The following is a 90,723-nucleotide window of genomic DNA, read 5'->3' as shown; positions in this document are numbered from 1 at the left end:
CGTGCCGCCGAAGAAGGCGACGGCGGGCCAGCCGGCCACCACCACGCGGAGCGGGGCGGGGACGTGCTCAAGGTCGAGGAGTCCTGCCGTGGCGACGTTGGCTCCGAGGGAAGCAGCCAGGGCGACGAGGAACCAGAGGCGCGGCCCTCCGGCAGGTTGTCCGGCGCGCTGCTGTTCGCGCATCCGGCGCCAGGCCGCGACAAGCAGCAGGTCGACGCTGACCGGGTAGGCCCACGCCTTCCATCCGCCCTGCCCTGCGGCTTCGGCAAGGTCGTGCAGGTGGGAGAAGGAGAGAGCTCCCGCGATGACGGCTTGCACGATCACGGGATCGAAGCGGGCGAGGTGGGCGCGCATCGGTGCGGTTCCCTTCCGGTGCGAGGCATGGGCGGGGTAGGGACACGGCGTGAGGCGGTCACGCCAACCGTGGGGAGCGGGTGAGTTAGTCGGTCACCGGTCGGGCGACGGGCCCCGTGGAGGGGACGGCTTCCACAGCGACGGTCGAGGCCGCCGGGCGGAACGCGTCGAGGCGCGGCAGTTCCGGTTTACGGGGCCATGATCACTCGCGCCAAAGCAGCTCCAGCCCAAAGCCGCTCCACCGATCGCGAGCGTCGGTGCGGGGCATCGACGCCATTCCTAGAGAACGAAGATTCCTAGGAGCAACCTTGGGGTATCACTGCCCGCAACCGGGATGTACCCGCTCAAACGACCGAGCGGTAATCTGCGTTGGGCACTCGCACGCTCCAGCGCCTTCGAACGAACGTGGAGCTCGGGCCTGCCACCACCGTGCGGTCCGTGGTTAGCCCGACGTAGCTAGGAGTTACCTGGATGAGCTTCACGTTCAAGCTAGTTGAGTGGCACAGTGCGGTCGGAGATGCACCAGGAGCCTATTTGCTCCCGGAACAATGGGATGATTCCGGATTTCAGACGCTATTCGAACTGAAGACACGCATCGCCCAAGGTGGTCGACTTGCCAAGATAGGGCGCCTCCGAATTGCGCACCCCGGAATGCAGAGCGATGACCTGCCAGGCATCTTCTCAACCCGCGAACAACTCGACGAAACATTCGATCGACTACCTCAAGGATATTTCAGTCTTGGCGTCGACGATTCCTACTACTCCCGCCTAAACGAGCTGCCGAATGAAGTCCGCCACAACCTCTTCCGCGGGTTGAATGACCTAGCATTTAACACTCATCTCTGGCGTCGGGTTCGAGATTCACCCGTTTTGAAGCAATCCGTCATGCGCGGAATTGAGAACCGCGAGGCAGAGATCGATCGCCTAGCCAAGATCGCCTATGGGCGAGCCAGGACAGTTCGATATGAGTGGAAATTTGAAGCCAAACCAATTGGCGCCTCGAATTCCGTTAATCTGCGCTTTAAGGTGGACCCCCACTCCGATCCGCCATCAAATGTTTACGCGCTGATCGGTCGCAACGGTGCCGGAAAAACTAGAATCCTGCATCAGCTAGCGAGCAAAGTTTCCAGAAGCGCGGCAATTATCTCGGAATTGAGCGATGACACTGCGGAGCCAATGAATGTCGTCGCCGTATCATTCAGCGCATTTGACACTCTCTTCGCCAGCGACACGCGCACTTCGACACTGCTCCCGTTTAAATACGTCGGGCTTCACGCAAGCGGGAATAGAGGAACTTTCCTAAAGCCAGAGGAAGATCAAAAGCGGGAGTTTCTAGAAAGTTTTGAAGTCTGCATGATTGGCACGAGACGGCAGCTATGGCTGCAAGCTATGCAGACCCTCAACTACGCAGGATCTGGATTCCTTGAGGGTCGGGAGGACCTGCTGTTGCAAGTCAGTGAGGGCGAGCCGATCAATGAGGTTGCCGCAGAAGCCGAGGAGTTGCTAGAAGAGCTAAGCTCAGGACACAGAATGGTCTATCAGACGATGACCCATCTGGTCGCAAGCGTCACGGAACGGACTCTCGTCCTTATCGACGAACCAGAAACGCACCTTCACCCACCCCTACTTTCAGCATTGGTCAAGAGCATCTCGGATCTTCTCCGGGACAGAAACGGCATGGCTCTGCTCGCGACACACTCTCCTGTGGTTCTCCAGGAGATCCCCCGGAAGTGTACTTTCGTACTCCGCCGGCATGGCCGAAGGCTGCGGGCTGATCCCCCAGAGATCGAGACGTGGGGCGAGAACGTGGGTGATCTAACTCGCTCCGTATTCCACCTTGAGGTAACCGCAACTGGATACTACCGGCGGCTAGCCGAAATGGTTGACTCCGGGGCAAGCCATGAGGAAATTATCGACCGGTTCAATTCAATTGGAACGGAAGCACGTGCTCTTTTGCGCGCCCTGATCGCTGAGCGCCGCTCTGAACTTGAGGGCTAATGCTGCAACTTGACATTCCTGAGGTTACTGTCGCAGAAGCCGCGGCAGCGGTGACGCTACGAATGCGACGTCAGCCACACTCCAATAGGATTGACGCAAGAACGTCTGACATGAATACGGCAGAGATGCTGTACCTCGCAGCTGGGCGTGACGGAACGCTGCACGATCTCAACAGACAACTTCCTGCAACAGGGAGCGACGGAGAGTACCTAGAATTCGCGTACGACGGCGGCTTGGTCACTAGCAAGGCCGGCCGTGATATATATGATCAAATCCTGGCGGGTGCACCGTACGAGCGTTGCCCTTTGTGCGGGCGAGGTATCGCAACAACTCTCGACCACCAGCTACCTAAGAGTGAATACCCAATTCTAGCGATCACTCCAGCGAACTTGGTCCCGGCATGCAACAAGTGCAACCAGAGGAAGTCCAGTAAGGATCCCGCAGATGAAACCGAGACGCTCCTTCATCCCTACTTCGACAGCCTTGGAACCAGTCAATGGCTGGAAGCAAGGATTCACGAAGATTCGCCAGCTCGTGCCGAGTATTTTGTTAGACCGAACGGCAATTGGAGCACTAATTTCACAGATCGGGTAGTACGGCACTTTACGTTTTTTGGGCTGCGCCGCCAGTACGCTCTTGCTGCAGCAGGAAAACTCGCGACTGACAGAATACAGCACTTCGGCCTACTCAAACGTGCCGGGCCAGATGAGCTGCGCCTGCACCTACAGGAGGCCGCGGCGGGATATTGGTCGACTGCGGGAAATACGTGGGAGGGCGCTCTCTGCAACGCCTTGGCTAATAGCCAATGGTATGTAAACGGTGGCATGAATGAAATTTAAGGTTCGCCACCTGTATGCGAAGCCTCACATTACTTTCTCCAGCTAATCGGGCTAGCCGAGGAGAACGGGGACTGCGGCTTAACCACTCCGTCCACTCAATTATTTGCACCCGATAGCTGTTACCTTTAGCATCCCTGCTACCTATATTTTGGCGGCTTGAACCGACTCAGTCCAATGCTGTCTTGTGGCATCCCAAGGCTTCTTTGAGCGAGCAGCGTCAGGACGCTGCGGCCCGTTCCCAAGGGGAGCGAAGAAGCCGAATGGGCGAGGGCGACAGGAATAACGGCGTTGGGATACAACTGGGTCTGCATGAGATCCAATGCCTCAAGGGTCATTCTGAGCGTTGGATACGACTCATATTTTTCGGATGGAACCTGGATGAAGTCGCCGGCGCTATCCCGTCGAGGTTTCTCGTATGGATGCCCCCCAGGAACTCGCGGAACCGTCACGACAAGTGACTCGCCGGTACTCGTCTTGTAGATGAATCGGCGACCGTAGAACTCATCTTTCCCATAGTGATGATCGGGTTTCTGATTCGTTACATATCGATTGATATAAGGAGTATCCAGCATCATGACGTGGCCGTTTGGGATGTGACGCTCAACTACACGTGCGTGATCGGCGAAGCGGCCGGACTTCTCAACTCCAACCAACAGAGGAGGCGCGATGTCGCGCCGATCCATGGCAACACAGAGTTGAGTCCAATATTCGAGGAACTTGGACTTCATGGGTGCAGCAGGACCATAGACAGCCAATGGGCCATCAGTAATAAAGATCCCTTGTGACAGCATCCGGGGTTCCACCCGATAGAAGCCGTCAATGTAAGAAATAAGCAGCAGACGTTCAGCTATGTTCATGGCTCGCGTAAGAGTGAGTGCATTCTCCCCATCGTCAGTGAACTCCTCGTATCCGCGAAGGACATCTGTTGGGTAAAGCTTCTCCATGCAGTCCGGATTCGCACATACGCCCCCTGAGGCCGTTACTCTCTGGTCTGACGCTCCGCAGGCTGGGCATTTGCTCAGGGTTAGAGACGAAGCCGGAGCACCGGGTTTGCCGTGGATAGTCATGAGGGCATCGGTAAGACTGAATGAATTACCGAAATCAGTGATCTCTGACTCAGCGAAACTCCTGTCGAACTCTGCGCGCCAGGAGTCTCGCCCAGTGACCCCTTTGAGGAAGACGTTGGACCCGGGGAGGACGCTGTTCACCGTCTGCGTTATCTGTGCACGTTCCAGCTGACGCGCATTAACAAGGCCTGAGCTATTGGCTCCTAGGAACTTCAAGATATCGACGTACACGCCGGCGATCTGAATGTATCCCACACGGACCGATGGGTACCCCGGGCGAGCCTCAACTTCCTGGTTGGAGCCGTCAAAGGCAATGGCAAATGTTGGTTCGGGGCGGTCATCTCTGTTCAGATTTTCGAGTGAAGTGAGCCTTTCTGTGATATGAGCAGGATCACCTACCTCAAGGGCCGGGGTTTTCCAGCGCTCCATCGCCTCGCTGATCGCGGGACTGAGCGCAGTTTGCACATGGCCAATCCGTGAGGCCCGCTCTTGCTCATAAGACATTTCATCACCCTCAGGGATTGATAGGAGGAAGACCAGCCGCCTCGCGCGCACGGTTGATCATGGCATGGTCAAATTTCGCGATCTGCACCGGAACGATATACTTCCCTGAGAATGTCTTCATTCTGGCGTATCCGCGATCCTCTACTTTCCGCAAGCCATCGGCAAAGACGGCAAAGTCGTAATAGTGACTCAGTTCGCGCGTCTCATTGTCAGAGTTCAGATGTGCCACGACCCAGTTCGAGGTGTTTGACAGAATTCGCTTGTCAATGCTCGTCACCTCTTGCGTCGCGTACACCAGGCCCATTTCGTACTTTGCAGCTTCTTTCGCGAGGCGCACCCAGGGGTCGTCCTTTACTGTGGACTTTCCCGCCTTAGTTCGATCAAAAAGGTTGTGAGCCTCTTCAACTACGATCTGAATTGGCGCATTTGGCAAGTTTGCCCTGAATCGCTGATTGGCGCGATCGATAAGCCGGAAAACCAGGCGCTCAGATAGCATCGTGATGACTCGATCACTCCCGACGGAGAGGTCAATAATCACCAGCCTTCCTGCCACCAGATCATCCCAAACTTTGTCAGTTAGATCACCGCGACTCGCGGGGTCATGAAAGTCAACCAGTGTCCTAATTCGGTTAAGTACCGCGCTTCCTACCCTAGCGTCCAATACGGCCAGCACTGCCATAAAAGGATCGCAGTTTTGCCACGTGGCGGCATTCACTTGCTGATACTGGGACGGAACATTGTCGTTAACGACTTCTGCTATGCGTTCCGATAGCCACGTGACAACCGTCTTAGCCTGCGCGGGGGAATGGACAGCACAGAGACCATTTTTGGAATTTACCAACTCGAGGATGCCCGGTCGGTCATTTTCAAACGCGGCCCGGGTGGCCTTATCCATCTTAAAACGGAGAGTAAAACCCGGCGCAGACCCGGGGTAACTCGCCTTGGCAAGCAGGGCATAGAAGGCAAGTTTGCCCCTTTGGACATCGCAAAGAGTGTCATAATATTCGCGCTCGCCAGCAGGTCCGACGGGATAATCGTCACGATCGGGTTCCAGCAGCCGAGCTGTCTTGAACGCGTTAGCATAGGACGCGCTCATGTCCGCAAGTGAATCCCCCAGCATCTCCCACACCATGGGAAACTCATTCGTGTCATGAAAGTTCACAGCCAGGGGGAATTCCTGGCTATCATCGGGATCGGGCTTCATCTTGTAGATCCGGACGCGATCCCCGCCGATACCCAGCAACCGAAGGCCAGTTTTGTCCTGCTCGTTTACGTTGGCGTATTCACCCTGTGGATCAAAAATAAGCTGACCGATATTCTTTCGAGTGCGCGCTGCATGCTCGAAGACGGCCGTGCAAAGGGTCTTATTGGTGTTGGACTTACCCACACGTGTCATACCGAGGACCGCGGTCTTTCGCGAGATGAAGTCGGTCACGCGAACCTTCACGGGGACATTGTCCATCTTTGCGGCTACCGAGCGGCGGCGCGTGGAAGAGAAACGAACAACGCCGATATCGATCAGGTCAGGCTCTTCCTTTTTCTCGATCTCTTCCGATGTTTTGTCAGGATAAGATGCGATGAAGGAGAGAACTTCCTCTGAGGGGAGGTACACAAAATAGCGGGCACCCGAGTACACGTTGTCGATATCGGCGCCCCACTGTACGTACGGCTGACGTGCGACCAAATCCGGGTAGAAAGTTCCAAGTACCTCGCAGTCAAAAGCGGACATCTCGATCTGGCTGGAGGTCAGGTTATCGATCACGGCTTCTGGTCGCTGATCGCGAACATCTGCGGTGCGCATAGCCGCGAGCCGCGTGGCGATCAATTCGCTCTCATTGGGCAGCGCAGCGGTTCCCCGGACGCGGAGCAAGATAACTTCATCTTCGTCTAGCGGAGCATTCGTCTCTTTAGTGGGCACCGTGGCTGCCGCCAGGAGGAATCCGTTGCGCGGGATACCGCCCGCTTCCCTCTTTACGAAGTCGTCGGTGATGACGATGGCCTTGTCATAGTCGAGGTGGTAGATCCCGCCCAGCCTCTTGGCGCCATCGAGTAGCGCCGTCAACGGGTTTCCGCCAGCTGTGGCTGCTCCAGCAATACCCGATAGCCTGGTCATGTGCTCTCCCCTAGAGCTAGGTCCGGCCTGCCTGCCAGACAGAAACGCGCCTGCGCGGGTGTGCCCTGACGCCGGCATAGCGCACCTGTGCCTGCGCCGACTTCACATCGAACGCAGAGGGCCCCGGTTGAGGTTAGTCCAACTCGCGCTAGTTGGGGGGCTCTTTTAGATCTAGGACCCTGTAGTCGTCTGAGGGCGGGATCGTTGGGAGGTTCGTCACGAGCAACTCGTCCTTGACAGTGCGCTTTTCGGAACCCGCCGCGGTGTACCTGTGAGAGACGTGCAAGGTCGTCTGCCCCTGCTGACCGCAGTAGAGGTCGCGTACCGCTCCATGGTCGTCGTAAGACAGTAGCCAGCGATAATGAGTGTCTGCCAGCAGAGCCGATGCGAGGGCCCCGTGCTCCCCGCTATCAAACGACCACTCGTACAGCCACAGGGCCTTGTCTACGTACGGTGGATCCAAGTAGACGACCACTTCGTGATCTTCAAGGAACCCGAAGCGTTCGGAGACCCTCTGTAGAGTAGTTCGCCAGTCAGCCTGCCAGACATCCAGCAGACGTCCTGTCGAGGCCAGTTCGGCCACCCCGTTGATCCTTCGTGTCAGGCCCTCCAGGCCGAACCGGCAGTCAATCGTGTACTTCGATGTTTGAGCCCGCCCGCCGATGGGTCCCGCCCTGCCGTGGAGGATCCCCGAGAAGGTCGTGCGATTCAAGAAGAGGCACTTGAGAGCACGATCTCGTCGGCTGCGAGGGCTGGCGGCACGCCAACGGTCCCACTCCTCGACCGTTATCGTCAGCTCATGCATGGAAGAGATCAGCCACGACGCATCGAAGGCGGCTGTTTTCCAGAAGGCGGCAACCAGCGGGTCGACGTCTGCCAAGATGCCGTGCTCAGCTACTCCTGCGCCGAGTAGCCTCAAGGTCGTCGTCGCCCCTCCGCAGAATGGCTCCACGAGCAGGCGCGGCGGGGGGATGTTGGCGGCGATGAGACCTTCGATGACAGGTACCAACTGGCGCTTGGCGCCCGGGTATCTGAGAGGGCTGATCACGGAGCGACTGAAAAGTGACTGATCAACAAGGGGCTCAGGCTTGTCCAGCACCGCTTCCGACGGCCACGAACTGCGACGACGTGTGACACCTCGCTTTATCCCCATCGGATCCTCTCTACCTCCATGCCCATGACGAACCAACCAGTCTCGTCGACACGATTACTGTAGCGGTCTTCCAGCGTTCCCCCAGGTCAGATGCTCAATTTCGCGGCCGCCTTGCATCTCCAGGCGGCTTCGTTGGGTGTCGCAGCCTCCGAGCTCCGCAGCCAGTACGCGGCGCGAAGCTCTTAGGCAGCCTCCTCAAACCACGCGGAAACCGCCCCGGCGACCCGCGCCGGAGCCGAACTTTCCCCTTCTGCAGATGAGAGAGCTCCCAAGGAAGGTGACCAGGTCCCGTGGACTACCTGTGGACTGAGTTCAGCCGATTGGCTGCCCGCCTAGCCCTGACCAGCAGCATCTTCTGAGATCCAGGCGGCTTCCGGATCCGTGTGCTACTCAGTCGGCAAGCAAGAAGACAGCACGAAGAAGAGACAGCGTGCTCGGAGCAGACCGCCCACCAGCTCTCGCCGGCAGCGTCCAACACACGAGCGCTCCACATTGCAGGCGCGGAGCACGGTGCAGCCCAAGAACACTCACCCCGCCTCGATGCTGTGTCCATGCTGTGGTGGTCTTCCGTCCACTGGCCCGACCACTGAAGTCTCATGCCCCACATAGAGGCCAACGTTCGAGCAGCATCGCTACGTACGTACCAGAAGTCTGCGACCGAAGTCATGAAGCATGAGTGTCTAACTGCGTGACAACGCCGACGAACACCAGCGGACGAGCGCGAACGTCTGCGGACCGTCAGCGCAGGTGAGAGGCCCACCAACCCAAGGCACCATCCCCACCCAAGTTGCTTCGGGACGAAGAGGTCGTGGGTTCAAATCCCGCCACCCCGACAGCTGAAACACAAGGTCAGGGGCCTGATCCGCGAGAGCGGGTCGGGCCCCTGAGTGGTTTCGGGGGCCCTCTTGGGAGCCGCCTTCCGAGTTCGGGTCCCTTGAGAGCGGAGCCGAATCCGGAGAGTGGCCAGCCATCGCCTGCGGCGCTCCGCCGAAGGCACCGCCGTCACACGTCATCGCTCAGCTTCTGCGCCCGGCCGCCGTCACCCCAGCACCGGCAGTTCCTCGGATCGCCAGGCGCACGCGGGACATCGACGTCTCCCCAACACACGACGACGTGATCTCGAAGGAAGCACTCGGCCGCACTCATGGCACTCCACCGACGGGCATGCGCCTGCTCCGCTTCGTGGCGTATTCCGTGGCCGCCGCGAGCAGTCCAGCCCCAAGCACATGGGTCTGGAAGACGGGCAGTCTCGGCAACCCAGCCGTGCCTTTCCACCGTGGTCTTCCCTGGTCGCCACGAGCCGTCGTCGATCGCGCCGGCAAGGGCGGAAGGCAGACGGGCGGGCAGGCAGCGGGACTTGCGGCGCTAAGTAGCGGCTGATCCAAAGTGGGCGCACTCGGATCACCGAGCCATCCACCTGCCTACGGTCAACATGTCTCGTGGGCAAGAGAATCGGAGAAGTCATGGCCAAGCGCCTCAACTCTGTCGTTGTTTCCGACGCTCAAGCACCCTGCCCGTCAGAGCCGTCCTCGCGCCCGCCCACTTTCGAGCTTCGTTGCGGCCCCTTGCACGTGACCCTTGATCGCGCACCGGTCAAGTCGCTGGCGCTCGTGAGCACGATGGCTTTCGTTGCCATGGCAGTAGAGCACTGGCTGCGCTGAAACCCGTTCAGGGTGTGCTCCTCGAAGGGGAGCACACCCTGAACGTCTTCCTGCCGCTCGGGGCCGCGAGCCCCGAGCGGCTGACCCTGGGCCCGCTGCTACGGTCCCCCGCATGACGCAATCGGCCCCCGCTGTTCGCTCTGTCGACCTCCGAGTCGAGCCGGTCGACAAGGTTCTCGAGCGCGTCACGCGATCCCTTCAGACCCGACTGGACCCGGGTACGGCAGTGCGCAAGCGCCGGTCCGTGGGGGCCCGCACGGGCCGGGGCACCTGGGTACGGGTGGAGCGGCGACCGGTCGACAAGATCACCGACCAGGGGTGGAACGGTACGGAGAGCGCTGCCCGGCTGGAAGGCGTTGCCCAGCCCGCGTGGCGGGGGTGTGTGGTCTGGCGGGACGCGGGCGAGCCGGTGATGTGGCGGGCCGACGAGACCGACCTTCTTTCTGGTACGCCGATCGGGACCGCCGTCCCGGCTGAGGAGCCGACGCTGTCGGAGGAGTGGTGGCGGGCCTTCGGGGATTCCCTGGACGCGCTCGCGCGGAACACGACGAGGCGCGTGGCCACTCCGGACACCGTCACGATCACGCAGGAGCTGGTCAGCGAGTCGATCCGGGGCACATTCCCCGAGGTGATCGACACGGCCGTCGCGCGATGGGCTCCGGCGCATGCCGACCTGAACTGGGCCAACATGAGCGCGCCGGCCTTCTCCCTCTTCGACTGGGAGGACTGGGGAAACGCCCCCCAGGGCCTCGACGCCGCGACGCTCTGGGCCGCCTCGCTCGCCGTCCCCGCTCTGGCCGACCGCGTACGGCGTGAGCGGCGGCACGACTTCGAGAGCCGGGACGGCAAGCTGATGACCCTCTTCGTATGCGCGAAGATCCTCGGACCGGACGCCCACCCGGAAGACCCCAGGATCGAACCCGCCCGGCACCGGGCACAGCAGGTCATCGCGGAGCTTCAGGCGGGCTGACCGATCAACCGCTCCCAGAGAATTCACCCAGATCAGCCAGATCGTCCGTGCCCACGGCCAGGGTCCCGACACGGGGGGAGGCAGTACCTGGCGACGGCCCCGGTCTGGATCACCGGGCGGATGCGTTTCCGGTAGACCTCCCCGGTGACGGCGGTGCTGGAGTGGCCGACGAGCCGGGAGATCTCGTCCAGCGGGATACCTCGATCGGACAGGATCGAGACGAAGGATGTCCGGTCTCCCCGGTCGCCCACTCGTGCGGGGCGATCTCGGTTCCGGGCACCCGAGCAGCCCGCGCGAGGAGCTTCCGGAGTTCGCGGCGTCCGGCTCCGTGCCCACGGAGGAAGCGGAGACAAGCCCGCTCCCCCTTTCACTGATCACCGGCGCCGTCGCGGTCGTGGCGATCCGCTTGTGGGGTGGGCCGTGATCCGCGGGGCGGGGTCTGGGGGTGGAATCGTCCGAGGGGAGGCCGGCTCGGGACACGGTGGAGTGAATGGTCATCAGGACCGTGGACCATGACGTGGCGTGAATGGTTAAGTGCGGAGCGCTATGGGCCAATTGGCCCGTTTCCTGCTCTCAGGGGGCTACGTGTTCCACCTCAAGACATCCTTCGCGCGCAGGGTGGCGCTGGGCGCGCTCGCCGCGCTGGCACTCGCGGCCGCTGTTCCGGGCAGTGCGGCTTCGGCGGCACCGGAGCCGGTGGAGTGGGCGGCGCTCGGCGATTCGTACACGGCCGGCGTGTTCGTCGGCTCCCCCCGTCCGGAGCTGGGCAGTACGGAGCGGGACGGATGCGACCGTACGACGGGCGCGTACCCGAACCTCGTCAGGGCCAAGCTCGCGGAGGGGCCGCCGGCGGGTCGTACGGTGAAGCTGACCGATTTCAGCTGCGGCGCGGCCACCATCGCCGAGATCGACGCCGCCCGGCAGACCCCCGTCAGTCCGGTGCAGCCCCCCGAGGGCGGCTGGCCCTCCGTGGACGCGCAGATCGAACGTGCCGGACTGAGCGCGAGCACCGACGTGGTCACGATCGGCGTCGGCGGCAACAGCCTGCCGTTCGGCAAGATCCTCACGTCCTGTCTGATCCTCGGCACCGGGCAGGAAGACGACGCCACCCCCTGCAGGGACGCCTACGAGAGGGGCGATTTCATCCTCGACCCCGAATCGATCCGCGACAAGTTCCAGCGGGTGTTCCGGGAGTACGTCGCCATGCTGGAGGCCGTGCACGACAAGGCGCCCAACGCCAAGGTCATCACGGTCGGCTACCCCACGGTCGTCCCGTCGGACGCCGCTGCCTGCGACCGCCAGGACACCACCGAGCTGGCGGCCGACATCAAGGACGCCGAGACCCGGCTCTCGGCCACCCGCGGAGACATCGCCTGGCTGAGCCAGGTGAACACCGAGCTGAACGCGATCGTCGAAGACGCCACGGACCTTGTCGATTACGGATACGCCTACGTCGACGTCGCCGCCTCCAGCGTCGGCCATGACGCCTGTCAGCCCCGCGCCACGAAGTGGGTCGAGGGAGTCTGCGGCCAGGCCGGTCCGTACTGGCCCAGCGACCTCGCCGTCGGCCTGGTCACCCTGAAGTGCTCCGCGGGCAACCGGGCCACGCTCGTGCACCCCAACGCCGCCGGCCACGCCAACACCGCCACCCTGGTCGAAGCCGCCGTCCGCAAGGCCCTGACCTGACCTGACCTGATCGCACCGCCGGTCCGCCCCTGGCCCCAGCGACCCGGGGGCGGACCGGCCGGCCATTCGGACCGGACGCGTACGGCGGACTCGGTCCGCCGGGGGCTGGGGTGACTACCTTGGGGATGGGGTGGTCCTCAAGGGCGGGCAGGGGAGGGTCCGTTGTGGCCTTTGTGGCGATCGCCTATCTCGTGGTGTGGATCGCGTTCAACCTGCTCGGGTTCGTGAAGTTCGGTGACCCGACACGGCAGTTGGCGTATTCGGGGGCGGTGATCGCCGTGGCGATCGGGGTCACCGCGGGGGTGCTGCGGAGTGTGGAGACCGGGGGCTGGTTCTTCGGGATCGGGGTGCTCGCGGCGCTGGTGCGGATGAGGTGGGCGTGGCACCGGTCGCGGGCGGCTGATCGGCCGGGGCCGGGGCGGTCGTCGTGCGGCGGCTCGCCTCGGCGGTCGTGCCGGCGGGCGGGGCGGCGGTCGTGTCCGCGGGCGGGGCGGCTCGTTCTCGCTCAGCCGTCCCGTTCGGTCATCCGGGTCGCGGGGCCGGTGTCGCGGGTGCGGGCGCGCGGGCGGTGGGGCATCAGTTCGCGGACCGAGGCGTCGCCGGCGCCCACGATGGGGAGCGGGTGGCCGGGCCGGCGGCCGCCGCCGTCGGGGAAGCGCAGCAGCAGGCCGGGGCCGTCGCCCGGGTGTTCGCCGGGCCGGTCCTCGGGATGCGTGCCGGGATCCGGCAGCTCCGGTTCCATGGCGCGGGCGTGTTCCTCCCAGCCCGACCTGAACCAGAGCAGCTGATCGCGCTGCACCTCGTCCTCGGTCAGAATGCGGACTCCCTCGATGCCCGCCTCCCTGACCTTCTCGCTCAGCTCGGCCAGCAGGTGCGACAGACGATCCGATTCGGCGTGACCGCGGCCGGACCCCGATCGGGTTCCTTCCCTCTGGCGGCTTTCCTCGTCCGACTCTCTGACCATGTGCGCACTCCTCACACCCCCGTCGGCCCGCCCCCTGGGAGCCGCTATGCCCCCTCCGGCAGGAACTGCTTCGCGACTTTCACGAATGTCTCCCGCAGCTCGGTGGGTACCCCCATTCTCCGTGCCGCTTCCTCGGGCGTGAGGCGCTGCGATCCGCCCTCCTCCTCGCGGCGGCGGAAAACGGTCACCGGGAGGTCGTCCTCGGACAGCCTGCCCGACCGGATCAGCATGTCCCGCAACGGGACGGACAGTACGGCGGACAGTCTGCGCATCGTCTCCAGATCGGGCATGCTCTGCCGCTGGAGCAGCCTGCTGACGGCCGCGCGGTGGACCCCCGCGTCATCGGCGAGTTTCGATTTGCCGCCGCCTCGCGGATTGTCGATGTCATAGCCCCGCTCGCGCATCAGATCCTCGATCCATGCCGCGAACTCCTCAAGCCCCGCAGTGCGACCACGCGGCTGCTCCCCGCGAAATCCCTGGTCATTGTGGGCACTGGCCCACGAGCTGGAACCCATGTTCTCGCTCTCCCCTCGTCGCGGGGACAGCGTACCGAGCGCGTGCGCACCCAAAGGAGTGCGCACGCGCGCGTAGTGCGGGTCGGCCTCAGGGGCCGGATGTGAACGGTCCCCGAGGAGAAGCGTATTGACGACATTGCGTGTTCACTGCCTCCGGAGCGTAGTCACTTGCGCACGCGCTCGCAACATGTAACCCTGATCTCGCGTTCGCAACTGTCGAACAAATGTTCGCACACCCAGGGAGGGGTTGCACGTGCGTACCCGATCGACATCCTTTGAAACTCCTCTGACCAGGCAGTTTGAAGCCAATACCGAGGGGCTCGACTGGCGCAGGGCAGCTGCCTGCGCCGAACTTCCCCAGCGTTCCGTCTTCACCCGCAATCCGGCTGAAGCAGCCCCAGCATTGCGCGCCTGCAATTACTGCCCCATCAGGCAGGAGTGCCAAACCATCGTGGACCCCGAGCGCACCTGGTTCGACGGCGTGAGCGGCGGGCGTCTGTGGCGCAACGGCCGAGCCGTCGCGACCGCCACCGACCTCGATCCGGACCCGGACGGAGACCTCGACCTGGACCTGGACCTGGACCTCGCCCCGGACCCGGACCTGGACCTGGACCTGGACGGGGACCTGTACGGGGGCCTGGACCTGGGCGCGGATCCCGCCCCGGACCCCGCCCCCGCCGCACCCCCGGCCGCCGTCACCCTCACCCTCACCTCAGCCATCACCCTCGCGATCGCCCCCGAGGAGGCCGCCGTATGAACACCGCGCTCTGGCTCGACGCCCTCGCCCGCCGCTTCCCCGAGCTGCTCGACGAACTCGCCCCCAGCCCCGGCCGCGCCCCGGCCGGCCCGCGCGGACCCCGGCCCACCGGCGGCGGCTCCACCCCCGTCAGGCTCTTCGTCTCCGACACCCTGCGCGACATCACCGACGGAGTGGCGGAGCTGGAGGAGGCCGTACGCGAGCGCCTCGCCCTGCGCCCCGTACGCCCCGCGTCCGTTCCCGTACGGCTGCGGCGGATCGCCGGACTGCTGGACCGGATCGCCGCCGACGCCGATCTCGCCGCCCATGTCGAGGACGAGGCCCGGCGGATGGCCAGGCGCTGCGCCCGCGCCCTCGGCGACCCCGAGCAGATGGTCCGGCTGCCCGGCCGCTGCCCGGCCTGCTCCTCGGTCTCGCTGCGGGCCTTCCCCGAACGGGACGAGGTGCGCTGTGTGAACCCGGCGTGCGAGCGCCCGACCGCCGTCCAGGACACCCGCCCGGCCGGTCGGGAGGTCGCGTAATGGCCGCCGCCGCGCTCGGCGCCCCGCTGATCACCGGGGATCTCGCCGCCTCCGAGGCCGGAGTGTCCCCCGCGACCATCCGCAAATGGGTGCAGCGCGGCCATCTGGCCACCGCGGGCCGGCAGGGCAGGCGCAGCCTGTACCGGCTGGAGGACGTCTTCGCGGCCGAACGCAGCGCCCATGACATCGCCCCGGGGCTCGCCCCCGGCTGATCGGCCGTACGCAGATGAAGGGCCCCGCCGGACGCTCCGGCGGGGCCCTTCCGCTGTGCTGACGCACAGTCAGTTGCGGGATCCGGCACCCCGGGTCACACTTGATGCAGCGGCAGAGCTGCGCCCGACGGCCACCAGGCGAGGGCGGCGGACCTGCCGTTTCGCGTTACCCCTCGCGCCGTCCGAACTGGCGGTTCCGGCCCGGCGGGCCGGTCCCGTCAGTCGCCCCCCGCTGCCTTCCGAGCAGCCCGAGAAGGGAGCGTCCATGTGGCAGCCCTGACCTTCCCCGACGCCGAACGACTCGTCGTCGACTTCCTGAAGACCCGCCCCGAGCTGACCGGCGCGGCGGTCGACAACCGCCCGCCGGCCGTGTTCGACGGCACCCAGCGGGCCGTCCTCGTCTCCCGCGTCGGTGGCGCCTGGGTCGACGACCTGAACGTCGACCGGCCGCTGCTGGACCTCGAGGTCTACGGGCCGGACAAGACCGCGGCCCACACCCTGGCGCTGGCCGCCCGGGCCTGCGTGCTGGAGCTGACCGGCACCTCGTACGGCACCGCGTTCGTCAGCGATGTCGCCGAGGAGGACGGGCCGCGCTGGCTGCCCGACTACAACCGGCCCGCCGGAAACCGCTACCTCGCGACGATCCGGCTCTCCGTACGACCCGGTTAGCCGCACCGAGCCGGTCGGTCACGCCGTACCCGGTCGTACCCGGTCGGTCACGCCGTACCCGGGTGCCGCGCCGACCCGGTCGGCCGCGCGCCGACCCCCCAGACGGGCCTCGCCTCTCCGGCGGGGCCTTTGCCATATCCGCACCACCCCGCGTCACCCCAACCACACGCCGACCAGGCCTGTCTGGTCGATACGAACTGAGGAGTTCACATGGCTGGAAGCAACAACGGCAAGGAAATCCGCGTCGCCGGATCGGGCAAGGTCCTCTTCGCCGCCGCCGGTACCCCCGCCCCCGCCGATGCCACCATCGCCTGGGACGCGGCGAAGTGGACCGAGCTGGGCTACACCACCACCGACGGCATCAAGTTCAACAAGAAGGACAAGATCGACCCGGTCGACACCTGGCAGTCGGTGAGCCCGGCGCGGTTCATCTACTCCGACCGCGACCTGACCGTGAAGTTCCAGCTGCTCCAGCTGAACAAGCACACGCTGCCCTTCTTCCTGGGCGGTGGCGCGGTCGCGGCCGGCGCGGTCGCCGGCGAGTTCAAGTACGACCTCGCCAACACCCCCGGCCCGGACGAGCGGGCGATCGGCGTCGAGTTCGTGGACGGCTCCTCCAGGTACCGGTTCGTGGTCCCGCGCGGCCAGGTCACCGAGACCGAGGAGATCTCCCTGACCCGTACGGGCGCCGTCCGGCTCGGCATCACCTTCACGGCCCTGGCCGTGGACGACACCGCGCCGCTGGCGAGCTTCCGGATCAAGGACGACGCCACGGCGTACGCGTAGCCGGGCCGCCCGGCCGGTCGCCGGCCGGGCACTGATCGGCGCGTGAGCGGCGGGCGCGCGGTGCGTACCGGCGGGTGAGCGGTGCGCGTACCGGTCGGCGTACCGGTGGTGAGCGGCGTGTACCGGTCGTGAGCGAACACATAGAGGCCGCGACCGCTTTCGTACGGGATACGACCGGACGCGACCGACTCGTACCGGACACGGCGACGGGGCACGCCGACCGGGCACCGCGGCCGGGCACGGCGGCCGGACTCGTACCGGACACAACGGCCGGGCGGGCGTCGGCCGCCGAGCCCCGCCCGCCCGGTCGGTCACCGATCACCGATCACCGATCACATCGGACCGCTCACCGATCCACCCCCTCGGGGCGGCCCCGGACACCTTCCCTCTCCCCCCGTCCGGGGCCGCCCCGGCCCCTCCCCTCCCCCACACTCCTCCACCACTCGAACGGAGACACTCATGGCCGGATTCAATGTCAACGCCGCCCGTGCCCAGCGCCTCGAAGCGCTCGGCCGCACCTGGAGCTTCGTACTCGACGAGGACAGCTTCGAGCTGCCGACCGAGCTGAACCGCGCCACCGCGCGCAAGCTCCGCGACCTGGACGACAACGACGTCGACGGACTGCTGCGACTCCTCCTCGGCGACCGGCAGTTCACCCGGTTCGAGCACCACGACGTCACCATGCAGGACATCGCCGCCATCCTGGAGGCATACGGCAAGGAGACCGGGCTCGGCCTGGGGGAAGGCTGAGCCTCGGCGCGTTCGTGGACGAACACGCCGAGGCCCTTGAGGCTGATCTGCTCCGCCACTACGGCCTCGACCTGCTCGACTGGCACCGCGGCCGGCTCTCCTCCCGCCGGCTCGCGGTGCTGCTCCGGCACCTTCCGCGCGACAGCGCGGTCGCGCGCGAGCTGCACGGCGAGGCCGCCGAGTGGTCGCCGACCGACTATCTGCTCGCCCAGGTGATCGACCAGCTCGCCGAGTCCAACTGGATGTTCGCGACGGTCAACCGCGACGAGGACAGCGACCCGCTGGACTTCCCGAAGCCGGTGTCCAGGCCGGGCCAGAGCGGCGCGGCGCCGCGGCGGTCGCCGGATCCGGACGCCACCCCCGTGGACACCGGCACCACCGGCACCACCGGCACCACCGGTGCCGACGGTGCCCCCGGACCCGTCGGCCACGACGAAATCGCCGCCGCGCCGGGCGACGGAGCCGCCGTACCGAGCCCGGCCCAGCTCGCCGCCTTCTTCTCGTAGCCCGCCCGGGCCGTCCGGCTCACCTGGACCACCCGGGCCACGCCAGGCAGCGGCCAGAAAAGGACATACGCACATGACCATGTGGATCGGACGCCCGGGGCACCTCCGGGCGTTCAAGGAAGCCGCCACCACCTTCGACCGGTCCCCCGAGTCCGGCACCACCGAGTTCCGCTCCCTCGCCGGGGGCGTCACCACCTGGACCCCCCAGATCAGACCCCGCCGGCTGAAGCTCGCCTGGCAGAACATGCTCCCCGACGACCTCGCCCACCTCGACCGGCTGGCCCGCCGGGTGGACGGTCCCGGCCCGGTCGCGGTGATCGACCCGGCCTCGGCGAACTGGCTGCTGCCGAGCCAGGCGCTCGGCGTCATCGGCACCCACGGGGCGAGCGCCTGGTCCGGGAGCATGGTCTCCACCGGCGGCACGCAGAACCCGAACGCCCCGGTGAACCCGTACGGACCGATGTCCGTGGTCCTCAACGCTCCCGCGGCCGCCTCGGACCTGGTCTACAACGCGCCCGGCGCCACCGGATACCCCGTCGCGCCCGGCATGACCGTCAGCTGGTGGGCCCCCTCCCTGGCGGCGATCGCCGCCGAGCTGCGGCTTCTCTGGTACCGCGCCGACGGGACCGCCCTGACGAGCGCCTCCTCAACCGTCCAGGTCGACCGGCCGATCCAGCGGGCCGTTCCGGCGGAGGCGGCCTATGTCCGGCCGGTGGTGAGGCTCAGGGCGGGCCTCACCACGAGGACGCCGATCGGCCCGGCCGTGCTCAGACTCGCCGCCCCCGGCGACTCCGAGCTGCGGATCGCCTCCCGGCAGGCGCTCGGCGTCACGGCCCAGCAGGGCAGGACGCCGTTGAACCAGTACTCGCCCGGCACGGGGACCACCCTCACCGATGTCGGCGGCGTCGCCCACATCACGGTCCCGGGCGCCGACGGCTCGGTCGAATGGGTCGGGGGCGGCACCACCCCGGGATTCCCGGTGCTCCCCGGGCGGCTGATCACCTTCACCAACTCACACGCCGCGGTCAAATGGTGTGGATTCACCTTCTTCGACGCGGCGGGCTCCTTCGCCGGCATGGCCCTGGAGACCAACACCGCGACCGTGCCGGCCGGGGCCGCCTCCGTCGTCCCCCATCTGCAGTACGGCACGATCGCCGCGCCGACGCCGATCGGCACGTCCTCCCTCATGGTCTGGGACCCGGCCCCGGCCCTCCCGGCCGGTGAGGGCGGCGCGTTCTACAGCGTCACCGACTACGGCCAGAGCGTCCGGCCCGGACAGCTCCACTCCCGGGACGCGTCGCTGGAGCTGGTGGAGGTGACCCATGCAGTCGGCTGATCCCTATCTCGTCAAAGCCCTGCAGAACGGCGAACGCGCCGCCGACCAGCGGATCCGGCTGGGCGGCCGGGACCTGGGCGCGCAGATCTCCTCCTGGTCCCTGGACCGGAGCTACGCCACCGATCTCCCCGACGCGATGCGCGCCTTCGCCGGCTCCTCCAGCGCCCAGCTGGAACTCACCCTCGGCGGCGCGAACGGGGAGGCCGCGCCCGCGCTCTACGGACCCTGGGCGCCGCGCGCCACCGGCGACGTCGTCCGGCCCCGCCAGTCCGTCACCATGAACTGGGGGCTGGCCGGCTCCACCCTTCCGCAGTTCCGCGGTACGGTACGGTCCCGCTCGGCCCAGTCCGGCGGCGACACGGTCTCCCTCACCGCGCTCGACGGCGCGGAACGGCTGCGGATGCCCGCCCGGCTGCCCCGGCCCTCGGGCGGCATCGACGCGGACGCGCCGTACGGGCCGAGCCTGGCGAACAACTGGACGGCCAGCCCGACCTGGTGCGTGGACCATCTGCTGCGCAACGCGGGCATCCACACCTGCCCGCCGCCCCGCCCCACCAGCGTTCTCTACGCCTCCCTGCACGGCGGGGCCGCCGCCGACATCGGCTATCTGACCGCGCTGTCCGGCGACTGGACCAAGTGGACCAAGAACAACGCGCCCTGGGAGTCGGCCGTCCAGGGGCCCGCGACGGGCCTCGCCTCCGCCGAGTACACGCCCGCCGTGCGGACCGTGAACCGGCTCGGCGACGGGCTGTGGGCCGAGGCCTGGTTCGACAACACCGGCTCCACCACCGGCACCCGTCAGCTCGATCTGACCCTGTCCTGGATGCTGTCGGACCACACGATGCACTACACCACCGTCCGCGTCGACTTCGCGAAGGGCCAGCTCCAGGCGTTCAGCGGCAAGGACAAGGCGCCCACCGGCAACGGCAGCATCATCTGGAACATCCCCGCGCTGACCAGCCAGTCCGGGCGCTGGCACATCGGCTTCTGGCTGAAGTTCTCCAGCGGCGGGGTGCCCACGTTCGAGGCGCGCGTGCGCTACCCGGACGGCACCGGGATGCACTGCAGCCCGGGCACGGTGGCCGGGGCGGTGCTGGCCGGGCATCTGGCCGATGTCATCCTGCGGCTCGGGAATCTGCGGGTGGAGGGCCTCCAGGTCTCGCCGTTGACCTCGGTGCCGACGACCCCGGCCGACATCCTCCAGGAGGGACGCTGGACGAAGACGGCCGTCCTCGACCCGCCCGACACCGGGCTGCGGGTCATCCCGGCCGTCTCCGGCAGCGCGTGGGAGGTGATCACCGGCATCGCGCGGGCCACCCTGTCCACCGCCGAGTTCGACGGCAACGGCATCTTCCGCTGGCGCAACCGCAGCCGCTGGGCGACCGCGCCCACGACCTCGCAGCTCACCGTGACCTCCGCCCGCGAACTGGCCTCGCTCACCATCACGGAGGAGATCGACGCCTGCCGCAACCACTGCTCGGTGAAATGGGACAACTGGACCAAGGTCAAGGTCAACAAACTGACCTACAAGTCCAGCAGGTCCAAGGTGAGCATCGCGCCCGGCGCCACCGGCACCCTCGTCTTCGGCATGGGCGACGACGAGTACGACTGCCCTCCGCCCCACACCTACACCGACGGCATGCCCGGCTGCATCCGCTTCACCAACGCCGACACCGACACGGCGGCCACCGTCCACGGCGTGGTCGAGGTCGGCACGGTCCGCTCCGACGGCATCGTGACGGTCACCATGCGCAACCGCGGCACGACACCGGTCTGGCTGCGCTCCGCCGGCGGCAGCACGCTCTCGATCGACATGCTCGTCCCCACCGTGGAGAACTCCGAGCCCACCAACCACTGGTACGCCGCCTGGAACACGTCCAGCCAGGGCTACTACGGAGTCCAGCTCTACGAACACGATCCGGAGGGCTGGGTCCAGGACAACACGGCCGCGAGCGGCATCGCCGGCGCGCTGCGCACCGCCGGGGCCTACCCGGTGCCGCTGCTCCAGGACGTGGAGATCCTCGCCGACCCCAGGATCCAGCTCGGCGACGTCGTCCGGGTCCGGGACCACACCGGCGCGGTCCTCGACACCCTCGCCTGGGTCGTCGGCGTCAAGACCCAGGCCGAGGGCCAGGCGATCAAACAGACCCTGACCCTGCGCGGCACCGCCTACAACGGCGTCCCGACCGACACGGGCATCAACCCGGACCCGCCGGTGTCCGGATCCCTGACCTGAACCGAGGAGAACTCCGATGACCGAAGCGGAGATCCAGTCCCTGGCCCTCGAACTGGCCGCACGCCTGATCCGCCGCGATCCCCCTCATGTCTCCGTGGGCTCCCCCGAAACCGGCTACGGAGACAGCGAGACGCCCAAGCCGACCGAGGAGTAGCACGTCATGACCGAAGCCGAAATCGAAGCGCTGGCCAGACGGCTGGCGGAGCTGCTGCCGGGGTATCTGCTGCACCGGGAGCCGGAGCCGACGCCCCCGCCGGCGGCCGGCGCGCAGGCCGGGGAAGGGGCGCTCCCGGTCTGAGCCGGCGGAAGTCGCGGCGGGCCGCGGAGAGCGGTGAGATCCTCTGACGCGGCACCGAGACTTTCCGTCTGGCGAGAGGATCACCATGGCAGACACCGGACCGGGCGTCTGGTCGGGCTGGAGAAGCAGAGAGGTCAGGATCGCCGGCGCCGGGGCGGGGAAGCCCGTGCCTCTGGAGATACGCGGTGGATTCACCACGATGTTCATCGTCCAGCCCGTCAGATCGGGTACGGAGGGCCGCGACACCGGAGGGTTTCTCCTGACGACCGCCGACCGCGCGGCGCAGCGCGTGGTCCTTCCCCCGGATTTCGACTCCCTGCTGATCCGGCGCCACAGAGGTCACGAGGGCGCGAGCGGCTTCCACCGCTGGAAGGTACGAGTCATCCCGGGCACGGCCCTGCCGGCGCTGTCGACGGAGACCGCCGAGGGGGAGGAGACGGAGTCCTTCAGCTACAGCCCGCCCGCCGGCCGGCCGGAACCCGCCCTGCTGCACTACGAACTCCAGGGGATCGGGCACATCGTCTACTGCCCCAGTGACGGCGCACCGCTCGAATCCGTCAGCGTCTCGACCCACGGGCAGCGGGCGGGGACACTGCCACTGCCGCACCGGGGCTATGTCACCGTCCTCACCACCGAGCGGTGGAAGGTCTCGATCACACCCTGAACCATCGCGAATCCACCGAAGGGGCGTCTCGGAAGAGACGCCCCTTTCTCATGCCGAACGGCAGGTGAGAAACATGTCACAGGAAAAGGAAGACAAGAAGGGCGACCCTTCCGAGATAGATGTCCTCAAGAAGAGCTGGGACACCTTCTACGAGAACATGGTGAAGAAGGAGTACTTCAAGCAGTTCGAGATTTCCGGCGTCAAGACCGAATCGAATGCCGCGGTCGCCGCAGCGAATGTCTTCAACGCCGAGGTCACTGGAATCAAGCTCGAACACACCTTCTGGGACCCGATCGCCAAGCGGGAGGAACGGCGTCTCCAGCGCGGAGAAATGCTCCCCGAGCAGTTGCGCCGGAGCATTATCGGCCTGGACGCCGACATCGTAAAAATACGCGGCACGGCCACAACCGACCGAACGGCCCACGCGACCGACGTCGAGGCCATCGGCACCCGCATCGGGAATCTGTCCGAAGAAATCGAAGGAAAGCTCCGGCTGAAGGCCGATAAATCGGCCGTCCAGAGCGCCAATTCGACCCAGAACAGAGACATCGGCGACCTGAGCGAAGGCGCGCACCGCGCCTCGCTCGCCATGCAGGCGCTCGAGGAACGGCTCCGCTCGGTGGAAAGCCAAATCTGACCCCGCCCCTTCTCCAGGAGTGATCCATGGCTCTCAATCAGAAACTCAGCGCGGCGGTCACCCAACTGGGCCGCATGCGGACCGCCGCCTCCCAGGCCGGGGGCGGCCTCGGCACGCTCCAGCGCAACGCGGGCTCGGCGGCGGGGTCCGTCGGCCGGGTCCGTACCTCCGCCAATCAGGCCAGCACATCCGTCGGCCGCCTCCGCACCACGGCCGGCCAGGCGGGCACCGGTCTCGGCACGCTCCAGCGCAACGCCGGCACGGCGTCGGGCTCCGTGGGACGCGTCCGCACCTCAGCCAACAGCGCCAACATCTCCATCGGCCGCCTCCGTACCTCCACCAACAACGCCAACACCTCGATCGGCCGTCTGCGCACCTCCGCCAACAACGCCGGCACTTCCATCGGCAGAATCCGCAGCTCGTCGACGAGCAGCGCCAGCGCCGTCGGCAGGCTCAACACCGGCGTACGCGGGGCGAACACCTCCCTGGGCCAGGCCCGGACCGGGTCCGACCGGTTCCGTTCCTCCCTGGACCGGCTGCGCGGCTCGGCCAACCGGGCGAGGACCGCCCTGCAGGGGGTCAAGACCCAGGCCGACGCGGTCGAGAAGTCCGTCGGCAACGCGGGCAAGAACGCCGATCGCGGTGACAAGGCGATGGGCAACTTCAGCAGGGGAGCACGGGGCGCGTCCGTCGCCCAGCGCGGCCTCAACCTCGTCATGGCGGCCAACCCGATCGGTCTGATCATGGCGCTGCTCGCGCCGCTGATCCTCAAGTTCGTCGATCTGGACAAGATCGGCAAGGCGCTCTCCAAGGGCCTCTCCATCGCCTGGAAGGGAATCCGCGACGCCGCCTCCGCGGCCTGGAAGTTCCTGGAGCCGGTGCTCAGGAGCATCGGAAACATGATGCTCACCCCCTCCCGGATGATGGCCGAGGCCCTGAACGTCCTGATCCGGGCCTGGAACAACATCGAGATCTCGGTGCCCGACTGGGTTCCGGTCCTCGGCGGGAAGAAGTTCTCCTCGCCGGACCTTCCGACCATCCCCGTTCCCAAGCTCGCCGAGGGCGGCATCGTCCAGCCGCGCTCCGGCGGCACCCTCGCGCTGGTCGCCGAGGCGGGCGAGGCGGAGGCCGTCATCCCGCTGAGCAAGCTCGGCGGGATGACGGGATCGGGCCCCGAGCTGCGCAGGCTGGCCGCCGCCGTGGAGAAGCTCGCGGACCGGCCCGTGCTGGTGAAGGTGGACAGCCAGACCATCGCCCGCGCGGTCTTCATGGGACAGCGGCAGCTCGCCCGCCGATAACCACCCGAACCGCACCCCCGAGAGCCGGCCGCACTCCCCCGCGGCCGGCTCTCGTCACGCGCTGACGAAGACATGAGACGAGGTGAGACCCATGGGCACCCTCTGGATCGGCACACCCGGCGCCCTGTACGAGATCGACCAGGCCGCCAAGACCTTCGACCGGACCGCCGAACTGGGCGTCAACGAGTTCAAGTCGCTGGGCGGCCGGGTCACCCTGACCCGCAACCCCTCTCCCGTACGGAGGATCAAACTCGGCTGGGACCTGCTCGCGCCCCGCCACGCCCGGCTGCTGGACCGGCTGGCCCGGCGGCTCGACGGGCCGGGGCCGCTGGTGCTGGTGGACCCGGCGGCGGGAAACGCGCTGGATCCGCGGCAGGCGGCCGGGAAGGGCGACCCGGGCGCGACCGGGATGAATCAGTGGTTCAAGGTGTCGGCGAACGGCACGGTCGTGGAGTCGGCGACGGCGCCCGGCGTGTTCTCCTTCACCGCCGCCGACGCCACGAGCAAACTCGCCTGGCGGGCCCGTATCTGGTCCAACTTCCCGGTGGCCCCCGGTATGCGCGTGTCGTTCCACGCCCCGGCGGCCTTCGCGGCGCTGCCCACGGTCACGGCCCAGGTCGACTTCAAGAAGGCGGACGGCGCCTATCTGTCGACCGTCAGCGTCAACGGCCCGCTGGTCACCGCCACCGTCCCGGCCGACGCCGCGCTCGTCACCCCCTGCGCGGCCCCCGGGATCGCCGGCACCTACTCGCTCGCCGGGGCCTGTCTGACCTACGGCGGCCACGCCGAGCAGGACGTGCCGGGCGACGGGATGCCGCCGATGGCCGTCACCGACTACAGCGACACCCCGGCCCGCCCCCAGCCCTACCGCTCGATCAGCCTCGATCTGGTGGAGGTGTCCAGTGCAACCGGCTGACGAGACCACCAAGGCGGCGCTCGCCGCCGGCGAGCGCACGGTCACCCACACCACGCGGCTCGGCGGCCAGGATGTCTCCGCGCAGGTGCAGTCCTGGCAGCTGGAACGCTCCTACGCGACCGATCTGCCGGAGGCGATGCGCGCCTTCGCGGGCAGCTCCGCCGCCCAGTTGCAGCTTCAGCTGTCGGGTACGGGCGGCAAGTCGTCGCCCGAGCTGTACTCGCCGTGGGCGCAGCGCGCCAGCGGCGATGTGGCGCGGCCGGGCCAGTCGGTGGTGCATGAGGCCGGGGTCGGGAGCGGCGGCGCGCTGCCGTCGTTCCGGGGCACGCTGCGCGGCAGGTCGGCGGCGTCCGGCTCCGACACCGTGGAGCTGTCCGCGCTGGACGGCGCGGAGCGGCTGCGCGGTCCGGCGGAGCTTCCCCGTCCGTACACCGGGCTGAATTGGCGGCGGCCGGTGGCCACCGCCACCTGGTGTGTGGACGAGCTGCTGCGCCAGGCCGGCATCCACAGCTCGCCGCCGCCGCGCGCCCCGGAGTTCCAGCCGGACCAGCCGCTGACGCTGGTGCACGCCACCTTGCACGGCGGCTTCGCCACCCCGTACGGGATGCCGGAGGAGCTGCCCGATCCGCGGCACTACACCTGGACCAGGACCGGTGCGCCGCATGAGATGGCGCTGGTGCCGAGGGGTACGCCGCCGGGCGGCGAGGGCGTGTCGATGTCCTGGTTCCCGCGCTCCAGGGTGACCTGCCCGGGGAGCCGGCTGTTCGCCGAGGTGTGGGTGAACACCGCGCTGGGGACGGGCGACACGGCGCGGATCGAGCTGGAGCTGAACCGTTCGGGGACCGCCACCGGCACGCTCTTCGTCGAGGCGGACTTCGTCGGGGGCACGATCGCCGTCGGCTCCGAGAGCTCCGCCACTCCGGGGCAGACCTGGATGTGGGGTCACTGGGGCGCCGCGATGAAGGCCCAGCGGGGTGTGTGGCATTTCGGCGCGTACTTCGATCTGACCGCCTCGGGCGGCACCGTGCAGCCGGTGGTCCAGCCCCGGCTGACCGCCCCCGACGGCTCCCACTTCGTGGGCGCGGCGACCGCCATGAACCCCGGGGTCGGCCAGCAGGTCTCGTCCGAGCTGCGGAAGGTCCGGCTGGTGACCGCCATGGCGGCCGAGGGTCTCCAGGTCACGGCGGGGCTGCCCGCCATGCCCACGGCGGCGGAGTTCGCGCACACCGGCGCCTGGACCAAGACGGCCGTGCTCGACGAGGCGATCCTGCCGCTGGTCACGATTCCCAAGGTGTCGGGTTCGCAGTGGGAGGCGATCACTCAGATCGCCAAGGCCAGTCTGTCGACGGCCGAGATCGACGAGCGCGGCATGTTCCGCTGGCGCAACTTCACCCGCTTCGCGACCGCGCCGACTTCGCCGGATCTGACCCTGACGACCGTACGGGACATCGCCTCGCTGACGCTCTCCGAGGAGATCGACGCCTGCCGCAACTACTGCGTGCAGCCGGCCAAGGACTGGTCGGCGGCGGGGCTGGTCACCGGGTCGGTGGTCAACGACAGCGAGATCCGGGAGATCCCGGCGTACGGCTCGCTCACCGTCTCGTACACCTTCGACGAGGACGAGCTGGACATCGGGCCGCCGGACACGGACGACGACTCGGTCGACACCCCCGGGTCGTCGTTCCGGGTCGCGGCCAGGCTCGGGGCGGGGGCGACGGCCGTCAAGGGGGCGGTGGACGCGATGATCCGCCGGGAGGAGGGGTACATCGTCCTGCGGCTCACCAACCGCACCTCGCAGCGGCTCTACACGATCACCAAGGACGGCAAGCCGTCGGTCCGCATCGTCACCCTCAAGCCGAGCAAGGAGCCGGTGGAGCGGCAGGCGGTGTCCTATCGGCCGGGCGGCGCCAGCGAGCGCTTCTTCGGGCGGCAGGAGTTCTACGCCGAGGCCGACGAGTGGGTGCAGGACACGCGGGCCGCGCAGCAGCTCGCCGACGCGATGCGCGCGGCGGGCGAGTATCCCGTGCCGGTCCTGGGCGATGTGCAGGTGCTCTACGACCCCAGGGTCCAGCTCGGCGACGTGGTGCGGATCCGGGACTTGGGCGGGGCGGCCCTCGACACCCTCGCCTGGGTCGTCGGCATCACCACGGCGGCGGGCGGTGACGGCGGTGTGCAGCAGACCCTCAGTCTGCGGGGCGCCCGCTCCAACGGCGTGCCCGCCGACACCGGTCTGACCCCGGACGTGCCGGTGGTCCCGCCGCCGCCGGATCTGTTCGCGGCCTACTCGTCGGTGAGCGCGGCGTATCCGACGCTGGCGGCGCTGCTGGCGGCCAGGGGGACCTGGCGCGAGGTGAAGGAGAACACCGGTGTCTGAGCAGGAGACCACCGCCCCCGCCGCACCCGCGCCGGGGGCGCCGCCGGACCAGCCGGCCGGGCCCGATCGCTCCAGCCACTCCACGCCGATGACGGTGGTGGTGGAGCCGGGGGACCCGCCCGCGCCCGTGGCGCCCGCCGTGCCCGAGCCCGGCGCCGCCGCCCCCAGCGCGTCGACGGTCACCCCGCCGAACGGCACCGCGATTCCCGAGGAGGACGAACCCGTATGACCATCCAGTACACACCCCTGAGCGCGCTGCCCTACCCCCAGCCGACCGACCCGGCCGATCTGCCGGCCCATCTCAAGAGCCTCGCGGAGGCCGCCGACGGCCGGACCGTGCTGCGGTTCGCCGACGCCGCCGCGCGGGACGCCAAGCTGACCGCCCCGGCCGCCGGGATGATCGCCTGGATCGGGACCCCGGGCAGGCTGATGTACTACACCGGATCGGCGTGGGCGCCGGTCGCGCCCGTCCCGGTCTTCCGCGCGAACCTGGACGACGGCAACACCACCTCCGTCAACTACACCGAGACCCTGGCCAGTAGCAGCGGCGGGACGCTCACGGCGACCTTCACCGTGCCCGCCTCGGGGCAGGTCGTCATCGGGGTCGGCAGCTACACCCGCTGCTCGACCACCGCGGCCTCCGCCTTCATGGGAGTCAACCTCCGCACCGCCGCCGGGACGCTGGTGGCCGTCGCCTCCGACTCCCAGGCCGCGGCGTCGCCCAGCACCGGCCGGACCTCGGTGGGCACCCAGTTCCTGGTCGCCGGGCTGCCGGTCGGAGCGGTCTACACGGCCACCGCCGCCTACCGGTCGAGCGTGGCCGGCAACACCGCCTTCTTCGACACCCGCTACATCCGGGTCGACCCCATCCCGTAGACCCTCCGAACCCGCGCCCCGCGTACGCGCGGCCATTCCCCGCCGTCACCACCACTCAGGAGGCCGCCGCCCATGGCCGCACCCCTGACCGCCGACGCCTTCGTCCGCGCCCTGCGCGGCGAAGGCGTCCGCGTTCGTGAACACCCCGACTGGAAGACCCGCAACCGCAACCACAAGGGCCGCTGGGGCCCGGTGCACGGTGTGATGCTGCATCACACCGCTGGCCGCGACAGCCTCGCCCTGTGCCGCGACGGCACCCCGAGCCTGCCCGGTCCGCTGTGCGCCGGCCTGATCGGCAAGGACGGCACGGTCCATCTGCTCGGACACGGGCGGACCAACCACGCCGGCGAGGGCTCCGCCGCCCTGCTCGCGGCCGTCCGCGCGGGCGGGCAGACGCCCGCCCGGCCGGGGCCCGACGCCGTCGACGGCAACGCCCACTTCTACGGCTTCGAGATCGAGAACCTGGGCGACGGCCGCGATCCCTACCCGGCCGCGCAGCTCGACGCCGCCGAGCGGGTCTCGGCCGCCGTCTGCCGGGCGCACGGCTGGCCCGCCGGGAGCGTCGTCGCCCACAAGGAGTGGACCCGGCGCAAGATCGACCCGTCCTTCTCGATGACGGAGATGCGCGGCCGGGTCGCCGCCCGGCTCCGCACCGCGTCCCCGGCCCCTCCCTCGCAGAAACCGGTGTACGAGCCGTTCCCCGGCGCCGCGTTCTTCGTCCCCGGCCGCCGCAGCCCGCTGATCACGGCGGTCGGACGGCGGCTGGTCGCCGAGGGCTGCGGCCGCTACACGATCGGGCCCGGCCCCCGGTGGAGCGACGCCGACCGGTCCTCGTACGCCGCCTGGCAGCGCAAGCTCGGCCACTCCGGCGCGGACGCCGACGGGGTGCCCGGCCGCGCCAGCTGGGACCGGCTGCGGGTCCCCCGTACGGCCTGAAACACCTGACCCCGGGTCCGGCCCGCCCCTCGACACGACACGACACGACACGACAACAGACCACTGGCACCACGTATGAACGACACGCCTGACCGCGGAGGCACCACCATGAACGAACCTAGGCGCAGAGCGCTGCGCACCGCCGTCCAGGTCCTCTTCGCCCTGCTCGCCGCACTTCCCCTGCTCGCCGACGAGCCCGGGATCGCCGATCTGCCGGCGTTCGCCGCGCTGATCGCGGTCGCCGGGGCGGTCAGCCGGCTGATGTCCGTACCGGCGGTGGAGCGGATACTGCCGCCCTGGCTGCGCCGGAAGGAGGAGGACACCCATGAATCACAGTGAGGCCGAAGGCGTCGCCATCGAACTCGAACGGCTGCGCCGCTCCGTGGACGTCGGCTTCGCCACCACCCGCGGCGACCTGGCCCTCCTCCTCCAGCGCGCCGACCAGACCGACAAAACCCTCGGCGACCACGAGGACCGCCTCGACGCCCTCGAACGCTCCCGCTGGCCCCTGCCCTCCCTGGCCGCCCTCACCTCCTGCGCGGCCCTGACCATGACCCTCTGGCAATCCACCGGCCGCTGACCCACTCCGGCCCGTCCGCCAACGCCCTGGGAGAGGGGCGCCGGCGGACGGCGCCCGGGCCGGGACCGGCTCCTGTCGGACCCGGGCCGGTCCCGGACACCCGTACAACCAGACTTCCCGCCAACGGAGTTCGACCGCGGGCGGTTTCACGTGAAACATCGACAGGAGCGAGACGCCGCGGAACCGGATCCCCTCAACGGGGTCTCCGACGACCCGGCGCGCGAGACCTGTCGCCCTCTTCGGGCCATATCCGCCGACCGCGGATCTGCCTCGCGGCGCCCGCTCACGGCCCATACTGGGCCGGGGCGACGACCGGACAAGTCTGCCCGTCTCCCCGACGTACACGACGTCCCGCCGGAGTGATCTTGAGTACCGTCCGCCGCCTCACATCCGCGCCCGGGGAAGGACCGGACCGCCCCTCGCGGGTCTGGTACGCGTCCTACGGATCCAACATGGATGAGCGCAGGCTCCGGTACTACATCGCCGGGGGCACACCTCCCGGGTCGAACAGGACGTACCCCGGCTGCCGGGACGGCAGCCCTCCGGAACGCTCCGTCGCGGTAGAGCTGCCGGGGACCCTCTACTTCGCCACCCGGTCGCCGGTCTGGACCGGGGGCCGGGGATTCTACGATCCCGACGCCGGCGGCCAAGTCCTCGCGCGCGCCCATCTCATCACCGCGCGGCAGTTCTCCGACATCGCCGCCCAGGAGATGTACCGGACTCCCGGCCCGGACCTGGATCTGGGGACGGTCCTCGATGAGGGACGGGACGTCCTGGGACCGGGTCGCTACGAAACGCTCGTATGCCCCGGCTTCCTGGACGGCCTGCCCGTCGTGACGTTCACCGCGCCGTGGCGGATGACGGACGTGGCATGGGTCAAGCCCTCCGCCGTGTACCTGCGGCATCTCGCCTCGGGGCTCCTGTCCGCCGGCGTCTGGGACGCCGGGGACATCGCCCGGTATCTGTCCGGCGCCCCCGGGGCGGCCGGCGCGTGGACCCCGGACGAGACCGCACGGCTGATGGAGAGCGGGGCCTGAACCCCGCGCGCCCCGGGCCATGGCCCGGGGCGCGCGGCGGCGGATCAGTCGTCCGATTCCAGGTCGCCCTCGGATTCGAGGTAGACCTGGCGGAGGGCTTCGAGGACGGCCGGGTCGGGTTTGGCCCACATGCCGCGGGATTCGGCCTCGAGGAGGCGTTCGGCGATGCCGTGGAGGGCCCAGGGGTTGGCCTGTTGGAGGAAGGCGCGGTTGTCGGGGTCGAGGACGTAGGTCTCGGTGAGCTTGTCGTACATCCAGTCGGCGATCACGCCGGTGGTGGCGTCGTAGCCGAAGAGGTAGTCGACGGTCGCGGCGAGTTCGAAGGCGCCCTTGTAGCCGTGGCGGCGCATCGCCTCGATCCACTTGGGGTTCACGACGCGGGCGCGGAAGACCCGGGAGGTCTCCTCGACCAGGGTGCGGGTGCGGACGGTCTCGGGGCGGGTGGAGTCGCCGATGTACGCCTCGGGGGCGGTGCCCCGCAGCGCGCGGACGGTGGCGACCATGCCGCCGTGGTACTGGAAGTAGTCGTCCGAGTCGGCGATGTCGTGCTCGCGGGTGTCCGTGTTCTTGGCGGCCACCGCGATGCGCTTGTACGCGGTCTCCATCTCGGCGCGCGCCGGACGGCCGTCGAGTTCACGGCCGTACGCGTAACCGCCCCACACCGTGTAGACCTCCGCGAGGTCGGCGTCCGTGCGCCAGTCGCGGGAGTCGATCAGCTGGAGCAGACCCGCGCCGTAGGTGCCGGGCCGGGAGCCGAAGATCCGGGTGGTGGCGCGGCGTTCGTCGCCGTGCTCGGCGAGGTCGGCCTGGGTGTGGGCGCGGACGAAGTTGTCCTCGGCGGGCTCCTCCAGCGAGGCCGCGAGCCGTACCGCGTCGTCCAGCAGACCGATGGTGTGCGGGAAGGCGTCCCGGAAGAAGCCCGAGATCCGCAGCGTCACATCGACCCGGGGGCGGCCCAGTTCGGCGAGCGGGATCGCCTCCAGGCCGGTGACCCGGCGGGAGGCGTCGTCCCAGACCGGGCGGACGCCCAGCAGGGCGAGCGCCTCGGCCACGTCGTCGCCCGCGGTGCGCATCGCGCTCGTGCCCCAGAGGGAGAGCCCGACGGAGGTCGGCCAGTCGCCGTTGTCGGTGCGGTAGCGCTCCAGGAGGGAGTCGGCCAGCGCCTGCCCGGTCTCCCAGGCGAGCCGGGAGGGCACCGCCTTGGGGTCGACGGAGTAGAAGTTGCGGCCGGTCGGCAGGACGTTGACCAGTCCGCGCAGCGGTGAGCCGGACGGGCCCGCCGGGACGAATCCGCCGTTCAGCGCGTGGACGGCGTGGTCGAGTTCGGCGGTCGTCGCGGCGAGCCGCGGGACCACCTCGCGGGCCGCGAAGTCGAGGATGGCGCGGACCTCGTCGCTCTGGTCTGCGGGCACCGCCGCCGGGTCCCAGCCGGCGTCGTCCATCGCCTGGACCAGGGCGCGCGCCCGCTCCTCCGTCTCGTCGGCGGCGGTGCGGGTGGCGGCCGACTCGTCGAGGCCGAGGGCCTCGCGCAGACCCGGCAGCGCCGTCGTGCCGCCCCAGATCTGGCGGGCGCGCAGGATGGCGAGGACCAGATTGACCCGGTCCGCCCCGGCCGGCGGCGCGCCCAGCACATGCAGTCCGTCGCGGATCTGCATGTCCTTGATCTCGCAGAGCCAGCCGTCGACGTGGAGCAGGAAGTCGTCGAAGCCGTCGTCCTCGGGCCGGTCCTTGAGCCCCAGGTCGTGATCGAGCTTGGCGGCCTGGATCAGCGTCCAGATCTGGGCGCGGATCGCGGGGAGCTTCGCCGGGTCCATGGAGGAGATCTGGGCGTACTCGTCCAGCAGCTGTTCCAGGCGCGCGATGTCCCCGTAGGAGTCCGCGCGCGCCATCGGCGGCACCAGATGGTCCACCAGGGTGGCGTGCACCCGGCGCTTGGCCTGGGTGCCCTCGCCCGGGTCGTTCACCAGGAAGGGATAGACCAGCGGAAGGTCGCCGAGCGCGGCGTCGGGCCCGCAGGCGGCGGAGAGGCCCGCGTTCTTCCCGGGCAGCCACTCCAGATTGCCGTGCTTGCCCAGGTGGACCATGGCGTCCGCGCCGAATCCGCCGTCGGAGTCGCGGGCCGATATCCAGCGGTAGGCGGCGAGATAGTGGTGCGAGGGCGGCAGATCGGGGTCGTGGTAGATCGCGATCGGGTTCTCGCCGAAGCCGCGCGGCGGCTGGATCAGGATGAGCAGATTCCCCCGGCGCAGGGCCGCGAGGACGATGTCGCCCTCGGGGTTGGCGCTGCGGTCCACGAACATCTCGCCCGGCGGCGGCCCCCAGTGCTCCTCGACCTGCTCGCGCAGCTCGGCGGGGAGGGTGGCGTACCAGCGCCGGTAGTCGGCGGCCGGGATGCGGACCGGATTACGGGCCAGCTGCTCCTCGGTGAGCCACTCCTGGTCGTGACCGCCCGCTTCGATCAGGGCCCGGATCAGCTCGTCGCCGTCGCCCGAGACCAGCCCGGGTATCTCCTCCTCCGGACCGAAGTCGTACCCCTCGGCGCGGAGCCTGCGCAGCAGGGCGACGGCGCTGGCGGGGGTGTCGAGACCCACCGCGTTGCCGATGCGGGAGTGCTTGGTCGGGTACGCGGAGAGCACCAGCGCCAGCTTCTTCTCGGCCGCCGGGATGTGGCGCAGCCGGGCGTGCCGGACGGCGATCCCGGCGACGCGCGCGGCGCGCTCGGGGTCGGCGACATAGGCGGGCAGTCCGTCCGCGTCGATCTCCTTGAAGGAGAACGGGACGGTGATCAGCCGGCCGTCGAACTCGGGGACGGCGATCTGGCTGGCCGCGTCGAGCGGCGAGACGCCCTCGTCGTTCTCCTCCCACGCGGAGCGCGAGCCGGTGAGGCAGAGCGCCTGGAGGATGGGCACGTCCAGGCCGGTGAGCGCGCCGGCGTCCCAGGACTCGTCGTCGCCGCCCGCGGAGGCCTCGGCGGGGCGGGTGCCGCCCGCGGCGAGGACGGTGGTCACGATCGCGTCGACCGGGCGCAGGGCCTCGATCAGCTCCGGCTCGGGAGCGCGCAGGGAGGCGACGTACAGCGGCAGGGCCCGGCCGCCCGCGTCCTCGATCGCCGTGCACAGGGCGTCGACGAAGGCGGTGTTGCCGCTCATGTGGTGGGCGCGGTAGTAGAGGACCGCGATCGCCGGGGCGCCGTCCTCGGTCGCGCGGGCGGTGCGCTCCAGAGGGCCCCAGGTCGGGGCGGGGGCGGGCGGTTCGAAGCCGTGGCCGGTGAGCAGCACGGTGTCGGAGAGGAAGCGCGCGAGCTGTTCCAGATTGGCCGGGCCGCCGTGGGCGAGATAGGCGTGCGCCTCGGCCGCCAGGCCGACGGGGACCGTGGAGGCCTCCATCAGCTGGGCGTCGGGGGCCTGTTCTCCGGTGAGGACGACCACGGGGAGCCCGCTGGCGAGGAGCTGGTCCAGCCCCTCCTGCCAGGCGCGCACCCCGCCGAGCAGGCGTACGACGACCAGGCCCGCGCCGTCGAGCAGCGCGGGGAGGTCCTCCAGCGGCAGCCGGGACGGGTTGGCGAAGCGATACGCCACCGGGCCCTCGGCGGCCCGGGCGCTGAGCAGATCGGTGTCGGAGGTCGACAGGAGCAGGATCTCCTGCGCGTACGGGGAGGCGTCCCCGGCGGACTCAAGCATGCGGCGTCTGGCCTTCCTCGGGGTTTCCGCGCCCCGGGCGGTGTCGGACGGCGGGAGTTTCTGGCTCGCCCGACCTGGAGGGCCGGGCTCACAGTGGCGGGACCGCGCCGGAATCACACCGGGCTTCCTCCCCTGTCGCCGTCGCCGGCGATGACGGACCGGATGATCCGCTCCCCCGTATCGTAAGGGGCGCGCATTCCTTACGGGACATACGATTTGGGTGATTATCGGTATGCTCGCCGCCATGTCCACCGCCCCCACCGGCCTCTCGGCCGGGACTCCGGCCCCCGCGGACCGTGCCGCCTCCGGCCCCGGCAGCGGGGATCCCGGACAGGACGGGGGCGACGCCTGCCCGGGCGCGCTGCGGCTGCACACGGCGGACGACGGCGCGCTGGCGCGGGTCCGCGTCCCCGGCGGCGTCCTGTCGGACCGGCAGGCCGACGCGCTGGCCCGGGCCGCGGAACGGCTCGGCGACGGAGTGCTGCATCTCACCTCCCGCGGAAATGTGCAGCTGCGCGGGCTGGGCGCCGGATGCGGCCGGGAGCTGGCCGGACTGCTCGACGCCGCCGGGCTGCTGCCCTCGCCCCGCCACGAGCGGGTGCGCAATGCCGTCGCCTCGCCGCTGTCCGGTCTCGACGGTCTGGGCGCGGCGGACATCGGCCCCTGGCTGCGCGAACTGGACGGACTGCTGTGCGCGAGCGAGACGGCCCACGCGCTGTCGGGGCGCTTCCTCTTCGCGCTGGACGACGGGCGCGGCGACGTCGCCGCGCTCGGCGCCGATGTGACGCTGACGGCGACGCCCGGGGGCGGGGCGCTGCTGCGGCTGGGATCCGGGGCGCTCTCCGTGCCGGGCGAGGCGGCGGCGCGGGCCGCGCTGACGGCGGCGGAGGTCTTTCTCGACGCGGTACGGGAGGTGGAGGGCCAGGCTCCGGCGCCTTCCCCGGGCCCTGACGCCGGCCCTGGCCCGGGCCCTGGCCCCGGTTCTGGCTCTGGCTCTGGAACGCGCGCCGGGCGGGACCGGATCTGGCGGGTGGCCGAACTGCCCGCGCGGGCCGCCGACCTGCTGCCCGAGGTGGCACGACGGCTGGCCCTGCGGGGCGTCACGACCTCGCCCGCCCGCCCGGACACGGAGGCCGCGGCAGGCACCGGGGCAGGCCTCCCGGCGGGCCCCGGCGGGCCGCCGCCCGGACTCGTCCCCGCGCCGGACCGCGCCGGGGCCGCCCTCTCCGTACTCGCTCCGCTGGGCCGGATCTCCGCCGGCCAGTGGCGGCTGCTGGCCGAGTGCGCCCGGACGGACGGACGCGGCGAGCTGCGGCTGACGCCCTGGCGCGGCGTCGTCGTCCCCGGCGTCACCGCCGCGTACGCCGCCGCCCGGCTCGCCGCGCTGTCGGCGGCCGGGCTGATCGCCGAACCCGACTCGCCCTGGCTCGGGGTCGGCGCCTGCGTCGGACGGCCGGGCTGCGCCAAGGCGCTGGCGGACGTACGGGCCGACGCGGCGACCGCGCTCGGTGCGGGCGGGGAGAGCGGCGCGGCCGGGGAGAGCAGGGCGGCCGGGGAGAGCGGCGGGCTGCCGGTGTATTGGTCCGGCTGCGAGCGGCGCTGCGGACGTCCGCCCGGGGACCGGGTCGACGTCGTCGCGGCTCCGGAGGGGTACCGGATCTCCGTCATCCACGACGGGCTGACCCGTACGGCCTCCTCCGGCGTCGACGCCCGCGATCTCGCCGCCTCGGTGGCGAGGGCGCGGAAGCCGGCGGGCCCGCCCGTCGGCCAGAGAACGTGAGCCGGGCGTCCGGACCCCGGAGACGCCGGGGGACACATCCGCGACAACAGCGGTGTTCCGGACATCCGGCGAGCCCCGAAGCGACCCGGCGGACCGGCCGACCCGGCCGACGCCGCCGACACAGACCCGCGGGTTTCCGGGCCCCGCGGCGCGAACACCCGCGGGCCGAACGCCCGGACACCGCCGTACGGACGCGCTCCCCGGCCCGTACGGGCGGGCCCGCCGCACCCCTCCGCACCCCCGCCGCCACCGCACCGCCACCATTGCGGTGGCGCACCCCACGCCGGCCGTGTCCCCGACACGGCCTTCCGACGCCCCACTGAACGAGAGCAGCGAGAGCCCAGTGTTCGACTACGAGAAGGACGGCGCGGCCATCTACCGCCAGTCCTTTGCCACCATCCGCGCGGAAGCGGACCTCGCGGGTCTGCCCGCCGACGTCAGCCAGGTCGCGGTCCGGATGATCCACGCCTGCGGGATGGTCGATCTCGTACGCGACCTCTCCTACAGCCCGCAGGCGGTGGCCAGGGCCCGGGCCGCGCTCCGCGCCGGGGCCCCGATCCTCTGTGACGTGGCCATGGTCGCGAGCGGGGTGACCCGCAAGCGGCTGCCGGCCGACAACGAGGTCGTCTGCACCCTCTCCGACCCGTCCGTCCCCGGCCTCGCGGCCGAACTGGGCACCACCCGCAGCGCGGCCGCGCTGGAGCTGTGGCGCGACCGTCTCGACGGCGCCGTGGTGGCCGTCGGCAACGCCCCCACCGCGCTCTTCCGGCTGCTGGAGATGATCGAGGACGGAGCCCCTCGACCGGCCGCCGTCATCGGCGTCCCCGTAGGCTTCATCGGCGCCGCCGAGTCCAAGGACGCGCTCGCCGGGCACCCGCTCGGCCTCGACCACCTGGTCGTCCGCGGGCGGCGCGGCGGCAGCGCCATGGCGGCGGCGGCCCTGAACGCGATCGCGAGCGAGGAAGAATGAGCGGCATCACCACCGGCCGGCTGTACGGCGTGGGGCTCGGCCCCGGCGACCCGTCGCTGATGACCGTACGCGCCGTGGAGGTCATCGCCGAGGCGGATGTGATCGCGTACCACAGCGCCCGGCACGGACGGTCCATCGCCCGCTCCATCGCGGCGAAGCACCTGCGCGCGGACCACATCGAAGAGGCGCTGGTCTATCCGGTCACCACGGAGACCACCGAGCACCCGGGCGGCTACCGGGGCGCGATGGAGGAGTTCTACGCCGAGGCCGCGGCCCGGCTCGCCGTACACCTCGACGCGGGGCGCACGGTGGCGGTGCTCGCGGAGGGCGACCCGCTCTTCTACGGCTCGTACATGCATATGCACAAGCGGCTCGCCGACCGCTACGACACCGAGGTCGTCCCCGGGGTGACCTCGGTGAGCGCGGCGGCGGCCCGGCTCGGGGCGCCGCTCGCGGAGGGCGAGGAGGTGCTGACGATCCTGCCGGGCACCCTGCCCGAGGAGGAGCTGACGGCGCGGCTGGCCGCCACCGACGCGGCGGTGGTGATGAAGCTGGGGCGTACGTTTCCGAAGGTGCGCCGGGCGCTGGAGAGCGCCGGGCGGCTGGACGAGGCCCGCTATGTCGAACGCGCCACCATGGCCGGGGAGCGCACCGCCGAGCTGGCCGGGGTGGACCCGGAGTCGGTCCCGTACTTCGCGGTGGCGGTGCTGCCGAGCAAGGTCGGCGCGAAGGCTCCGGCGCGTGAGCTGGGCGAGGTCGTGGTGGTCGGCACCGGGCCCGCCGGACCGCTGTGGCTGACTCCGCAGTCCCGGGGCGCGCTGGCCGCCGCCGACGATCTGGTCGGCTATACGACCTATCTCGACCGGGTGCCGGAGCGCCCCGGCCAGCGGCGGCACGGCTCGGACAACAAGGTCGAGTCGGAGCGGGCCGAGTTCGCGCTCGACCTGGCGCGGCGCGGGCGGCGGGTCGCGGTGGTGTCGGGCGGCGACCCCGGGGTGTTCGCGATGGCGACGGCGGTGCTGGAGGCGGCCGCGCAGCCGGAGTACGCGGACGTCCCGGTGCGGGTGCTGCCGGGGGTGACGGCCGCGAACGCCGCCGCCGCGGCCGCGGGGGCCCCGCTCGGCCACGACTACGCCACCATCTCGCTCTCCGACCGGCTCAAGCCGTGGGAGGTCATCGCCGAACGGCTGCGCGCGGCGGCCGCCGCGGATCTGGTCCTCGCCCTCTACAATCCGGGTTCCCGCAGCCGCACCTGGCAGGTGGGGAAGGCCCGCGATCTGCTTCTGGAGTACCGGTCCCCGGACACGCCCGTGGTGATCGGGCGGGACGTCGGCGGTGCGGAGCAGAGCGTGCGGACCGTCCGGCTGGGCGATCTGGACCCGGACGAGGTGGACATGCGCACCATCCTCCTCATCGGCTCCTCCCAGACCCGCACCGCGATACGCCCCCCCGGCACCTCCATCGTCTGGACCCCCCGCCACTACCCGGAGCCCTGACACCCCGGCCCCCAACGACGGCCCGGGCCACCAACCCCGGGCCGCCCGTCACTCGACAACGGCCCGGGGGCAGCGATTCCAGCCGGTCCGATGCTCAAGGACGGCCCGGGGGGCGGCAATTCCAGCCCGCCCGTCACTTCACGACGGCCCGAGGGCAGCGATTCCAGCCCGTCCGATGCTCGAGGACGACCCGGGGGCGGCAATTCCAGCCCGCCCGGCGCTTGAGGACGGACCCGCGCCCCGGGCCACCCCGCACCGGACACACAGGTCCAGCCGACCCCGGGATCCCGCCCCGAACCCCGCTCCTCAATCGCCGGCGAGGCTGAAACTCCCACAGCCACCCGCACCGAACACACAAGTCCAACCCACCCAGAGACCCCGCCCCGAACCCCACGCCTCAAACGCCGACAAGGCTGAAATGCGCGGCCACCCGACCACAGCCCGAGGAACGGCGAACCCAGCCCGTCCGGCGCTTGAGGACGGACCCGCGCCCGGGGTGCCCGAACCCCGAACCCCGGGACCACCAGGCCCCCCGGGACCGGACGGCCTACCGCAGGTACCCCCGCACCCACCGCGCCCCCTCCTCCGCCCCCGGCACCTCCACCACCCCCTCCGGCGCCCGCGGCCGCCGCACCAGCAGCACCGGAATCCCCGCCTCACGGGCCGCGGTGAGCTTCGGCGCGGTCGCCGCGCCGCCGCTGTCCTTCGTCACCAGCACATCCACCCGGTGCCGTGCGATCAGCTCCCGTTCCCCCTCGAGGGTGAACGGCCCCCGGTCGAGCAGCACCTCGGTCCGCGCCGGAAGCGCCCCCTCCGGCGGATCCACGGACCGTACGAGAAACCACAGCCCGTCGCAGCCGGCGAAGGCGGCCACCCCCATCCGCCCGGTGGTGAGGAAGACCCGGCTCCCCAGGCCGGGCAGCATCGCGGCGGCCTCCTCCAGCGAGCCGGCCGTGTGCCAGTCGCCGCCCTCGCCCGCCCGCTCCGCGTCGACCCACCCGGGCCGCCGGATCGCGAGCAGGGGAACATGGGCGGTGGCGGCCGCCTCGGCCGCGTGGAGACTGATGGTGCCGGCGAAGGGATGGGTGGCGTCGATGAGCAGCCCGACCCAGTGCTCGCGCAGCCACCCGGCGAGCCCCGGCACCCCGCCGAACCCGCCGACGCGCACCTCTCCCGGCGGCAGCCGCGGCGCGGCCACCCGCCCGGCCAGCGAGCTGGTCAGCCTCAGTCCCGGGGTGCCGTGGAGCAGCTCGGCGAGTCGGCGGGCTTCGGTCGTTCCCCCGAGTATCAGTACGTGCACGGAGTACGGACCCCTTCATGAGTGAGGCGAAAGGCGGGCGCGGCGCCCAACTCAAGCACACCGGGCTGCGGCCCGGCTGGACGACCGGGGCCTGTGCGACCGCGGCCGCGACCGCCGCGTACACCGCGCTGCTGACCGGCGGTTTCCCCGACCCGGTGACGATCACGCTGCCCAAGGGCCAGACGCCGTCCTTCGCGCTGGCCAAGGAGGAGCTGACGGCGGACGGCCGGGCGACGGCCGCGGTGGTGAAGGACGCCGGGGACGATCCGGACGTCACCCACGGGGCGCTGGTACGAGCGACGGTACGGGTGCTTCCGCCGGGCTCGGGGGTGGTCTTCCGGGCCGGTCCGGGGGTGGGCACGGTCACGCTGCCCGGGCTGCCGCTGGAGGTCGGGGAGCCCGCGATCAATCCGGTGCCCCGGCAGATGATGCGCGACCACATGGCGCGAGTGGCCCTGGCGCACGGCGGCGGCGGGGATGTGGAGATCACGGTCTCCGTCGACCACGGCGAGGAGATCGCCCGTTCCACGTGGAACCCCCGGCTGGGGATCCTGGGCGGGCTGTCGATCCTGGGCACGACCGGGGTGGTGGTGCCGTACTCCTGCTCGGCGTGGATCGACTCGATCCGGCGCGGGGTCGATGTGGCGCTGGCCGCCGGGCATTCGCATCTGGCGGCGTGCACGGGGTCGACGTCGGAGCGGACGGTGGTGGCCGAGTACGGGCTGCCGGAGATCGCGCTGCTGGACATGGGGGACTTCGCGGGCGCGGTGCTGAAGTACGTACGCCGTCATCCGGTGGAGCGGCTCACGGTCTGCGGCGGGTTCGCGAAGCTGTCGAAGCTGGCCGCCGGGCATCTGGACCTGCACTCGGCCCGTTCCCAGGTGGACAAGGGCTTCCTCGCCGAGCTGGCCCGGCGCGGCGGGGCGGACCGGGCGCTGGCGGCCGGGATCGCCGAGGCCAATACGGGGCTGGCGGCGCTCCAGCTGTCGGCGGCGGCGGGGGTTCCGCTCGGGGATCTGGTGGCGGTGACGGCGCGCGACGAGGCGCTGTCGGTGCTGCGGGGCGCGCCCGTCACGGTGGATGTGATCTGCATCGACCGGGCGGGGACGGTGGTGGGGCGCAGTACGCCCGGGCCGCCGGTCCGCTGACGGGCCCGGGCCGCCCTCCCCGCCCGCTTCGGTACGCAGGCCCCGCCGCCGTCAGCACAGATGCCGGTCGCGCTCCGGGGAGTAGAGGTGGCTGTCCCGGAATCCCTCCGCGCCGAGCGTGCGGCCGACCACGATGACCGCCGTCCTGACGATCCCGGCCGCCTTCACCTGGTCGGCGATGTCGGCGAGCGTGCCGCGCAGGATCAGCTCGTCGGGGCGGCTGGCGAGGGCGACGACGGCGGCCGGGCAGTCCGCGCCGTAGTGCGGCAGCAGCTCCTCGACCACGCGGTCCGCGTAGCGGGCGGCGAGGTGCAGCACGATGAGCGCGCCGCTGCGGCCGAGGGTGGCCAGGTCCTCGCCCGGCGGCATCGCGGTGGCGCGGTGCGCGATCCGGGTGAGGATGACCGTCTGGCCGACGGTGGGCACGGTCAGCTCCCGCTTGAGGGCGGCCGCGGCGGCGGCGAACGCGGGCACCCCGGGCACCACCTCGTACGGCACCTCCGCCGCGTCGAGCCGGCGCATCTGCTCGGCGACCGCGCTGAAGACGGACGGGTCGCCGGAGTGGAGCCGGGCCACGTCGTGGCCGTCCCGGTGGGCGCGCACCAGCTCGTCGGTGATCTCGTCGAGGGTGAGCTGCGCGGTGTCGACCAGCCGGGCGTCCGGCGGGCACTCGGCGAGCAGTTCGCGCGGCACCAGGCTGCCCGCGTACAGACAGACCCGGCAGGCGGCGAGGGTCCGGGCGCCCCGCACGGTGATCAGGTCGGCGGCGCCGGGACCGGCGCCGATGAAGTACACGGTCATCTGTCGTCTCCTGGTGAGTGGGCGGCGGGCTCCCGGAGCCCGGCGGGGGAGGTCGGCCCGGGCCCGTCGGGCTGGCTCGGCGATTCGGGCCCCTCGGGGTGGCGCGGCGACTCGGGCTCATCCGGACGGCTCGGCGACTCGGACTCATCCGGACGGCTCGGCGGCTTCACGGCCGTCCACTGGGTGACCGGCATCGCCTGCCGCCAGCCGGTGAAGCCGCCGACGGGTACGGCGTGCGCCACGGCGAGCCGGACCAGCTCGCCGCCGTGGCGGCGGTAGCGGTCGGCGAGCAGGGCCTCGGACTCCAGCGTCACGGTGTTGGCGACCAGCCGGCCGCCCGGCGGGAGCGCGTCCCAGCAGGCGTCGAGGAGGCCGGGGGCGGTGAGCCCGCCGCCGATGAAGACCGCGTCGGGCACGGGCAGTCCGGTGAGCGCCGCGGGCGCGGGTCCGGTGACGACGCGCAGCCCGGGGACGCCGAGCCGGTCGGCGTTGGCGGAGATGCGGGCGGCGCGCACCGGGTCGCGTTCGACGGTGACCGCCCGGCAGGAGGGGTGGGTACGCATCCACTCGACCGCGATCGAGCCCGATCCGCCGCCGATGTCCCAGAGCAGTTCCCCGGGCGCGGGCGCGAGCGCGCCGAGGGTGGCGGCTCGGACATGGCGCTTGGTGAGCTGGCCGTCGTGCGCGTACGCCGAGTCGGGCAGTCCGGGCACGGCGCCCAGCCGGGGTGCGCCGGGGGCGCGGCGGCACTCGACGGCGACGACGTTGAGCGGATCGGCGGGCGGCCGGGCCCAGACGTCGGCGGTGCCTTCGCGGATACGTTCCCGTGCTCCTCCGAGCTGCTCCAGCACCCGGATCCGGCTCGGCCCGAAGCCTTGGTCGCGCAGCAGGGCGGCGATCTCTTCCGGGGTGCCCGCGCCGGCGCTGAGCACCAGGATCCGGCGTCCGTCGTGGAGGGCGGCGGCGAGCCGGGCGGCGGGGCGGCCGACGAGGGTCACGACCTCGGCGTCCTCCAGCGGCCAGCCGAGGCGGGCGGCGGCGAGGGAGAGCGACGAGGGGTGCGGCAGGACCCGCAGGGCGTCGGGGCCCAGCTCTTCGACGAGGGCGCGGCCGATGCCGTAGTGCATGGGGTCGCCGCTGGCCAGGACGGCGATCCGGCGGCCGGAGTGGGCGGCGAGGAGGGCGGGTACGGCGGGGCGGAGCGGCGAGGGCCAGGGGACGCGCGCGCCCGCGCAGCGCTCCGGGAGCAGAGCCAGCTGGCGCGCGCCCCCGATCAGCACCTCCGCGCCGGCGAGCGCCTCGCGCGAACCGTCGGGGAGGCCGGACCAGCCGTCGGCCCCGATGCCGACCACGGTGACGGCCGGTGGGGTGGGGAGTACGGAGGTCACTGCCGGGTACCTCGGGTGTTCGACGTTCGACGAGGGGGACGCAGGCGCACTTTACTGGCCGCGCGCCCCCGGGCGCGTTCCGGAGCCCCGGATCCGTACGACGGAAGGCCGGGGACCCGGAGTCCTGGCCGCCCGGGCACCCGGGCCAGGTGCTTCGGGGCCGGGCCGGGAGCCCGGGGTCAGCGGCCGAGGAGACCGGGCGCGAGTCCCTGAGGCAGGACGCCGGAGGCCGGACGTCGGGTGCGGGGGAGAACCGGGCCGGAAGCCCCGGAGGCCGAGAGGTCGGAAATCACCGGCCGGGCACCGAGAAGACCGGGCGGAAGCCCCGGACACCGGGCGCCGGGGAGAGCCCGAGCGGAAGCCCCGGACACCGGGCGCCGGGGAGAGCCCGGGCGGAAGCCCCGGATCCGGGGCTCCGGAAGACCGGGTGCCGCAAGACCGGCGGCCGGAAGACCGGGCCCCCCGGGCCCCCGGCACCCCCTCAGCCCTCGCCCCTCCCCCGCGGCGGCGCGTAGAAGTCCGTGGTCTCGCGCGCCGCCGACGCGGCGACGTCCTCGGGCGCGCCGGAGGCCCGGTACGCCGCGCCCCACGCCTCGCTGCTGCGGGCGATGAAGTCCCGCGCCTCGTCGGAGACCTGCCACGCCGCCGGGTCCTCGATCGTCGCGCCGCGCAGATGCAGTCCGAGCCCGAGCACCGCCAGATCCCAGCCGACCCCGACCGCGCCGGGCCCGAACCGGTCCCACATCCCGGGCGGTACGACGGCCGCGTGCTCCAGCGTGAACGCCGTCCGCTCCCCGCCCCGCTGCCCGCCCTCGGGGCTCAGCCGCAGCTCGACCTCGCTGAAACCGGGGCTCTCGCCGAACAGCCAGCTGACCCGGAGCAGCCGGGGCGGCTCGCAGACCAGGATCTCGCCGTTCGCGTTGCCCTCCAGGCGGTAGCGGCCGCCGAGCCGCAGATCGCCGCTGACCGGGAGGAACCACCGGCCGATCCTTACGGGGTCGGTGCAGGCCCGCCAGACGTCGTCCACGGGGGCGTCGTAGACGCGCCGCAGCACGACGGTACGGATCTCCTCGCCGGCGGCCGCGCCCTCGCGGGCGGCCGTGTCCTCCCCGGCGCGGAGGCCGACCTCGCGGCGGACGTCATCGATCCGGTCGGTGATCTCGCTCATTCCCGCTCCTCGCTGATGCTCGGTGCTGTCCTCGACTCGTGGTCCCGCCCCTCGTGCTCCCGCCCCTCGGGGCCGGGCCGCCGGCCCCGGGGGCGCCCGGGCGCTGCGGAGCGCCCGGGGCCGCGGCGGCCTCCCGCGTCTCCCGCGCCTCCCGGATTCCGCGAAACCCCTCCAGCCAGAGATCGGCCTCGCGCAGGGGCGCGGCCTCGACGGCGTAGAGCCGCCGGGCCCCCTCGGCCCGCACGGAGGCGAGGCCGGTCTCCCGCAGCACGCGCAGATGCTGCGACACGGCGGGCTGGGATATCCCGAACTCGGCCCGGATCACCGCGCCGACCGCGCCCGACGGCTGCTCGCCGCCCCCGGCGAGCAGCTCCAATATCCGCCGGCGTACCGGATCGCCCAGAACATCGAATACGTGCACGATTCCTACTCTTCAGCATCCACTTATATAAGTCAAAACTTATCCATCTGTTGCGGAAGGCGGGAACTGAGGCGGGAGGTCGCTCGTTGGCCCGGTTGGGCACAGCAAACGTCAAGAAAGGCGCGGCCCGCGCCGGATTGCGCAGGGGATTTCCATGGGTGTCAGCCTGTCCAAGGGCGGCAATGTCTCGCTCAGCAAGGAGGCCCCGGGCCTGTCTGCGGTAGTCGTGGGCCTGGGCTGGGACGTACGCAGCACCACCGGCACCGACTTCGACCTGGACGCCAGCGCCCTGCTGGTGGACGCAGGCGGCAAGGTGCTCTCCGACCAGCACTTCATCTTCTTCAACAACCTGAAGAGCCCCGACAACTCGGTCGAGCACACCGGTGACAACCTCACCGGTGAGGGCGAGGGCGACGACGAGCAGATCAAGGTCAATCTGGCGGGCGTGCCCGCCGAGGCCGCGAAGATCGTCTTCCCCGTCTCGATCCACGAGGGCGAGAGCCGCAACCAGTCCTTCGGCCAGGTGCGCAACGCGTTCATCCGCGTGGTGAACCAGGCCGGCGGAGCCGAGCTGGCCCGCTACGACCTCAGCGAGGACGCCTCGACCGAGACCGCCATGGTCTTCGGCGAGCTGTACCGCAACGGCGCGGAGTGGAAGTTCCGCGCGGTCGGCCAGGGCTACGCCTCGGGCCTGCGCGGCATCGCGCAGGACTTCGGCGTCAACATCTGAGCCGACGCCGTCGTGCGTTGACGTCCGGTGCCGGTGCGCAGGCCCTTGCGCCCGGCCACCGGACGCTCTCACGCGCGGGTACGGGACGGTCCCGAGGGCCGGCCGTCCCCGCGCGGCCGTGCCACGGAGCCCCGATGGGCCCGTCGGCCGGCTGATCCGCCCCGGGCCCGGCCCCCGCGCCGAGCCCGGTCCCGTCCCGCAACGCCCGCGAAGCCCGTGCGGCCCGCAGGGCCCGCGAAGCCGGAGGAGAAGGCACGGATGACGACGATCGAGCCCCCCGCCGGGCACGCTCAGGCCCCGTCTCCGCCCCCCGGCGTCGACCGGCTGTGGTCCGGCCGGGTCGACGGACTCGCCGCCGAGGCACTCGCCCACCGCCATCTGCTGGACGCGGAGGAGACGACCCGGCTCGACGCCTTCCGCAGGCCCGTCGACCGCGACGCGTACGCGGTCGCCCATGTCACGCTGCGCCGTCTGCTCGGCGAGCGGCTCGGCCTGCCGCCCGAGGCGGTCACGCTGACCCGGGAGCCGTGCACCCGCTGCGCCGGTCCGCACGGCCGGCCCGTGGTGCCCGACCGCCGCGCGCACTTCTCGCTGTCGCACACCTCCGGCATGGTGCTGATAGCCCTGGCGTCGGCCCCGGTCGGCGTGGACGTCGAATCGGTGCCGTCCGCCGGGACGATCGCCGAGGTCAGCGCAGAGCTGCACCCACGAGAGCGCGCCGAGCTGGCGGCGCTGCCGGCCGAGGAGCGCCCCGTCGCCTTCACCCGCTGCTGGACCCGCAAGGAATCGGTGCTCAAGGCCTCCGGCGTGGGGCTCAACGAGGGGCTGTCCGGCGTCTATGTCGGCGCGGGCCCCCGCCCCGCCGAGGTCGCCGGATGGCGGCTGGCGGACGTTCCCGTCGATCCGGGGTACGCGGCGGCCGTCGCCGTCGCCGTGACGGCGGACGCACCCGCGTGACGCCCCTGAGGCCCCAGGCCCCCTGAGCACCCCGCGGCCCGCGCCCCGGCGCGCCCGGAGCCGTACCGCCGCTCGGTACCGCCCCGCCCTCCCCCGTACGTCCCGCTCCCCCTCCGCTCCCCCTGCGGTCCCGCTCTCCGCCGCCGCCCGCGTGCCGCGGGCGGGCCGTGCGCGTCCCCGAACCCCCGCGCGTTCCCCGAACCCCCGCGCGTTCCCCGAACCCCCGCGCGTTCCCCGAACCCCGCGCGCGTTTCCGAGTCCCGGCCCTGGCCGACGCCGTCGGCCGTACAGGAGACTGACGCCATGGAGTTCGTTGTGTTCGCGACCCTTCCCGGGCTGGTGATCCTGCTCGTGGTCATCGCCTTCGCCGATCAGCTGCTGCGGGCCGCCGGCCGCGGAAAACGGCAGGGGCAGGTGTCCGCGACCGGTTTCGAGCAGCTGCACGCCACCTTCTCGGCGGGCAAGCAGAACGAGCTGCGCGAGCGGCAGAGCGCCCTGCTCATGAAGGACGACGAGGAGGACGGCGCGCCCCCGCACCGCTCCACCGTCGATCTGGACGGCGGCCGGGCGGTGGTGCGCCTCCCCCGGACTGCCCGGACACCGCCGGCCCCGCGGACTCCCTGAGGCCCCGCTCGGCCTCAGACGGGGCGGCGGGCCCTGAGCGAGTACATGAGGGGGATCCTCGGCTGCCCCGCCGGAGAGCGGTAGTAGCCGTGGGCGTCCTTCACGAAGTTCCCGAAGCGCGGGAAGAGCGAGACGTCGTGCTCGTGCAGGAACTCCAGGCGCAGCCCGGCGGCGCAGAGCGCGGAGACGACCTCGCCGACGGGGTGCTGCCACTCCACGGTCCGGGTGTTGGCCATCCCGTCCCCGCCGTCGGTGTAGGTCGCCGGGAAGTCGTCCACCCACGGATCGGACGAGAAGTAGTCGTGGACGACCCGTGAGCCGGTCTCGTCGTCGAGCACGTCGGTGAGCGGATGGAATTCGGCGAGATAGAGGAATCCGCCGGGCCTGACGAGCGAGGCGGCGGTCTCGGCCCAGCGGCGGAGGTCGGGGAGCCAGCAGAGGGCGCCGATGCCGGTGTAGACGATGTCGTACGAGGAGTCCGGGACGGCCTCCACCGCGTCGTACACATCGGCGGCGACGAAGGCCGCGCGGTCCGGGCCGATGCCGATGTCGGCGGCCAGGGACCGCGCCGCCTCCACGGCGGGTTCGGAGAAGTCCACCCCGACGACCTGCCTCGCCCCGCGCCGAGCCCAGGAGAGGGTGTCCTGTCCGAAGTGGCACTGGAGATGGAGCAGGGTGCGGCCCTCGACGTCGCCGACCTCGGCGATCTCGAAGTCGCGCAGCGCGTCCTTGCCCGCGCGGAAGGCGTCCAGCCCGTAGAAGTCGCTGGCGACATGGATGGGGACCCGCTCGTCCCAGTTGGCGCGGTTGGCCTCGCGCCAGTCGGCGGGGATTCCGGAGGGGGTGGATGCGGTCATGCGTGCGAAGTTATCCACAGGCCGCGGACAACGCGAACGGTTTGTCGGCGGTCCGGCGCAGAATGGGGTCATGACTGAGATCACTGACTCGATGCCCGACTGGGAGAAGCGCTTCCGCGCACCGCGGGTCTCCCTGCCCGACTGGGCGGTGGACGCGCCCGACCGCTCCCTCTTCGTGTCGAACGCCACGGGGACGTACGAGCTGTACGCGTGGGACCGGTCCACCGGCGGTCAGCGGCAGGTCACCGACCGGCCGAGCGGGACGACGGACGGTCTGCTGTCGCCCGACGGCTCCTCGATCTGGTGGTTCTCGGACAGCGACGGCGACGAGTTCGGGATATGGCTGCGGCAGCCCTTCGGCGGCGGCGAGGACGTGCCGGCGGCCCCCGGCCTGGAGCCTTCGTATTCGGCGGGTCTGGCCGTCGGCCGGCACGGCGCTTCGGTGGTCGGCCGTTCCACCGACGAGGAGGGCACCACGATCCATGTCGTCCGCGAGGGCGCGGAGCCGGTGGAGATCTACCGGCACCGGGAGTCGGCCGGGGTCGGCGATCTGTCGCACGACGGGACGCTGATCGCCCTGGAGCACACCGAGCACGGCGACGCGATGCACGCGGCCCTGCGGGTGGTGCGGCTCGACGGCAGCCCGGTGGCCGAGCTGGACGACACGGAGGGCGGCTCCCGGGAGCTGGGGCTCGAAGTCCTCGGGTTCGCCCCGGTGGAGGGCGACACCCGGCTCCTCGTCGGGCATCAGCGCCGGGGGCGCTGGGAGCCGATGATCTGGGACGTGGCGTCCGGGGAGGAGACCGATCTCGCGATCGAGCTGCCCGGCGACGTCAACGCGGAGTGGTATCCCGACGGGTCCGGGCTGCTGGTCGCCCACAGCTTCGAGGCCCGCGGCGAGCTGTGGCGGTACGACCTGGCCTCGCGCGAGCTGGTGCGGATCGACACCCCGCAGGGATCGGTGTCGGGTGCGACGGCCCGGCCGTCGGGCGAGGTGGAGTATCTGTGGTCGTCGGCCGCGCTGCCGCCGCAGGTGCGCTCCACCAGCGGCGCGACCGTGCTCGACCCGCCGGGGATGAAGGCCCCGGAGTCGGTGCCGGTGGAGGATGTGTGGGTGGAGGGGCCCGGTGGGCGGATCCACGCGCTGGTGCAGCGCCCCGCGGGGACGAAGGGCCCGCTGCCCACGGTCTTCGAGATCCACGGCGGCCCGACCTGGCACGACAGCGACGCCTTCGCGGCCGGCCCGGCCGCCTGGGTCGATCACGGCTTCGCCGTCGTGCGGGTCAACTACCGGGGCTCGACCGGCTACGGAAGGGCGTGGACGGACGCGCTGAAGCACCGGGTGGGCCTGATCGAGCTGGAGGACGTCGCGGCGGTCCGCGCCTGGGCGGTCGAGTCGGGTCTCGCCGACCCGGAGCGGCTGGTCCTGGCCGGCGGGTCCTGGGGCGGCTATCTGACCCTGCTCGGCCTCGGCACCCAGCCCGACGTCTGGGCGGTGGGGCTCGCCGCCGTCCCCGTCGCGGACTATGTCACGGCCTACCACGACGAGATGGAGGCCCTGAAGGCGCTGGACCGCACCCTGCTCGGCGGTGCCCCGGAGGAGGTTCCGGAGCGGTACGCGGCCTCCTCGCCGCTCACATACGTGGACGCGGTCCGGGCCCCGGTCTACATCTCGGCGGGCCTCAATGATCCGCGTTGCCCGATCCGCCAGGTGGAGAATTACGTGGACCGGCTGGCGGCGCGCGGCGCGGTCCACGAGGTCTATCGGTACGACGCGGGCCACGGCTCGCTGGTGGTGGAGGAGCGCATCAAGCAGCTGGAGATGGAGATCGCCTTCGCCGTGGCGCGGCTGGCGGACCGCGAGACGGCCGGGCGGACGCCGGGAGAGGGGGGCGGACCGGAGTAGCCGGAGCGCGTTCCGTACCGTGGAGGGGTGTACCGCTTCCTGCTGACGCCCCGGTGGTGGGGCATCAATGTCTTCGTCGTGCTGGCGATCCCCTTCTGCGTCTTCATGGGGTCCTGGCAGCTCGGGAAGTTCGAGGAACGGGTGGACACCCATCAGGAGGCCAAGCGGGCCCCCGCGCCCGGTGAGCGGGACGTGGCTCCGCTGGCGGAGCTGCTGCCGGTCGACACGGAGACCTCCGGCCGGCCGGCCACCGCCACCGGCGTGTACGGCAAGCAGTTCCGGGTGCCCGACCGCGAGGTGGACGGCAGGCGCGGCGACTATGTGCTGACGCTGCTGAAGACCGACGCCGGGCGGACGCTTCCCGTGGTACGGGGCTGGGTGCCCGGCGACGAGCCGACCCCGGCCGCGCCGAGCGGCGAGGTCACCGTGACCGGTGCGCTCCAGGCCTCGGAGAACGCGGGCACGAACGGTGTGCACACGGCGGGCGGGCTGCCCGCCGGCCAGCTGGGGATGATCAGCGCCGCCTCGCTGGTGAACCTGGTGCCCGACGATGTCTACGACGCGTGGATCACGCTGACGGAGGCGGACGGCGACATGGTCGCCGTGCCCGCGGCCGTCGCGGAGGGCAGCGGGCTGGACATGAAGGCGTTCCAGAACCTGGGGTACACCGGCGAGTGGTTCGTCTTCGCGGCGTTCGTGCTGTTCATGTGGTTCCGCCTGGTCCGCCGCGAGGTGGAGGCGTCGAGGGACCGCGCGCTGGGCCTGGAGCCCGAGCCGGTCTGACCGGGCCGGTCTGACCGAGCCGGTCTGCCCCCGGGGTGACAGCCCTGCGGTGACGGCTCCGGGCGACCGGGCCGAAGGAACGGGCCCGGCCCGCCCGGACCGAAGCGCCGGGCCGAAGCGCCCGGGCCGACGACAGAGCGGGCAGACGACAGAACGGGCCCCGGCCATCCGGCCGGGGCCCGTTCCGCGCTGCTGCGGCCCCGGCCGGGGCCGTCACGTCATCCGGCGCTGAGCAGGCCCGTCTGATAGAGCGTTCCCGCGCAGGCGTTGCCGATGGTGGCCTGGGCGGTCGGAGCGCCCGGCTCGGCGACATGGGTCACGGAGACGCTGCCGTCCAGAAGGCCGCCGTCCTCGGTGGCCAGCTGGGGCGTGACTTCCCCGGGTATCGTGCCGCCACCGCCGTCGGTCTCGCCGGAGGCGCTGCCCTCCGAGGGAGTCGGGGCCGGGGATTCGACGCCGCCCTCGGTCGGACAGGTCTCGCTCGGCACCCACGCGAACCGCACCTCGTACGACTCGCTCGGCTCCAGCGACAGCGATTCGGACTCCAGCGAAGGATCGGGCAGACCGGTCGCCGGGCCGCCCGCCATGTGCCGGACCACGCTGACCTTGGCGGGATCCGCCGCGCCCAGCGTCTGCACGCCGATCGTGCCGCCGCCGCCGACGGTGCAGGTGGTGCCGGAGACATTGGAGACGCGGAAGACCCCGTACACCTTGCCCTCGGCGTCCGGAGCGCCCGCCTCCTGGAGGGAGACCCCGAGCCGCTCGGCGGCGCAGACCAGGGAGGCGGAGGAGATGCCGCCCGGTGTCTCGTCCGGGGCTCCGCCGCCGGTGCTCCCGCCGCCGCCTCCGGTGTCCTTGCCGGGGCGGGCGCCCGGGGACTCGGAGGCCCGCTCCTTGTCCTCGGGCTTCTCCTTGTCCTTGGGCTTGTCCGGCTTTCCGCTGGCGGAGCTGCTGGCCTTGCCCTTCTCCTTCTCTTTCTCCTTCTCGGTCCCCGCGCCGCCCTGGGCGTGCTGGTCGCGTCCGATGGCGACCGGGCTGGCCGCGTCGCCGCCGCCCGGGCTCGCCACATGGACGAAGGCGGGGATCGCCGTGCCCATCAGCAGCACCGCCGCGGCCACGCCGACCAGCGCCTGCCGCTTGCGCGCCCGGCGCGCGGGCACCGCCTTGCGCAGATGGTCGAGGGCCCCTTCCGAGGGCGCGAGATCGTCCACCGCGCCCTTGAGCAGCGCGCCCAGGTCCAGAACCTCGGCAAGCTCCCCGCCCGAAGCACCCGAACCCCCCGGGTCGCCAGGGGCACCCGAAGCCCCCGGGACGGCCGAGGCACCCGAGGCGGCCGGCGCGCCCGGGGTGTCCGGCGTGCCCGGGGTGTCCGGTGCGCCTGGGGTGTCCGCGGCGGCCGGTTCCTCCGGCTCGTCCGCCTGCTCCTCCGCGGGGTCTCCGGCGGGCTCGTCCGCCGGGCTGCCCGGGCTGCCCGGGCCGCCGACCGGTGCGCCGACCGTGTCGCCGGGCTCCTGCGCCGACTGGCCCGACTGCGCCGACTGCGCCGACTGGCCCTGCCGACCCGCCCGGCCCGCTTCGGCGGCCCCGCCCGCGGCGGCCGCTTTCTGCGACGCCTCGTCCGCGTTGCCGCGATCGGCGTCCGGCCCGTTGTTCACCATCTCGTTCCCAGTCCGGTCGTCAAACGGCCCGTCCGGCCCGTACCGCTCGGTGTCCTTGCTGTCCCCGCTCATGCCGTGGCCTCCATGGCGACGCGCAGCGCCGCTATGCCCCGGGAGCCGTACGCCTTCACCGAGCCGAGGGATATGCCGAGCGTCTCGGCGACCTGGGCCTCGGTCATGTCGGCGAAGTACCGCAGGACGAGGACCTCGCGCTGGCGGCGCTGGAGTCCGCGCATGGCCTTGATGAGCGCGTCGCGCTCCAGCTGGTCGTACGCGCCCTCCTCGGCGCTCGCCATGTCGGGCATCGGCTTGGAGAGCAGCTTGAGCCCGAGGATGCGGCGGCGCAGGGCGGACCGGGAGAGGTTGACCACGGTCTGGCGCAGATAGGCGAGGGTCTTCTCCGGGTCGCGTACGCGGTTGCGCGCGGAGTGGACGCGGATGAAGGCCTCTTGGACGACGTCCTCGCAGGAGGCGGTGTCGTCGAGGAGGAGCGCGGCGAGTCCGAGCAGCGACCGGTAGTGGGCGCGGTAGGTCTCGGTGAGGTGGTCGACGGTGGTGCCGGCGGCGACGGCCGTGTCGGCGCCGCGCTGCGAGGGCAGCCGGGTGGTGCGGGACGTGGGCATGGGAGCGATCACCGGCATGCCGCCTGACGGGCGGCTTCTGCGTCCGGGGCGCAGCAGGGCGCCGCGTCTGCCCTCCGGGGAGGGCGCGGGGTCCGCCGTGTCCGGTTCACCTCGGGCGGGGGCCACTGAACTCCCGCGCGCCGAGCCGCCGTGCACCGGAACAACCGAACCGCTCCGGAGCAGGCGCATGGGCGCGCTGCGGACCGGTGCCACCCCTGCGATGTCGAGTACGTCTGCCACAACAGTTGGACACGCTTCCCCCCGTCAGGGTTGTACGCGTACGCCACCGCTTTTGACGGTGTTTTATTTGCCCTCATGCGTACTCGCTCTTCCCCAATGCCCCATTTTTCGCGGCACCGTATAGAGGTGATCGCGAAGACGCCTCACACCCCGTCGCCGGTTGCAGCCCGGGGGAGCGAATTCCTGATCGCCCCACACTCCGGTCCAAATGGTACAGACCACCGATCTGTCCACAGGGTGCTCATGGGGCGTTCACAGATCCTACAAACCTCAACCACCCCCGTGTCCAGCTTTGATCATGAATCAAGCAGGTCAGGACAGGGGTGATCTGGATCAACAGTCAGGAATCAGACCAGAAATCACGGACAAGTCAGTAGAGAACAGACATCCGGGGCCGGGTTTGATATCACCGGGAGAATTCCGCGGCGACCGCCTCCGCGATCTGCGCGGAATTCAGCGCGGACCCTTTGCGAAGATTGTCGCCGCAGACGAAAAGCTCCAGCGCGCACGGGTCGTCCGGGGCGCGGCGGACCCGGCCCACCCAGACCGGATCCGTGCCCACCACGTCGGCGGGGGTGGGAAAGCCGCCCGAGGCGGGATCGTCGTAGAGCACCACACCGGGGGAGGTCGCGAGGATCTCGTGCGCCCGCGCGACGGTGACCTCGCCCTCGAAGCGGGCGTGGACGGTGAGGGAGTGACCGGTGAGCACCGGCACCCGGACACAGGTCGCCGCCACCCTGAGATCCGGCAGATCGAGGATCCTGCGGGTCTCGTTCCGCAGCCCCAGCTCCTCGGACGACCAGCCGTCATCCTCCAGCGTGCCCGCCCAGGGCATCACATTCAGCGCGAGCGGGGCGGCGAAGGGACCGAGCCCGGCCTCGCCCACGGCACGGCGTACGTCCCCGGGCGCCTCGCCCAGCTCCGTACCGGCGACCAGCGACAGCTGGGACCGCAGCGCGGCCACCGCCTCCCGGCCCTCGCCGCTGACGGCCTGGTACGAGGAGACGACCAGCTCCCGCAGGCCGAACTCGGCGTGCAGCGCGCCCACCGCGGGGAGCATGGCGAGGGTGGTGCCGTGCGGACCGGCCACGATGCCGCGCGGACGGATCCGTACGGCATGGGGGTTGACCTCGGGGACCACCAGCGGCACTTCCGGGTCGAGCCGGAAGGCGGCGGAATTGTCCACGACCACCGCGCCCTTGGCGGCGGCGATCGGCGCCCAATGGGCGGACACCTCGGCGGGGACCAGGAAGAGGGCGACGTCGACTCCGTCGAGGGCCTCCTCGCCCAGCGCCAGCACCTCGCACTCCTCCCCGCGCACGGCCAGCTTGCGGCCGGCCGAACGCGGGGAGGCGAGAAGGCGTATCTCGCCCCAGACGTCCTCGTGCTGGGAGAGGATCTGGAGCATCACCGCACCGGCGGCTCCGGTCGCTCCGACGACCGCGAGTGCCGGCTTGCGGTTCATCGACCGGTGCCTCCGTAGACGACCGCCTCGTCGGAGTCGCTGTCCAGGCCGAAGGCGGAGTGCACGGCGCGCACGGCCTCGTTCACGTCGTCGGCGCGGGTCACCACCGAGATGCGGATCTCGGAGGTCGAGATCAGCTCGATGTTCACCCCCGCGTCCGAGAGCGCCTCGAAGAAGGAGGCGGTGACTCCGGGGTTGGTCTTCATCCCCGCGCCGACCAGCGAGATCTTGCCGATCTGGTCGTCGTAGCGCAGCGAGTCGAAGCCGATGGAGCCCTTGGCCTTCTCCAGCGCGTCGATCGCCTTCGCGCCGTCCGTCTTCGGCAGCGTGAAGGAGATGTCGGTGAGGGCCGTGGTGGCCGCCGACACGTTCTGGACGACCATGTCGATGTTGATCTCGGCGTCGGCGATCGTACGGAAGATCGCCGCGGCCTCGCCCGGCTTGTCGGGCACCCCGACGACCGTGACCTTGGCCTCGGAGACGTCGTGGGCGACTCCGGAGATGATGGCGTGCTCCACCTGCTGGTCTCCCTGCGGCTCGTTGCTGACCCAGGTGCCGCGCAGTCCGGAGAAGGACGAGCGGACATGGATCGGAATGTTGTATCGGCGGGCGTACTCGACGCAGCGGTGGAGCAGCACCTTGGAACCGGAGGCGGCCAGCTCCAGCATGTCCTCGAAGGCGATCCAGTCCATCTTCCGGGCCTTGGAGACCACCCTGGGGTCGGCGGTGAAGACGCCGTCCACATCGGTGTAGATCTCACAGACCTCGGCGTCCAGCGCGGCGGCGAGGGCGACGGCCGTGGTGTCGGAGCCGCCCCGGCCGAGGGTGGTGATGTCCTTCTTGTCCTGGGACACGCCCTGGAAGCCCGCGACGATGGCGATGTTGCCCTCGTCCAGCGCGGTGCGGATCCGCCCCGGCGTCACATCGATGATGCGCGCCTTGTTGTGGACCGAGTCGGTGATGACGCCCGCCTGGCTGCCCGTGAAGGACTGCGCCTCGTGGCCCAGGTTTTTGATCGCCATGGCCAGCAGCGCCATGGAGATGCGCTCCCCCGCGGTCAGCAGCATGTCGAACTCGCGCCCGGCGGGGATCGGCGACACCTGCCCCGCGAGATCGATCAGCTCGTCCGTCGTGTCGCCCATCGCGGACACCACGACGACCACCTGGTGGCCGTCCTTCTTGGCATCCACGATCCGCTTGGCGACGCGCTTGATGCCCTCGGCATCGGCAACGGAGGAACCCCCGTACTTCTGCACGACAAGGCCCACGTGCGCTCCTCGCTCGGTTTCTCCACCACAGCCATGTACTGCGGTCGGCTCAGTCTAACGAGCGGTCCGTACCAGCCCGAGGGCAATCACATCGTGAGACGCGCTGCTCAGCAGGTGATCACGGACCGCGCTCGGAGCGACTACTGCCCGGCGGGCGGCCGGATACGCGGGGTGTGTGGCGAGTCACATGGAGTCGGGGCCCGCCGGCGGTCACGCCGAGGGGCCCCGCGAGGCCCTCGCCGGGCCCCCTCACGGCTTCCTCAGCCGGTGCGCAGACCGAGCGGTACGCCGATCTCCTCCGCCATCACCTTGCCGGCCTCCTCCGCCAGCGCGTCCTCCGCCAGGTCCTCGTCCGTGTCCAGCCCGTCCAGCTCCTGGAGGGGCTGGTCCAGACGGACATGGGAGACCAGCGACTGAAGGGCCCGCAGGGTCGCGGAGGCGGTCGGCCCCCAGTTGGAGAAGTACGAGAACTGCCACCACCACAGCGCCTCCGTCGTCCGGCCGGCCCGGTAGTGGGCGAGACCGTGACGCAGATCGGTGACGATGTCGGCGAGATTGTCGGAGATACGGAAGGCGACGGGCGCCTTGCGCGGCTCGTACGGATCGAAGACCTCGGAGAACACGTCGACCGGATCCAGCAGTACGGCGAACCGCTCCCGCAGATCGTCCACATCCGGCTCCGGGCCGGTGTCCGGCTCGTACCGCTCGTCCGGGAGGATGTCCTCGTGCGCCCCCAGCCGGCCGCCGGTGAGCAGCAGCTGGGAGACCTCCAGCAACAGGAAGGGCACCGCGCTGTCGGGCTCGTCGCCCTTCGCGACCTCTGTGGTCGCGACGATGAAGGACTCGACCGAGTCCGCGATCTGGACCGCGAAATCGGCGGGGTCCTGATGCGTCGCGTGCAGCATGACGTCAGACATCGAGAAGTCGTCTCCCCTCGAAGGCACGCCCCAGCGTGACCTCGTCGGCGTATTCCAAGTCTCCCCCCACGGGCAGACCGCTGGCCAGCCGAGTGACCCGCAGGCCCATCGGCTTGATCATGCGCGCCAGATACGTGGCGGTGGCCTCGCCCTCCAGATTGGGGTCCGTGGCGAGGATCAGCTCGGTGACCGTCCCGTCCGCGAGACGGGCCAGCAGCTCACGGATCCGCAGATCGTCGGGGCCCACGCCCTCGATGGGGCTGATCGCCCCGCCCAGTACGTGGTAGCGGCCCCGGAACTCACGGGTCCGCTCGATGGCGACGACGTCCTTGGACTCCTCCACCACGCAGATGACGGCCAGATCCCGGCGCGGATCGCGGCAGATGTTGCACAGCTCCTGCTGCGCGACATTGCCGCAGACCGCGCAGAACCGGACCTTGTCCTTCACCTCGAGCAGGGCGTGGGCCAGACGCCGGACGTCGGTCGGCTCGGACTGGAGGATGTGGAAGGCGATCCGCTGCGCGCTCTTGGGACCGACGCCGGGCAGCCTGCCCAACTCGTCGATGAGGTCCTGAACCACGCCTTCGTACAACGGACTGCCTCTCCTCGGCTCGTACGGCCCTACGGCTCGTACGGTAGTTGGTCTGCCCCCTGCTTAGAAGGGCAGTCCCGGCATCCCGCCCAGACCCTGGGCGAGCGGGCCGAGCTTCTGCTGCTGAAGCTGCTGCGCGTTCTCGTTCGCGGCCTGCACGGCGGCGACCACCAGGTCGGCGAGGGTCTCGGTGTCCTCCGGGTCGACCGCCTTGGGGTCGATGACCAGACCGCGCAGCTCGCCGGAGCCGGTCACGGTGGCCCGGACCAGACCGCCGCCGGCCTGGCCCTCCACCTCGGTGCGGCCCAGCTCCTCCTGGGCGCGGGCGAGATCCTGCTGCATCTTCTGGGCCTGCTGGAGAAGCTGCTGCATATTGGGCTGGCCACCACCGGGGATCACGGTCACTCCTGGCACTTCGACGACGGTTGTTCGGTATGCCGAGCCTACGTGGTGGCCGGGCAGCTCGCCGAACCTCGCGACGGGGCCTCTTTCGAGTGAGTATCGTGCGGGTCCTCTACCTGATCACCGCCCGGGCGTGGTCGGAAATACCGGGATTTCCGCCGCATGGACCACCATTCGGCGGTAGGAAGGGCTTGCGCAACAGCATGCGTGCCAGGCACAAGCACACCGTTCGCCACACAGTGTCATATCGCCGTCACCCAGCAGTCACGACATCCGTGTCGTTCCCGTCGTTCAGAGGAGTGCCCCGGTGAGCCAGCCGGAGATGCAGCCCGGAGGCCCCGCCCGGGAGGAGCGCGGCGAGACGCCGCGCGGCGATCTGACCGGAAGGCCCTTCCCGCTCGGCGACTGGGGCGAGCCCGCCGAACGCCTCGACGAGCTGTTCCGCTGGGTCGAGGCGGGCGCGCTGCGCACGGTCGAGTGGTATCTGCGGGACCGCGTCTGGAAGCGCCGTACGGGCAGGGTGCTGCGCTCCGCGGCCGCCGTCGGCTTCGTCGCCGGAGCCGCCCTGCCGCTGGTCGATCTCACCGGCGCGCTGCCGGGGGCGGCGGGCTGGGGCTATCTCGCGCTGCTGCTGGGAGCCGCCTCCCTCGCCTGCGACCGGTACTTCGGGGTGACCTCGGGCTGGATGCGGAACGTGGCCACGGCGCAGGCGGTGCAGCGCAGGCTCCAGGCGCTCCAGTTCGACTGGGCGTCGGAGAGCGTACGGGAGGTGCTGGGCCCGACCGAGGGCACGGCGAGCGAGGCGGCGGAACGGTGTCTGGGGGTGCTGCGGCGGTTCTCGGAGGATGTGACCGAGCTGGTCCGCGCCGAGACCGCGGACTGGATGCGCGAGTTCGCCGGCGCCCCGGCCCCCCTCGTCCTCCAGTCCACCCCCCTCCCTTCCCCCACCGCCCCCCGCCTCCCCGACCACCCCCACCCTGGCCGCTCCCCCCTCCCCCCGGGCGCCCGCCCCAACATGCCGCGCCAACGCCCCCCGGAATCCCCGCGCTGACGCTGCGGGGCGGGCGGGGGGCGGGGGGCGGCGGGCCGCAGCCTCAGCCCACCGGCCGGGCGGCGCCGGCCACGGAGTCCACGAACCTGATCATTCCGGTGTGCAGCGCGCTCTTGGCAGGGTCGGGGAAGCGGACATTGTGCCGGTAGTACCGGTGGAAGGCGATGATCAGAGCCGCGTGCTCGATCTCCATCGGCAGAGCACTGGCGTCGGCCTCGGACAGCGGCAGACCCTCCTGGTAGCCGGATAGGAGGGCGTTGAGGCGCTCCGGAGCAAGGGCCCCGTCCTCCTGCGCGAGGCCCACGGCCGCCATGCCGAGGTCGAGGAGGGGATCGTCCAGCGAGACGGTCTCCCAGTCCAGGACGGCCAGCCGTCCCGCACCGCCCACGATCACGTTGTCGTCGAAGAGATCCCCGTGTACGACCGTTCTGGCGCGGGTCCGTTGCGCTTCGGCCGCCCGGACGCGGTCGAGCCGGCCGGTGAGCCAGGAGGCGAAGGCCGTATCGGTGAACTCCGGGACGACGGCCAGGTGCTCGTCCGTCAGCCTGCGGGTGCCGGCGGGGATGTCCCGCAGCCCCGGCGAGTCCGTGGGGAGTGTGTGCAACCGGGCGAGGATGCGCCCCGCCTCGGGAAGCAGCGCCACCGGCAGAGGCTGCAGCACCTCTCCGGCGATCCATCTCTTCACCATCACCGGCCGGCCGTCGAGCAGGCCGATCAGAGCTCCGTCGACGGCCGGGACGACCTCGGAGGTCGGCACGCCGAGCCGCCGGAAGGCCTGTGTGTGCGCCGCCAGTCGCCGGGCGCTGGGCACATCGTGGTTGTCCAGGATGGTCAGGACGTACTCGCCCCCGGCGGCGGACAGCCGGAAGCTGGAGTTCGCCGCGCCTCCGGCCAGCGCAGTCAGCCGAGGACGTTCGAGCCCGTAGAGCCCCGCCAGGGCGGACAGGTCGATCTGGTCCAACGCGGTGTACTTCGCCACCCGTTCATTCTCCTCTGTTCGCGGCGGCTTCCCGGCGCCGGTCTTCGACGACAGCACTCCAGCGCGCCCGGACCCGCGCCTGTCCGTCCAGCCACTGCGCACGGGGCAGGCCGGCCGGAGGTTCTTCTCCCGTGATGAGGTGGGAGAGCTCCGCCAGGTAGGCGAACTCCTCTCCGCGCACACACTCCCCGAGACGGACTCGCGCCTCCTCCAGGAGCCCGGCCGAGCCGAGAACCGCCGCATGCACGCATTCCGCGAAGCGGACGTAGGCGATCGACGAGGTCAGTCCCGACTCGGCGGCCGCGGAGGCCACTTCCTGGGCCCGGCCCGGCAGATCCTGTGCGACGCCCGCGTCCCGGACGAGACCGGCGATCCGTGTCTGGATCTCCGCCCATCGAATCGACACGCCTCCGAGCATGTGCTCGGCCCGCGCGATCTGCTCGGCGGCGCGTGCGCGGTCCTGGAACGCCGCGGCGAAGGCCAGGCACGCCTGGGACAGCGCGGCCTCCCCCGGCTGGTCGTCGCGGAGGGCGTCATCGCGGCCGGCCGCGTAGGAGGAACAGGCCAGTGCCATGCTCCCCTGTGTCCACCACAGGTCGCCCAGGACCCGGTCGCGACGGCCCTCCGCCCCGAGGGACCGGGCCGCGTCACGGACCTGGGGAAAACGCCCCACCCGGCGGGCCAGGTGGACCAGGCCCCGGGCGGCCGTGGGGGCCAGCCGGCCCCCGGCGTCGGCCACCTGCCGCATTCCCTCCAGCGACCGGTCGAAGTTCCCCAGATCTCGTTCGCACTCGGCGAGGAAGTACCGCGGCAGCTCCACCAGGGACGGCGGCAGCTGTCCGGAGTCCAGAACGGCGCGCAGCCGCTCGGCGGTCCGCCCCCGGTGCAGCCGCTGACGCTGCGCGATCACGGACAGCGCGACGGCGAGCGCCTCCACCGGGCTTCCCAGTGGGCCGGCGTCCCCACCGGACTCCGGGGCGGGGATCTCCAGCGGCTCCCAGACGAAGTCGTCGACGTACCGGAAGGCCGCGTCCACCAGCCATCCCAGTTCCAGGCCGTGGTCCCTGGACAGCCGCATCCCCTGGCGCAGCGCGGCCACCAGCCGGACGCGGTCCCCCGCCGCCTCCCGTTCCAGGGCGTCGAACGCGCGCTGGGCGGCTCGGCGCCAGTCGGCCGGGCTCCAGCGGTCCTCGCTGGTGGAGTCGGCCTCTCGTACCGCGTCCCGGACCAGATCGTGGACGCGATACGGCCAGGGCGCTCCCGGGTCGGTGTCCACGAAGGGCCGCTCCACGAGGTCCAGGGCCGGGGCGTCGTGGTCGAGGCCCGCCGCGGCCGTGGCCAGCTCCACGGAGAAGGAGTCGAGCAGGCTCACCGCCCGCAGCACCTGGCGCGCGCCGGGAGCGAGGTCCCGGAAGGTCCGCGCGACCAGGGCCGGGAAGTCGAGATGGAATTCCTGCGGCTCCGGCGCCCGGCCGTGCTGCCGGTACAGGTCCAGGAATCGCATCACCGCGAGATCTAAATACAGTGGGAGCCCATGAGAGTTGGCTGTCACCGTGTGCCGGGTCCTGTCGTCCATCAGCGGGCGCCCGCTGACGGTGAGCCGTTCGCACAGGTACGTCTCGCAGTCCTCCGCCGACAGATATCCCACCGTGTGCTGGCGCGGCTCCTCGCCGGCGCCTCCGGCGAGGAGCGGCCAGTACCGCGGTCCGGCCCAGTCCAGCTGTCCCTCGAGTCTGGGATCGGCCCACTGGAGGCGATTTCTGCCGGTGACGACGAACAGCACGTTGGGCATCAGCCACACCACGCGCTGAATCAGTCTTTCCAGATCACGGTGTACGCGGTCCCCGACATCCTCGAAGGTGTCCAGCAGCACTGTCAGCGTGACCCGGTTCTTGGCCGGGACCCTGCTCAGGTCCCAGGCCAGCAGGTGCGAGTAGTAGCTGAGCGCCTCGGTGTCCGGCTCCGCCTCCAGCAGGTCGGCCAGCCGTCGGCACTCGGCGAGCGCGCGCACCTGGTGACGGTGTTCCCGCAGCGCGCGCACCAGGGAGCGCAGTCCCTGTCCGACCAGCGCTCCCGCCGTGCCGGGGAGTGCCACGGCCTGTGCGACGTCCGCGAGCGCCGACTGCATCTGTCCCGGCATCGACCGGGCTCCGGGCAGCCGGCTGAACCAGGTGCGGCGGCGCAGGTACTCGTCCAGCGGCTCCCCGGGGTGGTTGCGCTCCCAGTAGCGCTCGAAGGCGATGTCGAACGTGGGCATCGGCTGCCCCAGCTCGGCGGCGGCCAGCCGGAGCACCAGCATCAGCGACTCGAAGTCCCCGCCCGCGTCCCGCGACAGATCGACGCGGACCGGCACCACCCGGCCGAGCTCCGGATCCAGGGACGGCCAGCCGGAGCCGGCCCTCTCGGAGGCCGCCACGTGCTCGGCGATGCCACGGGACAGGGTGGACTTCCCGATGCCGCCCACGCCGTAGAAGACGAGCACGTTGCGCCGGGGAGCCTCCAGGTCCTCGACGTCGAAATCGGGGCCGTTCACCCGCTGGACGTGTCTCGCCAGACTCACCGCGACCGCGTCCCACTCGTCGCGCCGGTCGGCGAAGAAGTCGACCGCCTTCACTTCTCGGTCGTTGGACCGGAACACCGCCCGCAGATCCGACCTGGGCACGATGACACCCCCATCACCTTGACTAGGTCACCAAGCGCACCAATGACCTGACCGTACGTCAAGCGCGGCCGCGGAAACGGGTGATCGCCGGATCAGGACCGCGCCGGCCGGCGCATCCCGGCGGAAAAAAGCCTCCGCCCGTCGGATCCCGTGACGCCTCGGCGAGGGGGCGGGTCGCCCCGCCCCGTCCCCGGTCAGCTGAAGACGATCATCGAGCCCTGGCCCAGGCTGCGGGTCGCCGCCGCGTGGAGGCCGAGCCAGACGTGGCGTTCGCGGGCGAAGGGGTCGGCGTCGTGGTGGACGGCGCCGGCGGGCTCTTCCAGGGTGGTGGGGCGGTCGGGGGGGACGGGGGGACGGGGCGGGTTGGCGGGGTCGATGCCGATGGAGGGGGCGACGAACTCGAGTTCGCGCAGCAGGCCCTGGGTGGAGCCGAGCGGGCCGCCGCCGGCGAGCAGTTCGTCGTTGGAGAGGGGCGCGGCGAAGTCGACGGGGACGTAGGCCCCGGCGTGGTCGTAGTGCCAGACCAGATGGGACTGCTGGGCCGTGGCCTCGAACATCTCCAGCAGCTGTTCGTAGTCGCCGCCCAGTTCGTCGACGGGGGTGACGGCCAGCCCGCAGAGCTGGAGCAGATAGGCCCGGCGCAGGAAGTGCAGCGCGTCGTAGTCGAATCCGGCGACCGGGGCCACGTCGCCGGAGAGCCCCGGCATATAGGCGAAGACGGGGACCGCGGGCTGGCCGGCGTCCGTGAGCGCCTTGTCGTAGGCGGCCAGTTCTTCGGCGAAGGGGTTGTCGGGGCTGTGGCACAGCACGTCGACGAGGGGGACCAGCCACAGGTCACAGGCCAAGGGAGGGCTCGCTCTCAGGCGGGATCGGGCACTGTCGTTGGACGGTCGGGACAGAGTAGTGCCCCGGCCGGTCACGGCACAGGGCACCGCCCGCGCCACCGCGGTCGCGGCCCCCTCGCCGCTCACAGGACCACCGTCGCACACGCTTCCCCCTGACCGCACCGGTGCTCACCTCACCGGTTTCCGACCCTGCCCACGTCCCACACCCACACTCCGCCGATCTTCTCCCCGGCCCGGCCGAGCAGCCGCTCGACGGTGGTGTACAGCGCGTGGTCGTTGTACTGCGGGGGCAGCACCACCACGCCCGCCCGCCAGGCGGCCAGATCCGCCTTGGCCTGGTCCCGCCAGTCGGCGCCCAGCTCGGGGGCCTGGCCGGTGTTGCGGACGTCGTTGAAGAGGTTGGAGGTGTGGCGCGGGGTGGAGCCGTAGATCCCGATCCGGTCCGGGCCCCAGGGCCCGTTGAAGTACCCGCCGGCCACCGAGAAGCCCAGGTCGGTGGAGGACTGCCAGTACAGGGCGTCCGCGCCGCCGGGGCTGGGCAGCGGGACGGTGACCACCGATTCGCCCTCGGCGAGGTACGAGCGGTACATGCCCTCGGCGATGAACGCGGGCACCGGCTCCCGCTCCCGTACCGGGTACGGCGTCGGCACGACGGGCAGCAGCGCCGCCGCGACCGCGACCAGGCCCGCCGCGCGCAGCGTCCGGGCGGGGTGCACGGCGAGCCGGTCGACCGCGAGCGCCAGCAGGATGCCGATCACCGGGGCGCAGATCATCGCGACCCGGGACTCGATCACGGACTCCAGCAGCGGCTGTTCGGCGAGCAGCCGCCAGGGGCCGGCCATCACGATGTCGGTGTACGGGACGCGGAAGCGCACCCCCAGCGAGAGGAACGCCGCGACCAGCGCGGTGAAGGCGAGCGCCTTCACCAGCGGGAGCCGCCGCAGCACGACGACGATCGCGGCGGTCAGCGCGAGCACCGGCCAGCCGAAGAAGGCGTTCTGCTCGGTGCGGTTCATCGCCAGCGGGTCGGCGGTCTCGTCCGTGCCCAGCAGCGAGCGGCCGGCGAACTCCACGAACGCCAGCGGGCTGTTCCCGGTGTTGGACCCGTGCACCACATGCGTATAGCTCTGCGGGCCGAAGAACTGCCAGCCCAGCGGGAACGCCACCAGCGGCAGGCAGACCGCGAGTCCGATCAGGGTGCCGCGCAGCAGCGGACGCCAGGCGGTCCGCGCGACGTCCCGTCCGACCGCCGCGTACGCGAGGGCGAACAGCACCATGCCCATCGCGGCGAGCAGCAGCGGCTCCTCGCCGAGGAAGATCTGGTACGTGGCGAAGAGGCCGAGCAGCACTCCGTCGCGGACCACGTTCCGGCCCTCGCAGAGCCGCAGCGCGCGGTCCACGATCACCGGGATCATGAAGAGCACCAGGAAGTTGGGGTGCGCGTTGCCGTGGGAGATCATCGGGGGCGCGAAGGCGGCGAACGCCGCGCCGACGGCGGCCGCCCAGCGGTTGGCGACCAGCCGCCGGGCGATCAGCCAGTACCAGGAGACCGCGGTCGCGGCGAGGCCGACGGTGAGCACCAGCGCCCAGGTGACGGTGGGCCCGAGCAGCAGGGTCACCGGCGTCAGCGGCACGGAGAGCCCGAGCATCACGGTGTTGGCCATCAGGTTCACGCCCTCGGGATGTCCCTGGAGGGTGGTGAAGAGCGGATTGCGCAGATGGATCACGTTGTCGGCGGTGACCCGGAAGAACCACTCCCACTGGTTCTGGTCCTGTCCCGCGTCCGCGAGGTATCCCCGGTCCAGATCCGCCCAGAGGTCCTTGTAGAGGACGAGGGAGGCGAGGAGGAAGCCGAGGACGATCAGCAGATCCGTGCGGCGGACCGTCCGGGCCCGCAGCCGGAGCAGTTCCAGCAGCACCCTGCCGTAGTCCAGCGGTCTGACCTTGGAGCCCTGCTGGTGCGACCAGTGGACGGGGACCTCGGTCACCGGCCACTCCTCGCGCCGGAAGTGCCGCAGTATCTCGACATCGATCCCCCACCCGTCCAGCCGGGAATCGGCGAATGCCACCCGTGCCTTGTCCCCGTCGAAGAGTTTGAACCCGCACTGGGTGTCGTGTATCCCCGGTACCGCGACCGCGCGTATGAGCCCGTTGCCCATCCGGCCGAGCCATTCGCGGACCCGCCACTGATGGACCTCGATACGGGAGTCGGGGTGGGCGCGCGAGCCGATGGCGGCCGCCGTCCCCCCGGCCCGGAGCCGGGTGTCGAGCCGGTCCAGATCCTCGATCGGCGTCGCGAGGTCCGCGTCGGTGACCAGGACCCGGCGGCCGTACGAGGCGAGGACGCCGCGCCGCAGCGCGTCCCCCTTGCCCCGGTTCGCCCCGCCGTCGGCCTTGATCAGCTGGATGCGCGGCTCCTCGGCCGAGGCCTCGCGGGCTATCTCGGCGGTGGCGTCGGTGGAGCCGTCGTCGACGACGATCACCTCCCACTCGCCCCAGCGCTCCGGGTCCGACCGCAGATACGCGGCGATCGCGTCCAGGGTCGGGCGCAGCCGGCTCTCCTCGTTGTACGCCGGTATGACGACGCTGAGTCCGACACCGCCGCCGTACGCCGTGCCGTAGCCGCTCCCGTACGCCGCCGTCGGTCCGGGGACCGGTTCCATGTTCACCGCTCCAGCCGATCCGCCCAGGCGAGCGCCCGGTCGTTGTACAGACGGATGACCGAACGGGCCACCGTGAGGTCTCCGAGGGAGGCCGCGTCGATCAGTTCCTCGTGTCCGCTCCACAGCCAGTGCCGCCGGTCGGCGTCGACGCGCAGATGCGGTACGGAGAAGACCCAGCTCTGCACCCGCATCCGGTGCAGAAAGCCGGCGATGTAGGTGTTGGCGACGATCGAGCCCAGCTCATGCCAGAAGCGCAGGTCGTAGCCGATGTGGATGTCCAGGTCGCCGCAGCGGGCGGCGCGGGCCGCCTCCTCGGCGCGGCGGCGCACCGACACCACGGCCTTGCCGCCGACCCGGGTCCGGCCCAGGCGTTCGGCGTGCCGGATGACGCCCTCCATGACGAGGGAGCGGGAGTCGACCATGGCGCGGTAGTCGGCGACGGAGAACTGGTGCACTCTAAAACCGCGGTGCTGGTCGGAGTCGAGCAGCCCCTGCGCGGCCAGGTCCACCAGGGCCTCGCGCACCGGGGTCGCGGAGACTCCGTACTGCTCGGCGATCTGTTTGACCGTGAACTCCTGTCCGGGCAGCAGTCGCCCGGCCAGCACCTCGTCGCGCAGCGCGTCCGCGATCTGCTGCCGCAGGGTGCTGCGGGTGACAGCGGTACTCGCACCGCGCGGGCCGGGGCCGGGCATCGATGGCTTCTCCTTCGCCGGGGGGTCCCGGACACGATAGGCCAGTCGGTACGAACCGGTGAGGTGCAGGTGAACGAAGCAGGTGGCGGCGGGTCCGGGGGCGGGCGCTTCGAGGCCGCCTCGGGGGACGGTCCGCCGGGTGCGGGACCGGAGGGGGCGCGGGCCGCCGAGGTGCGGACGGCGTTCGCCGGGCTGCTCCAGATCCGGCGGGTCTCGGGCGCCGGGGACGCGCCCGCGCCGTGGGAGCGGCATCACATGACGCGGGCGGTGGCGCTGGCGCTGGAGGCCTCGGGGGCGGCCCCCTCGGCGGTGGGCGAGGACGGGGAGCGGGTCGCGACGGGGTACCGGGTGCTGGACGCGGACCGGGCGGGCGCGGTGCGGGTGGAGTGGGCCGGACCGGCGGGCGGCGGCGCGGGGCGCGAGGACGAGAGCGCGCTCCGGGAGTGCGCACGGGTGCTCGGGGAGCTGGGGTGGGAGGCGCTGCTGTACCGGGGGCCGAGACGGCGGTGGTTCCTGGAGGTGGAGGCGGTCCCGGGCCCCGGGCCCGGCTGAGGCCCCGGAGGACCGGGACACCGGAGTTCCGGGGCATCGGGCCCCGGGCCCCGGGCCCCGGGCCGGACCCACGGCCACCGGGGCCCGGAGCCCGGGGGCCGGGGGCCGGGGCCGGAGACCCCCGGGCCGCGCTCAGCAGTCGCCGTCCCGCGCGTACACCCCCACCCTCGCCTCGCTCACCGTCCGCTCCTCGCAGAGGGTGAAGCGGGTCCGCAGCACCTCCCGTTTGACCTCCTCCGCCTCGACCGCGTCCAGCGGCTGCCCCACCAGGTCCTGGACCACCACCAGCCGGCCGTCGTGGTCCAGCATCCGGGCCCGGATCTCCGCCGGGGACAGCTCGGTCCCGTACAGGGTGTCCGAGGCCCGGCGGGACTCCTTCAGGGAGAGGTCCGTCAGATGTCCGACGGCCTCGGGGCGCAGCAGGGTCCACGCCCGCCGCCGGGCCGGGGTGAAGAGCAGCCCGTCGCCGGGCCGCCCGGCCTCCGCCATGACCTTCGCCACCGCGCCCACATCGCTCTTGCGGCTCTCGGGCGAGCGCAGATACGGGCCGAAGCAGATCAGGGTCGCCAGCGCGGCGGCGGCCGACGCCAGGGCGAGCACCGGGGACCAGCAGCGGTCGAGGACCGCGCCGAGCAGCAGGGTCAGGCCGATGACGTACGGCAGCACATAGCGGTCCACGAACAGGGGGTGGAGGTAGGAGACCGCCAGCAGCAGCGCCGGCGGCATGACCAGCAGCGGAAGGGCGACGGCCCGCACCGCCGCGCCGCCGGGGGCCAGGGCGCAGGCCCAGCCCAGCAGCGCGAGCGCGGCGTAGGCGGCGAGCTGGCCGCCCTTGGGGGAGCTGATCCACTCGACCTGCCCGGACTGGGTGGTGCTGAACACGGCGAGCGGGGCGAGCGCCGCCGTCACTCCCAGCGCGGCGGCCGTCCAGCCGCGCGGCGGAATCCGCCGCGACCCCGCCCCGGGGACGTCCGGCCGGCCGGCGGCCGGGCGCCACCACAGGCTCACCCCGTGCGCCGCGAGCGTCAGCACGGCGAACTCGTGCAGCAGACAGGCCGCGAGCATGACCGCCGCGTACGCGCCCCAGCGCCGCCGGAGGAGGAGCAGCGTGCCCCCGGTGACCAGCGCGCAGACCAGCGCGTAGGAGCGCCCCTCCTGCGCGTAGCGCTGCACGACCGGCAGCAGCGGCAGGACGAGTCCGGCCAGCAGCCCCGCCCGGGGGCCCGCCAGCCGCCGGCCGATCAGCGCGACGCCGGCCGCCGTCGCGCACATCGCCAGCACGGACGGCAGCCGCAGCGCCACGAGTCCGGGCTCGGCGACCGCGAACACGGCGTGCATGAAGACGTAGTAGAGGCCGTGCACGGCGTCGACCGACGCGATCGTCCGCCAGATCTCCGGCAGCGACCGCTGGGCCATGTCGTAGGTGACGGCCTCGTCGCCCCAGAGCGTCCCCCCGCGCCTGATGCCCCAGGCCCCGAGCACCAGCATCAGCGCGGCGGGTGCGAGCACGACGGTACGGACGGAGAGGCCGCCCGCCCGGGGGACGGGACGGGCGGGCCGGAGCACGGTGTCGATCATCCGGCGAGTCCACCGGCCGCCGCGTTGATGGGCAGGCCCCCCACGCCGTGCCCATCAATTCATTACGCTCCTTGGGACCGTTGGGGGGACAGCAGCCGGAGGCCGGGAACGTGGGACGTCGTGAGAAACCCGTGGACCCGGCCGCCGGGCCCGTGCAGTCCTTCGCCCATGAGCTGCGTGAGCTGCGCCGTACGGCGGGCTCCCCCACCTATCGGGCGATGGCGGCCCTCGCCGGATACTCCGCTCCCACGCTCTCCGCCGCCGCGTCCGGGGAGCGGCTGCCCTCGCTCCCGGTCGTCCTCGCCTACGCGACCGCCTGCGGCGGCGATCCGGAGGTGTGGGAGAAGCGCTGGCACGAGGCGGCGGCCGACGAGCCCGTCCTCGCCCGGGACGACGGCACGGCGGCCCCCTACCCCGGTCTCGCCCGGTACGGCTCCGAGGACCGCGACCACTTCTTCGGGCGCGACGGGCTCGTCGCCGAGCTGCTGGAGCTGACCCGGCGCGGCCCGTTCGCCGCGCTCGTCGGCGCGTCCGGCAGCGGGAAGTCCTCCCTGCTGCGGGCCGGGCTGGTGCCCGCGCTGCGCGAGCCCGGGGAGCCGGGCGGGCCGGCTCCGTCCGTGATCCGGATCCTCACCCCCGGGCCGGCCCCGGCCCGTACCCATCGCGCGCTCTTCACCCCCGGGGCGCTCCTGTTGGTCGACCAGTTCGAGGAGGTCTTCACCCTCTGCCGGGACCCCGCCGAGCGGAACGCGTTCATCGAGCTGCTGACCGGTGCCGGGGTCCGGACCGTCATCGCCGTACGGGCCGACTTCTACGGCCGGTGCGCCGAGCACCCCGCTCTCGCCGCCGCGCTGAAGGACTCCGTGCTGCTGGTCGGCCCGATGACGCCCGCCCAGCTGCGGGAGGCGGTCGTCGGGCCCGCGAGCGCCGGGCGGCTGATCGTGGAGCGCGCGCTGACCGCGCGGATCGTCGCCGATGTCGCGGACGAGCCCGGCGGGCTGCCGCTGATGTCCCACGCCCTGCTGGAGATCTGGCGGCGCAGACGCGGCCGGACCCTGACGGAGGCGGCGTACGAGGCGATCGGCGGCGTCCAGGGCGCGATCGCGCACACCGCCGAGGAGGTCTTCGCCGAGTTCACCGAGCGGGAGGCCCGGGCCGCCCGGGATCTGCTGCTGCGGCTGATATCACCGGGGGATGCGACCGAGGACACCCGCCGCCCGGCCGCCCGCGACGAGCTGGTCCGCTCCCCCGCCTCCGCCCGGGTGCTGGAACGGCTGGTGCGCGCCCGGCTGCTCACCGTCGACGACAGCGCGGTCGATCTCGCCCATGAGGCGCTGATCACCGGCTGGCCCCGGCTGCGCGGCTGGATCGGCGAGGACCGGGAGCTGCTGCGCATCCACCGCAGACTGACCGACGCGGCCCGGATGTGGTCGGAGCTGGGCCGGGACCCGGGGGCCCTCTACCGGGGAGCCCAACTGGAGTCCGCCCACGAGGCGTTTCACGTGAAACATGACGGACTCACCCCGCTCGAACGGGACTTCCTCGACGCCTCCCTCTCCGCCCACCACGACGGGCTGCGCGCCGCCGCCCGCACCGCCCGACGGCTGCGCGGGCTGACCGTCGCCCTCTCCGTGCTGCTCTGCCTCGCGGTGATCGCGGGGCTGACCGCCTGGCACCAGAGCCGGGAGAGCGGCCGGCGCGCGACCGAGGCGGACGCCCGGCGGCTGGCCGGGGTCGCGGACACCCTTCGGGTCTCCGATCCGGCCACCGCGATGCGGCTGAGTCTGGCGGCGTGGCGGACGGCGGACGTGCCGGAGACCAGGGAGGCGCTGTTCGCGGCGGCGGCCCAGCCCGAGACCGACGCCTACACCCCGGCCGTCCCGGATTCCGAGCCCGAGGACAACTCCGTCTGGCGGCGGTACGGCGCGGACGGCCGGACCGTGGTCCGGGTGGGCCCGGAGCGCACCGAGCGCTGGGACGTGGAGGCGCGGGAGAGGCGGTCCGAGAAGGGCGGGGGCGGGATCCTGCCGGGCCTCGGCGAGCACGCCGAGCGGATCCTGGATGTGAGCCCCGATGTGCGGACCGTCGCCGTGGCCGCCCCCGAGGGCGTCCGGCTGTGGGATCTGGAGAGCGCGCGCATGGGCCCGGCGTTCGGACCCGGCGGCGACGGATCCGAGGAGCTGCAGGGCTGGTTCACCCCCGGCGGAAGGACGTTCGCCACCCATCGGACGAACGGCACGCTCCGGCTGTGGGACATCGCGACCGGCCGCGAACTGCTCGACACCGGGACCCGGTCGACGGAGGGGCGCCAGGTCCAGGTCTCGCCCGACGACCGGCTGCTGGCGTACTGCCCGGACCGCGGCGGGCCCCAGCTGTGGGACGTCCGCGACCGCCGCAGGCTCCCGACCCCGTGGCTGCCGAGGAGCGGGAGGTGCGGGGAGGGGGAGATGCGGTTCACCCCCGACGGCCGGGGCCTCGCGCTCAGCGGCGAGACCGGGATCCGGATCTGGGAGGCGCGGTCCGGCCGGGAGCGGCCGGGGATCGAGACCGACGGCCTGCCGCAGACGGCCTTCAGCGCGGACGGCTCCCATGTCGCGACCCTCACCCATGAGGTGATCCAGCTCTGGCGGACCGACGCGACCGGCGCTCCCGTGTTCCACGCGCCCGCTCACGGGATGAACCTCCACGATCTGCGGCTGGATCTGGAGGCGGGCGTCATCCGCTACGCGGCGGGCGGCGGCCCCAACCCGACGCTGCGGACCGTCGAATTCGACCTCACCGCCGCCCGGCTGCGGGAACGGATCCCTCTCACCACCGCCGTCTTCAGCGCGGACCGCCGGGCCCTGGCGACCGCGCACGCCCGGGGGATCGCGCTGCGGGACGCCGACGGGACGCCCCGGCACCGGCTGCCCGTCCCGGAGCGCTGCGGTCGGGAGTGCGAGCCGGTGATGGCCTTCCAGGCCGACGGACCGCTCTTCGCCCATACGTACGCCGGGGGCCGGGTGGTCGTACGGAATCGCGACACCGGGGCCGTCGAGGCGACGCTCCCCGCGCGCGCCGACGTCTCCGCCATGGCGTTCTCCCTCGAAGGCGTTCAGATCGCGGTGTCGCACGCCTCGATGGCGGTCAAGGCCCTCGACACCGCCCGGCTCTGGCCCGGGCCCGGGCGGCACGTCTGGTCGACGCTGCGGCGGGCGGACGACGGCCGGCTGCTCACGACGACCCCGAACGGTCTCTACTTCACGGAGCACCGGCGGATCGTCAGCCCGAGCGACGGCACCGCGTACCAGGTCATGAGGGGGGAGGGCCCGGCGACGGCGGCGGCGTTCAGCGCGGACCGCCGTTTCATGGCGATGAGCGCCCGGCAGGGGCGGATCACGCTCTGGGACGGCGACGGGATACCCCGGATCGCGGTCCTCGCCCCCGGTGAGCGGATCCCCTTCACCACCAGGCGCTCCTATCCGCCGGCGCTGGCGTTCTCCCCCGACGGCCGCACCCTCGCCGTCGGGGACACCCACGGCGGGGTACGGCTCTGGGACACCGCCTCGCCCCGCTCCCCCGGCGCGCCCCTGCCGCGCGCCGAGGGCCCGGTGCTGGCGCTGGCCTTCGCGCCGGACGGCAAGGAGCTTCGGGTGTCGACGCCCCATGTGGCCTCGCGCTCCTATCCGCTCTCCGCCGAGCGGGCGGCCGCGACGGTCTGCGAGCGGGCCGGTGTCGGCCTGTCGGTCTCGGAGTGGAGCACCTATCTGCCGGGCATCGCGTACCGCCGGACCTGCCCGGAGTAGACCGTGCGGTGCGCGGGACCGGGACCGCCCGGCCCCCGCGCACCGGCCCCCGGGCCACCCCCGGGACCCTGCGGTCAGGCCATGAACCCGTCGGCCACCGTCAGCGCCTCGTCCAGCACCGACAGCCCCTCCTTGGCCTCCTCCTCGCTGACGTTGCACGGCGGCACGGCGTGCGTGCGGTTCATGTTGACGAAGGGCCAGAGCCCACGGGTCTTGCAGGCGGCGGCGAACGCGGCCATCGGGGCGTTCGCCTCCCCGGACGCGTTGTACGGGACGAGGGGCTCGCGGGTCTCCCGGTCGCGTACGAGGTCCAGCGCCCAGAACACGCCCGTGCCCCGCACCTCGCCCACGCTCGGGTGCCGCTCGGCCAGTTCGCGCAGGCCGGGCCCGAGCACGGTCTCGCCGATGCGGGCGGCCTGCTCGACCACCCGCTCGTCCTCCATCACCCCGATCGTGGCGACGGCCGCCGCGCACGCCAGCGGATGGCCGGAGTAGGTGAGCCCGCCGGGGTAGGGGCGGGTCTCGAAGGTCGCCGCGATCTCCGCCGAGATGGCGACCCCGCCGAGCGGCACATAGCCGGAGTTGACGCCCTTGGCGAAGGTGAGCAGATCGGGCGTCACGTCGAAGTGCTCGGCGGCGAACCACTTTCCGGTGCGGCCGAACCCGGCCATGACCTCGTCCAGGACGAAGACGATGCCGTGCCGGTCGCAGATCTCCCGCACCCCGGCGAGATAGCCGGGCGGCGGGACCATGATCCCGGCGGTGCCGGGGATGGTCTCCAGCACGATCGCGGCGATCGTCCCGGGCCCCTCGAAGGCGATGGTCTCCTCCAGGTGCCGCAGGGCGCGCTCGGCCTCCTCCGCCTCGGTCGAGGAGTAGAAGGGCGTGCGGTAGAGGAAGGGCGCCCAGAAGTGGACCACGCCGGAGACCCCGCTGTCGGAGGCCCAGCGGCGCGGGTCGCCGGTCACATTGATCGCGGTGGCGGTGCCTCCGTGGTACGAGCGGTACGCGGAGAGGATCTTGGGGCGGCCGGTGTGCAGCCGGGCCATCCGGACGGCGTTCTCGATCGCCTCGGCCCCGCCGTTGGTGAAGAAGATCTTGTCCAGATCGCCCGGGGTCCGCTCGGCGATCAGCCGGGCCGCCTCGGAGCGCGCCTCGACGGCGAAGGCGGGGGCGAAGGTCGTCAGCTTCCCGGCCTGCTCCTGGATCGCGGCGACGACCCTGGGGTGCTGATAGCCGATGTTGGTGAAGACGAGTCCGCTGGTGAAGTCGAGATAGCGATGGCCGTCGTAGTCCCAGAAGTACGAGCCCTCGGCGCCGGCGACGGCGAGCGGGTCGATCAGCCCCTGGGCGGACCACGAGTGGAAGACATGGGCGCTGTCCGCCGCCTTCACGGCGGCTTTGGCCCCGGCGTCGGCGAAGGCGGCTGCGGCGGGCCCGGCGGGCGGCTGCGGGACGTGAGAGGTCATGCGCCTCAGCGTATGGACCCGGCGGCGGGCCCGGCATCACCACCTTGTCGGCCCTTGCCCGCCCGGCCGAGGCGTTCTGTCGCACCGCGCCGCCCGCCATTGACAGCATCCTGTCGAAATGACAGTCTTCTGTCATAGCGATCGCGCCGCCCGTGCGAACGCCGCCCCGCCGGAGGAGCCCGCCATGAGCGATCAGAGCAGCCAGAGCCGCCGCACCGTCCACCTCGCCGTCTACGACACCCTCGCCGACTGGGAGACCGGCCACGCCACCGCGCATCTGGCCCGGCACGGCCACCCCGTCCGCACGGTCGGCCTCACCACCGCCCCGGTCACCACCATGGGCGGGCTGCGCGTCCAGCCCGACCTCGCGCTCGACGACCTCGGCCCCGAGGACAGCGCGCTGCTGATCCTCCCCGGCGCGAGCGCCTGGGACGAGGGCGACGGCCTCGCCCCCTTCGCCTCGGCGGCCCGCTCCTTCCTCGACGCCGGCACGCCCGTCGCCGCGATCTGCGGAGCCACCGCCGGACTGGCCCGCGCGGGACTGCTCGACGACCGCGACCACACCTCGGCCGTCTCCTTCTACCTCGCCGCCACCGGCTACTCGGGCGCCGGGCGCTACCGCGAGGCCGACGCCGTCACCGACCGCGGCCTGATCACCGCGGGCCCCACCGAGCCCGTCGCCTTCGCCCGCGAGATCCTCGCCCTGCTCGGGGTGTACGAGGGCGAGAAGCTGGACGCCTGGTACCGGCTGTTCCACGACTCCGACGCGACCGCCTTCGCGGTCCTCGAGGACGCGTGAGCGGCGGGCCGGGCGGGCGGGAGCAGCAGGATCTGCTCAGCCGCACCGCGCTCGGGGTCTTCCGGCTGAACGGGCAGTTCATCGCCGTCTCCGACGCTCTGGCGAAGGAGGTCGGGCTGACGGCCTCCTGGTGGCAGGTGCTCGGCGCGGTGTACCGCTCCCCGCAGTCCGTCGCCCAGATCGCCCGCACCATGGGCATCACCCGTCAGAGCGTCCAGCGGATCGCGGATCTGCTGGTCGGGCGGGGCCTCGCGGCGTACGAGCCCAATCCCGCGCACCGCCGCGCCAAACTGCTGCGCGCCACGGGGGAGGGCGAGGCGGCCATCGCGCGGCTGAATCCCGGACACGCGGCGCTGGCCGCCCGGCTCGCGGCGGCGCTCGGCCCCGAGGAGTTCGCCGAGACCGTCCGGGTGCTGGAACGGCTCTCCGGGGCGATGGACACCGTCCAGGAGCCGTGAGAAGCGCACTATCCTCGACTCCCGACCGCGGTGGTCGCGGTCGGGGGAGGCACGGGCGGCGATGGATCAGCTCACATCGGACGATCCCCGGCACATCGGCGCGTACCGGTTGCTGGCGCGTCTCGGCGCGGGCGGGATGGGCCGGGTCTACCTCGCCCGCAGCGACCGGGGCCGTACGGTCGCGGTGAAGCTGGTACGCCGGGAACTCGCGGGCGAGGAGGAGTTCCGGGACCGGTTCCGCCGGGAGGTGCGCGCGGCCCGGCGGGTCGGCGGCGAGTGGACCGCGCCCGTGCTGGACGCCGACACCGAGGCCCCGGTGCCCTGGGTCGCCACCGGCTATGTCGCCGGTCCCGGCCTGGACGCGGTGGTCGCCCGGGCCCCGCTCCCCGAGCGCTCGGTGCGCATCCTCGCCTCCGGTCTCGCCCGCGCGCTCGGCGAGATCCACGCGGCCGGGCTCATCCACCGGGACCTCAAGCCGTCCAACGTCCTCATCACCATCGACGGCCCGCGCGTCATCGACTTCGGCATCGCGCGGGCCCTGGACGGCGCGGCCGACGGCGGCGGCCCGACCCGCACCGGCTCGGTGATCGGCTCGCCCGGGTTCATGTCTCCCGAGCGGGTGCGCGGGGAGCGGACCACGGCCGCGTGCGACGTCTTCTGTCTGGGCTCGGTGCTGGTGTACGCGGCGACCGGGCGGCATCCGTTCGGCCCGGAGGGCGGCGGCCGGCACGCGATGATGTACCGGATCGCCGAGGGCCGGCCGGATCTGAGCGGGGTGCCGGACGGGCTGGTCCCGCTGGTACGGGACTGTCTGCGCCAGGAGCCCGGGGAGCGGCCGACGCCCGCCGAGATCGTGGCGCGCACGGCGGGCGGGGAGAGCGGGGAGCCCTGGCTCCCGGGCGCGCTCGTGGCCCAGCTGGGCCGGCACGCGGTGGGGCTCCTGGACGCGGAGGAGCCCGCGCACGGACCAGGCCCCGCGCACGGCCCCGGGCCCTCGCACGGTCCCGGCTACGCGCACGGCCCCGCGCCCGAGCCGCACCGGGCCCGGTCCGTGCCGAGGACCCGGGTGCAGTCCTCCGTACCGCCGCACCACACGCCCCCGGCCCCTTCTCCCGCCTTCGCGCCGCCGCCGGACCGGGGAGCCCCCGACCCCGACTCGTGGCACACCACGCCCCGTGACATCGACCCGGGCGGGGTCCGTTTCCGTACGCGGGGGCCCCGGCGGATCGGCGCAGGCGCGCTGCTGGGGCTCGGGGCGCTGGCGGCGGCGGTCGCCGTCGGCGCGGTGTTCCTCGTGCGCGGCGGGGACGACGAGACGTCCGGCGACGGGAAGCCGAGCCGGACGACGGCCGCCCCGAGCGGCTCCCCCTCCCCCGCCGGCCGTCCGCCCGACGCCCCGGAGGCCGCCGTGCCGGAGACGTACCTCGGCACCTGGCGGGCCTCCTTCAAGACCTCCGACGGCGACCACACCCGCACCATGACCATCACCCAGGGCGGCCCGGGCGCCGGGGTGATGACCCTGACGGGCACCGGCCCCTCGTACGAGTGCGGCTGGTCGGCGACGCTGAGATCGGCCGGCCCGCCGCTCGACCTTGGCCCGACCGAGGTGACGTCGGGCGATCCGGCCTCCTGCTCCCCGGGGCAGTGGAGCAGGCTGCGGATGCCCGACGACTCCACGGTCGTCCGCGAGCTGGTGGGGTCGACGGGGGCGCCGCTCACCTACGCCAAGACGGACTACTGAGCCCGGACGCCGCTCCCGTACGCCCCGGCGGGCCGGCCCGTCTCGGTCGCGTACTCCGGATCGGCGTACGCGAAGCTGTGCCCGCCGGGGTGCCCGGCGTAGAGCACACAGGCGTCGTCGCGCCCCGCCGGGAGCCCGTTCCCGGCCTCGCAGTCCGGCAGCGCGGCGATGCTCAGCGGGTCCTGGCCGCTCTCCCACCGGACCCAGATCTCCCCCGGGTCCATGCCGTCGTCCAGCTCCCGGACGAAGTCGTGGTGGGGTCCGGCGTGCTCGCGCTCCAGCCCGCAGCGCAGCCGGGTGGCGACCTCTAAGGGGTGGACGTGCCCGCCGGGCGCGAACTCCAGCGCGATCACCAGCAGCTGGAGCGGCAGCGTCGAGATCTCGCCGCAGACGTGCCGTCCGCGCGCGGCCCCGCTCATCGGGCCCCTCCGCCGGCCGGGGCGGCGGCGACCGCGAGCAGGCACCAGGTGCGGGCCCCGTCGGGCGTCGCCCCCCACGCGTCGGCGAGCACCGCCACCAGCCCGAGCCCCCGCCCGCTCTCCTCCAGCGGCCCGGCCTCCCGCGGGCACGGCGTCCCCTCCCCGCCGCCGCTGCTCACCTCCACACAGAGATACGTCTCGGTCCGCCACAGCCGCACTCCCACGGTGTCGCCGCTTCCGTGCTGGAACCCATTGGTCACCAGCTCCGACATCAGCAGCTCCACCGTGTCCGCCAGCCCCTCCAGCCCCCAGATCCCCAGATGCGCCCGCCCCGCTCTCCGCATCAGCCCCGGCCACGTCCGGTCCTGCGCACTCATCGACTCCCCGCACCCCGAGGTCCGCGCCACCCTCACCTCGAACCCGGCGACGGCCCCGGGGGCCCGCGAATCGAGCGCGATCGCGCCAATGTGGTGACGCGTCGCGGAGTGCGGGGGTGCGGTGGTGATCGGCATGGCCCTTGTCCCTTCACGGTTCTCGGACAGGGCGAGGCCGGGCCCAGGGGATGCGAGTTGGGCCAGATTTGTACATCGCCGTCCGATGTGGGTCTGACTCAACTACGGTGATGTATATGCGAGTTAATATGCAAGCGCACAAGTCCTAGGTGCCGGAATTGGCAAATGCCCGACTAGTGGCACAACTTGCCCGAGGGCTGACAGGTGGTGGGACACTCAGGGGGACGACATGCGTCGGCACCCCACAGAGGTCACATCGAGCACCGGCAGACCATCGAGGAGAGAGGACAGCAAGGTGGCAGCAAAACGGGGCGCGACATTCCGACGCAGAGAGCTGGGCAAGGAGCTGAGGAAGCTCCGCGAGAACAAGGGCCTGACACTCCAGGATGTGACAGGAGAGCTGGGCTTCTCGTTCACGAAGCTGGCACGGGTCGAGATCGGCGAGAACGACCTCCCTCGGGTGGCGGACCTCGAAGCCCTCATGGATCTCTACGACATCGACATGGCCAGGGAGGATCGGGAGACCCTGCTCCAGCTCCACCGGGAGTCGCTGAGCAAGGAGCCCTGGACGCCCTACAAGGCGTTCATGCCGTCGAAGATGCCGACGTATCGCGGACTGGAGCAGGACGCGAGGGTCATGCGCGCCTTCCAGCCGAGCTTCGTCTACGGGCTGCTCCAGACAGAGGCGTACACCCGGGCCCTGTACTCGATCGCCAAGCCCGTGGACGAGACCAACTCGGAGTTCATCGAGCAGAACATCCGGCTCCGGATGGAGCGCAAGGAACTGATCACGCGCTCCGACAGCCCGCTGGAGTTGCGCGTCGTGCTTGATGAGACCGCCGTGCGACGCATTGTGGGCGGTCCCGAGATCATGCGTGAGCAGCATGCCGAGATCGGGGAACTGAACCGTCTCGACCATGTGACGATCCAGATCCTCCCGCACGACGTCGTGTCTTACCGCACGGAGAGCAACTTCGTGATCCTCGACTTCTCCGAGGCGCTGGCCCCCGTCGTGCAGGTCGACATGCCGAACACCATCAGCGTCACCGATGAGCGTCGCGAGGTGCAGCGGAACATCCGCCGCTTCGACGCCATGCGCGAGAGCGCCCTGCCACCGGCTCGTACAGCCGAATTCCTGCACCAACTAGCGCGACAGTGGGAGTAGCCATCAATACGCACATCACGGCCCGCGATGTGGCCGAATCAACCTGGTTCAAGTCCTCCTACAGCAACGACACAGGCGGCAACTGTGTCGAGGTCGCCCCTCTGACCAACGGCATCGCCATCCGCGACTCCAAGGACCAGCAGGGCCCCGCCCTCACCGTCCCCACCCCCGCCTGGCGCGCCTTCCTGACCTACGCGACGACCACCGCGTAACGGAATCCCCCGCGGAGTGCTCCCGCCCTCGCCGGCGCGAGCACTCCGCACCCGAGGAGCGAACGCTCTACGCGGGCAACCGCACCACGGACGGAGTCGCCATGCCGTTGCGCTCAAGGGCCAGTGGGTCCAGTTCGACACTGCGGACGAGGACTCCCGGAAGGTCCTCGAAGAAGCTCAGCGCCTCCGCGACGGCGTCGGTGAGCGAGCCGGCCTCGAAGGAGCACGAGAACAGCGAGAAGCCCGGCCCTTCCTCCAGTCCGATGCGGCCGTCGTTGAAGCGGTCGAGCCCATCGAGGGTGTCGGACTGCTCCGGGGTCAACGGGTCCTGCAAGCGCAGGTTGAAATCCCACCTACGCACAGTTGCCGTGCTTTCGGGTGAAGGCATCAATCCTCCTCGCCTCGTCTCCTGCGCTACTGGGGGTGCAGTGCACCGTGAAGCTCTGTTCGCACGGGCAGCAGATCACATACCCCCAGCGGTGCCGGTTCTTGTCGTGCGTCACCTTAAGACCGCGTGCCTCGGCCCTGCGGAGGGCCGACTCCACGTCCTTCTTCTGGTGCCGATCCCCGATTCCCATGGCCGTACAGGTACTCCCCCGGCCCTCCAGCGGGAAGGAACTCCGCAGCCGATTCACCCCAACGAGCACCCACCCCAGGATCGAGGCCAGCCATGACCACCACACCACCCGCGAAGCCGACCTGGTTCACCTCCTCCTACAGCAACGACACAGGCGGCGAGTGCGTCGAGATCGCCCCCCTGACCAACGGCATCGCCATCCGCGACTCCAAGGACCAGCAGGGCCCCGCCCTCACCGTCCCCACCCCCGCCTGGCGCGCCTTCCTGACCTACGCGACGACCACCGCGTAGCAGAGGTAGAAAGCCCCCGTGGACCGGAGCTGGACAGCGCACGCGACGCGACTCGCACGTCAGGTGACGGAGCCCGACTCGCGGTGGCGTGCGTCGGTCGCGGCGCTGCCTCGGCATGAGTTGGTGCCGCGCTGGTGGGAGTCGGCGGGTTCGGGGGAGTGGCGGCTGCGTGTGGGGGCCGCCGACCCGGAGGGGTGGTGGGGGACGGCCTATTCGGACACGTCCGTGGTGGTCCGGGTCGGCGGGCTCCACGCCGACCACGCCGAAGCCGGGGATCTCGCCGAAGGAAGGCCCACGTCGTCCGCGACGCTGCCGAGCCTGGTCGTCCGGATGCTCCGGTGGGGGCGGCTCGGCGACAAGGCCGATCTGCTCGACCTCGGCACCGGTGCGGGAGGGCTCGCCGCGTACGCCTGTCATCGGCTCGGGGACGCCCGGGTGACGAGTCTGGACGTGGACCCGTATCTGACCGGTGCGGCCGCCGGCCGGCTGGCGGCGATGGGGCTCCGCCCCCGGTTCCTGGCCGTGGACGCCACCGTGGAGATCCCGGGGACGTACGACCGGATCGTCGCCACGGTGGGCCTGCCCGCCGGGCCGGGGCTCCGCCCTGTGCTCGGCGCGCTGCGTGAGGGCGGGCGGCTGGTGGCGAACCTGGCGCGCACGGGCGTCGTCGTCACCGGCTGGAAGCAGGCGGACGGGAGTGTGGTGGGGCGGGTGGAGCGCTCCCCGGCGGGGTTCATGCTCACTCGGTCCGGTGACGACTACCCGCCCGCCCCCGCCGAACCGGCCGCCCACGCCGAGACGGCGGACGGGGAGACGGTCGGCGTCGGCCGCTATCCCGTTCTCGATCTGTCCGCGACCTGGGAGCTGCGGACCATGCTGGAGCTCGCGGCTCCCGGAGTGGAGACCTCCTACCGGGAACACGGGCGGAGGCGGACCGCCTGTCTGACTCATCCGGACGGCTCCTGGGCCCGTGCCTCCGCCGAGTGGATCGATCCGCCGGAGGTGCACCAGGGCGGACCGCGCCGCCTGTGGGACGTACTGGAGCGCATCCGGAACCGCCTCAACGCGGAAGGCGCGCTCCCACTGCTCGGGGCGCGGGCACGGATCGACCCGGACGGGGTCGTGCGGATGACTCGCGGGCGGTGGAGCGCCTCCCTGGGCGGCGCCCCGTCCCCGGACCCGTCGGGGGGAGTACCCCGTACCCCCCGCGCGGCGGAGCGGTCCCGGCCGGTGGGCTGACGTGGCAGGGGCGGGGGGGGCGGCCGGTGCGCCCGGCGGCGGCGGTCGGCGCGGCGCTGACGGGCGCGGGGCCGGCGGCGGTGGCCTGCGCGTACGGCCGCCGTCGCCGTGCGCGGAAGGCTCCCGGAGGCCGGGAGGTGATCGGGGCCACCCCCTAGACTGGACGGACCGGGCCGGGACCTGCCCGGGGAGCCGGGCGGCCCGGCAGGAGGACGGACGGAGCACCATGGCCCTCTCGATCACCAAGACGCACGGCAGCCTGAACGACATCTTCGTCATCGACGGAGCGCCGACGGACCACTTCGCCGAGGCGGACGTCGCCCGCGCGGTGCGGCTGCTCTGCGACCGGGAGCGGGGGCTGGGCGGGGACGGGGTGTACTTCGTCGCGGACAACGGCGACGGCACCGCCGAGGCGTACTTCTACAACCCCGACGGCTCCGCCTCGCTGCTCTGCGGCAATGGGATGCGCGGCGCGGGGCGGCTGCTGCTCGACCGGCACGACGCCGAGTCGGTCGTCCTGCGGACCGGGCCGCACGCGTTCACCGTACGGGCGGCCGAGACGACCCCGCACGGGGTGCGCCAGGTCTCCGTCGAGCTGCCGCCGGTCGACTTCGCGCCGGGCGAGCCGATCGTCGCGGGCTCGGAGGCGGCGGAGTTCCTGGACCGGCCGCTGCCCCCGTACCACCCCTCCCGCCATGTCTCGGCGGTCGCCGTGCCCAATTCGCACCTGATCACGGTGGTGGACGACGGCTACGACGAGGACGAGCTGATCGCGTCCGGCGGCCGGGTCGCGGAGAACGAGGGCGTCTTCCCGGTCGGGGCGAACGTCTCCTTCGTGCACCCGCTCGGCGACGCCGAGACCTTCATCCGCACCTTCGAGCGCGGCGCGGGGCTGACCCCGTCCTGCGGCTCGGGCGTCGCGGCCTCGCGCGCGGTGCTCTCCCGGCTGGGCCGGGTGGCCCCCGAGCAGCCCGTCGTGGTCCGCAATCCGGGCGGGGTGGCCCGCAGCTGGATGCGGACCGACGGCGAGCGGTGGCGGCCGGTGCTGGAGGGCAACGCGACCCGGGTGTACGTCACCGAGGTCGACCCGGCGGCGCTGCTCGGCGAGGGGCCCGTCGCCTTCGAGCCCGTGTACTTCACCGAGGAGAACGCGGCCTTCGCGGCGCAGAACGACGAGAACCTGCGGGTCCTGAAGGAGCACGGCATCGAGATGACCCTGCCGGGCCCGGCGACGGACTGACCCGCACGCACCGGACTCCCGCGACGGACTGACCCGCGCACACGCCGGGGGCCGGCCGTCGGACGTCGACGGCCGGCCCCCGGTCCGCTGTGACCGGCCCCCGCTACGGGGTCTTCTTGGTCACCTGGAGGTCGGCGGTGGGCTCCTCCACCCGGCCGCCGGGGGTTCCCGCGGTGCTCTCGTTGTTGCCGTCCACCGGGTCCCGGGTCGCCGAGTCGACGGTGGCGGTGTTGCGGACCTCGCTGCCGTCACCCGTGTAGTCCGGGTCGAGCTTCACCCTGAACACCCAGGTCACCGAGGCTCCGGGAGCGAGGGTCGGCTGCGGCCCGCACTCCACCTGGTCGCCCGACGCGCATTCGTCGTCGGAGGAGACGAAGGTCAGCGACGACGGCAGGGTGTCGAGCACCCTGACCTGCTCGGCCTGGGACGGGCCCCGGTTGGTGACGGTCACCTGGTAGTCGAAGGACTCGCCCGGCGCGATCGGGTCGGTGGTCACCGGCCTCTTCACGATCGCCAGATCGGCGGAGGGCGCGGCCACCTGGCCGCCCGGCACGGTCGCCGTGTCGGTGTCGTTCTCGCCGGCCGGGTCGATGTTGTCGGCGGTGACGCGGGCGGTGTTCAGCAGATCGCTGCCGTCGCCCTTGTACGCCGGGTCGATCCGGACGGTGAGGGTGTACTCGATCGTCTCGCCGACCCCGAGCGGGGCGGCCCGGCGGCAGGTGACCGCGAGGCCCGAGACCGTACAGCCGGCGGGCGAGGACGAGACATAGGTCAGGCCCGGCGGCAGCTCGTCCGAGAGCCGGACGTTGAGCGCGTCGGCCGACGGTCCGTTGTTGGTGATCCGGATGCGGTAGTCGAAGGTCTGGCCGGGAATCGGCGCGACGGTTCCGACGGCCTCCTTGGTGACCGCGAGGTCCGCGTACGGCTGATTGACCGCGCTGCCGGGGAGTCCGGCCGGCGGACTGGTGTTGTTGCCGGGCGCGGGGTCGTCCGTGTCCGAGGACGCGGTGGCGGTGTTGGCGATGTCCGAGCCGTCGCCCCGGTAGTTCGGGTCGAGCCGGACCGTGAACCGCCAGGTCCTGGAAGCCCCGGGAGCGAGCACGGCCTGCGGTCCGCAGGAGACGTTCTGGCCGGTCGCGGTGCAGCCGTCGGGCGAGGAGACGAAGGCCAGCGGGGCGGGGAGGGTGTCGGCGAGCCGGACGCCGAGCGCCTGCGAGGGGCCGTCGTTGGTGACGACGACGGTGTACTCGAAGGTCTGGCCGGGCGAGATCGGGGTGCTGGTCGTCGGCCGCTTCACCGTCCAGATGTCGGCCTGCGGCCGGGTGACCCCGCCCGGTGGCAGGACCGGCGGCGAGGTGTTGTCGGTGGGTTCCGGGTCCTCCGAGTCTGAGGTGGAGGTCGCGGTGTTGCGGAGATCGGAGCCGTCGCCGCTGTAGGCCTCGCTGAGCTTCACCCGGAAGGTCCAGGACACGCTGTCGCCGGGTTCGAGCACCCCGAGCGGGCCGCAGGTCACCCGCTGTCCCGACGCCACGCACGGGTCGGCGGAGGACACGAAGGAGATCCCGGCGGGCAGGCTGTCGGTCGCGACGACATTGCGCGCGTCCGAGGGGCCGGTGTTCTGGGCGGTGATCCGGTACTCGAACTCCTCGCCGGGCACGATCGGACCGCTGCCCAGCGCCGCCTTCACGGTGTTGATGTCGGAGACCGGGTCGAAGGGGCCGACCGGCGGGACCGGGTCCGTCTTGTTGTTGCCCGGGTCCGGGTCGACCGCCTCCGAGGTGCCGGTGGCCGTGTTCCCGAGGTCGCTCCCGTCGCCCTGGTACGAGGGGCTGATCCGGACCACGAACGTCCAGGTCTTGACCTCGCCCACGCTCAGCTGCGGCTCGGGGCCGCAGGTCACGGTGCGCCCGGCGGCCGTACAGCCGTCCGAGGAGGTCACGAACTCCATGCCCTCGGGCAGGGTGTCGGTGGCGGTGACATTGCGCGCCACCGACGGGCCGTTGTTCCGCGCGGTCAGGGTGTACGTGACCAGCCCGCCGGGCGGCACGGCGGCCAGCGCCCCGGGGGCGCGGGCGAGCCGGGTCACCACCCCGGAGGCGGAGGCGGCCGCTGAGCCTGGGGCCGCCGCGGCGGAGGAGGCGGCGGAGGCGGGGAGCGGCGTCCCCGAGGCGTATCCCGTGCCGGAGCACAGCGACACCGCGCAGAGCAGGGCGGCTGCCGCCGCCCCGAGCCCCGGGGGCCGGCGTCTTCTCGATCTCATCGGGCATCGATTCCGTTCATGATCCGGAGCCGTACGTCGGCCGTGCGGCTCACATGCCTGTCACGCGGCGGCCGAGGGTCAGTCCGTCCGCTTGGTCAGCACCAGGTCCGCGGTGGGCCGGGTCACCCGGCCGCCGGGCGGCCCGGACGTGCCGCTGTTGTTCCCCTGGTCGGGGTCGTCGGTGTCCGAGACGGCGACGGCGGTGTTGCGCAGCGTGGTGCCGTCCCCCTCGTACGCCGCGTCGAGCCGCACCCGGAACGTCCAGGTCGCCGAGGCCCCGACCGCCAGGGTCGCGACGGGGCCGCAGCTCACGCGCTGTCCGGCGGCCGTACAGCCGTCCGGCGACGAGACGAACGCGAGCGCGCTCGGCAGATCGTCGGTGATCCGCGCCCGGCGGGCCGTGGACGGGCCGCCGTTGGTGACGGTGACCCGGTAGTCGAAGGTCTGGCCCGGCGAGACGGGGGCGCCCGCCGTGGTCTGTTTGACGGTGCGCAGATCGGCGGCGGGTCGGGTCACCCCGCCGGGCGGGAGCGCGGCGGCGCTGGTGTTGTTCGCCTGGACGGGGTCGCTGACGCCGTGGACGACGGTGGCGACGTTCCGCAGGTCGGAGCCGTCCCCGGTGTAGTTCGGGTCCAGCCGCACGCGGAAGACCCAGGAGAGGGCCTGGTTCGCGGGGAGCGCGGCGGCCGTGGGGCAGGTGACGGTCTGTCCGGACGCCGTACAGCCGTCGGGCGACGAGACGAAGACCAGCCCGGCGGGGAGGGTGTCCGTCATCCGGACGTTCACGGTGTCCGAGGGGCCGTTGTTCTGCGCCGTGAGCCGGTAGTCGAAGGTCTGGCCGGGGGTGACCGGGCCGGTTCCGACGCCGGACTTGAGCGCGGCCACGTCCGCCCGCGCGGTCACCGAGGTGGTGGCGGTCGCCGTGTTGTTGGCGGTGTCGGTGTCGGACCGGTCGGCGGGCGCGTACACGGTCACGGTGTTGCTGAGCGTGGTCGGCTGGGCGGGCGCGGTCCCGGTGATGGTGTACGTCGCGGAGCCGCCGCGCAGCAGGTCGACGGTGGTGTTGAGGGTGTTGCCGCTGCCCGATGCCTGTCCGCAGGCGCTGCCGACGGTCGCCGTGCAGGTCCAGGTCGTCCCGGTGAGCCCGGGGACGGCGTCCCGCACATAGGCCCCCATGACGTCGTTGGCGTCGCTGTTGGAGACCTTCACGGTGTACGTCACCGGGCCCCCGCCCGCCGGGACGGAGGCGGGGCTGCCGGTCTTGGTGACCGACAGGTCCGCCGGGACGTTGATCTTCAGATCGCCGATCTCGTGGATGTTGGTGGCCCCGCCCGTGCCGCCGGAGAAGCCGACCTTGAGGGTGGCGGGCAGGGCGGGCTGATTGGCGATCGCGGTCACGTCGTAGTCGGTGACGACCTGGTTCATCGGTGTGCCGGGGCCGGTGTCCGACCAGATGGACACCAGCAGCCGGCCGGCCCGGGGGACGACGGTGACGCGTACGGCCCGGTAGTCGCCCCGGCCCTGGGTCTCCACGGTCCCGCCGGGGCCGTTGACGGAGGTGCCGAAGCGGTAGCCGGTGTTCCCGCTGCCGCCGCCGCGCAGCACGATCCGGTTGGCCTGGGTGCCGGGGCCGCCGTTGCCGACCTGGTTGGAGGAGAAGTTGCCGAACTCGTCGATCCCGATGCCGAGGAACGCGCCGGGGACGCCCGCGCGGTTGCAGGGCGGGCCGCCGCCGCAGGCGTAGCCGAGGCTGCCGCCGGGGGCTCCGGTGCCGTTCGCCGCCGCGCCGTTGGCGAGGAAGAAGGCGAGGCCGTCGCCGCGTTTGCCGTCGAAGGCGGTGCCGCCGTAGGTGGCGTAGGTGAACTCGGCGACGATGCCGAGGCTGGTGGAGAAGGAGTCGTTCATCTCCCAGCCGCCGGCCTGGCCGCCCGCCGCGCTCGTCAGCCGCAGCCAGCCGCCGCTCTGATAGCTGGCCGTGCCGGTGAGCGTGCCGAGGTTCCCGGTGGGGCCGTCGAAGGGCTCGTGCACGGGGAAGCTCAGCGCGCGCGGCCGCTGCTGGTGTTGTCTCTGTTGCTGTTGCTGTTGTCGCTGCTGCTGTGGGCGTTCCGCCGTCGGGGCGGTACGGGTCCGTTCGTCGTCGAGCGCGGTGGCGTGGCCGGGCGCGAGGCAGAGCAGCAGCCCGCACACCGTGGCCAGGGCGAGCCGGCGGCGGGCGGCTCGCGCTCGGGCCGAGCCCCAGATGCTTCTCATTTCCGCAGAGCCTCTTCTCGAAGGTCCGGACCGGGCGGGTCGGCACGGCGGGCGGGCGGCCGCCGCACGGCGGTTCAGCGCCGGGTGCGGCGGGCGAGCACCACGAGCGCGCCGCCGGCGGCCAGGGTCGTCCCCGCGGACCAGGGCAGCCAGCCGGGGAGTTCGCGGCCGGTGTTCGGCAGCTGGGGACGCCCGGGGTGGGGGTCGCCGGGGTGGGGGCGGCCCGGGTCGGTGGGGTGCGGCGGGCGGGTCGGCCCGGACGGGTGCTTCAGATAGAGCGGGCCGCCGCCGGGGCCGGTGGTGCCGGAGGGGTTCCGGTTGTTGCCCGGCACGGGGTCCCGGGTGGTGGAGGTCACCGAGGCGATGTTGTCGATCTCGCTGAGGCGTCCGCCGTGGCTCCCGTCTCCGCCGTGTCCGTCGCCGTGTCCGCCGTGGCCGTCACCGTGCCCGTCGCCTCCGCCGGCGCGGGGCTCGCTCTCCCGGACCCGTACGACGATCTCGTACGCCACCGACTCGCCGGCCGGGAGCCGGTCGAGCAGCGGACAGCGCACGGTCTGCGGCGCGGTCCCGGCCGCCGTACAGCCGTCGGGCGAGGAGACGAACCGGAGCACCTCCGGCAGCGGGTCGGTGACCTGGACGTTCCGCGCGGTGGACGGGCCGTCGTTGTGGACCGTGACGCGGTACGAGAAGGTCTCGCCGGGGCGGACCCAGCGGCGGCCGTCGGGGAGCAGCGCGGTCTTGCGGAGCGAGAGATCGGCCTTCCCGGTCCCCGGCGGCACATGGACGCCGGTGAGCGAGGCGGTGTTGTTGGCGGGGTCGGGGTCGGCGGTCTGGGAGGAGACCGCGACGACGTTGGTGATGTCGGAGCCGTCGCCGGAGTAGTCGTCGGCCAGGGCGACGGTGATCAGCCAGGTGTGGGAGGCGCCGACGGCGAGGGCGGGCAGGGGGCCGCAGGTGATGGTGCGGCCCTGGGCGGTGCAGCCGTCGGGCGAGGAGACGAAGACCAGCTGCCGGGGCAGCTGGTCGGTGATGACCACATCGACGGCCTGGGAGGGGCCGTGGTTGAGCGCGGTGACGCGGTAGTCGAAGACGCCGTCGGCGTCGGGCGCGAGCCGCTCGGCCCGGGCGGCTCCGGGGGCCTCGGCGGTGGGCGCGGCGGTGGGCGCGGCGGTGGGCGCGGCGGTGGGCGTCGTGGTGTCGGCGGCCGGGGCCGTGGGGGCGGACCGCGGCGGGGGCACGGGCCGGGTCGCGGGGACTCCGGCGGCGGACTGCCCTGCCCCGGCCTCGGGGACGGCCTCGGGAGCGGCCTGCGGGGCCGGAACCGCCGTCGGGCCGAACTCCGTGTGGAGCGCCAGATCGGCCCGCGCGGCCGAAGCCGCCTTGCCGTCGGGGGCGGTGGCCGGGGCGCCGGCGCCGACGTTCGGAGGGCCGGACGCCTGTCCGGAGGGGGAGCCTCCGGCCGAGGGCGCGGAGGAGGGCGCTCCCGGCGAGGCGGTGGCCACGGCGGCCTCCCCGGCCCCCGGCGGGGCCGCCGCGCTCGCCCCCGGGGCCGACGTCAGAGCGCCCGCCCCCAGCGCGCAGCAGACAGCGATGACTCCCCCGGCCCGGCGCATCGCCGTCGCGGACCGTCCGTGGACCCTACTCATGCGGGATGCCCTCCGCGCTCACCGATCGATGATTCACAGAGACCAGCACTCCCCGCCCCCGAACCTTTTATCTGATAACCACTCAGAATTCGCCGAAATGCACTACAGAGTGCCGAGGGCGGCCGGGCCGGGTCCGTGAGACCGCCGGGCGCCCGTCGGCGGTGGCGCGTTGAGCTGTACGTCCGTTTTCCGCCAGCCAGGCCGAGGGTGCGGCGCCGAGACTGGCCCCATGACCGCGTACACACCTCTCCCCGTCCCGCCCGCCGCGCTCCGGGAACTCCGCGCCGCCGACGACGCCGGACGGCCGATGCGGCCGTTCACCGCGCGCGAGGACGGCGTGCCCATCGGCTGCGTGGGCAGCCCGCTGCGCTGCTGCCTGCGGACCGTCGAGCCCGGCGAGCGGATCGCCCTCGTCTCGTACGCGCCGCTGCGCCGCTGGGCGGCGGCGACCGGGGCCGAGCCCGGGGCCTACGACGAGGTGGGCCCGATCTTCATCCACGCGGACGCCTGCGGGGAGCCGCCGAAGGCCCCGCGCTACCCCTTCGCCCGACCGGGCGCGCTGCGCACCGTCCGCCGCTACAACGCCAAGGGCCACATCGTCGGGGGCCGCGCCTTCGAGATCCCGGCCGCCTCCGACGCCGGTTTCGACCAGGCCCTCGCCGAGGCCTTCGCCGACCCCGAGGTCGCCCTCGCCCACGTCCGGGCCCTGGAACACGGCTGCTTCCTCTTCGAGATCCACCGCCCGTAGCCGGGGCCCTCGGCCCGGCCGCCCGGATCCCGGACCCGAATCCCGGGCCCGGACCCAGACCGGAATGCCGGACCCGGACCCGGACCCGAATGCCGGACCCGGATCCCGGATCCCGGACCCGGCCAGGGGCCGTCACCGCCCGGCCGCCCGGCGAGGCGGCACCCCGACCCGCCCCCCGACCCGCCCTACGCGCGGCCGCCCGCCGGGACGGGCCCACCGGCCTCCGGCACAGGCCCACCGCTACAGGCCCACCGGCCTCCGGCACAGGCCCACCGCTACAGGCCCACCGGCCTCCGGCACAGGCCCGCCGGTACGGGCCCACCGGCCTCCGCCCGGACGCTTCGGCGCCCCGCTCCCCGGGACCCGGGACCCGCGCCCCGCCGAGGGGCCACGGCGAACAGCGGCACGGCCCGAGTCGGGGGGGGGGGGGGGGGGGCCCCCCCCCGGCGCCCGCCCCCGCCCCCCCCCGCGGGCCCCGGGGGGGCGCGGGGGGGGGGGGGCCC

80 protein-coding genes, 2 pseudogenes and 1 riboswitch are annotated in these 90,723 nt (G+C 71.8%); of the genes and pseudogenes, 47 read left to right on the top strand and 35 right to left on the bottom strand.

Annotated elements, in window-relative coordinates; genetic code table 11:
- Positions 1-354: DUF2637 domain-containing protein (locus ACF089_RS25580; RefSeq protein WP_392030848.1), on the bottom strand; the 354-nt coding region annotated here is incomplete at its 3' end.
- Between the two features lie 471 nt (positions 355-825).
- On the opposite strand from ACF089_RS25580, the gene ACF089_RS25575 reads away from it, so the two are divergent.
- Both ACF089_RS25575 and ACF089_RS25570 read left to right on the top strand, forming a co-directional pair.
- Positions 826-2,352 (top strand): AAA family ATPase, encoded by a 1,527-nt coding sequence (locus ACF089_RS25575; protein WP_392030845.1) that lies wholly within the window; start codon positions 826-828, stop codon positions 2,350-2,352.
- A gap of 110 nt (positions 2,353-2,462) precedes the next feature.
- Entirely contained in the window at positions 2,463-3,191 is a 729-nt protein-coding gene (locus tag ACF089_RS25570) for an HNH endonuclease (RefSeq protein ID WP_392030842.1), read from the top strand.
- A gap of 137 nt (positions 3,192-3,328) precedes the next feature.
- Here the strand turns inward: ACF089_RS25570 and ACF089_RS25565 are convergent, their stop codons facing one another.
- The 3 genes from ACF089_RS25565 to ACF089_RS25555 form a co-directional block, all read right to left on the bottom strand.
- Complete coding sequence (locus tag ACF089_RS25565) at positions 3,329-4,762, bottom strand: hypothetical protein (RefSeq protein ID WP_392030839.1); 1,434 nt, start codon at positions 4,760-4,762, stop codon at positions 3,329-3,331.
- A gap of 10 nt (positions 4,763-4,772) precedes the next feature.
- Complete coding sequence (locus tag ACF089_RS25560) at positions 4,773-6,875, bottom strand: helicase HerA domain-containing protein (RefSeq protein WP_392030837.1); 2,103 nt, start codon at positions 6,873-6,875, stop codon at positions 4,773-4,775.
- A 148-nt stretch (positions 6,876-7,023) separates the two neighbouring features.
- A complete protein-coding gene (locus tag ACF089_RS25555; RefSeq protein WP_392030834.1) occupies positions 7,024-7,923 on the bottom strand; it encodes a DNA adenine methylase in 900 nt (299 codons plus the stop codon).
- Positions 7,924-9,801: 1,878 nt separating this feature from the next.
- Between ACF089_RS25555 and ACF089_RS25550 the strand changes: the two genes are divergently transcribed.
- Entirely contained in the window at positions 9,802-10,659 is an 858-nt protein-coding gene (locus tag ACF089_RS25550; RefSeq protein WP_392030831.1) for a hypothetical protein, read from the top strand.
- A gap of 32 nt (positions 10,660-10,691) precedes the next feature.
- Here the strand turns inward: ACF089_RS25550 and ACF089_RS25545 are convergent.
- A pseudogene (locus tag ACF089_RS25545) lies at positions 10,692-11,019 on the bottom strand (hypothetical protein); the annotation flags it as partial.
- Positions 11,020-11,244: 225 nt separating this feature from the next.
- Here ACF089_RS25545 and ACF089_RS25540 point away from each other — a divergent pair.
- Positions 11,245-12,345 carry an SGNH/GDSL hydrolase family protein gene (locus ACF089_RS25540; RefSeq protein ID WP_392030829.1) on the top strand — a complete coding sequence of 367 codons (1,101 nt, stop codon included), beginning with the start codon at positions 11,245-11,247 and terminating at the stop codon, positions 12,343-12,345.
- Between the two features lie 505 nt (positions 12,346-12,850).
- Here the strand turns inward: ACF089_RS25540 and ACF089_RS25535 are convergent.
- On the bottom strand, positions 12,851-13,309 hold the full coding sequence (locus ACF089_RS25535) for a hypothetical protein (RefSeq protein WP_392030826.1): 459 nt from the start codon (positions 13,307-13,309) through the stop codon (positions 12,851-12,853).
- A gap of 44 nt (positions 13,310-13,353) precedes the next feature.
- The gene (locus ACF089_RS25530; RefSeq protein ID WP_392031281.1) at positions 13,354-13,713 is read right to left on the bottom strand and encodes a helix-turn-helix domain-containing protein; all 360 of its coding nucleotides are present in this window, start codon (positions 13,711-13,713) and stop codon (positions 13,354-13,356) included.
- A 562-nt stretch (positions 13,714-14,275) separates the two neighbouring features.
- On the opposite strand from ACF089_RS25530, the gene ACF089_RS25525 reads away from it, so the two are divergent.
- The 22 genes from ACF089_RS25525 (at position 14,276) to ACF089_RS25420 (ending at position 31,213) form a co-directional block, all read left to right on the top strand.
- Positions 14,276-14,581, top strand: a complete 306-nt coding sequence (locus ACF089_RS25525) for a hypothetical protein (RefSeq protein ID WP_392030823.1) — start codon at positions 14,276-14,278, stop codon at positions 14,579-14,581.
- The gene (locus ACF089_RS25520) at positions 14,578-15,102 is read left to right on the top strand and encodes a hypothetical protein (protein ID WP_392030820.1); all 525 of its coding nucleotides are present in this window, start codon (positions 14,578-14,580) and stop codon (positions 15,100-15,102) included. The genes ACF089_RS25525 and ACF089_RS25520 overlap by 4 nt, the downstream gene beginning before the upstream one ends.
- Complete coding sequence (locus ACF089_RS25515) at positions 15,102-15,314, top strand: helix-turn-helix domain-containing protein (RefSeq protein ID WP_392030817.1); 213 nt, start codon at positions 15,102-15,104, stop codon at positions 15,312-15,314. The genes ACF089_RS25520 and ACF089_RS25515 overlap by 1 nt, the downstream gene beginning before the upstream one ends.
- A 267-nt stretch (positions 15,315-15,581) precedes the next feature.
- Entirely contained in the window at positions 15,582-15,983 is a 402-nt protein-coding gene (locus tag ACF089_RS25510; protein ID WP_392030814.1) for a hypothetical protein, read from the top strand.
- A gap of 210 nt (positions 15,984-16,193) precedes the next feature.
- The gene (locus ACF089_RS25505; RefSeq protein WP_392030812.1) at positions 16,194-16,769 is read left to right on the top strand and encodes a phage tail protein; all 576 of its coding nucleotides are present in this window, start codon (positions 16,194-16,196) and stop codon (positions 16,767-16,769) included.
- 459 nt (positions 16,770-17,228) lie between these two features.
- Positions 17,229-17,519 carry a hypothetical protein gene (locus ACF089_RS25500; protein ID WP_392030809.1) on the top strand — a complete coding sequence of 97 codons (291 nt, stop codon included), beginning with the start codon at positions 17,229-17,231 and terminating at the stop codon, positions 17,517-17,519.
- Positions 17,520-17,533: 14 nt separating this feature from the next.
- The gene (locus ACF089_RS25495) at positions 17,534-18,025 is read left to right on the top strand and encodes a hypothetical protein (RefSeq protein WP_392030806.1); all 492 of its coding nucleotides are present in this window, start codon (positions 17,534-17,536) and stop codon (positions 18,023-18,025) included.
- 73 nt (positions 18,026-18,098) lie between these two features.
- Positions 18,099-19,361 (top strand): hypothetical protein, encoded by a 1,263-nt coding sequence (locus ACF089_RS25490; RefSeq protein WP_392030803.1) that lies wholly within the window; start codon positions 18,099-18,101, stop codon positions 19,359-19,361.
- Complete coding sequence (locus tag ACF089_RS25485; RefSeq protein ID WP_392030800.1) at positions 19,348-21,597, top strand: hypothetical protein; 2,250 nt, start codon at positions 19,348-19,350, stop codon at positions 21,595-21,597. Before ACF089_RS25490 ends, ACF089_RS25485 begins: the two co-directional genes overlap by 14 nt.
- A 16-nt stretch (positions 21,598-21,613) precedes the next feature.
- Complete coding sequence (locus tag ACF089_RS25480) at positions 21,614-21,751, top strand: hypothetical protein (RefSeq protein ID WP_392030797.1); 138 nt, start codon at positions 21,614-21,616, stop codon at positions 21,749-21,751.
- A 6-nt stretch (positions 21,752-21,757) separates the two neighbouring features.
- Positions 21,758-21,895 carry a hypothetical protein gene (locus ACF089_RS25475; protein WP_392030794.1) on the top strand — a complete coding sequence of 46 codons (138 nt, stop codon included), beginning with the start codon at positions 21,758-21,760 and terminating at the stop codon, positions 21,893-21,895.
- A gap of 85 nt (positions 21,896-21,980) precedes the next feature.
- Positions 21,981-22,559: a hypothetical protein gene (locus ACF089_RS25470; RefSeq protein WP_392030791.1), complete on the top strand. Its 579-nt coding sequence runs from the start codon at positions 21,981-21,983 to the stop codon at positions 22,557-22,559.
- Positions 22,560-22,632: 73 nt separating this feature from the next.
- The gene (locus ACF089_RS25465) at positions 22,633-23,196 is read left to right on the top strand and encodes a hypothetical protein (RefSeq protein ID WP_392030788.1); all 564 of its coding nucleotides are present in this window, start codon (positions 22,633-22,635) and stop codon (positions 23,194-23,196) included.
- A gap of 26 nt (positions 23,197-23,222) precedes the next feature.
- Entirely contained in the window at positions 23,223-24,494 is a 1,272-nt protein-coding gene (locus ACF089_RS25460) for a hypothetical protein (protein ID WP_392030785.1), read from the top strand.
- A 91-nt stretch (positions 24,495-24,585) separates the two neighbouring features.
- Positions 24,586-25,410, top strand: coding sequence for a hypothetical protein (locus ACF089_RS25455; protein ID WP_392030782.1), 825 nt, complete (start codon positions 24,586-24,588; stop codon positions 25,408-25,410).
- Complete coding sequence (locus tag ACF089_RS25450) at positions 25,397-27,784, top strand: hypothetical protein (protein WP_392030779.1); 2,388 nt, start codon at positions 25,397-25,399, stop codon at positions 27,782-27,784. Before ACF089_RS25455 ends, ACF089_RS25450 begins: the two co-directional genes overlap by 14 nt.
- Entirely contained in the window at positions 27,777-28,013 is a 237-nt protein-coding gene (locus tag ACF089_RS25445) for a hypothetical protein (RefSeq protein ID WP_392030776.1), read from the top strand. The genes ACF089_RS25450 and ACF089_RS25445 overlap by 8 nt, the downstream gene beginning before the upstream one ends.
- A complete protein-coding gene (locus ACF089_RS25440; protein WP_392030774.1) occupies positions 28,010-28,660 on the top strand; it encodes a hypothetical protein in 651 nt (216 codons plus the stop codon). The genes ACF089_RS25445 and ACF089_RS25440 overlap by 4 nt, the downstream gene beginning before the upstream one ends.
- A 72-nt stretch (positions 28,661-28,732) precedes the next feature.
- The gene (locus ACF089_RS25435; RefSeq protein WP_392030771.1) at positions 28,733-29,596 is read left to right on the top strand and encodes a peptidoglycan-binding protein; all 864 of its coding nucleotides are present in this window, start codon (positions 28,733-28,735) and stop codon (positions 29,594-29,596) included.
- Between the two features lie 108 nt (positions 29,597-29,704).
- On the top strand, positions 29,705-29,935 hold the full coding sequence (locus ACF089_RS25430) for a hypothetical protein (RefSeq protein WP_392030769.1): 231 nt from the start codon (positions 29,705-29,707) through the stop codon (positions 29,933-29,935).
- Complete coding sequence (locus ACF089_RS25425; protein WP_392030766.1) at positions 29,922-30,176, top strand: hypothetical protein; 255 nt, start codon at positions 29,922-29,924, stop codon at positions 30,174-30,176. Before ACF089_RS25430 ends, ACF089_RS25425 begins: the two co-directional genes overlap by 14 nt.
- Positions 30,177-30,628: 452 nt before the next feature.
- Complete coding sequence (locus ACF089_RS25420; protein WP_392030763.1) at positions 30,629-31,213, top strand: histone deacetylase; 585 nt, start codon at positions 30,629-30,631, stop codon at positions 31,211-31,213.
- A 44-nt stretch (positions 31,214-31,257) separates the two neighbouring features.
- Here the strand turns inward: ACF089_RS25420 and cobN are convergent, their stop codons facing one another.
- Entirely contained in the window at positions 31,258-34,893 is a 3,636-nt protein-coding gene (gene cobN / locus ACF089_RS25415; RefSeq protein ID WP_392030760.1) for a cobaltochelatase subunit CobN, read from the bottom strand.
- Positions 34,894-34,947: 54 nt separating this feature from the next.
- A riboswitch (cobalamin riboswitch) is annotated at positions 34,948-35,023 on the bottom strand.
- A 114-nt stretch (positions 35,024-35,137) separates the two neighbouring features.
- On the opposite strand from cobN, the gene ACF089_RS25410 reads away from it, so the two are divergent.
- From ACF089_RS25410 to ACF089_RS25400, 3 genes are all read left to right on the top strand, one after another.
- Positions 35,138-36,673, top strand: a complete 1,536-nt coding sequence (locus ACF089_RS25410; RefSeq protein ID WP_392030757.1) for a cobalamin biosynthesis protein CobG — start codon at positions 35,138-35,140, stop codon at positions 36,671-36,673.
- 343 nt (positions 36,674-37,016) lie between these two features.
- The gene (locus ACF089_RS25405; RefSeq protein ID WP_392030754.1) at positions 37,017-37,643 is read left to right on the top strand and encodes a precorrin-8X methylmutase; all 627 of its coding nucleotides are present in this window, start codon (positions 37,017-37,019) and stop codon (positions 37,641-37,643) included.
- Positions 37,640-39,139 (top strand): precorrin-2 C(20)-methyltransferase, encoded by a 1,500-nt coding sequence (locus ACF089_RS25400; RefSeq protein ID WP_392030751.1) that lies wholly within the window; start codon positions 37,640-37,642, stop codon positions 39,137-39,139. Before ACF089_RS25405 ends, ACF089_RS25400 begins: the two co-directional genes overlap by 4 nt.
- A 547-nt stretch (positions 39,140-39,686) precedes the next feature.
- On the opposite strand, the gene ACF089_RS25395 is transcribed toward ACF089_RS25400, so the two are convergent.
- Positions 39,687-40,439: a cobalt-precorrin-6A reductase gene (locus tag ACF089_RS25395; RefSeq protein WP_392030748.1), complete on the bottom strand. Its 753-nt coding sequence runs from the start codon at positions 40,437-40,439 to the stop codon at positions 39,687-39,689.
- Positions 40,440-40,456: 17 nt separating this feature from the next.
- On the opposite strand from ACF089_RS25395, the gene ACF089_RS25390 reads away from it, so the two are divergent.
- A complete protein-coding gene (locus tag ACF089_RS25390; protein ID WP_392030745.1) occupies positions 40,457-41,587 on the top strand; it encodes a cobalt-precorrin-5B (C(1))-methyltransferase in 1,131 nt (376 codons plus the stop codon).
- 51 nt (positions 41,588-41,638) lie between these two features.
- On the opposite strand, the gene cobM is transcribed toward ACF089_RS25390, so the two are convergent.
- From cobM to ACF089_RS25370, 4 genes and pseudogenes are all read right to left on the bottom strand, one after another.
- Complete coding sequence (gene cobM, locus ACF089_RS25385) at positions 41,639-42,388, bottom strand: precorrin-4 C(11)-methyltransferase (RefSeq protein ID WP_392030742.1); 750 nt, start codon at positions 42,386-42,388, stop codon at positions 41,639-41,641.
- Positions 42,385-43,776, bottom strand: a complete 1,392-nt coding sequence (gene cbiE, locus ACF089_RS25380) for a precorrin-6y C5,15-methyltransferase (decarboxylating) subunit CbiE (RefSeq protein WP_392030739.1) — start codon at positions 43,774-43,776, stop codon at positions 42,385-42,387. The genes cobM and cbiE overlap by 4 nt, the downstream gene beginning before the upstream one ends.
- Positions 43,777-44,257: 481 nt before the next feature.
- Positions 44,258-44,944 carry an SRPBCC family protein gene (locus tag ACF089_RS25375; protein WP_392030736.1) on the bottom strand — a complete coding sequence of 229 codons (687 nt, stop codon included), beginning with the start codon at positions 44,942-44,944 and terminating at the stop codon, positions 44,258-44,260.
- A 142-nt stretch (positions 44,945-45,086) separates the two neighbouring features.
- Positions 45,087-45,365: pseudogene (locus ACF089_RS25370) on the bottom strand (ArsR/SmtB family transcription factor); the annotation flags it as partial.
- A 154-nt stretch (positions 45,366-45,519) separates the two neighbouring features.
- Between ACF089_RS25370 and ACF089_RS25365 the strand changes: the two are divergent.
- The 3 genes from ACF089_RS25365 (at position 45,520) to ACF089_RS25355 (ending at position 47,676) form a co-directional block, all read left to right on the top strand.
- Positions 45,520-46,095 carry a TerD family protein gene (locus tag ACF089_RS25365; RefSeq protein ID WP_392030733.1) on the top strand — a complete coding sequence of 192 codons (576 nt, stop codon included), beginning with the start codon at positions 45,520-45,522 and terminating at the stop codon, positions 46,093-46,095.
- 258 nt (positions 46,096-46,353) lie between these two features.
- Positions 46,354-47,052, top strand: a complete 699-nt coding sequence (locus ACF089_RS25360; protein ID WP_392030730.1) for a 4'-phosphopantetheinyl transferase family protein — start codon at positions 46,354-46,356, stop codon at positions 47,050-47,052.
- Between the two features lie 303 nt (positions 47,053-47,355).
- Positions 47,356-47,676 carry a DUF6191 domain-containing protein gene (locus tag ACF089_RS25355; RefSeq protein WP_392030727.1) on the top strand — a complete coding sequence of 107 codons (321 nt, stop codon included), beginning with the start codon at positions 47,356-47,358 and terminating at the stop codon, positions 47,674-47,676.
- 14 nt (positions 47,677-47,690) lie between these two features.
- On the opposite strand, the gene ACF089_RS25350 is transcribed toward ACF089_RS25355, so the two are convergent.
- Positions 47,691-48,533 (bottom strand): class I SAM-dependent methyltransferase, encoded by an 843-nt coding sequence (locus ACF089_RS25350; RefSeq protein WP_392030724.1) that lies wholly within the window; start codon positions 48,531-48,533, stop codon positions 47,691-47,693.
- 70 nt (positions 48,534-48,603) lie between these two features.
- On the opposite strand from ACF089_RS25350, the gene ACF089_RS25345 reads away from it, so the two are divergent.
- On the top strand, positions 48,604-50,439 hold the full coding sequence (locus ACF089_RS25345) for a prolyl oligopeptidase family serine peptidase (protein WP_392030721.1): 1,836 nt from the start codon (positions 48,604-48,606) through the stop codon (positions 50,437-50,439).
- A 27-nt stretch (positions 50,440-50,466) separates the two neighbouring features.
- On the top strand, positions 50,467-51,222 hold the full coding sequence (locus tag ACF089_RS25340; RefSeq protein WP_392030719.1) for an SURF1 family protein: 756 nt from the start codon (positions 50,467-50,469) through the stop codon (positions 51,220-51,222).
- Positions 51,223-51,440: 218 nt separating this feature from the next.
- Here ACF089_RS25340 and ACF089_RS25335 read toward each other — a convergent pair whose 3' ends face one another.
- From ACF089_RS25335 to ACF089_RS25305, 7 genes are all read right to left on the bottom strand, one after another.
- Positions 51,441-52,952, bottom strand: coding sequence for a hypothetical protein (locus tag ACF089_RS25335; RefSeq protein WP_392030716.1), 1,512 nt, complete (start codon positions 52,950-52,952; stop codon positions 51,441-51,443).
- A complete protein-coding gene (locus ACF089_RS25330) occupies positions 52,949-53,521 on the bottom strand; it encodes a SigE family RNA polymerase sigma factor (protein WP_392030713.1) in 573 nt (190 codons plus the stop codon). Before ACF089_RS25330 ends, ACF089_RS25335 begins: the two co-directional genes overlap by 4 nt.
- A 628-nt stretch (positions 53,522-54,149) precedes the next feature.
- Entirely contained in the window at positions 54,150-55,208 is a 1,059-nt protein-coding gene (locus ACF089_RS25325) for an aspartate-semialdehyde dehydrogenase (protein WP_392030710.1), read from the bottom strand.
- Entirely contained in the window at positions 55,205-56,476 is a 1,272-nt protein-coding gene (locus tag ACF089_RS25320; RefSeq protein WP_392030708.1) for an aspartate kinase, read from the bottom strand. The genes ACF089_RS25325 and ACF089_RS25320 overlap by 4 nt, the downstream gene beginning before the upstream one ends.
- 260 nt (positions 56,477-56,736) lie before the next feature.
- A complete protein-coding gene (locus ACF089_RS25315) occupies positions 56,737-57,393 on the bottom strand; it encodes a DUF5063 domain-containing protein (RefSeq protein ID WP_392030705.1) in 657 nt (218 codons plus the stop codon).
- Entirely contained in the window at positions 57,386-57,985 is a 600-nt protein-coding gene (gene recR, locus ACF089_RS25310) for a recombination mediator RecR (protein ID WP_392030702.1), read from the bottom strand. The genes ACF089_RS25315 and recR overlap by 8 nt, the downstream gene beginning before the upstream one ends.
- 63 nt (positions 57,986-58,048) lie before the next feature.
- Entirely contained in the window at positions 58,049-58,384 is a 336-nt protein-coding gene (locus ACF089_RS25305; RefSeq protein WP_392031279.1) for a YbaB/EbfC family nucleoid-associated protein, read from the bottom strand.
- A 310-nt stretch (positions 58,385-58,694) separates the two neighbouring features.
- Between ACF089_RS25305 and ACF089_RS25300 the strand changes: the two genes are divergently transcribed.
- Positions 58,695-59,438 carry an SLATT domain-containing protein gene (locus tag ACF089_RS25300; RefSeq protein ID WP_392030699.1) on the top strand — a complete coding sequence of 248 codons (744 nt, stop codon included), beginning with the start codon at positions 58,695-58,697 and terminating at the stop codon, positions 59,436-59,438.
- A 43-nt stretch (positions 59,439-59,481) separates the two neighbouring features.
- Here ACF089_RS25300 and ACF089_RS25295 read toward each other — a convergent pair whose 3' ends face one another.
- The 5 genes from ACF089_RS25295 to ACF089_RS25275 all read right to left on the bottom strand — a co-directional run bounded on the left by ACF089_RS25295 (position 59,482) and on the right by ACF089_RS25275 (position 67,279).
- Positions 59,482-60,417, bottom strand: coding sequence for a phosphotransferase (locus tag ACF089_RS25295; RefSeq protein ID WP_392030696.1), 936 nt, complete (start codon positions 60,415-60,417; stop codon positions 59,482-59,484).
- 4 nt (positions 60,418-60,421) lie between these two features.
- The gene (locus ACF089_RS25290) at positions 60,422-63,079 is read right to left on the bottom strand and encodes an ATP/GTP-binding protein (RefSeq protein WP_392030693.1); all 2,658 of its coding nucleotides are present in this window, start codon (positions 63,077-63,079) and stop codon (positions 60,422-60,424) included.
- Between the two features lie 194 nt (positions 63,080-63,273).
- The gene (locus tag ACF089_RS25285) at positions 63,274-63,924 is read right to left on the bottom strand and encodes a hypothetical protein (protein ID WP_392030690.1); all 651 of its coding nucleotides are present in this window, start codon (positions 63,922-63,924) and stop codon (positions 63,274-63,276) included.
- A gap of 173 nt (positions 63,925-64,097) precedes the next feature.
- On the bottom strand, positions 64,098-66,587 hold the full coding sequence (locus tag ACF089_RS25280; RefSeq protein WP_392030687.1) for a glycosyltransferase: 2,490 nt from the start codon (positions 66,585-66,587) through the stop codon (positions 64,098-64,100).
- Between the two features lie 2 nt (positions 66,588-66,589).
- Positions 66,590-67,279, bottom strand: coding sequence for a GntR family transcriptional regulator (locus ACF089_RS25275; protein WP_392030683.1), 690 nt, complete (start codon positions 67,277-67,279; stop codon positions 66,590-66,592).
- Between the two features lie 69 nt (positions 67,280-67,348).
- Here ACF089_RS25275 and ACF089_RS25270 point away from each other — a divergent pair, with 69 nt between their 5' ends.
- Positions 67,349-67,831 (top strand): hypothetical protein, encoded by a 483-nt coding sequence (locus tag ACF089_RS25270; protein ID WP_392030679.1) that lies wholly within the window; start codon positions 67,349-67,351, stop codon positions 67,829-67,831.
- 132 nt (positions 67,832-67,963) lie between these two features.
- Here ACF089_RS25270 and ACF089_RS25265 read toward each other — a convergent pair whose 3' ends face one another.
- Positions 67,964-69,409, bottom strand: coding sequence for a hypothetical protein (locus ACF089_RS25265; RefSeq protein ID WP_392030676.1), 1,446 nt, complete (start codon positions 69,407-69,409; stop codon positions 67,964-67,966).
- A 110-nt stretch (positions 69,410-69,519) separates the two neighbouring features.
- On the opposite strand from ACF089_RS25265, the gene ACF089_RS25260 reads away from it, so the two are divergent.
- A complete protein-coding gene (locus ACF089_RS25260) occupies positions 69,520-73,194 on the top strand; it encodes a hypothetical protein (protein ID WP_392030673.1) in 3,675 nt (1,224 codons plus the stop codon).
- A gap of 74 nt (positions 73,195-73,268) precedes the next feature.
- Here ACF089_RS25260 and ACF089_RS25255 read toward each other — a convergent pair whose 3' ends face one another.
- Entirely contained in the window at positions 73,269-74,663 is a 1,395-nt protein-coding gene (locus ACF089_RS25255) for an aspartate aminotransferase family protein (protein ID WP_392030670.1), read from the bottom strand.
- A 184-nt stretch (positions 74,664-74,847) separates the two neighbouring features.
- Here ACF089_RS25255 and ACF089_RS25250 point away from each other — a divergent pair, with 184 nt between their 5' ends.
- From ACF089_RS25250 to ACF089_RS25240, 3 genes are all read left to right on the top strand, one after another.
- Positions 74,848-75,462 carry a type 1 glutamine amidotransferase family protein gene (locus ACF089_RS25250; protein ID WP_392030667.1) on the top strand — a complete coding sequence of 205 codons (615 nt, stop codon included), beginning with the start codon at positions 74,848-74,850 and terminating at the stop codon, positions 75,460-75,462.
- A complete protein-coding gene (locus ACF089_RS25245; protein WP_392030664.1) occupies positions 75,459-75,920 on the top strand; it encodes a MarR family winged helix-turn-helix transcriptional regulator in 462 nt (153 codons plus the stop codon). The genes ACF089_RS25250 and ACF089_RS25245 overlap by 4 nt, the downstream gene beginning before the upstream one ends.
- A gap of 61 nt (positions 75,921-75,981) precedes the next feature.
- The gene (locus ACF089_RS25240; protein WP_392030661.1) at positions 75,982-77,661 is read left to right on the top strand and encodes a serine/threonine-protein kinase; all 1,680 of its coding nucleotides are present in this window, start codon (positions 75,982-75,984) and stop codon (positions 77,659-77,661) included.
- Here the strand turns inward: ACF089_RS25240 and ACF089_RS25235 are convergent.
- Both ACF089_RS25235 and ACF089_RS25230 read right to left on the bottom strand, forming a co-directional pair.
- Positions 77,655-78,080 (bottom strand): hypothetical protein, encoded by a 426-nt coding sequence (locus tag ACF089_RS25235; RefSeq protein WP_392030658.1) that lies wholly within the window; start codon positions 78,078-78,080, stop codon positions 77,655-77,657. The genes ACF089_RS25240 and ACF089_RS25235 overlap by 7 nt on opposite strands.
- Positions 78,077-78,592: an ATP-binding protein gene (locus ACF089_RS25230; protein WP_392030655.1), complete on the bottom strand. Its 516-nt coding sequence runs from the start codon at positions 78,590-78,592 to the stop codon at positions 78,077-78,079. The genes ACF089_RS25235 and ACF089_RS25230 overlap by 4 nt, the downstream gene beginning before the upstream one ends.
- Positions 78,593-78,887: 295 nt before the next feature.
- Here ACF089_RS25230 and ACF089_RS25225 point away from each other — a divergent pair, with 295 nt between their 5' ends.
- Entirely contained in the window at positions 78,888-79,757 is an 870-nt protein-coding gene (locus ACF089_RS25225; protein WP_392030651.1) for a helix-turn-helix domain-containing protein, read from the top strand.
- Positions 79,758-79,786: 29 nt separating this feature from the next.
- Positions 79,787-79,969, top strand: a complete 183-nt coding sequence (locus ACF089_RS25220) for a DUF397 domain-containing protein (RefSeq protein ID WP_392030648.1) — start codon at positions 79,787-79,789, stop codon at positions 79,967-79,969.
- Positions 79,970-80,036: 67 nt separating this feature from the next.
- Here the strand turns inward: ACF089_RS25220 and ACF089_RS25215 are convergent, their stop codons facing one another.
- Both ACF089_RS25215 and ACF089_RS25210 read right to left on the bottom strand, forming a co-directional pair.
- On the bottom strand, positions 80,037-80,357 hold the full coding sequence (locus ACF089_RS25215; RefSeq protein WP_392030645.1) for a hypothetical protein: 321 nt from the start codon (positions 80,355-80,357) through the stop codon (positions 80,037-80,039).
- Complete coding sequence (locus ACF089_RS25210) at positions 80,323-80,547, bottom strand: hypothetical protein (RefSeq protein WP_392031277.1); 225 nt, start codon at positions 80,545-80,547, stop codon at positions 80,323-80,325. Before ACF089_RS25210 ends, ACF089_RS25215 begins: the two co-directional genes overlap by 35 nt.
- A gap of 92 nt (positions 80,548-80,639) precedes the next feature.
- Between ACF089_RS25210 and ACF089_RS25205 the strand changes: the two genes are divergently transcribed.
- The 3 genes from ACF089_RS25205 (at position 80,640) to dapF (ending at position 83,316) form a co-directional block, all read left to right on the top strand.
- Positions 80,640-80,837 carry a DUF397 domain-containing protein gene (locus ACF089_RS25205; protein ID WP_392030642.1) on the top strand — a complete coding sequence of 66 codons (198 nt, stop codon included), beginning with the start codon at positions 80,640-80,642 and terminating at the stop codon, positions 80,835-80,837.
- Between the two features lie 63 nt (positions 80,838-80,900).
- Complete coding sequence (locus tag ACF089_RS25200; protein WP_392030639.1) at positions 80,901-82,076, top strand: methyltransferase domain-containing protein; 1,176 nt, start codon at positions 80,901-80,903, stop codon at positions 82,074-82,076.
- A 226-nt stretch (positions 82,077-82,302) separates the two neighbouring features.
- Positions 82,303-83,316 carry a diaminopimelate epimerase gene (gene dapF / locus ACF089_RS25195; RefSeq protein ID WP_392030636.1) on the top strand — a complete coding sequence of 338 codons (1,014 nt, stop codon included), beginning with the start codon at positions 82,303-82,305 and terminating at the stop codon, positions 83,314-83,316.
- Positions 83,317-83,419: 103 nt separating this feature from the next.
- On the opposite strand, the gene ACF089_RS25190 is transcribed toward dapF, so the two are convergent.
- The 3 genes from ACF089_RS25190 to ACF089_RS25180 all read right to left on the bottom strand — a co-directional run bounded on the left by ACF089_RS25190 (position 83,420) and on the right by ACF089_RS25180 (position 89,472).
- Positions 83,420-85,576, bottom strand: coding sequence for a hypothetical protein (locus ACF089_RS25190; protein ID WP_392030634.1), 2,157 nt, complete (start codon positions 85,574-85,576; stop codon positions 83,420-83,422).
- 78 nt (positions 85,577-85,654) lie between these two features.
- Entirely contained in the window at positions 85,655-87,826 is a 2,172-nt protein-coding gene (locus tag ACF089_RS25185; RefSeq protein WP_392030631.1) for a hypothetical protein, read from the bottom strand.
- 74 nt (positions 87,827-87,900) lie between these two features.
- Complete coding sequence (locus ACF089_RS25180; protein WP_392030628.1) at positions 87,901-89,472, bottom strand: hypothetical protein; 1,572 nt, start codon at positions 89,470-89,472, stop codon at positions 87,901-87,903.
- A gap of 229 nt (positions 89,473-89,701) precedes the next feature.
- Between ACF089_RS25180 and ACF089_RS25175 the strand changes: the two genes are divergently transcribed.
- Positions 89,702-90,220 (top strand): DUF1203 domain-containing protein, encoded by a 519-nt coding sequence (locus ACF089_RS25175; RefSeq protein ID WP_392030625.1) that lies wholly within the window; start codon positions 89,702-89,704, stop codon positions 90,218-90,220.
- Positions 90,221-90,723 lie beyond the last annotated feature (503 nt).

It is taken from the genome of Streptomyces sp. NPDC014894 (assembly GCF_043080985.1).
In the GTDB taxonomy this organism is placed as follows: domain Bacteria; phylum Actinomycetota; class Actinomycetes; order Streptomycetales; family Streptomycetaceae; genus Streptomyces.
The sequence above is the reverse complement of the archived record's forward strand: the minus strand, read 5'-3'. Positions and strand labels throughout refer to the sequence as shown.

What these genes read in the sequence shown, in the direction of transcription:
- ACF089_RS25475 (WP_392030794.1), top strand. Translation starts at nt 21,758, where the DNA reads ATGACCGAAGCCGAAATCGAAGCGCTGGCCAGACGGCTGGCGGAGCTG.
- ACF089_RS25440 (WP_392030774.1), top strand. Translation starts at nt 28,010, where the DNA reads ATGACCATCCAGTACACACCCCTGAGCGCGCTGCCCTACCCCCAGCCG.
- ACF089_RS25375 (WP_392030736.1), bottom strand. Translation starts at nt 44,944, where the DNA reads ATGAGCGAGATCACCGACCGGATCGATGACGTCCGCCGCGAGGTCGGC.
- ACF089_RS25505 (WP_392030812.1), top strand. Translation starts at nt 16,194, where the DNA reads ATGGCTGGAAGCAACAACGGCAAGGAAATCCGCGTCGCCGGATCGGGC.
- ACF089_RS25490 (WP_392030803.1), top strand. Translation starts at nt 18,099, where the DNA reads ATGACCATGTGGATCGGACGCCCGGGGCACCTCCGGGCGTTCAAGGAA.
- ACF089_RS25185 (WP_392030631.1), bottom strand. Translation starts at nt 87,826, where the DNA reads ATGAGAAGCATCTGGGGCTCGGCCCGAGCGCGAGCCGCCCGCCGCCGG.
- ACF089_RS25565 (WP_392030839.1), bottom strand. Translation starts at nt 4,762, where the DNA reads ATGTCTTATGAGCAAGAGCGGGCCTCACGGATTGGCCATGTGCAAACT.
- ACF089_RS25430 (WP_392030769.1), top strand. Translation starts at nt 29,705, where the DNA reads ATGAACGAACCTAGGCGCAGAGCGCTGCGCACCGCCGTCCAGGTCCTC.
- ACF089_RS25345 (WP_392030721.1), top strand. Translation starts at nt 48,604, where the DNA reads ATGACTGAGATCACTGACTCGATGCCCGACTGGGAGAAGCGCTTCCGC.
- ACF089_RS25255 (WP_392030670.1), bottom strand. Translation starts at nt 74,663, where the DNA reads ATGACCTCTCACGTCCCGCAGCCGCCCGCCGGGCCCGCCGCAGCCGCC.
- ACF089_RS25315 (WP_392030705.1), bottom strand. Translation starts at nt 57,393, where the DNA reads ATGTCTGACGTCATGCTGCACGCGACGCATCAGGACCCCGCCGATTTC.
- ACF089_RS25280 (WP_392030687.1), bottom strand. Translation starts at nt 66,587, where the DNA reads ATGGAACCGGTCCCCGGACCGACGGCGGCGTACGGGAGCGGCTACGGC.
- ACF089_RS25465 (WP_392030788.1), top strand. Translation starts at nt 22,633, where the DNA reads ATGTCACAGGAAAAGGAAGACAAGAAGGGCGACCCTTCCGAGATAGAT.
- ACF089_RS25175 (WP_392030625.1), top strand. Translation starts at nt 89,702, where the DNA reads ATGACCGCGTACACACCTCTCCCCGTCCCGCCCGCCGCGCTCCGGGAA.
- cobM (WP_392030742.1), bottom strand. Translation starts at nt 42,388, where the DNA reads ATGACCGTGTACTTCATCGGCGCCGGTCCCGGCGCCGCCGACCTGATC.
- ACF089_RS25250 (WP_392030667.1), top strand. Translation starts at nt 74,848, where the DNA reads ATGAGCGATCAGAGCAGCCAGAGCCGCCGCACCGTCCACCTCGCCGTC.
- dapF (WP_392030636.1), top strand. Translation starts at nt 82,303, where the DNA reads ATGGCCCTCTCGATCACCAAGACGCACGGCAGCCTGAACGACATCTTC.
- ACF089_RS25560 (WP_392030837.1), bottom strand. Translation starts at nt 6,875, where the DNA reads ATGACCAGGCTATCGGGTATTGCTGGAGCAGCCACAGCTGGCGGAAAC.
- ACF089_RS25205 (WP_392030642.1), top strand. Translation starts at nt 80,640, where the DNA reads ATGACCACCACACCACCCGCGAAGCCGACCTGGTTCACCTCCTCCTAC.
- ACF089_RS25350 (WP_392030724.1), bottom strand. Translation starts at nt 48,533, where the DNA reads ATGACCGCATCCACCCCCTCCGGAATCCCCGCCGACTGGCGCGAGGCC.
- ACF089_RS25530 (WP_392031281.1), bottom strand. Translation starts at nt 13,713, where the DNA reads ATGCGCGAGCGGGGCTATGACATCGACAATCCGCGAGGCGGCGGCAAA.
- ACF089_RS25550 (WP_392030831.1), top strand. Translation starts at nt 9,802, where the DNA reads ATGACGCAATCGGCCCCCGCTGTTCGCTCTGTCGACCTCCGAGTCGAG.
- ACF089_RS25275 (WP_392030683.1), bottom strand. Translation starts at nt 67,279, where the DNA reads ATGCCCGGCCCCGGCCCGCGCGGTGCGAGTACCGCTGTCACCCGCAGC.
- ACF089_RS25425 (WP_392030766.1), top strand. Translation starts at nt 29,922, where the DNA reads ATGAATCACAGTGAGGCCGAAGGCGTCGCCATCGAACTCGAACGGCTG.
- cobN (WP_392030760.1), bottom strand. Translation starts at nt 34,893, where the DNA reads ATGCTTGAGTCCGCCGGGGACGCCTCCCCGTACGCGCAGGAGATCCTG.
- ACF089_RS25265 (WP_392030676.1), bottom strand. Translation starts at nt 69,409, where the DNA reads ATGATCGACACCGTGCTCCGGCCCGCCCGTCCCGTCCCCCGGGCGGGC.
- ACF089_RS25435 (WP_392030771.1), top strand. Translation starts at nt 28,733, where the DNA reads ATGGCCGCACCCCTGACCGCCGACGCCTTCGTCCGCGCCCTGCGCGGC.
- ACF089_RS25180 (WP_392030628.1), bottom strand. Translation starts at nt 89,472, where the DNA reads ATGAGTAGGGTCCACGGACGGTCCGCGACGGCGATGCGCCGGGCCGGG.
- ACF089_RS25460 (WP_392030785.1), top strand. Translation starts at nt 23,223, where the DNA reads ATGGCTCTCAATCAGAAACTCAGCGCGGCGGTCACCCAACTGGGCCGC.
- ACF089_RS25535 (WP_392030826.1), bottom strand. Translation starts at nt 13,309, where the DNA reads ATGGTCAGAGAGTCGGACGAGGAAAGCCGCCAGAGGGAAGGAACCCGA.
- ACF089_RS25515 (WP_392030817.1), top strand. Translation starts at nt 15,102, where the DNA reads ATGGCCGCCGCCGCGCTCGGCGCCCCGCTGATCACCGGGGATCTCGCC.
- ACF089_RS25420 (WP_392030763.1), top strand. Translation starts at nt 30,629, where the DNA reads ATGGATGAGCGCAGGCTCCGGTACTACATCGCCGGGGGCACACCTCCC.
- ACF089_RS25390 (WP_392030745.1), top strand. Translation starts at nt 40,457, where the DNA reads ATGAGTGAGGCGAAAGGCGGGCGCGGCGCCCAACTCAAGCACACCGGG.
- ACF089_RS25230 (WP_392030655.1), bottom strand. Translation starts at nt 78,592, where the DNA reads ATGCCGATCACCACCGCACCCCCGCACTCCGCGACGCGTCACCACATT.
- ACF089_RS25330 (WP_392030713.1), bottom strand. Translation starts at nt 53,521, where the DNA reads ATGCCGGTGATCGCTCCCATGCCCACGTCCCGCACCACCCGGCTGCCC.
- ACF089_RS25355 (WP_392030727.1), top strand. Translation starts at nt 47,356, where the DNA reads ATGGAGTTCGTTGTGTTCGCGACCCTTCCCGGGCTGGTGATCCTGCTC.
- ACF089_RS25520 (WP_392030820.1), top strand. Translation starts at nt 14,578, where the DNA reads ATGAACACCGCGCTCTGGCTCGACGCCCTCGCCCGCCGCTTCCCCGAG.
- ACF089_RS25470 (WP_392030791.1), top strand. Translation starts at nt 21,981, where the DNA reads ATGGCAGACACCGGACCGGGCGTCTGGTCGGGCTGGAGAAGCAGAGAG.
- ACF089_RS25210 (WP_392031277.1), bottom strand. Translation starts at nt 80,547, where the DNA reads ATGGGAATCGGGGATCGGCACCAGAAGAAGGACGTGGAGTCGGCCCTC.
- ACF089_RS25190 (WP_392030634.1), bottom strand. Translation starts at nt 85,576, where the DNA reads ATGAGATCGAGAAGACGCCGGCCCCCGGGGCTCGGGGCGGCGGCAGCC.
- ACF089_RS25240 (WP_392030661.1), top strand. Translation starts at nt 75,982, where the DNA reads ATGGATCAGCTCACATCGGACGATCCCCGGCACATCGGCGCGTACCGG.
- ACF089_RS25570 (WP_392030842.1), top strand. Translation starts at nt 2,463, where the DNA reads ATGAATACGGCAGAGATGCTGTACCTCGCAGCTGGGCGTGACGGAACG.
- ACF089_RS25360 (WP_392030730.1), top strand. Translation starts at nt 46,354, where the DNA reads ATGACGACGATCGAGCCCCCCGCCGGGCACGCTCAGGCCCCGTCTCCG.
- ACF089_RS25335 (WP_392030716.1), bottom strand. Translation starts at nt 52,952, where the DNA reads ATGAGCGGGGACAGCAAGGACACCGAGCGGTACGGGCCGGACGGGCCG.
- ACF089_RS25325 (WP_392030710.1), bottom strand. Translation starts at nt 55,208, where the DNA reads ATGAACCGCAAGCCGGCACTCGCGGTCGTCGGAGCGACCGGAGCCGCC.
- ACF089_RS25575 (WP_392030845.1), top strand. Translation starts at nt 826, where the DNA reads ATGAGCTTCACGTTCAAGCTAGTTGAGTGGCACAGTGCGGTCGGAGAT.
- ACF089_RS25410 (WP_392030757.1), top strand. Translation starts at nt 35,138, where the DNA reads ATGTCCACCGCCCCCACCGGCCTCTCGGCCGGGACTCCGGCCCCCGCG.
- ACF089_RS25485 (WP_392030800.1), top strand. Translation starts at nt 19,348, where the DNA reads ATGCAGTCGGCTGATCCCTATCTCGTCAAAGCCCTGCAGAACGGCGAA.
- ACF089_RS25365 (WP_392030733.1), top strand. Translation starts at nt 45,520, where the DNA reads ATGGGTGTCAGCCTGTCCAAGGGCGGCAATGTCTCGCTCAGCAAGGAG.
- ACF089_RS25455 (WP_392030782.1), top strand. Translation starts at nt 24,586, where the DNA reads ATGGGCACCCTCTGGATCGGCACACCCGGCGCCCTGTACGAGATCGAC.
- ACF089_RS25400 (WP_392030751.1), top strand. Translation starts at nt 37,640, where the DNA reads ATGAGCGGCATCACCACCGGCCGGCTGTACGGCGTGGGGCTCGGCCCC.
- ACF089_RS25235 (WP_392030658.1), bottom strand. Translation starts at nt 78,080, where the DNA reads ATGAGCGGGGCCGCGCGCGGACGGCACGTCTGCGGCGAGATCTCGACG.
- ACF089_RS25480 (WP_392030797.1), top strand. Translation starts at nt 21,614, where the DNA reads ATGACCGAAGCGGAGATCCAGTCCCTGGCCCTCGAACTGGCCGCACGC.
- ACF089_RS25500 (WP_392030809.1), top strand. Translation starts at nt 17,229, where the DNA reads ATGGCCGGATTCAATGTCAACGCCGCCCGTGCCCAGCGCCTCGAAGCG.
- ACF089_RS25215 (WP_392030645.1), bottom strand. Translation starts at nt 80,357, where the DNA reads ATGCCTTCACCCGAAAGCACGGCAACTGTGCGTAGGTGGGATTTCAAC.